Origin of the sequence: Streptomyces sp. NPDC052109, from assembly GCF_040680195.1 — a bacterium.
Taxonomy (GTDB): Bacteria; Actinomycetota; Actinomycetes; order Streptomycetales; family Streptomycetaceae; genus Streptomyces.
In genome coordinates this window covers 957,696-1,070,940 of the sequence record NZ_JBFAWF010000001.1, presented here as the reverse complement: position 1 = coordinate 1,070,940, position 113,245 = coordinate 957,696, and the positions used below count along the sequence as shown (strand labels likewise).

Genomic DNA, 113,245 nt, shown 5'->3' with positions numbered 1-113,245 from the left:
GCACGTACCCCGTGCAGACCAGCCCCGGCTTCTTCAACCGGATCCATCCGTTCCTGCCGATGAGCTACATCGTGGAGGCGCTGCGCCGGCTCATCACCGGTGGCGGGCTCGGCCCGGTCTGGCAGGCGTGCGGAGTGCTCGCCGCGTTCACGGCGGGCGCGCTGGCGCTGACCGCCCTCGCGGCCCGGCGCCGCCAGGTGTGGACGCTGGACCGGCTGCACCCGGAGCTGAGTCTGTGATCCCCGAGGGCCACCGCACACGCGCGTACCTGTGAGAATCGGGGCCATGGAAAGCAGCAGCGCCAGGTCCGGCGGCAGCACGCGCCGCGAGGCCACCCGGCAGAAGCTCTACGAAGCGGCCGTCACACTCATCGCCGAACAGGGCTTCTCCGCGACCACGGTGGACGAGATCGCCGAGCGGGCCGGAGTCGCGAAGGGCACGGTCTACTACAACTTCGCGAGCAAGTCGGTCCTCTTCGAGGAGCTGCTGCGGCACGGGGTGGGCCTGCTCACCGCCTCGCTGAAGGAGGCGGCGGAGCAGACCGCGCGGGCGGGCGGCAGCAAGGTGGACGCGCTGGACGCGATGATCCGTGCCGGCCTGGTCTTCATCGACCGCTACCCGGCCTTCACCCAGCTGTACGTGGCCGAGCTGTGGCGCACCAACCGGGCCTGGCAGTCCACGCTGATGGTGGTCCGGCAGGAGGCCGTGGCGGTGGTCGAGGGGGTACTGCGCGAGGGCGTGGCGGCCGGCGAGTTCAGCGACGAGATCGATGTCCAGCTGTCGGCGGCCGCGCTGGTCGGCATGGTCCTGGTGGCCGCGCTGGACTGGAAGTCCTTCCAGCCGGAGCGCTCCCTGGACGATGTCCACGCCGCCCTGTCCCGGCTGCTGCAGGGCCGGGTCAGCGGCTTGGGCTGAGCGGCCGGGGACATCCGGGAACCGAGAGGCCGGGGACGTGAGAAAGGCGCCGGTCCGCTGCCGGACCGGCGCCTTACCGTTCCCCCGTGTTCCCCCTTGCGGTTCTCCCCCTGCGGTGTCCCGTGGGTGGTCGTCCCCGGGTCCCCCGTCTCGCTTCCGCCGACGCGTCGGCGGAAGGAGCGGCCAGGTGGCGGGCGCCGTTCCGCCGCCCCGTGTCGGCGGTGCCGGGCCGCGCCCCCTTGCCGTGCCTCCACTCTTCCGTTCACCGAGGTCGCGGCCCATCCGCGCGGGTACTCATCTCGCCACCTAGGTACGGATACTCAGCCACCCGCGCGCGTGCCCACACCTGCGGACCGCGCTCTGGCTACGATCGCGTCCGTGTCCGTACTCCCCCTGGTCTTCACGAGCGGCTGGGCCAGCGGCATCAACGCCTACGCGGTGGTGCTGCTGCTCGGGCTGTTCGGCCTGACGGGAGTGAGCGACGACGTCCCGCAGACGCTGCAGCGCCCCGAGGTGCTGATCGTCGCCGGTGTGCTCTTCCTGTGTGAGGCGGTGGCCGACAAGGTCCCGTACGTCGACTCGATGTGGGACTCCGTGCACACGGTGGTCCGGCCGCTCGCGGGCGCCTGGGTGGGCGCGCTGCTCGCCGGGCACAGCGGATCGCTGTCGGACGTGGCGGCCGGTCTGGTCGGCGGCTCGACGGCGCTGGCCAGCCATACGGTGAAGGCCGGCACGCGGATGGCGGTGAACACCTCGCCGGAGCCGTTCAGCAACTTCGTGCTGAGCCTCGCCGAGGACCTCGGGGTGGGCGCGATCGTCTCGTTCGCGATGTTCCACCCGGAGGCGGCGGCGGTCATCGCGGCCGTCCTGCTGGTCACCGGGCTGGTCGTGCTGGTCTTCCTGATCTCCCGCATCCGGCGCTTCCTGCGCCGCCGGGCGCAGCGCCGCGAGGAGCGCCGCCTGGCCTCGCGGGCACCCTGAGCCGCCCGCGGACCGGATTGTCAGTGGCGGTCGATAAAGTCGCAGGCATGGCACGGATTGCGGTGATCGGCGCCGGGATGGGCGCGATGGCGGCCGCCGCCCGGCTGGCCGTCGCGGGCCACCGGGTGGTGGTGTACGAGCGTACGGACACGTACGGCGGTGCGATGCGCCGCTTCGAGCGGGACGGGTTCGCCTTCGACACCGGCCCGGGACTGCTGACGCTCCCCGCGGTGTACCGCGATCTGTTCGTCAAGACCGGCAAGGAGCCGCTGGAGGACCGCGTCGAGCTGGTCCAGGTCGACCCGGCCGCGCGGCACGTCTTCGCGGACGGCACGGCGGTGTCGCTGCCGAACGCCTCGCGCGCGGGTGTGGTCGCGGCGCTGGACGAGGCACTGGGTGCGGGCGCGGGCGAGCGCTGGGGCGATTTCCTGGTGCGGGCCCGCGAGGCCTGGGACCGCACCCGCCGGCCGCTGCTGGAGGAGCCGCTGTGGCCCAGCTGGCAGGTGCTCTCGGAGAAGGAGCCGTATCCGGCGGTCCCGCACAAGCGGCTGCTGCGCACGCGGCGGGCGAGCACGCTGTCCGAGATCGGCCGCTGGGAGCTGCGCGACGAGCGCCTCGCGGCCCTGCTGGACAGTTCCGCGCTCGCCCACGGTCTCGATCCGCGGACGGCACCGGCGAGCGCAGCCGTGCTGCCCTACATGGAGCACGCCTTCGGCACCTGGTATGTGCGCGGTGGCGTCCGGGAGTTGGCGCGCGCGGTGTACGAGCGGTGCTTGCAGCGGCGGGTCGAGTTCGTCTTCGGCGCGGAGGTCACCCGGGTCCTGGAGAAGGACGGCCGGGCGGCGGGCGTGGAGCTGAGAGACGGCGAGGTCGCCGAGGCGGACCATGTCGTGGCGGACGTGGACCCGGCGCGGCTGAAGGCGCTGACGGAGCATCCGCTGGACGAGGACGGCGACGTACGGGCCGATCCGGTCACGCCCCGGCCGGGGCGGTTCAGCGTGCTGCTGGCCCTGCGCGGCGGGCGCGAGGCCGGGGCCGCGCACCGCACGGTCGTGCATCCCGGGGCCCCGGAGTCCGAGCTGGACTTTCTCGCCTCTGCGGGCGGGGACCGGCCGCCGCGTCCCACGGTGACCGTGCTGCGCCCCGACGACCCGGCGCTCAGACCCGACGACGCGCACGAGTCCGTGGTGCTGTCCGCGGTGGTGCCGACCGACGCCGACTGGCACCAGGGGGGCACGATCCGGCGGTACACGGACCATCTCCTGCAGGCCGCCGAGGCCGCCACACCGGGGCTGCGGGAGCGCATCCTGTGGCACGAGGTGCGCACTCCCGAGCACACCGCCGACGAGACGGGCGCCTTCCTCGGCGCGGTGCCCGCCCCCGCCCTCGCCGCCGGTCAGGGCCGCTTCCTGCACCCGGCCAACACCACGCGGCTGCCGGGGCTGTACCGGGTCGGCGGCTGGGCGCATCCCGGCGGCGGACTGCCGCACGCGGGCATGTCGGGCGCGCTGGTGGCGGGGCTGATCGTGGAGGGACCGGACTTCCGCGGCTCCCGGTGAGCTGGTGCCCAGCCCTCAGAAGCGGTACTGCTCGTCGTATCCGGTGCCGGGCTGCGGCTGGTGGGCGTGGCCGAGGCCCTGGTCCTGGTACGGGTAGGGCTGCTCCTGCGGGAGTTCCCCGCCGTAGGTCTCGTCGGTGCGCTGCTGCGGCACCCACACCCCGCTCGCCGGGGTCTCGCCGTAGCCGCCGGCGTACGGGTCCTGGGCGTAGCCCTGCTGGCCGTACTGCTGCCCGGCGTAGCCGGTGTCGTAGCCGGCGCCGCCGTAGGACTGGCTGCCGATGTAGGGGTCGGAGTAGTTGGCGTAGCCCTGCTGGCCACCGGCGTCGTAGCCGTAGCCCTGCTGGCCGTAGCCCGAGTAGTCGTAGGCGTAGGCCTGCTCACCGGTGCCCTGGTGCTGGGCCGCCCCCGCGTGGGCGGCGGTGTCCCCGTAGACGCCGTAGGAGCCGGTGTCCTCGGGCATGGGCTGCGGCTCGTAGACGGCGGTGGTCTCGGCGCCGGTCGGATCGGCCGGGCGGGCCGGGGTGAAGACGTCGTCGTGGTCGTAGTCGTCGTAGTCGCCGTGGCCCTGCTCGTAGACGGCCTGGCCGGCGTCCACGTCGTCGGCGGTACCGTCGTGCTCCGGGTCCACGACGTCCGGCTCGGGGTCGTGCCGGTCCGCCCTGCCGCGGCGGCGCTTGCTGCCGCCCGCGGTCTCGGCCCCGGCCTCGGGCCGCTTGACCGCCCAGCCGGCGGCGAAGCCGCGACGGAACGACAGCGTGACATAGGTCTGGCCGACCGCGAAGGCGATGGCGCCGACGCCGATCACGATCACGGAGTGTGCCAGTACGCCGACCACGACTCCGAGGAATCCGGTGAACGCGAGCAGCCGCCAGCGCAGGCGCGCCTTGTACTGCAGCAGCACCTCGCCCAGCAACCACAGTGCGACGACGCCGAACGCGATGTAGAGGACCGTCCAGCCCATGTACGCCCCTCTCCCAGTGACCGCTACGCAGTGTGTCGTATCGCGGTGCGGCCGGTCTAGGCCTGCGGGGGGTGGTGCAGGCCCAGGTTCTCGTAGATTTCCAGGGTCGCCGTGGAGTTGTTGAGCGTGATGAAGTGCAGTCCGGGCACTCCCTCGGCGAGCAGCCGAGCGCAGAACTCCGTGGCGAAGTCGATACCGATGGAGCGTACCGCCGCCGGATCGTCCTTCGCTGTGAGGATCCGCTCTTTCAGGGCGTCCGGGAAGACCGCATTGGAGAGTTTGGGCAACCGTTCCAGCATCTTCACGCTGGTGACCGGCAGGACCTCGGGGATCACGGGAGTGTCACAGCCCGCGGCCGCCACGCGATCGCGCAGCCGGAGATACGACTCCGGCTGGAAGAACATCTGTGTGATGGCGTAGTCGGCGCCGGCACGACACTTGTCCACGAAGTGGGAGACGTCCGCGTCCCAGTCCGTGGAACGGGGGTGCATCTCGGGGAACGCGGCGACGCCCACGCAGAAGTCGCCCGACTCCTTGATGAGCCGGACGAGTTCGGCGGCGTAGGTCAGGCCCCGGGGGTGCGGGACCCATGCGCCCATCGGGTCGCCGGGCGGGTCGCCGCGGACGGCGAGCATGTTGCGGATCCCGGCGTCGGCGTACTGGCCGATGATGTTCCGCAGCTCGGCGACGGAGTGGTCGACCGCGGTGAGGTGGGCGACCGGGGTGAGCGTGGTGTCGGCGACGATCTGCTGGGTCTCCTTGACCGTGCCGGCGCGGGTGGAGCCGCCGGCGCCGTAGGTCACGGAGACGAAGTCGGGCGCGACCGCCTCGACCCGCCGGAGCGCGCTCCACAGGTTCCGCTCGCCCTTGGGGGTCTTCGGCGCCGAGAACTCGAACGAGTACGTGGTCTTGCCGGTGGCGAGGATGTCACGCACGGTGCGTGCGCGATCAGTCCTGGTGGAGGGGGTTCCGAGGGCCATACGGGCAGGTTAGCCAGGGTGAGGCGGTACCCCAACCGGACGCCGGAAATTTGCCCGAATTGTCGACCTCCTGTCCATCCCTTGGACAGAAATCCGGACAGGGCCGACCAGGATCTCGCCGACCGCTCGGACGAGGCCGCACGACGAACCGCCGTCAGACCTGCCGCAGCCGCTTCGCGAACTCCGCGGCGGCCGCTCCCGGGTCCTCGGCCTCGGTGATCGCACGGACGACGACCACCCGGCGGGCGCCCGCGTCCAGCACCCGGTCGAGGTTGGCGAGGTCGATGCCGCCGATGGCGAACCAGGGGCGGTCGGTGCCCAGACCGGCCGTGTACCGCACCAGATCCAGGCCGGGCGCGTACCGGCCCGGCTTGGTGGGGGTGGGCCAGCAGGGGCCGGTGCAGAAGTAGTCCACGCCCTCCTGCACGGCGGCCGCGGCGGCCTCGGCCTCGGCGTGCGTGGAGCGGCCGATCAGCACGTCCGCGCCGAGGACGGCGCGGGCGGCGGGAACCGGCAGGTCGCCCTGGCCCAGATGCAGCACGTCGGCGCGGGCGGCGTGGGCGACGTCCGCGCGGTCGTTCACCGCGAGGAGCCTGCCGTGCCGGGCGCAGGCGTCCGCGAAGACCTCCAGGTGGGCTAGCTCCTCGGCGGCCTCCATGCCCTTGTCGCGCAGCTGAACGACGTCGACACCGCCGGCCAGGACCGCGTCCAGGAACTCGGGAAGGTCGCCCTGGCGCGTGCGCGCGTCCGTGCACAGGTACAGCCGGGCGTCCGCGAGCGCGGCGCGTGCGGTGTCGGACATACGTGGGTCCCCCTGCTCGGTGTCCCTGGTGGCGTTCACGGGTGGCGTACGGGCCACGGCCCGTACGCCACCTCTGGTGGTGCGGTACGGCTCAGACGGCGAGCGCCTGGGCGCGGCGCTTCACCTCCGTGCCGCGATTCTCGCTCAGGGCCTGAGCGGGAGTGCCCGGCAGGGTCGGGTCGGGGGTGAAGAGCCACTCGATCATCTCTTCGACCGTGAAGCCGTCGTCCCGCAGGAGCGTCAGGGTGCCGGACAGGCCCTTGACGACCTTGTCCCCGTCGATGAAGGCGGCGGGGACGTGCAGCGCGCGGTTCTCACCTCGGCGTACGGCGATGAGCTGGCCCTCCTTGACCAGCTGCCGCACGCGCGTCACCTCGACGCCGAGCTGTTCGGCGATGTCGGGCAGGGTGAGCCAGCCGGGGACGAGAGCATCGATCTTTGCGTCAATCTCGGTCACGTGGCCAAGGGTAGGCGCTCCGCCGGTTCGGCCGCGATGGGTCGTCGTCCGGGTGCGGCGGCGTCGTGGCTGGTCGCGCAGTTCCCCGCGGCCCCCCACCGGGACGCGGGCGGCCACCCCCCGGCTAGTCGGCCGTGGCATCCTTCAGGGGCTTTGCGGGGTCGGCCAGGGCCTCCGGGTCCATACCGCGGCCTGCCTCGATCAAGCGGCGGCCCTGGGCCAGGTCACGCGGTCGGCCGACGGCCAGCAGGGCCACCAGGCGGTCCTCGCGGAGCCAGCACACCGTCCAGGCCGGGCCCGCCGGATCACCGCGCCACACCATGCGGTCAGCCGCGGCGTGGTGACCGGCGTACTGCACGAACCGGCCGAACTGCTCGGACCAGAAGTACGGCACCGGGTCGTAGACCGACGGGCTCTCGCCGAGGATGTTCGCGGCGACCGTGCGCGGGCCCTGCAGGGCGTTGTCCCAGTGGTGGACGAGCAGCCGCTCTCCGTAGCGGGCCGAGGGGAAGGAGGCGCAGTCGCCGACGGCGTACACGTCCTCGACGGAGGTGCGCAGACGGTCGTCGGCGAGGACGTCCCCGTGCGGACCCAGCCCGATGCCGGAGCCGGCCAGCCAGGCGGTGGCGGGGCGGGCACCGATGCCGACGACGACGGCCCCCGCGGGCAGCCGGGTGCCGTCGGCGAGGAGCACCGCGCCGGGCTCGACGCGCTCCACGCGCGCGTGCGTGCGCAGCTCGGCGCCCGCTTCGGCGTACCACTCCGCCATGGGGGCGGCGATCTCTGCGGGCAGGGCGCCGGCGAGGGGCCGGTCGGCGGCCTCCACGACGGTCACCGCGCAGCCCGCCTCCCGGGCGGCCGTGGCGAACTCGGCACCGATCCAGCCGGCCCCGACGACCACGATCCGGTGCTGCTCGGTCAGCACCGGCCGCAGCCGCTCGGCGTCGTCCAGGGTGCGCAGCAGGTGCACACCGGGCACGCCCTCGGTGCCGGGCAGGGTGATCGGTTCCGCACCGGTGGCCAGGACCAGGACGTCGTACGGCACCGGGCCCGCCTCGGTGTCCAGCTCGTGCTCGGCCGGGCGCAGGCCCAGGACCTCGCAGCCGAGCCGCAGCTCGACGCCGAGAGACTCGAAGTCCACGTCGAACGCGGAGTCCTCGGCCTTGCCGAGCAGCACGGCCTTCGACAGGGGCGGCCGGTCGTACGGCTGGTGGGGCTCCGCGCCGATCACGGTGACGGCGCCCCTGAAGCCCCTCTCCCGCAGCGCGACCGCGGTCTGCACCCCGGCCATGCCCGCGCCGACGACGACCACGCGCCGCCCCTGTGACGTGCCCTCTTGTGCTGTCTGCTCGCTCACCCGATCACCATAGACACGTGACGGAGCGTCAGTCAGCGGGCGTGCTCGGTGACCTGTTCCACAACGCTCGTACCGGTGCCCGCCTGGGACTCCCACTCCCAGGTCTCCTCCAGCCGCACCCGCCCGTCCGGCAGCCCCACGACCGTGGACACGCAGTGCCCCGAGGAGGTCGTCCCGTCGGTCTTCAGCTGCACGTACCGGAAGTCCAGCCGGTCACCCTCCCGGGTGCCGACCAGATGGCCGCGCACGACATCGCCGCCGGCGTACTCGGCCCAGATCTCGCCGTCCTCCTCGTGGTACGCGAACCGGGTGCGGGTGCCCACCTGACCTGGGGCTTGGTCCGCCACGGGGGCGAGGATCAGTCCGTCGAGCGACCGGGCCATGGGCAGGGGCTCCCTTACGGGTGAGGAGTGGGGCGGGCTAGGGTGGCCACCGTACAAGCACTCGCGGGAGCCCGGACGCACCGGGCTGAGAGGGAGGCTGGCGGCCTCCGACCGTACGAACCTGATCCGGGTCATGCCGGCGAAGGGAGGGGCTCACCGCCCATGTCGTCACGTACGTCCGACGTCCTCGTCATCGGGGGCGGAATCATCGGCCTGGTCACGGCCTGGCGCGCGGCGCAGCGCGGGCTCGCCACGGCCGTGGTGGATCCCGAGCCCGGCGGGGGTGCCGCGCGGGTCGCGGCCGGGATGCTGGCCGCGGTCACCGAACTGCACTACGGCGAGGAGAGACTGCTCGCCCTCAACCTGGAATCGGCCCGCCGCTACCCGGACTTCGCGGCCGAGTTGACCGAGCTGACCGGCCACGACCTCGGCTATCGCCGCTGCGGCACCCTCGCGGTCGCGCTCGACGCCGACGACCGCGCCCATCTGCGCGAACTGCACGCCCTGCAGCAGCGCTCGGGCCTTGCGTCCGAGTGGCTGTCCGGGCGTGAGTGCCGGCGCCTGGAGCCGATGCTGGCGCCCGGGGTGCGCGGCGGACTGCGGGTCGACGGCGACCACCAGATCGATCCCCGGCTGCTGGCGGCGGCCCTGGTGGCGGCGTGCGAGCGGGCCGGTGTGGTGTTCCACCGGGCGTGGGCCGAGCGGCTGGACGTCGCAGGGGACCGGGCCACCGGAGTCACCACCGCGGACGGCACCGGGCTGCGCGCCGGCCAGGTGGTGCTCGCGGCCGGGAGCATGAGCGGGCGGCTCGCGGGCGTGCCCGAGGCGCTGCTGCCGCCGGTGCGGCCGGTGAAGGGGCAGGTACTGCGGCTGACGGTGCCGCGCCGGTACGCGCCGTTCCTCAGCCGGACCGTACGGGCCGTAGTCCGCGGCAGCCATGTCTACCTGGTGCCCCGTGAGAACGGCGAACTGGTCGTGGGCGCCACCAGCGAGGAGCTGGGCTGGGACACGACCGTCACCGCAGGCGGCGTGTACGAGTTGCTGCGCGACGCCCACGAGCTGGTGCCGGGCATCACCGAGCTGCCGCTCACCGAGACCCGGGCCGGACTGCGCCCCGGCTCCCCCGACAACGCGCCGCTCCTCGGCCCGTCCGGGCTCGACGGGTTGCTGCTGGCCACCGGGCACTACCGCAACGGGGTGTTGCTCACCCCCGTCACCGGCGATGTGCTGGCACAGCTGCTGGCCGACGGCGAACTGCCGGAAGCGGCCCGCCCGTTCACGCCGCGGCGCTTCGGCACCGCCGTCCCCATGGAGCAGCCCGCATGAGCATCTCCGTCACTGTTTCCATCTCCGTCAACGGAGAGCGCCGGGAGATCGTTCCGGGTACCGCTCTCGACGTCGTCGTACGGTCGCTGGTCGCGGCACCCTCCGGGGTGGCCGCCGCCGTCAACGAGACCGTCGTCCCGCGCGCCCAGTGGGCGGCCACGGCGCTGGCCGACGGCGACCGGGTCGAAGTCCTCACCGCGGTCCAGGGAGGCTGAGCCATGGCCGACGATCCTCTGGTCCTCGGGGGTACGACCTTCTCCTCCCGGCTGATCATGGGTACGGGCGGTGCGCCCAGCCTGGAGGTGCTGGAGCGGGCGCTGGTCGCCTCCGGCACGGAGCTGACGACGGTCGCGATGCGGCGGGTGGATCCCTCCGTGCACGGTTCGGTGCTGTCCGTGCTGGAGCGGCTGGGCATCCGGGTGCTGCCGAACACGGCGGGCTGTTTCACCGCCGGCGAGGCGGTGCTGACCGCGCGGCTCGCGCGGGAGGCACTCGGCACGGATCTGGTCAAGCTGGAGGTCATCGCCGACGAGCGGACGCTGCTGCCGGATCCGGTGGAGCTGCTGGAGGCGGCGGAGACGCTGGTCGACGACGGGTTCACGGTGCTGCCGTACACCAATGACGATCCGGTGCTGGCGCGGAAGCTGGAGGACGTGGGGTGTGCGGCGGTGATGCCGCTGGGGTCGCCGATCGGGTCCGGGCTCGGGATCCGCAACCCGCACAACTTCCAGCTGATCGTCGAGCACGCGCGGGTGCCGGTGATTCTGGACGCGGGGGCCGGCACGGCGTCCGACGTCGCGCTGGCCATGGAGCTGGGGTGTGCGGGCGTGATGCTCGCCTCAGCCGTGACCCGGGCGCAGGAGCCGGAGGTCATGGCCGCCGCGATGAGGCATGCCGTGGAGGGGGGTCGGCTGGCTCGGCTGGCCGGGCGGATCCCGCGGCGGTATCTCGCACAGGCGTCGTCTCCTGCGGAGGGCCTGGCTCGGTTGGATCCCGAGCGACCGGCCTTCTAGGTCCTGTCGCCCTTCGGTCTCCCCCGCGCACCGCTCGCCACCGTGCTCGCCCAGGTCAGAACCCCTGTTCGTGCGAAGCGTCACAGGTCGGCTTCAGTGCCGGGGGGAAAGCGGTCTCGGCGGAGGAACTGTCGGTCCCTCCTCGTAGACTCGCCTGCGTGGATACGACCCTTCAGGACCCCCTTGTCGGGCAGGTGCTCGACGGCCGTTATCGCGTCGACGCACGGATCGCGGTCGGCGGGATGGCCACGGTCTACCGGGCCCTGGACACCCGCCTGGACCGTGTGCTCGCGCTGAAGGTGATGCACCCGACGCTCGCGGCCGACGGGTCCTTCGTCGAGCGGTTCATACGGGAGGCGAAGTCGGTCGCCCGGCTGGCTCACCCGAACGTGGTGCAGGTCTTCGACCAGGGCACCGACGGGGCGTACGTCTACCTGGCGATGGAGTACGTCGCCGGGTGCACCCTGCGGGACGTGCTGCGCGAGCGGGGGGCGCTGCGGCCGCGCGCGGCCCTCGACATCCTCGAGCCCGTCCTCGCCGCGCTCGGCGCCGCGCACCGGGCCGGGTTCGTGCACCGGGACATGAAGCCCGAGAACGTGCTGATAGGTGACGACGGGCGGGTCAAGGTCGCCGACTTCGGGCTCGTGCGGTCCGTGGACACGGTGACCAGCACGACCGGCGCCGTCCTGGGGACCGTGTCGTATCTCGCGCCCGAGCAGATCGAGCAGGGCACCGCCGATCCCCGCGTCGACGTCTACGCCTGCGGTGTCGTGCTCTACGAGATGCTGACCGGCGGAAAACCGCACTCCGGGGACTCCCCCGCCCAGGTGCTCTACAAGCACATCCACGACGACGTGCCGCCGCCCTCGGCGCTGGTGCCGGGGCTGCCGTACGAGCTGGACGAGGTGGTCGCGTCCGCGACCGCGCGCAACCCGGACATCCGGCCGCACGACGCCGTGGCGCTGCTCGGCCAGGTCCGCGCGGCACGCCAGGGGCTGAGCGGCGAACAGCTGGACGCGATACCCCCGCAGGCGCTGTCCGCGGAGCACGACAACGCCGGCGACCGGACGAGCGTGATCCCGCGCTCGCTGACCGTGCCCCGGCCGCTGCCGGTCAACGAGGACGAGCCGGCCGGGGGTGCCGTCCAGCACACCAGCCGGCTGCAGGCACCGCCCGTGCCACCCCGCCGGTCCGGGCGTCTGCTGCTGACGATCGTCGCCGCCGTGCTGGTGGTGTTCGGGGTGGGCGCCGGGGTCTGGTACATCAACTCGGGCCAGTTCACGAAGGTCCCGCCGCTGCTGTCGAAGACGGAGGCGCAGGCCCGGGACCGGCTGGAGTCGGCCGGGCTCAAGGTCGGGCAGGTCAAGCGCGCGTACAACGACACGGTCCAGCGGGGCACGATCATCGGCACCGACCCCGCGCCCGGCGCCCGGATCCGCGACCACGACGCGGTGACGCTGACCGTCTCGCTGGGCCCGCAGACGGTGAACGTGCCGGATGTCCACGGCCGGACGCTCGCCGAGGCGCGTGCGCGGCTGAAGGCGGACGGGCTGGAGCCGGGCATGGTCACCCGGCAGTTCAGCGAGGATGTCGCCAGGGGCTCGGTGATCGCCACGACACCGCGGGCCGGCACCGAGCGGCACGCCGGTTCCGCGATCGCGCTGACCGTCAGCAAGGGCAGCCCGATCGAGGTGCCGGACGTGACCGGTGACGATCCCCAGGACGCCAGGCAGGAGCTGACGGACGCCGGGCTGAAGGTGCAGATCGCGCCCGCGCGGGTCAACTCCGAGTACGACGCGGGCAAGGTGGCCCAGCAGAGCCCGGGCGACGGCAGCCAGGCCGCCGAGGGCGACACGGTGACGCTGACCCTGTCCAAGGGCCCGCAGATGGTGCAGGTGCCTGACGTGGTCGGCGACAGCGTCGACGACGCCCACAAGGCGCTGGAGGCCGCCGGCTTCCAGGTGAACGAGGACCGCGGGCTGTTCGGGTTGTTCGGCGACACCGTGAAGAAGCAGTCGGTGAAGGGCGGCGACACGGCGCCCAAGGGGTCGACGATCACGATCACCATCCGGTGACCCGGTCACGGGGACGGCGGTCCGGGGGCCGGTGCGGGCATGACACCCTGAACGGGTGAGTCCCGATCAGTCGCCGTCCCCCTCGGCATCCCGTGCGCCCTCGCTTTCTCCGGTCGTGCCGCGGTCCGGTCCGCGCAACCCCGTCGGCGGTCATGTCCCCGTGGCCGGAGGCCTGCACTCGGTGGGGGTGTCGTACGCCCGTGATCTGAAGGCGGAGGCCGTGCAGGTCTTCGTCGCCAACCCGCGTGGCTGGGCCACGCCCGCCGGGAACCCGCGGCAGGACGAGGCGTTCCGGGCGGCGTGCGCCGAGGAGTCGATTCCGGCGTATGTGCACGCTCCCTACCTGATCAACTTCGGCTCGCACACCGAGGCGACCGTGGAGCGGTCGGTGGAGTCGCTGCGGCACTCGCTGCGGCGGGGGCGGGAGATCGGCGCGCCGGGTGTCGTCGTGCACACCGGCAGCGCGACCGGCGGGCGGCCCCGGGAGACGGCGCTGCGGCAGGTGCGCGAGCGCATGCTGCCGCTGCTGGACGAGCTGACCCACGACGACGATCCGTTTCTGCTGCTGGAGTCGACCGCCGGGCAGGGCGCCTCGCTGTGCTCGCGCACCTGGGACTTCGGACCGTACTTCGAGGCGCTGGACGCGCATCCGAAGCTGGGCGTGTGCCTGGACACCTGCCACATCTTCGCCGCGGGGCACGATCTCACCGGGCCGAGCGGGATGCATCAGACGCTGGACCTGCTGGTGGACACGGTCGGCGCGGGACGGCTGAAGCTGATCCACGCCAACGACTCCAAGGATGTGGTCGGCGCACACAAGGACCGGCACGAGAACATTGGCGCCGGCCATATTGGCGAGGACCCGTTCCGGGCGCTCATGACGCATCCCGCGACCGAGGGCGTACCGCTGATCATCGAGACGCCCGGCGGCAAGGTGGGGCACGCGGCGGACGTGGAGCGGCTGAAGAAACTGCGGGATTCCTGACGCGGCAAAGGAATACCCCCTGGGGGTATACCGTTCCTGTCCGGTGCAGGAACGGTCATCCGACATGGGGGTCGTCATGCGGCACGGAGCGCACGCGGAGCACGCCGGACGCACGCGATGGACGCGACGCCGGCCGACGCGCTGTTCTGGATCTCCCTGACGGTCTCACTGGTGCTCGCCTTCGTGGTGACCACGCCGGTCAACAAGTGGACGATCGGGCGCGGCAACCACGCGGTGGTGCACCAGTACCACCACTGAGCGCTACAACTCCGGGCCGTCCCCCGGTTCCTCCTGGTAGGAGTAGCGCTGTTCCTTCCACGGGTCGCCGATGTTGTGGTAGCCGCGTTCCTCCCAGAAGCCGCGGCGGTCGGCGGTCATGTACTCCACACCGCGGACCCACTTGGGCCCCTTCCAGGCGTAGAGGTGCGGCACGATCAGCCGGACCGGGAAGCCGTGCTCGGCGGTGAGGAGTTCGCCGTCCTTGTGGGTGGCGAAGAGGGTGCGGTCGGAGGCGAAGTCGGCAAGGCGGAGGTTGGAGCTGAAGCCGTACTCGGCCCAGACCATCACATGCGTGACGTCCGCCGCCGGCGGGGCCAGGTCGAGGATGGTGCGGGCGGGGACGCCGCCCCACTCCGCGCCGATCATGCTGAACTTCGTCACGCAGTGCAGATCGGCCAGCACGGTGGTGTACGGCAGGGCCGTGAACTCCTCGTGGCCCCAGGTGTGCTTGTCACCGTCGGCGGTGGCGCCGAAGACGCGGAACTCCCAGCGCTCGGGCCGGAACTTCGGGACGGGCCCGTAGTGCGTGACCGGCCAGCCGCGCTGGAGTCGCTGACCCGGCGGAAGCTCGGACCCTGTCGTCGCTCCAGACGCTCGCTCCACCGGATGACCCATGTATCCATCCTGACAGACCTCGGGCAGTGCCCTTGACCACGAGTCCACGAACCGGACAACTAAGGCCAAGCAAGTACTTACCTACTAAGTACGCACTTACTGGACGATCTTCGTGGCCGGTGCGATCATGCCGCCGCACACCTCCCCCCGTTTCCCGTGTGGAAGGAGCCGCTGCGATGCAGGGCGACCCCGAGGTCATCGAGTTCCTCAACGAGCAGCTCACCGGTGAGCTGACCGCGATCAACCAGTACTTCCTGCACGCGAAGATGCAGGAGAACTTCGGCTGGTACAAGCTCGCCAAGTACACGCGGCACGAGTCGTTCGACGAGATGAAGCACGCGGAGGTGCTGACCGACCGGATCCTGTTCCTGGAGGGGCTGCCCAACTACCAGCGGCTCTTCCACGTCCGCGTGGGGCAGACCGTCAAGGAGATGTTCGAGGCCGACCGGCAGATCGAGGTGGAGGCGATCGACCGGCTCCGGCGAGGCGTCAAGGTGATGCGCGAGAAGGGCGACATCACGTCCGCGAACATCTTCGAGGACATCCTCGCCGACGAGGAGCACCACATCGACTACCTCGACACCCAGCTGGAGCTGGTGGAGAAGCTCGGCGAGGCACTGTACATCTCCCAGGTCATCGAGCAGCCGGAGAGCAGCTGACCCCTAGGCCGCTTCCGCGATCCCCGGCGTGGACGGGAGTTCCGCGAGGACCAGCTTCCCCTCGTCGGCCAGCTCACGGCGGGGGCAGGTGCCACGGCCGAGGAGGGCCTGGATCCGGCGCACGCACGAGCCGCAGTCCGTGCCGGCCTTGCAGGCGGAGGCGATCTGGCGGGGGGTGCAGGCACCGTCCTCCGCGTGCTGCTTGACCTGGGCCTCGGTGATGCCGAAGCAGCTGCAGACGTACACGCGGTTCACCTCCCGACGGGATCCCTGTCCTGCTGCCATCCCGTTTCCCGGTGAGGCAAACCTAACCTTACCCATCCGCCGGTGGCCGCAAAAGTGGGTGGGGCGCGGATCCCGTGTGATCCGCGCCCCAGAAACGCCCAGTGAGTGCCCCTCGCTCGCCTACTGGTCCCGGTACATCTCCGCGACCAGGAACGCCAGGTCCAGCGACTGGCTGCGGTTCAGCCGCGGGTCGCAGGCCGTCTCGTAGCGCTGGTGCAGGTCGTCGACGAAGATCTCGTCGCCGCCGCCCACGCACTCGGTGACGTCGTCGCCGGTCAGCTCCACATGGATGCCGCCGGGGTGGGTGCCGAGCGCCTTGTGGACCTCGAAGAAGCCCTTGACCTCGTCGAGCACGTCGTCGAAGCGGCGGGTCTTGTGCCCGGAGGCCGCCTCGAAGGTGTTGCCGTGCATCGGGTCGGTCACCCACGCCACCGTGGCGCCGGACGCCGTGACCTTCTCCACCAGCTCGGGGAGCCGGTCGCGGATCTTGTCGGCGCCCATCCGGACGACGAAGGTCAGCCGGCCCGGCTCCCGCTCGGGGTCGAGGCGGTCGATGTACTGCAGCGCCTCCTCCGCCGTGGTCGTCGGGCCGAGCTTGATGCCGAGCGGGTTGCGGATCCGCGAGGCGAACTCGATGTGCGCGCCGTCCAGCTGCCGGGTGCGCTCACCGACCCACACCATGTGCGCGGAGACGTCGTACAGCCTGCCGGTGCGCGAGTCGACCCGGGTCAGGGCGGACTCGTAGTCCAGCAGCAGCGCCTCGTGCGAGGAGAAGAACTCGACGGTCTTGAACTCCTCCGGCTCGGCGCCGCAGGCCCGCATGAAGTTCAGGGCGTTGTCGATCTCGCGCGCGAGCTGCTCGTAGCGCTGGCCCGACGGCGACGTCCTCACGAAGTCCTGGTTCCAGGCGTGCACCTGGCGCAGGTCCGCGTAACCGCCGGTGGTGAAGGCGCGCACCAGGTTCAGCGTGGACGCCGAGGCGTGGTACATGCGCTTCAGCCGCTCGGGGTCCGGAATGCGGGACGCCTCGGTGAAGTCGAAGCCGTTGACGGAGTCGCCCCGGTACACAGGGAGCGTCACACCGTCGCGGGTCTCGGTCGGCTTGGAGCGGGGCTTGGAGTACTGCCCGGCGATGCGGCCGACCTTCACGACGGGCACGGAGGCCGCGTAGGTGAGGACGGCGCCCATCTGGAGCAGCGTCTTCAGCTTGTTGCGGATGTGGTCGGCGGACACGGCGTCGAAGGCCTCGGCACAGTCGCCGCCCTGGAGAAGGAACGCCTCTCCCTTGGCGACCGCCGCCATCCGGGCGCGCAGCTGATCGCACTCGCCCGCGAAGACGAGCGGCGGATACGACTCGAGGTCCGCGATCACTGCGCGCAGAGCCTCGGGGTCGGGGTACTCGGGCTGCTGCGCCGCGGGCAGGTTTCGCCAGGTGTTGCCAGCGCTCGGGCTGGTCTTAGCGTTCACGGTCACCTCGTAAACATTACGGGGTCGTGTCGCATGCCCCATCTTCTGGCTCGAAGGGTGAGACGCGAGGGTTGTCCTGTGGACGGGGGACGGGTGCGGTAAGGTTCCTGCCATGTTCGCGCTTTCGATCCAGAACTGGTGGTGGACCGCTTCTCCGGCGGCCCACTGATCGCGCGTACCGAGACTTCGCGAAGGCCGCCCGAGGGGCGGCCTTCGGTGTGTCCGGGGTCGTTCCTCACCGACATCGACGGAAGAGGAACCCATGGACCTGGCACATCTGCTGCACGACGACCGCCCTTTCGCCCTGCTCCGCCGCCGCACCCCCGGCCGTGCCGAGCGGACGGTGGAGCTGCTGATCGGCCCGGTGACCTGCCGCGACCGGCTCGCCGACCTGCCCGACGAGGGGCTCGCGCTGGTCCCGTTCCGGCAGATCCGCGAACGCGGATTCGACGTCCGCGACGACGGCACCCCGCTGCTGGTGCTGACGCCCGAGGAGTCGTACGAGCTCCCGCTCGACGCGGCACTGGACCAGCTCCCGGCGCACGAGGTGCGGGTCGAGGGCGGTGGCTTCGACGTCGGCGACGAGGCGTACGGCGAGATCGTCGGGCGGGTGCTGGCCGAGGAGATCGGCCGGGGCGAGGGCGCCAACTTCGTGATCCGGCGCACGTACGAGGGCGAGATCCCGGGGTTCGGCCGCGCGGACGCGCTCGCGCTGTTCCGGCGGCTGCTGGAGGGCGAGCGGGGCGCGTACTGGACGTTCGTCGTGCACACCGGGGACCGCACCCTGGTCGGGGCCAGCCCCGAGGTGCACGTGCGGATGTCCGGCGGGACGGTCGTGATGAACCCGATCAGCGGGACGTACCGCTACCCCGCCGCAGGCCCGACCCCGGACCACCTGCTCTCCTTCCTCGCCGACGGCAAGGAGGTCGAGGAGCTGTCCATGGTCGTCGACGAGGAACTGAAGATGATGTGCACCGTCGGCGACAGGGGCGGAGTGGTCGTCGGACCGCGCCTGAAGGAGATGGCGCACCTCGCGCACACCGAGTACGAGCTGCGCGGCAGGTCCTCCCTGGATGCGCGGGAGGTGCTCAGGGAGACCATGTTCGCTGCGACGGTGACCGGCTCGCCGGTGCAGAACGCGTGCCGGGTGATCGAGCGCCACGAGGTGGGGGGCCGGGGGTACTACGCGGGTGCGCTGGCGCTGCTCGGCCGGGACTCCGGGGGCGCGCAGACCCTGGACTCCCCCATCCTGATCCGCACCGCCGACATCTCCGCCGACGGGCACCTGCGCGTCGGCGTCGGGGCGACGCTGGTGCGCGGCTCGGACCCGGCGGGCGAGGTCGCGGAGACGCACGCGAAGGCGGCGGGGGTGCTGGCGGCCCTCGGGGTACGACCGTCCCGGCCGCGCGCGGAACGGGAGCGGCCCCAGCTGGCCGACGACCCGCGGGTGCGGGCGGCGCTGGACGGCCGGCGGGCCGCGCTCGCCCCCTTCTGGCTGCGGATGCAGGAGCCGGCGCCGGAGCTGACCCGTCACGCCCTGGTCGTGGACGGCGAGGACACCTTCACCGCGATGCTGGCGCACGTGCTGCGCTCGGGCGGCCTGGAGGTGTCCGTACGGCGGTACGACGAGCCGGGGTCGCGGGCGGCTGTGCTCGCGCACGAGGGACCGGTGGTGCTCGGCCCCGGCCCGGGCGACCCGGCGGACCTCGCGGATCCGAAGATGCGGTTCCTGCGCGAGCTGACCGCCGCGGTGATCCGGGAGCACCGGCACGGGGTGCTGGGCGTCTGCCTGGGCCATGAGCTGATCGCGGCCGAGCTGGGGCTGGACATCGTCCGCAAGGAGGTGCCGTACCAGGGGGCGCAGACCACGATCGACCTGTTCGGGCGGGCCGAGACCGTCGGCTTCTACAACAGCTTCGTGGCCCGCTGCGCCGACGAGGCGGCCCGGGAGCTGGCGGCGCACGGGATCGAGGTGAGCCGGGCGGCGAACGGCGAGGTGCACGCCCTGCGCGGCCCCGGGTTCGCGGGCGTGCAGTTCCACCCGGAGTCGGTCCTCAGCCTGAACGGGGCCGCGGTGGTGCGGGAACTGGTCGGTCAACTGCGCGGGACGAGCACGTTCTCCGAGCGGCGGCCCGCGGTGTAGCCGAGGACGTCGCGCACGGGTGGCGCCGCGGCGATCTGCGCGGCGGTGTCCCCGGCGCAGTACGCCTGGCGCCGGGTGACCAGGACGGGGGCCGCAGGAGCCCGCCGAGAGAGCCGGGGGCGGGTCCGGCTACGGGGCTCGAGGCCCGCGGGGTCAGGACGGGTTGGCGAGGTGGGCGGCCCTCCTCCGGCACCCACGGGCCCCCGTCGCGCGTGCCGCGGCGGGGGCCGTGGGAAACGGGCCGGTCGATGGATGGCTCAGCCGAAGAAGACCCCGATCTCCGCGTACAGCTTCGGGTCCACCGTCTTCAGTCTGGCCGTGGCCTCGGCGAGGGGGACGCGGACGATGTCGGTGGCGCGCAGGGCGACCATGGTGCCGAAGTCGCCGTCGTGCACGCAGTCGATGGCGTGCAGCCCGAAGCGGGTGGCGAGCCAGCGGTCGAAGGCGCTGGGTGTGCCGCCGCGCTGGACGTGCCCGAGGACCGTGGTGCGGGCCTCCTTGCCGGTGCGGCTCTCGATCTCCTTGGCCAGCCATTCGCCGACCCCGGACAGGCGCACATGTCCGAAGGAGTCCAGCGAGCCGTCCTTGAGCACCATGTCGCCGTCCTTGGGCATGGCACCCTCCGCCACGACCACGATCGGCGCGTACGACGCCCGGAAGCGGGAGGTCACCCAGGCGCAGACCTGCTCGACGTCGAAGCGCTGCTCGGGGATGAGGATGACGTTGGCGCCGCCGGCCAGACCCGAGTGCAGGGCGATCCAGCCGGCGTGCCGGCCCATCACCTCCACGACCAGGACCCGCATATGGGACTCGGCGGTGGTGTGCAGCCGGTCGATGGCCTCGGTGGCGATGTTGACGGCGGTGTCGAAGCCGAAGGTGTAGTCGGTGGCGGACAGGTCGTTGTCGATCGTCTTGGGCACCCCGACGCAGGGCACCCCGTACTCACCGGACAGCCGCGCGGCGACACCGAGGGTGTCCTCGCCGCCGATCGCGACGAGGGCCTGGACCTCCAGTTTGGCCAGGTTCTCCTTGATCCGGCGGATGCCGTTCTCCGCCTTGAGGGGATTGGTGCGCGAGGAGCCCAGGATGGTGCCGCCACGGGGCAGGATGCCGCGCACCGTGGGGATGTCGAGACGGATGCTGTCGCCTTCGAGAGGACCCCGCCAGCCGTCCCGGAAGCCGACGAAGTCATAGCCGTACTCCTGCACGCCCTTGCGGACGATGGCCCGGATGACGGCGTTGAGCCCGGGGCAGTCGCCGCCTCCGGTCAGTACTCCGACGCGCATGGAAAAGTCCCTTCACCGCGGTTCCCTGACACTCGGTCACGCTAACGGTGACCCAGGTCACACTGGGAGGGGCGGGACGGGTGATTTCGGGGCATTGCCGGAAGCCGGCCGACCGCCCCGCTCGTCGGCCGGCGCGCCGCGCTACTCGTCGTCGAGACCGCGCTCTATGGCGTACCGCACCAACTCCACCCTGTTGTGCAGCTGGAGCTTGCCGAGGGTGTTCTGCACATGGTTCTGCACCGTGCGGTGGGAGATGACGAGGCGTTCGGCGATCTGCTTGTAGCTCAGGCCCTTGGCGACCAGCCGCAGCACCTCCGTCTCCCGGTCCGTCAGCCGGGGCGCGCCCGGCTCGTCGGCACCGGAGGCGGGGGCCGGTTCGGAGGCCAGGCGGCGGTACTCGCCGAGGACCAGCCCGGCCAGGCCCGGCGTGAACACCGGGTCACCGACGGCCGTACGGCGCACGGCGTCCAGAAGCTCCTCGGTGGAGGCCGACTTGAGCAGATAGCCGGTCGCCCCGGACTTCACCGCCTCCAGGACGTCGGCGTGCTCACCGCTCGCCGACAGGACGAGGACGCGCAACGCCGGGTTGTGGCCGACCAGTTCCTTGCACACCTGGACGCCGGGCTTGGCGGGCAGGTTGAGGTCCAGCACGAGGACGTCGGGGGTGGCGGCCCTGGCGCGGCGGACCGCCTGCTCGCCGTCGCCGGCGGTGGCGACCACCTCGAAGCCGGACTCGGTCAGGTCGCGGGCGACGGCGTCGCGCCACATGGGGTGGTCGTCCACCACCATGACCTTGATCGGGTCCTGCTGTTCGCTCATCGACGCCCCGCCTTCACGTTCTTCGGTACCTTCAGTTCCACTTCCGTGCCCTGCCCGGGGACGGAGATCAGCTCGGCGCTGCCGCCCAGGTCGCGCAGCCGGCCCCGGATCGACTGGGCCACACCGAGCCGGCCCTCGCCCTCGGCCTGCGCGAGCCGGCCCTCGGGGATGCCGGGGCCGTCGTCGCGGACGGTCACGACGACCTCGTCCGGCTCGTCCTCGACCAGGATCCAGGCCCGGGCCCGCTCACCCGCGTGCCTGCGCACGTTGTCCAGGGCGGCGCCGACCGCGGCGGCCAGCTCCCGGGCGGCCGGCCGGGGCAGCGGGACCGGCGCACCGGGCTCGGCCAGGCTCACCCGGGCGCCCGCACAGGGGGCGAGCAGCGAGCGCAGATCGACCGGCCCGTCGTCGTCGGGCTCCACGACGGCGCGTACGACGGCCCCGGCCGCGGCGTCCTCCGACACCCGGGAGACCGGCAGCAGACCGCCCGACACCAGCGTGCGCAGCGCCACTTCCTGCTCCCCGGCGAGCCGCCCCAGCTCCGCCGCCTCGCCGCCGATGACCGCGCCGCGCCGCTGCACCATCGCCAGCACCTGGAGCACCCCGTCGTGGATGTCCCGGGCCAGCCGCTCCCGCTCCCGGGTCGCGGCTTCGATCTCCAGGGCGCGGGCGAGGGTGCGCTCGGAGGCGCGAGCCACCTCCACGACGTAGCCGATGGCGATGGAGGCCACCCAGACCAGGATCAGGCTGTGCACGGTGTCCCGGGCGGGATGGCCGCGTTCGACCAGGTTGGCCAGCGCGACCGGCGTGGAGGCGGCGGCCGCCCAGCGCCAGCCGCCCTTGATCGCGAAGGCCAGCACCGCACCGGCGGTCCATATCGACGGCAGCGTGGGGCCGCCCGCGATCCGCTGGTGGCTGTCGGCGAGCGGGGTGATCAGGACGCCGGTGAGGGCGATGGCCAGGTCGGCGGCCAGGAAGCGCTTGGTGCAGCTCGCCGCGTTGCGCACCCTCGGCAGGGTGGCGAGCGTCCAGACGAACAGGACGGCGAAGTAGCAGACGGCGACCCAGGGGCGCACGAAGAGGCCGTACCTGGTGGCGCCCAGGCCGATGGCGTACAGCATGGTCAGGACGCGGTAGCCGGCCAGCGCGCGCCACAGCGGCAGCTCGACCGACATACGCATCACGCGCTCACGCTTCGGCATGTCCCCCCGTCCCCCGGCCCCCTCCGTGGGGCCTCCCTAGGACTCTGTCCTCTTCTCCGCTTCCCTGGCCTTCTCCGCCTCCTTGGCCGCCTTCGCGGCCTCCGCGATCTGCCGCTTGGCCGCCGTCGCGTACATGTCGACGTACTCCTGGCCGGAGAGCTTCATGATCTCGTACATGACCTCGTCGGTCAGGGCGCGCAGGACGAAGCGGTCGTGCTCCATGCCGTGGTAGCGGCTGAAGTCGAGCGGCTTGCCGATGCGGATGCCGGGCCGCATCAGCTTCGGCATCACCTTGCCGGGCGGCTGGATCTTCTCGGTGTCGATCATCGCCACCGGGATGACCGGCGCGCCGGTGGCGAGCGCCACGCGCGCGAGGCCGCCGGGCTTGCCCCGGTAGAGCCGGCCGTCCGGCGAGCGGGTGCCCTCGGGGTAGATACCGAACAGCTCGCCGCGCTCCAGCACCTCTATGCCGCTCTTGATCGCGGCCTCGCCGGCGCCCCGCGCCCCGGAGCGGTCCACCGGCAGCTGTCCGACGCCCTTGAAGAAGGCCGCGGTGAGCCGGCCCTTCACCCCGGGTGTGGTGAAGTACTCGGCCTTCGCGATGAAGGTGACCTTGCGGTCCAGGACCGCGGGCAGGAAGAACGAGTCCGAGAAGGACAGGTGATTGCTCGCCAGGATGGCGGCGCCCTCGGCCGGTATGTTCTCCAGGCCTTCCACCCAGGGCCTGAACGCGACCTTCAGCGGCCCCCCGATGGCGACCTTCATCGTGCCGTACAACACCCGCGTGCCTCCCGTTTCCGTCGAACAGACCTTAACCCGGAGGACCGTCAATGGCCCCGACGACCCTGGTCGGTGTCAGTGCGGTCGCGTACGGTGAAGCACATCCGCACGTTTCCCTCACGCCTCTGCCGGCCGACGGCGGGGGCCCTTCAGGAACAGGAGCGTCGAAGGTGCCGGTCCTCCCCGGAGCCGAGCCGTACCGCCACGAGGGCGGGGAGGTGGGGGTTCTCCTCTGCCACGGCTTCACCGGCTCGCCCCAGTCGCTGCGCCCCTGGGCGGAGCACCACGCGGCGCACGGCCTGACCGTGTCGCTGCCGCTGCTGCCCGGCCACGGCACCCGCTGGGAGGACATGCAGGTGACCGGCTGGCAGGACTGGTACGCCCAGGTGGACCGCGAGCTGCGGGTCCTCTCCGAGCGCTGCTCCCACGTCTTCGTCGCGGGCCTGTCCATGGGCGGCGCGCTGGCCCTCCGCCTCGCCGCGCGGCACGGTGAGCGGGTGTCGGGCGCGGTGGTCGTCAACCCGGCGAACAAGGTGCACGGCCTGTCGGCGTACGCCCTTCCGGTGGCGCGGCATCTCGTGCGGACGACGAAGGGCATCGCCAGCGACATCGCCAAGGAGGGCGCGGCCGAGCTGGGCTACGACCGGGTGCCGCTGCACGCGGCGCACTCGCTGCGGGTGTTCCTGCGCCGGCTGGACGGCGAGCTGCCCCAGGTCACCCAGCCACTGCTGCTGCTGCGCAGCGCCCAGGACCACGTCGTCCCGGCGGCCGACTCGGCGCGGGTGCTGAGCCGGGTGTCGTCCACGGACGTGACGGAGATCGTGCTGGAACAGAGCTACCACGTGGCGACGTTGGACGAGGATGCGGACCGGATCTTCGAGGAGAGCCTCGCCTTCATGGGCCGGCTCGCACCCAGTCTCGGCAAGGAAGGGACGGCCACAGGTGGCTGAGCACGAGTCCGACCGCGAGGACCGCGGGGACCGCGAGCCCGACGAGCAGAGCCCGCCCTTCGACGAGGACGCCGCCTGGCGGGCGATCGTCGCGGGGTACGGCGCGGAGCCGCCGGACCCGCCGGGCGCCAAGCCCTTCAAGCCGGTGGAGGACCTGGCGCTGCCGGAGCCGGAGACGGAGAGCGAGAACGGCACCGACAAGGCGCCGGTCCGGCCGCTGGGCAGCTCGGTCTCCTTCGCGCCCGGTGTCGGCCCGCGCGACTACAGCTCGCCCGAGCCCGCCGAGGACGACTTCGACGAGGACGACGAGGGCCACTTCGTCCCGCCGGAGCCGCCGCCGCTGCCGACCGCCGACACCACCGCGAAGTTCGCCTGGCTGGGCGTCGTGGGCGGGCCGATCCTGCTTCTGCTGGCCGTGGTGCTCGGCTGGGACATGACCTGGTGGCTGACGACCCTCGGCATCGGCGGCTTCCTCGGCGGTTTCGCCGCGCTCGTGATCCGGATGCGCACGGACGACGAGGAGGACGACGACCCGGGGCGCGGCGCGGTGGTCTGAGAACCCGCTGCCTCCCCGCCCGGGCCGCTCTTCCTGAACTTTGTACAAGTACCGGGTGGCTCCCCTATCGTGAGCCCATGCCGCGCGACACCCTCACCCCGGAACAGATCGTCCGGACCGCCGTGGAGCTGCTGGACGACGAGGGCCTCGAAGGCCTGAACATGCGCAGCCTGGGCAAGCGGCTGGGCGCCGCGGCGACCGCCGTCTACTGGCACGTCAGGAACAAGGACGACCTCGTGCTGCTCGCCGCCGACCGGGTCTGGCACGAGGTCGAGCTGCCGGAGCGCGAGGGGGACGACTGGCGGGCGGCCGTCACGGCGCTGGCCGACCGGCTGCACGAGACGCTGCTCCGGCATCCGTGGCTGGTGCAGGCGATCGGCTCCCATCTCCTGTACGGCACGGGGAAGGCCCGCTACGACGACCGTCTCCTCGGGGTCTTCGAGAGCGCCGGGTTCTCGCCGGCGGAGGCGGACCGGGCGGCCGGTGCGGTGGTCACGTACGTCCTGGGCAACGCGCTCGGCGCCTCCGCCGTCGCCTCCCTGACGCGCAGGTTGCGGCGGGACGGCGCGGACGCCGAGCGGCGGTTCCAGGAGACGCTGGCCGAGGCGGCGGGCGTGGCACAGCCGTTCCCGCGGCTGCGGGCGCGGTTGGGGACGACAGCGGCCACGGGGTACGCCGACGCGCCCGACGGTACCTATGCGGCGGGGTTGCGGGCGCTGCTCGACGGGCTGCGGCCGGGCGCTGCGGGCACGGTACCCGGTCCCGCCTGAACGACCGTGGGCGCCGCTCACCGAGAGCCGCCCGGGGTACCCCCAGCGCTCCCGAACGGGCGCGGGGAACGCGCGAGCTGCCGCGAGGAGCCCGCAGCCGTCCCCGGCGCATCAGACCCGGGTGAACAGGCGCCCCGCCAGATCGACACCGGTCACCTCGCCCGCATCCCCGCGGGAGAAGAAGCCCTTCTGCCCCTTCAAGCCCCCTTCGGTGACGATGTACTCGTCGGCCTCGCCCGGCAGGAAACCGATCTGCGCCGCCGGACAGTCCGGCGGCATCTCCGCATCCGACGCCGCGCGGATCTCCGGTTTGATGCCGACCGCGAGGGTGAGCCGGCCGCCGTCGTCCGCGATGTCGAGGTTCATCGCGTCGATCTCGTACCGCCCGGCGACCTCCCGCGCCCGCTCCCCGTCGTACCGCAGCGGCTGCGGTTCCCGCTCGACCGCACCGAGGAACAGGTGCAGCGCCCGCTTCAGCACGGCCTGGTTGAACTGGTAGCCGTCCGGGGCGGCGTTGGCCAGCGAGACGACGGCGAAGTCCCGCTCCGGCACCAGGAGCAGCTCGGCGAACTGCCCGTTGCCCGAGCCGCCGTGCCCGACCGTCCGCACGCCGGCCACGTCCCGCAGGAACCAGCAGATGCCGAAGGCGTCGCCGAGCGTGCTGCCCCTCAGCGCGACGGTCGGCTCCTTCATGCGGCGCAGCGTGCCGGCGGTCAGCAGTCCCTCTCCGTCCCCGAGCTGGAACCGCGCCCAGCGCAGCAGGTCGCTCGCCGAGGAGACGATGCCGCCGCCGGGGTTGTTGCCGCGCAGTCCGGCCCGCCGGGACTTCCAGGGGCGGGCGAGCCGAAGGGTGCCGTCCTCGGCCCGGTTGTGGCCGACGGCGAAGCTGCGGACCACGACGTCGTCCAGGTCGAAGACCGTGTCGGACAGACCCAGCGGCTCAAGGACCAGTTCGGCCAGCGCCTTCTCGAACGGCAGCCCGGTGACGTTCTCCACCACCCGGCCGAGCACGTTGTACCCGGCCTGGCTGTAGGAGGCGCGGGCACCGGGCGCAGCGATCAGCGGCAGCCGCTGAAGCTGCCCGACGAACGCGGCGAGCGAGCCGTCGCCCTCGTCGCCGTCGATCAGGTTCCAGTCCAGGCCCGCCGTGTGGTTGAGCAGGTTCAGCACGGTGATCCGGGCGGCGGCGTCCTCGTCGGCGAGGCGCAGCTCGGGGACGTACCGGCGGACCGGCGCGTCGAGGTCGAGCTTGCCGTGCTCGACGAGCCGCATCAGCGCGGTCGCCGTGAAGCTCTTGCTGACCGAGGCCAGGTGGAAGAGCGTGTGCTCGTCGACCGGCCGGGGGTGCTCCACGTTCGTCACGCCGTGGCCGACGTGGACCTCCTCACCGCCGCCCGTCAGTACGGCGACGGCGGCCCCCGGCACCCCGTACTCCTTCGCCGCCGTCTCCACGAACGCGGCCAGCGACTGCTGCTCACCGGACATCCGGCTCCCCCTCCTGGCACTTGAACTAAGTACAGGAAGGACTGTAGGCGGGGCCGGGAGGCCGCACAAGAGCTTTCCTGTACTTAGTTCAAGCGGAGCTCACACCACCGGTACGCGCACGGCCGCGAGGACCGGGAGGTGGTCCGTGGCCGCGGTCAGGTCGGCCCGGGTGACGCCCGGTTGGTCCAGCGGCACCCCGCAGCCGAGCACCTCGACGCCCTTCGTCGCGAAGACGGCGTCGATGCGCTGCGGTGGCTCGCTGTGCGGCCAGGTGTCCTCGCCGCCCCAGGGGGCCACGGCCCGGCAGTCCTGGAGGCTCGCGGACAGCAGGCGGAAGGCAGGTCCGCCGGGGCCTTCGTTCAGGTCGCCGCCGGCGATCGCGTGGTCCACGCCCAGGCGGGCGAGACGGTCGAGGAGCAGGCCGGCCTGCTCGCGGCGCTCCTCCTTCTCCAGGCTCAGATGGCAGCTGAGCACCCCCAGCCTGGCCCCGCCGACACGGACCACCGCGGTGGCGAAGCCGCGCCGGTGCAGTCCCGGGGTGAGCGGGAGGAGGACGTCCTGCGTGCGTTCGACGGTGACCCGGAGTGAGCAGAGGATCGCGGGGCCGGCCGCGGTGGCTCCGCCGGTGAGGACGACCTGGCCACAGGCCGCGGCGAGGCGGGCGAGCTTCTTGCGCCAGCGGAAGAAACGGGGGGCTTCCTGGACCAGGACCAGGTCGGGGTCGCAGGCGGTGATGATCCTGGCCAGGGCGCCGGTGTCGTCGCGCATCGAGCGGATGTTGTAGCTCAGGACGCGGAGGGTGGGCGAACCGTCGGGTTCCGTGCGGGAGTTGGGGAGCAGTGGGGTTGCCATGCCGTCAATCTACGGCGCGCCCCGGATGTGGGCGCCCTGTGCCTCGGGGCGCGGGGATTCGTGTGCGACTGCCGCGCCGTCGTGGCTGTCGCGCCACGCGGCGGCAGCCGCACATCGAACACAGTCCCGCGCCCCTGAGGTCGGCACAGTGGCCGTACGCCGAAAAGCGAGCGTCACATGATCGGGTCGGGTTCCCGGGCCAGGTCGGCCGCGCCCACCAGGCCGGCCTTGTTGCCGAGCTGGGCGGCGATCACGTCGGCCACCGGACGCCAGTTGCCGCCGACCAGCCAGCGCTTGTAGGACTTGCGGATCGGGTCCAGGACCAGCTCGCCCTCGTCGGAGAGGCCGCCGCCCACGATGAAGGCGGACGGGTCGAAGAGGGAGGCCAGGTCGGCCAGGCCGGCACCGGCCCAGCGGGCCAGCTCGCGGTAGGAGTCGACGGCCACCGGGTCGCCCTGGCGGGCGGCCATGGAGATGTGCTTGCCCTCGATGCCGTCGGGGGTGCCGTCACCGAGGCCGAGCAGGATCTCGGCGTTCTCGGGGGTGGCGTTGGCGCGCTGCTTGGCGTAGCGGACCAGCGCGCGGCCGGAGGCGTACTGCTCCCAGCAGCCCTGCGAGCCGCAGCCGCACAGCAGGCCGTCCGGGACCATCCGGATGTGGCCGAACTCGGCGGCCACGCCGAAGTGGCCGCGGCGCAGCTTGTTGCCGATGATGATGCCGCCGCCGAGACCGGTGCCGAGCGTGATGCAGATGACGTTGCGATGGCCCTTGCCGGCGCCGAACCTGTACTCGCCCCAGGCTGCGGCGTTGGCGTCGTTCTCGACCACGACCGGGAGGCCCACACGGGCCTCGACCTGCTCCTTCAGCGGCTCCTGGCGCCAGTCGATGTTCGGCGCGAAGTAGACGGTGGAGCGCTGCCGGTTGACGTAACCGGCCGCACCGATTCCCACGCCGACGATCTCGTGCCCGGCGCGCGCACCCTCCACGGCCGAGGCGATGGCGTCCACGATGGCCTCGGGCGTGGTGGGGGTCGGCACCTTGAAGGTCGAGAGGATGTTGCCTTCCTCGTCGACCACGCCGGCCGCGATCTTGGTGCCGCCGATGTCGACGCCGATGGTGAGTCCCATGAATCCCTCAGTTTCGGTCGAGCCCCGCTACGGCCAACCGTACCCGAGGCCCTGCCGCGGGAGGGCTTCAGTCCAGGTCGATGCGCTCCCCTGGACCGGTGCCCTCGCCCCGGTCACGCCGGCCGTCCGGATCCTCGCGGGTCAGGTCGTCGGCCGTGCGTGCGGTCCAGCGGCGCTCCTGGGCCTGGACGGCGGAGCGGTAGGCGGCGAGCAGCTCGCTGCCGGCCGCGGCCAGGTGGTCGAAGACGTCCGGGTTGCGGTCCATGACGGGCTCGACGGCGGCCTTCGCCTGCTGGACGACCTGGCGCACCACCTGCTGGGCGGCCGGTCCGGCGAGGCTGCCGAGGAGCGGTGACGGGAGGCCGGACAGCTTGTCGGCCACGGTGTCCACGAGTTTCTTCAGTTCCTCCGCGGCCGAGCCCGGCTGCGGGCCGTGCTCGGCGCGGCGGCGGGCCTTCTCGGCGGCCAGGTCCTCGGCGCAGGCCGTGGCCCAGGCGTCGGCGTCGGTCGCCCGGCCCTGCTCCTCGGACGAGTCGGATGCGGGACGCTCTTCGCTCATGGCGGACTCCTGACTACGGTTCGCCTTTACGACGTTACCCGAACGGACGTACCGGTTCACCGTCCGCCCGTGGGCCACAGGTCCGGGTCCGGGGTGAAGCGGATGCGCAGCTCGCCGTCGCGCAGGGCGGCGCCGGCGACGGTGCAGCGGCGCAGGGCGGAGGGGAGGGGGACGATCCGTCGGAAGGGACCCGCGGTGAGGACGAGTTCGTCGCCGCGCCGGACCAGGTCCAGCTCGTCGCGTATGGCACCGGGCAGCGGGATGTGCCAGACCAGCATGCCGTCCTCGGCGAGCCGGTCGGTAACCGGCCACTCGACCGGGACGGGCGCCCGGTTGACGGCGGCTACGTCGAGGGCGGTGAGGTCGTCGCCGCCGCGCGGGTCGCGGCCCAGGTGGGGGACGGTGTGGACGCCGTACGGCTGGTCCTGCCACTCGGCGAGCGTCTTGTGCTGCTGGGCGAGGAGGGAGGAGAGCCAGCTGTCGCCGGTGGTCCCGGGGAGGGCGCGGTTGGCGATCAGGGCCTCGATGCGCAGGCCGCGCAGGGCGAGGCCGAGGCGGGCGGTGTGGACGGCGTCGGCGCCGGCCGGGCCGGGTTCGGCGACCAGGCGCACGGCGGTGTTCCGGTCGGTGAGGACGGCCTCGACGGCGGCGAGTTCGACGTCCCAGCGGGCCGCGGTCTCGTACAGCCAGTCGGCGGGCATGGGTACGCCGGCCAGCCGGCCGAGGACCGGGCGCAGGGCGCGGGCCGCCTGCCGTTCGGCCGGGAGCAGGCGGCGCAGATAGCGGCGCAGCTCCTCGGGGAGGGCGAGCAGGGCGAGGGCCTGCGGCAGCGGCGGGAGGTCGGCGACGAGGAGGTCGTAGCGCTCGGACAGGGCGGCGTCCCGGAGCGCGCGCAGGAAGGACAGCTCCTCGGCGCCGGGCAGCGGGGTGACCTCCTCGGCGTCCAGGCGGGCGGCGCCGAGCAGGTCGAGGACGTTCGCGGCGCGGGTCTGGAAGGCGGTGAGGTCCGCACGGAAGCGTTCGACGGCGTCGGGACGCCAGGTGGTGAGGTTCGGGGCGGCCTCGGCGGGGGCCGGTCCTGTCGCGGAGCCCAGTGCGGCGCCGAGGGTGTCGGTGCGGTCGGCGCTCAGGAGGAGGGTACGGGTGCCTTCCCCCGCGGCGCGCCGTGCGGTGGCGGCAGCGATGGTCGTACGACCGCTGCCGCCCGGGCCCGTGATCAGGATGGTGCGCATGAGGCTGAACGGTACCGGTGCCTGGCCCGCGGCTCGGCGCGCGTTGCCGGGAGCTGCGCCGCAGACCCCCACTTCGGCCCGGCGGCCTCTCAAGCGCCGGACGGGCTCCCTTGCTCCACCCTCTTCTTCAGACCCGCCAGGGCCCGGTCGATGATGACCTTCTCCGCCTTGCGCTTGATCATGCCGAGCATGGGGATCTTGACGTCGACGGTCAGGAGGTAGGTGACCTCCGTGCCGCCGGGGCCGGTGGGCCTGAGGACGTACGAGCCGTCCAGCGAGCGCAGCATCTGGGACTTGACCAGGGTCCAGGAGACCTCGTTGTCGCCGGTCCAGGTGTAGGCCAGCGTCTGGTCGTCCTTGATCGCCCCCGCGTCCATGACGAGCCGGACCTGCTCGGCGCGGCCCTGGTCGTCGGTCTTGAGGACCTCCGCCTCCTTCACCTCGCCCGTCCAGTCCGGGTAGCGGGCGAAGTCGGCGATCACCCCCATGACGTCGGCCGGTGCCGCCTCGATCGTGATGCTCGAGCTGGTGTGTTCCGCCATCGCCGTGGCTCCTCCAGATGCGGGCCGGTACAGAGGTCGTCGTGCGCACGTGTGTGCAGCGTGAAGGCTACCGCGCCACCGACCTGCCGCCTTCACCCCATGTCCCCCTGGTCACCATTCGAGCGCCCAGGGCCGGCCCGTGCCCGCGAAGTGGCCCACGTTCACGCATTCCGTGGCCCCGATCCGCATCCGCCGCGCCAGCGGCTGGTGCACGTGTCCGAAGAGGGAATAGCGGGGTTTCGTACGGCGGATGGCGTCCAGCAGGGCGCGGCTGCCGCGTTCGAAGCGGCGGGCGACGGTGTCGTAGACCAGCTCGGGGACCTCCGGCGGGATGTGGGTGCACAGCACGTCGACCTCGCCGACCGCCTCGATCCTGGCCGCGTACTCCTCGTCGCTGATCTCGTACGGCGTCCGCATCGGCGTCCGCAGGCCGCCGCCGACGAAGCCGAAGGTCCAGCCGCCGATCTCCACCCGCTGGCCGTCGAGCACGGTGGTGCCGGGGCGGGCGTACTCCGGCCACAGGGACGGCATGTCGACGTTGCCGTACGTGGCGTACGTCGGCGTGGGGAGCGCGGCGAACAGCTCGGCGTACTGCTTGCGCACCGCCTTCTCGATGGCAGCGCCCCGGTCCGCGCCGATGCCGGCCCAGAGCCGGGCGCCGAACTCCCGGGCCTCCTCGAACCGGCGGGCGGTGCGCAGCTCGACGATGCGGTCGGCGTTCTCCCTGCCGAACAGGTCCGGGAAGATGCCGCGCGAGTGGTCGGCGTAGTCGAGGAAGAGCACGAGGTCGCCCAGGCAGATCAGGGCGTCGGCACCCTCGCCGGCCCGGGCCAGGTCCCTGGCGTTGCCGTGCACGTCACTGACCACATGGACGCGCGTCCTTCGGTTGCCGGGGGGTGTGGATGCCATGGCGATCAAGCGTAGGCCTGTGGGGTGTGCGTGAACAGTGTCGGTCCGGCCTGCGGTTACTCGCCGGTCGGTTCGGCCGTGGACTACTGTGCGCGAAGGAACGCCAACGTGTGTGACGCAGCGAACATCTCACCGGAACCCCCTGTCGGGAACGCCATACCGGCGGGTAACGTCCGGGCAGTCCAGTCGTGCTCTGGATTTCAACGACCGAAGACCCGAGCACCAGCCCGAGCCTTGGACCGCACCGTCGCATCACACAGTGTCGTGGCGCCGGCGCCCTATGAGGAGCAGCAGTCTTGCGCGAGTTCAGCCTTCCGGCTTTGTACGAGGTCCCTGCGGACGGCAATCTGACCGACATCGTCCGCAGAAACGCCGCGCAGCATCCCGACGTCGCCGTCATCGCCCGCAAGGTCGGCGGCGCCTGGCAGGACGTGACGGCGCGGGAGTTCCTGGCCGAGGTGCACACCGCCGCCAAGGGCCTCATCGCCGCCGGCATCCAGCCGGGCGACCGGGTGGGCCTGATGTCCCGCACCCGCTACGAGTGGACGCTCCTGGACTTCGCGATCTGGAGCGCGGGCGCGGTCACCGTGCCGGTGTACGAGACCAGCTCGCCGGAGCAGGTGCAGTGGATCCTGTCCGACTCGGGCGCGACCGCCTGCATCGTGGAACTGGCGGGCCACGCGGCGGCCGTGGAGTCGGTGCGCGAGTCGCTGCCCGCCCTCAAGCACGTCTGGCAGATCGAGGCCGGCGGCGTGGACGAGCTCGGGCGGCTCGGGCAGGACGTGTCGGACGAGACGGTCGAGGAGCGCAGCTCGCTCGCCAGGGCCGACGACCCGGCGACCATCGTGTACACGAGCGGTACGACCGGTCGCCCCAAGGGCTGTGTGCTCACCCACCGCAACTTCTTCGCCGAGTGCGGCAACATCGTGGAGCGGCTGCGCCCCCTGTTCCGGACCGGCGAGTGCTCGGTCCTGCTGTTCCTGCCGCTCGCGCACGTCTTCGGCCGGCTCGTGCAGATCGCCCCGATGATGGCGCCCATCAAGCTGGGCTGCGTCCCGGACATCAAGCACCTCACCGACGAACTCGCCGCCTTCCGGCCGACGCTGGTCCTCGGCGTCCCGCGCGTCTTCGAGAAGGTCTACAACTCCGCGCGCGCCAAGGCGCAGGCGGACGGCAAGGGTGCGATCTTCGACAAGGCGGCGGACACCGCGATCGCCTACAGCAAGGCGCTGGACGACGCCTCCGGCCCGTCGTTCGGCCTGAAGGTCAAGCACAAGGTCTTCGACAGGCTCGTCTACGGCAAGCTGCGTGCGGTGCTCGGCGGCCGGGGCGAGTACGCCATCTCCGGCGGCGCCCCGCTGGGCGAGCGGCTCGGTCACTTCTTCCGGGGCATCGGCTTCACGGTCCTGGAGGGCTACGGCCTCACCGAGTCCTGTGCGGCGACCGCGTTCAACCCGTGGGACCGGCAGAAGATCGGCACGGTGGGCCAGCCGCTGCCGGGCTCCGTGGTGCGGATAGCGGACGACGGCGAGGTCCTGCTGCACGGCGAGCACCTGTTCAAGGAGTACTGGAACAACCCGGGCGCGACCGCGGAGGCGCTGGCCGACGGCTGGTTCCACACCGGTGACATCGGCACGCTGGACGAGGACGGCTACCTCAGGATCACCGGCCGCAAGAAGGAGATCATCGTCACGGCGGGCGGCAAGAACGTGGCCCCGGCCGTGATCGAGGACCGGATCCGGGCGCACGCGCTGGTGGCGGAGTGCATGGTGGTGGGCGACGGGCGGCCGTTCGTGGGCGCGCTGGTCACCATCGACGAGGAGTTCCTGGGCCGTTGGGCCGAGGAGCACGGCAAGCCGGCGGGTGCCACCGCGGCGTCGCTGAAGGACGACCCGGATCTGCTCGCGGCGATCCAGGCGGCCGTCGACGACGGCAACGCCGCGGTGTCGAAGGCGGAATCGGTGCGGAAGTTCCGCATTCTGCCCTCCCAGTTCACGGAGGAGTCGGGCCACCTCACCCCGTCGCTGAAGCTCAAGCGGAACGTGGTGGCGAAGGACTACGCGGACGAGATCGAGGCGATCTACGCGAAGTAGCACACCTCCTGACGGAGCGTCATGGCGCGGTGTCCTCGGCGAGGACCCGCGCCATCGTGCGTTCGGCGAGCGCGGTGATGGTGACGAAGGGGTTCACGCCGATGTTGCCGGGCACGAGCGAGCCGTCGGTGACGTACAGCCGGTCGTAGCCCTTCACCCGGCCGAAGTCGTCGGTGGCCTTCCCGAGGACACAGCCGCCCAGCGGGTGGTAGGTGAAATCGTCGGCGAAGACCTTGCCCGCGGAGCCGAACAGGTCGTAGCGGTAGATGGTCGCGTTGGCCAGGTTGATCCGGTCGAACAGCTTCTTGGCCATGCTCACCGACACCGCGCTCTGGGCGGCCGTCCAGCCGAGCCTCACCGCGCCGGAGGCGGAGTCGTAGGTGAAGGAGGCTCGTTCGGGGTTCTTGGTGATCGCGAGGTACAGGCTGATCCAGTGCTCGAACCCCATGGGCAGCGGGGCGATCTCGGCGAAGACAGGGTTGTCGGTGTTGGCCCAGTCGTCGATGCCCATCACGGGCATGGTGGCCTCGTTGGCGCCGACGGTGTCCCAGATGTGGTTGGCGCGGCCCACCATGGTGTTGCCGTTGGTGCCCCAGCCCGCGCCCACGGCGGAGTTCAGGTCGGGCAGGGCGCCGGTGTCACGGGCCCGGACGAGGAGCTCGGTGGTGCCGAGGCTGCCGCCGCCGAGGAAGAGATACGTGCAGCTGTACTGCTTGGTCTCGACGACCGTGCCGGTGGTGTCGATCCGGTCGGCGGTCAGCACGTACGATCCGTCGGCCGCCCTGCTGATGGACTTCACCTTCTCCAGGGTGTGGATGGTGACGTTGCCGGTGCCGAGCGCGGCGGCCAGATAGCTCTTGTCGAGGCTGCGCTTGCCGTGGTTGTTGCCGTAGATGACCTCGCCGGCGAGCGCGGACTTCGTGGCCGTGCCGGCGGCCTCCTGCCGCATGTAGCCGAAGTCGTAGACGTTCGGCACGAAGGTGGTCTTCAGACCCGCGTTGCCGGCCGCCTTCCGGGAGGTGCGGGTGAACCGGTACCACTCGGTGGACTCGAACCACGCCGGGTCGACCGTGTTGACGCCGAGCATGGCGCGGGCGCGCGGGTAGTAGGTGCCGTACATCTCGTCGGCGTCGACGGTCGGGAACTGCTCGGTGAAGTACGACTTCAGGGGCGTGACCGCCATGCCGCCGTTGACGAGGGAGCCGCCGCCGACGCCGCGGCCGACGAAGACGGACATGTCGTCGTAGTGGACGCGGTCCAGGACGCCGGGGTAGGAGCTGATGTCCTTGTTGACCACGTCCAGCCAGAGGAAGGTGGCGAGCGGGGCCTCGGTGCGGGTACGGAACCACATGGAGCGCTGGTCGGGGGCGCTGGTGGAGCAGAACACCTTGCCGTCGCCGCCGGCGGTGTTCCACAGCTGCCCCATCTCCAGCACGAGGGTGCGGGTGCCGGCCTGACCGAGCCGGAGGGCGGCCACGGCGCCGCCGTACCCGGAGCCGACGACGACGGCGGGGGCGTTCTCGACGGCGGCGGGCTCGGCGGCTCGGGCCGACTGGAGTCCTATGCGGGTGAAACCGAGGGCAGCCGCTGTCTGCAGCGCTGCCATACCAAGTATGTGACGTCTTGTCAGCTGACGTCTCATCAGGTTTGCTGTCATGTGCGCAGCATGGGCGGATTATGGGGTTCCGCCAAGGGAAAAGGCGCCTTCCGGGGTGCCGGGCGCTTCGCCTGCGGGAGCCGTTTCGTGCCCGGCCGACCGCGCGGTTCCCCGCGCCCCTTGAGGGGTCTGCCCTACAGCAGGTTTTTCAGCTTCTCGGCGAGCAGGTCCCAGCGCCATCTCTCTTCCACCCACTGGCGGCCTCGCTCGCCCATCCTTCGGCGCAGTTCGGGGTCGCCGAGCAGGGGCACGATACGGTCGGCCGCCTCCTCGGGAGAGCCTCCCCTGACCACCCAGCCGGTCTCGCCGTCCAGGACCGCGTCCGGCGCGCCGCCCGAGTCGCCCCCGACCACCGGCAGGCCCGTCGCCGAGGCCTCCAGATAGACGATGCCGAGGCCCTCCACGTCCAGCCCGCCGCGGCGGGTGCGGCAGGGCATGGCGAAGACGTCCCCGGCGCCGTAGTGGGCGGGCAGCTCGGACCAGGGGACCGCGCCGGTGAAGCGGACGGAGCCGCCGACGCCGGTCTCGGCGGCCATCCGCCGCAGATCGCGTTCGTAGGGCCCGCCGCCGACGATGAGCAGCACGGTGTCGGGCTCGGCGGCGAGGATCCGGGGCATGGCCTGGATCAGGGTGTCCTGGCCCTTGCGCGGGACCAGCCGGGAGACGCAGACCACGACCGGGCGGTCGGTGAGGCCGAGGCGGGCGCGGACCTCCTCGCCGCCGGAGCCGGGGTGGAAGGTCTTCTCGTCGACGCCCGGCGGCAGCTGGACCATCCGCCCGGCCGCCGCCGGACTGAGCGCGGTGGCGATGCGCGACCGCGTGTACGCGCCCAGGTAGGTGGTCGTGTCCGTCGAGTCCCCGATGCGGCGCAGCAGTTGCCGGGCGGCGGGCAGCTGGGCCCAGCCGGCCTCGTGCCCGTGCGTGGTGGCCACCAGCCGCTCGGCGCCGGCCCTGCGCAACGCCGGGGCCATGAGGCCGAGCGGCGCCGCCGCCCCGAACCACACCGAGCCGCACCCGTGCTCGCGCAGCAGCCCGACCGCTCGCCGGGTCGCCTGCGGGGTGGGCAGCAGCATGGTCGTACGGTCGCGTACGACGGTGAAGGGCTGCTCGGCGTCGAAGGCGGCCGTGGCGTCGACGCCCTCCCGGCTCCGCTTCCAGGTGGAGGCGTAGACGACCAGCCGGTCGGGGTCCAGGCGCAGGGCCATGTTGTGCAGGAAGGCCTGGATGCCGCCCGGCCGGGGCGGGAAGTCGTTGGTGACGATCAGGGTCTTGTGCATCGCCGCCGACCCTACCGAATCGGCCCGTACCCGGCCGGGACCGAATGGGCCGTCCACGGCCGGACGCGGCGGGGTTTGTGGCATGCGCACAGCCAAGCACGTCATCATGGTCCCGCGACGCGCAGATCGAAGCGGACAACGAACGTCAGGGGAGCACGTGGAGACGAAGGGCGCCGGGCGGTCCCTGGCATGGCTGCTCGCGACCTGGACCGTCACCCGTGCGGCGCTGCTGCTGTTCGTCTTCCAGGTGTTCGTCTTCCCCGGCCCGGACGTCACCTCCGACGTCTCGGTGATCTACCGGGGCTGGTACGAGGTGCTGCGGCACGGAACGTTTCCGCTGGACGACGTGACCTGGCAGTATCCGCCGGCCGCCGCCCTGCCGGTGCTCTCCCCCGCCGCCCTGCCCTTCCTGTCCTACACACACGCCTTCTTCGTGCTGGCGTTCCTCGCCGACGTCCTGGTCCTGGCGCTGCTGCTGGGGCCGGTCCGGCACCGGGGCCGGTCGTTGCGCGGCGCCTGGGTGTGGGTGGCGGGCGTACCGCTGCTCGGCCCGACGGTGTACGCCCGCTACGACGTGATGGTGACGGCGGTGGCCGTGGCGGCGCTGCTGGCCGGGGCGCGGCATCCGCGGGTGATGGGCGCGCTGACCGCGTTCGGCGCCCTGCTGAAGGTGTGGCCGGCGCTGCTGCTGGTCGGTGCCGTGCGGCGGCGGGCGTGGGCATCGGCGGCGGTGACCGCGTCCGGGCTCGCGGCGCTGTTCGCGGTGTCCATGCCGGGCGCCTTCGCCTTCCTGACCTTCCAGCGGAACCGGGGCACCGAGGTGGAGTCGCTGGGCGCGCTGGTCTTCCATGTGGCCCGGCACTTCGGCTGGCACGGGCAGGTGCTGCTGAACTACGGGTCGATCGAGTTCCTGGGCCCGCACGTGGACCAGGTCAGTGCGGCGGCGCTGACGCTGACCGGCGCGGCCTTCGGCTGGCTGCTGCTGTGGCGGCTGCGGGCGGCCCGCAGGGCGCCGCACACGCTCGCGGAGGCGGCCTTCACCGCCGTCCTGCTGTTCACGGTCACCAGCCGGGTGATCAGCCCGCAGTACCTGGTGTGGCTGGTCGGTCTGGCCGCGGTCTGTCTGTCGTACCGGGCGAGCCGGATGGGGGCGCCCGCGCTGATGGTGGTGGCCGCGTCCTTCCTGACGGTCCTGGAGTTCCCGCTCGGCTTCGGGCACGTGGTGATGAGCGACCGGTACGGCGTCCTGCTGCTGGTGCTGCGCAACGGCCTGCTGGTCGCTGCCTCGGTCACGGCGGGCCGCCGGCTGTGGCGCTCGACCGTGCCCCCGGCACCCGCCGCACCCCTGCCGCCCCAGCCGGCCCGGCCGCGGAAGTCCCCGGTCTCCTCCTGACGCGGCAGGAGCGCGCCGGGGACAGGCGCCGGGGGGACGACGGCCGTCCCACGACAGCCGGCCGGCCACGGCAGCCCTCGCCCTCCCGGCGGCCCCGGCCGCCTCACGCGACCTGGACCACCCCGCCGACCAGGCCACGGCAGCCCCCGTGCGTGCCCGGTTCACCCGGCACGCACCAGGGACGCCCGCGCCCTCGCGCGCTGCCCGAGGCGCCGCAGCAGCACCGCCACGGCCGCGCACTGCACGGCCATGGAGAGCGCCAGCGCCAGGCACACGCCGGGCAGGCCGAGGCCGCACAGGGCGTGGGCCAGGGGCAGCTGGACGGCCGTGCCGAGCACGGTGACCCGGAGCAGCGCCGGTGCCCCGCCGCTGCCCTCGAAGACCCCGCCGAGCGCGATGAAGCAGGCCATCAGCAGCAGATAGGGGCCGACACAGCGCAGGAACAGCGCGCCCTGGTGGGCGACCGCGCCGCCGGCGCCGAAGGCGGCCATGATCCAGGGGGCCGTCACCGCGAACAGGGCGGAGGCGGCCAGGCCGAGGGTCCCGGAGACCAGCACCGCCTGCCGGCCGATGCCGCGCCGCTCGTCCTGCCCCGTGCCCCGGGTGTGCGCGGTGTGGATCGCGGCGGCCTGCCGTACCGCGTAGAAGGCCATCGTGGCGACGTACATGATCTTGTAGGCGATGGCGTAGGCGGCCACCGCCGTCACCCCGAGCCGGGCCACGATCGCCACCAGGACCAGGGCTCCGCTCTGGCGGACGGTGAAGTCGGCGGACATGGGCAGGCCGGTGGCGAGGGTGCGCTGCAGGGCTGCACGGGCCGGTCCGGCGGGCGGGGCGGCGGCCGCCGTCCGCAGCAGGGCGTTGCGGCGCAGGACGCGCAGCCCCGCCGTGAGGGCCACGGTGCGGCACAGCACGGTGGAGGCGGCGGCGCCCCGGACGCCGTGGAGGTGGATCAGGACGGGGTCGCAGACCAGGATCAGTCCGTTGGCCAGGAGGGCGAGGCGCATCGGTGTGCGGGTGTCGCCGGTGCCCTTGAGAATGCCGTCGACGAGCTGCTGGGCGAAGAAGACGGCCGTGCCCGGCAGGGAGATCGCGAAGTAGGCGGTGGCCAGGCCGAGGGCGCCGCCGTCGTGGCCGCCGAGGACCAGTCCGGCCAGCTGCCCGCGCAGCAGGAAGCCGCCGGCCGCGACGACCGGCGTCACCAGGCCGCACAGCGCCCAGCCGCCCCGTACGGCGGCGCGTACGGCGGCCGGGTCCCGGGCCCCTCTGCCGTGTGCCACCAGCACGGTCGTACCGGAGGCGAAGACCAGGGCCACGCCGAGCAGCACGTTCTCGGTGTTGGTGGCGACGGCCACGGCGGCGACGGCTCCGCCGCCGAGCCGGGAGACCCAGACGGTGTTGATGACCCCGGAGGCGACCGAGGCGAGCAGGGAGAGGTAGACGGGGTGGGCGAGGGCTATGAGCTGTTTGCGGTGGGCGTTCACCGTGGACACCGGCCTCTCTTATCGAGCTACCTCGAATCGAGGTAGCTCGATAAGAGCTAGCATGGCGGTCACCGCCCCCGCAAGGAGGAAACCGCGTGCTGGAGTTGTCGATCCTGGGCTTCCTCGCCGAGGAACCGCTGCACGGTTACGAGCTGAAGGAGCGCATCAGGGCGCTGAGCGGCCATGTCCGCCCGGTCAGCGACGGCGCGCTCTACCCGGCCATCAACCGGCTCGTCGCCGCCGGGCTGCTGGACCAGCGCACCGAGGACGGCGTGAGCGCCGCCCCGCGCCGGGTGCTGTCCCTGACGGCCGAGGGCCGCGCGGAGCTGCTCGCGCGGCTGCGCGACCCCAAGCAGGCGGAGATCACCGACCACGTCCGCTTCAACACGCTCCTGGCCTTCCTGCGGCACCTGGACGACCCCGCGGAGCAGGCCGCGGTGCTGCGCCGCCGGCTGGACTTCCTCGAGACCCCGTCGAGCTTCTTCTACCGCAAGGGCGCGCCGGTGCACGCGGAGGAGGCCGGGGACCTGTTCCGGGAGGGCATGCTGCGGGTCGCCCGGGCCACCGGGAAGGCGGAGCGGACCTGGCTGCGCGAGGCCATCGAGACGCTCGCCGGGTCCGGCTGACCGTCACGCAGGGCGCGTCGGGCCGAGGTCACTCGGTCCGGGTCAGCTGGGTGCGCACATACTCCCGCCACTGCGCGGTGAAGGCCTCGGGGGTGGTGCCGAGCACCTTCTTCAGGGCGCCCTCGACCGCGCCCGCCCGCCTGTCGTGGGCGCCGACGGCACGGTAGAAGGCGTCGAGCCGGGCCGTGCCCCAGTGGTCGGCGATCATCCGGCAGGCCAGCCAGCCGCCCTCGTAGGCCCGGGCGAGCTCGGCCGGATCGCTGGTGAAGCCGAAGTCCTTGTCGGTCGGCAACGCGGTGGGCGGGTGGCCGTCCTGCACCGCGCGGGTGAGCTCCGGCGCGGCCTCGGTCGGGGTGCGGCCGGTGCCGAGGTAGCCGATCCAGTCCGCGTAGCCCTCGGAGAGCCACAGCGGGGTCGCGGCGGTGGTCTGCGCCCGGGTGGCCACGTGGGTGGTCTCGTGGGTGAGCACCACCTGTTTGCCGAGGTCGCCGAGGACGGCGTACGCCTCCGGGTTGACCACCACCCGGTCCGCGGGCGCCCGTCCGGAGCCGCCCGCCTCGCCGGTGGTGACGGCTGCGATGCCCCGGTAGTTCGAGGCGGGAGAGCCGAGCAGCCCCGCCATGCCCTGGAGGGAGTGCGGGACGAGGACGACGACATGGCGGGTCCAGTCGGTGCCCCAGGCCCGCGAGACGGCCGGGACGGCGCGGTCGGCCAGCGTGGCGTACGGGCGCAGCGCGGCGGCCGTCCGGCCGGTGCCCAGGACCAGGCTGTGCGTGCCCTTGACGGCGGTCACCGGGCCCTGGTCCCACAGCTGCTGCCCGGCCTGCACGGCGGGCCTGTCGGCGGTGACGTACCACTTCCCGTCGGCGGTGCGGCCGAGGGTGAGGGTGCGGCGGGCGTCCACGGGGGCCTTGTCGTACCCGGCGACGCGGTAGCTGAGGTCGGCGTCCACGGTGGCGCCGGAGGAGGTGTGGCGCACGGCGGTGACCAGGTAGGACCAGGAGGCCAGCGGGAGGGCCCGCAGCCGGGTGTACTCCGTCCTGGTGCCCGTCGTCCCGTACGCCGTCTCGTCGTGGCCGAGGAGGGCGGCGGAGCGCAGGTCGAGCAGATGCTGCACCTCGGTGCGGGCGGGGTCGGCCGGCGTGCCGCCGCACCCGGCCAGCGGCAGCAGCAGACCGAGCCCCACGGCCCCGATGCTCCACGCCCGTCTGCGACCAGCCACTTTCCGATGTTAACGGCGAGCGGCGCGGTCAGGGCCGGGTGACCGAGGAGATCGGCATCATCCCGACGGGGTCGTAGCGCACCGCCGCGCCCGGATAGGGGGCGTGGATGACCTGGCCGTCGCCGACGTACATCCCCACGTGGCTGGCGTCGGAGCGGTAGACGACCAGGTCGCCGGGGCGGACCTGGGACAGCGGGATCCGTCGGCCGGCGAAGCGCTGTTCCTGCGAGGTGCGCGGCAGCTGGATCCCGGCGTGCGCGTACGCCCACCGCATCAGGCCGGAGCAGTCGAAGCCGGAGGGGCCGCTGGCGCCCCACACGTACGGGCGGCCGAGGGCGGAGCGGGCGGCGGCCACCGCGGCGGCGGCGCGGGCGTCGGGGGCGACAGCCCCGGTCAGGTCGGGCAGGTCGGGCAGGTCGACGCGGCCGGAGTCGTCGGAGCGCGAGGTCCGGTCGAAGGCGGCGCGCTCGGCGGCCGGGAGCGCGTTGAGCAGCTGCCGGGCCCTGGTGAGCTTCTTCTCGACGGTCCGCTTGTGCGCGGCCACCGCCTTGCGGCTGTCCTCCAGCGCGGAGAGCTTCCCGGCCGCCTCCGCGCGCTCCTGGGCGAGCTCCCGCATCGCCGACTGCAACTCCCGCAGCTGGACCGCCTGGTGGACGTCGATACGGTCGAGGGTGGACGCCCTGTCGAGGTAGTCGGCGGGGTCGTCGGAGAAGAGCAGCGCGACGGCCGGGTCGATGCCGCCCGCACGGTACTGTGCGCCGGCCAGCGAACCGAGCTCCTCGCGCAGCGAGTTGATCCGCAGCTGCTGCCGGGCGATGTGGTCCTGGGCGTCGCGCACCTCGCGGCGCAGCGTGCCCGCCCGCTCCTGGGCCTTGTCGAAGGCCTGGGTCGCCTGCTCCGCCTCCTGGTAGAGCAGGTCCACCTCGGCGTGGGTGTCGCCGTGCGGAGCCGCGTGCGCCGGTACGGCGCCGAGCGTGGCGGCCGCGGCCGACAGCACGCACAGGGCGACGGCGCCCCGGTCGAATCCGGAAGGGGCAAGGCGGCGGTGAGAGCCCACGGCAGTCCTTCTGCTGGCGGACAGAGACTGCTCCCCCGGCGCCTGGGGACGGGGAGGCCCCGGCACCGGGGAAACGCGGCAGACAGTAGCCGTGCGGAAGGACCCCGGCTGACGACCGGGGCGTCAACACACAGTGACGCCCCGCCGCTGACCCAGGTCAGCGGCGGGGCGTGGAGTCAGTTCCGGTCCAGGCGATTCGCCCGTTCGGGCGCCGCCGGGTCAGCGTTTCCGCCGCCTCGGCGGGGTATCAGACCGCGTTTCGGGGGCTGGGCGGTATCAGACGCGGACGCCGAACTGGAACGGCATGTCGGAGATCGCCTCGTAGCGGACCACGGCACCGGTGTGCGGGGCGTGCAGCACCTGGCCGTTGCCGGCGTAGAGGCCGACGTGGTGGATGTCGCCGTAGAAGAACACCAGGTCGCCGACCTGGAGGTCGTTGATCGAGCTGATCCGGGTGCCGATGGTGGCCTGCGCCTCGGAGGTGCGCGGGATGGAGACGCCGGCCTGGGCGTAGGCCCAGGAGGTCAGACCCGAGCAGTCGAAGGAGGACGGGCCGGAGGCGCCGTAGACGTACGGCGAGCCGATCACGCTCTGGGCGGCGGCGAAGGCCGCGCCCGCCCGGCCGGAGGCAGGGGTGCTGTTGCCGAGGTCGACCCGCGCGCTGGCGGAGCGATCGGCGCGCGCCTGCTGGGCGGCCAGGTCCGCCTTCTCCTTGGCCGTGAGCGTGTTGAGGATCTTCTGCGCGTCCGCGAGCTTGGCCTGGATCTTCTTCTTGTTCTGCTCCAGCTCGGTGCGCGTGGCCGAGAGGTCCTTGAGCTTCTCGGTGGCTTCCGCTCGCTCCTGGGCCAGTTCGCGCTGTTTGTCCTGAATCTTCTTCAGCGCGTCGACCTGCTGGGCGCTCAACTGGTCGAGCGTGGAGGCCTTGTCGAGGAAGTCGTCCGGGTTGGAGGACAGGAAGAGCTGGACCGAGGGGTCGATGCCGCCGGAGCGGTACTGCGAGGTGGCCAGCGAACCCAGCCCGTCGCGCAGTTTGTTGAGGTCTTCCTGACCTCGGGCGACATTGTCCTGGATGGTGGATATTTCCTTTTGCAGCTTCTGCTGCTTGTCCTTGGCCCCGTCGTACTTCTCGGAAGCCTGCTCCGCCTGCTGGTAGAGCTCGTCGACCTTGGCCTTGACCTGGTCCTTGCTGAGCTTCTGGCTCGGCGCGGCGTTGGCGGCGTTCGCGCTCAGCACGACGGCAGCGGCGGCGGCGGTGGTCAGCACGGTCACGCGAGCGCGACTCTGCTGCTTGGGTCGACGATGGGACGCCACGGAGGACGAACTCCTTCTCGTGAGTGAGTGAGCGATCACCCGTTCGGAGGTTCGAGCCCAGACCCTAGTGACCCACTTGTGATCAGTTCAAATCCTCACACCAAAAAACCCCGTCACACAATGCATTCTTTGCACACAACTCACATGCTGTGATGCGCGATTGACACTACGTTGCGTGACGATACGACCAATTCGGGCATTGCATATGCCCGTTGGGCGTTCAGGACAGTCGCTTGAGAAGCACCGCAGAGGCGACCGGCCGGGCGCCCGCCTTCGCGACCCCGTCGGCCACCTCCCGGTCGGTGGAGGCGACGATGACCGGACGGCCCGGCGGCTCCGCGCGCACGAGCTGACGGATCAGCTCGTCGGCCGTGACACCCGGCTTGGAGAACAGCACCCGCACCCCGCGCGGCGGTGCGAGCAGCACCGGCGCGGCCAGTTCGGCGCCGTCGAAGACACAGGTCACCTCGGCACCGGTCTGCGCGGCGAGCGCGGAGAGCTGACCGAGCAGCCGCAGCCGCTGCTTCTCCAGCGGCATCTGCGGATAGCCGGTCTTGGTGACGTTGTAGCCGTCGACCACCAGATGCGCCTGCGGCAGCGCGAGCAGCTGGTCGAGAATGGCCGGATCATGCTCCGACAGGGCACGGGCCGCGATGTCCTTCGGTGTCATGCGTCCCGGTTCGACCGCGTCCACGGTCTCGGCGGGCCGCACGGACACCGGGGGCAGGGCGAGTTCACGCCTGAGCCCCTGCGTCGCGTCCAGCAGGGTGTCGAGCAGCAGCCGCACCCGCATGTCCTCCACGCTGCGGCCCTCGCGGGCCGCCCGGCGGGTGGCCTCCAGTGCGGCCTCGGCCTCGCCGAGACGGGCCCTGAGCCGGCGGGACTCGCTCTCGGCGGCCGACACCCGCAGATGCGCCTCGGCGCGCACGGCGTCCATCTCGCCCTGGGCCTTGCGCAGCGCGGCCTCGCCGCGCTTGACGTCGCTCAGGGCGGCCCGGAGCTTGCGGTGAAGCGATTCCGCTTCCCTCTTCGCCGACTCGAACTCCGCGCGCAGCCGTTCGGTCTCGGCGCGGGTGTGCTCGCGGGCCTGGGCCAGCTCGGCGCGCAGCCGCTCCAGTTCGGCCCGGCTCTCCTCGTCGGCGCGCTCGGCGTCCGCGCGCTGGGCCTCCTCGCCGGCCGCCGTGACCAGCTTCACCCAGCCCGCCGGGCGCAGTACATAGGCCGCGGCCGCCACGTCGAGCGGGTCCGCGGCCGGGGGCGGCGAGCCGGAGTCGAGGGCGCCGGCGAGTTCCGGCTGGGCCTCTCTGAGCTTCTCCCCGATCCGCTGCCTGAACAGCGCGTCGGTCTCCAGCGCAGACGCCATCGCGTTCCCGGCGAACTTCGCCCGGCGAGTGGGGGTGAACCGGGCGTACTGCCTCAGCTGGGCGGGCAGTTCCGCCATGGTCAGCCCGCCGAAACCGTCCGAGACGATCTGTACGACTCTGCGGCGCACCCCGTCGGGCAGCGGACGGTCAAGCACCTCAGCGGTGCCGTCGCCCGGCCCCCCGCCTGCGGTCTCCACCATCCGTCACACCCCACTACGTCACTTCTTCGGGGCCGCTCCGCTCAGGAGCCGGCACCCGGCCTGTCCACCAGTTCCACCTGATCCACCGCGTTGCACCAGCGGCAGCGCACCGACTCGATGGTCTCACTGACCACCTCACGCTCCTCCACGGTCGGCTCCCCGGCCAGATCGAGGTGGATGTACTCGACGACCTTCGAGGAACGGGTCACGTCGAACCGGGTGAGGTTGCCGCACAGGGTGCAGCGCCACCGGGTGGTCGCGGTCGGCAGGGGAACCGTCATCGTGGCTGTCCGCTTCCTTCTCTCGCTCATGCTCGCTGCCGCGCCGCCGGCCGACGCGTGTGGCCGTAACCCTACGGCCTGGCGGGGAGTCGCCGCTGGCCCGTCCACGGCGGCGAGGCGGTCTGTCAGCTTGCGTCCCGTTACGTCATGCTCTGTGTTCATGATCAGGGCGTGGAGCACGGCGGCCGGCAGGGCCCTCAGGGCGGTCCGGAGCACATCAGCACCGATGACGTACGGCCTCATCGCCCTGTGCTGTCTGCTCTTCGCCCTGGGGCCGGCCTCGGGTCTCGTCCCGGGGTACGGATCCGGGGACGCGCTGCTCGCCGCGCAGCGGGCGTACTTCCGGCGCTGGGGCGTGGTCCCGGCCGAGCTGTTCGCCAGGCCCGTGCGCGCGGCCCTGACCCCCGCCACGGCCCTGTTCGTCCACGGCAGCTGGGTGCATCTGCTCGGCAACATGCTCTTCCTCTTCGTCTTCGGCGCGATGACCGAGGAACGGATGGGCCGGGTGGAGTTCACCGTCTTCTACGTCGGCTGCGGTTATCTGGCCCTGCTCGGCTACGCGGCCGCCAACGCCGCCTCGACGCAGTCGCTGGTCGGCGCCTCCGGGGCGATCTCGGCGGTCCTGGGTGCGTTCCTCTACCTGTTCCCACGCGCCCGTGTGACCAGTCTTCTCCCGTTCCTCTTCTTCCTGCCGCTGCGGTTCCCCGCATGGGTCGTGCTGCCGTGCTGGGCGGCACTGCAGTGGGCGGCGGCGGAGCAGAGCTCCGACGGTCCCGGGGTGGCGTACCTCGCGCACCTCGTGGGGTTCGGCCTGGGCTTCGGCTACGCGTGGGCCCGTTACGGCCGTACGACTAGAGTGAAGTCGGCCCCAGCTCCGGCACCCGAGGGAGAGAACCAGCCGTGATCACCGCGATCGTCCTCATCAAGACCAGCGTGGACCGGATCCCCGAGATCGCGGAGCAGATCGCCGCGCTGGAGAGCGTCAGCGAGGTCTTCTCGGTCACCGGCACCTACGACCTGATCGCCATGGTCCGGGTCCGCCGGCACGACGACCTGGCCGACATCATCCCCGGCCGGATCAGCAGGATCCCCGGCGTGGAGGCCACCGACACGCACGTCGCGTTCCGGACGTACTCCCAGCACGACCTGGAGGCCGCCTTCTCGATCGGGCTGGACAACTAGGCGGTCCTGTCGCCGGCCGCGCTGCCGGGGCCCGAGGGGACGCAGAGGCGGCGGCCCGCGGACCCGCACCGGTCCGGACGCGTGGACGGCGGCCGCCTCCGTCACCGTCGGCGCCCCGCGTCCACCGCCGGCCGGACATCGCCGTGGCTGCCCGTGCACCCTGCGCCCCCGACGACCGCAGTGCCGCTGGATTACCCGACCGGGTTCGTGGCGGGCCACCGCCAACCGTCCGTGACCACCCGGCACGGCGGGTAGCCGGTGGCGGCCGCAACGGAGGATTCCGCAGTGGCTGTGGCGGCCAGTGGGGCGCGGCCGCCGACTTCGCCGGCGCGGAGGCCGCGTCGCGCCGCACCCGAGCCGGTCACCCGGCCCCTCCGCGGCATGGCGGCGGGCCCGGGACACCCGGGGAGCCCTGGCCGGCGGGCTTCCGATCACCGGCGGCGAGCGCGGATCCGGCCTTGGCCGCTCGCGCCGTTTCCCGCGCCTCTCAGGGGTGGCGCCTGCGCCGGCTTCACACCGCGGGTACGCAGCGGCCGTCCTCCGTCCTGTACGTCCACTTCGCACCCTCGGTGACGAGTTCCCTCACGGCCGCGACGAAGCGGTCCACGTGCTCGTCGGGGGTGCCCGCGCCGAAGCTCACGCGGATGGCGTTCAGGGACTTCTCGCCCGGCGCTGCCTCGGGGGCACCGCATTCACCCTGACTCTGGGGGTCGCTGCCGAGGAGGGTGCGGACGAGGGGGTGGGCGCAGAAGAGACCGTCGCGGACCCCGATGCCGTACTCGGCGGAGAGCGCGGCGGCGAAGTGGGAGCTGTTCCAGCCCTCCACGACGAAGGAGATGACACCGACGCGCGGGGCGTCGTCGCCGAAGAGGGAGAGGACCTTCACCTCGGGGACCTCGGCGAGGCCCGCGCGGGCCCTGGCGATCAGGTGCTGTTCGCGGGCGATCAGGGTGTCCCAGCCGGCCTCGGTGAGCGCCTTGCAGGCCGAGGCGATGGAGTAGGCGCCGATGACGTTCGGGGAGCCGGCCTCGTGGCGGGCGGCGCTCTCGTGCCACTCCACGTCCACTCCGCCGTCCTGACGCCGGGTCACCTTGCGGCTGGCGCCGCCGCCCGCGAGGTACGGCTCGGCCGCGCGCAGCCAGTCGGCACGGCCGGCCAGGACACCGGAGCCGAAGGGGGCGTAGAGCTTGTGGCCGGAGAAGGCGACCCAGTCGACGTCCAGGTCACGGAGGTTCACCGGTTGGTGCGGGGCGAGCTGGGCGGCGTCGAGGACGATCCGGGCACCGTGCGCGTGCGCCGCGGCGGCCAGTTCGCGCACCGGCCACAGCTCGCCGGTGACGTTGGAGGCGCCGGTGACGCAGACCAGGGCCGGTCCGTGGGGCTCACGGCCGGCGAGGGCCCGCTCCAGGGTCGTGACGGCCTGCTGCGGCGTGCGCGGGGCGTTGAGGTAGGTGACGCGGGCGTGCTGCCAGGGCAGCAGGGAGGCGTGGTGTTCGGTCTCGAAGACGAAGACCTGGCAGTCGGCGGGGATGGCCCGGGCGAGCAGGTTCAGGGAGTCGGTGGTCGAGCGGGTGAAGACCACCTGGTCGTCGGCGCGGCAGCCGAGGAACTCCGCGACCGTCCTGCGGGCGTTCTCGAACAGGTCGGTGGAGAGCTGGGAAAGGTAGCCGGCGCCGCGGTGGACGCTGCCGTAGTACGGCGCGTAGGCGGACACGTCGTCCCAGACGCGCTGCAGGGCGGGGGCGCTGGCCGCGTAGTCGAGGGCCGCGTAGGTGACCTCGCCGCCGGTGACGAGCGGAACGGTGACATCCCGGCCCAGAACGGGCAGAGGTGAGCAAACGGACTGGTCGGAGGCAGCGGTGAACACAGACATGGGTGAACTCCCGTGAGGACGTACGCCGAAGGGACGTACGGAAGAGGAAGAGAAAAGAGGGATGCGGAGGCGGGGCTCTGCGGCCCTATCGCATTCGCTTGCTCACGGAAGGCTCCTCGACGACCAGGACCCCTGGTTTCGTGAGGGGTCCGCGCTTGCCGTAGACCTCGCTGCCTACGGCCTGGTCTTCACCCGGGGCACCCCGCCACGGACGGAGGGTTGCCGGACAGCCGGCCGGGGCCGAATGACTGTCACTCATGACCTGGTTCAGTATCCTGCCACACGATCTTGCGTACGCAAGGCGCAGTCCGCCATCCGGACTGCGCCCTGCGTCACACCGGGCGGGAATCAGCGATTGCTGGCCGCCACCCAGCGCTCCAGCGTCCGCTTCGCCGCGCCCGAGTCGATGGACTCGGTGGCCCTGGCCATGCCGGCCCGGAGCTGGTCGGCCAGCGAAGCGTCCGTCGGGTGGAGGGCCACCAGGGCCGCCGCCGCGTTCAGCAGCACCGCGTCCCGCACCGCACCCTGCTCGCCGTCCAGCAGACGCCGCGCCACCTCCGCGTTGTACGCGGCGTCGGCGCCGCGCAGGGCGTCCACCGGGACGAGGTCGATGCCCACGTGCCGCGGGTCGAAGGACTCCTCCGTGACCTTGCCGTCCCGGACCACCCACACCCGCGAGGTGGATGTCGTCGTCAGCTCGTCCAGGCCGTCGTCGCCGCGGAAGACCAGCGCGGAGTTGCCGCGCTCGGCGAGGACACCGGCCACGATCGGCGCCATCCGGGGGTCGGCCACACCGACGGCCTGGGCGCGCACATGGGCCGGATTGGTCAGCGGGCCCAGCACGTTGAAGGTGGTGCGGATGCCCAACTGGCCGCGGGCCGGGGCGACATGACGCAACGACGGGTGGAACTTCACCGCGAAGCAGATGGTGATGCCGGCTTCTTCGGCGACCTCGGCGACCCGCTGCGGGGTCAGGTTCAGATTGATCCCGAGCTTCTCCAGGACGTCGGAGGAGCCGGACGCGGAGGACGCGGCGCGGTTGCCGTGCTTGACGACCTTGGCACCGGTGCCCGCGACGACGATCGACGACATCGTGGAGATGTTCACCGTCTTGGCGCCGTCGCCGCCGGTGCCGACGATGTCGACGGCCGGGCCCGGCACCTCGATCACGTTGGCGTGCGCGTACATCGTGCGGACGAGCCCGATGATCTCCTCGACGGTCTCGCCCTTGGCCCGCAGCGCCACCATGAAGCCGGCGATCTGCGCGTCGGTGGCCTCACCGCGCATGATCAGGTCCATCGCCCACGCGGTGTCGTCCGCGGACAGGTTCCGGCCGTCCAGCAGGCCGTTCAGCAGGGCGGGCCAGGAGCGGCCCGCCGCGGTGTCGCCTCCAGCGGGGGTCACAGCGCTCATAAGCCGCTCCTGGGTGTCGTACACACGAAATCAGTGGTTGATCCCACCCTATCGACCCCCGGGCAGGGCGAAGGGCCCCGTCCGTAACCCGGACGGGGCCCTTCGGCGTGGCGTGGCGACGTGGGATCAGTGGTGGCCGTGGCCGCTCGTGATCTCCTTGTACTCGTCGACGGACGGCTTCGGGATCTGGTTGTCCTCGCCGTAGTAGGCGTTGGACAGCTTCACCCGCAGCCGCTCCGAGGCGCCGACCTTGCGCTCGACACCGTTCTCGTCGACCGTCGGGCCGATCTCGGCCGGCTCGTACTGGTGGTGAGCCGTGAGGGTGTGCAGCTGCTCCTGGCTGAGCGGCTCGTGCACCTCGATGAACTCACCGTGCGGCAGGCGCTTGATGATGCCGGTCTCACGGCCGTGCAGCACCTTCTCGCGGTCGCGGCGCTGCAGGCCGAGGCAGATCCGCTTGGTGACGAGGAACGTGAGGACCGGGCCGACGAAGAAGAAGATCCGGACGAACCAGGTGACCGCGTTGATCGACAGGTGGAAGTGCGTGGCCCACAGGTCGTTGCCACCACCGACCAGCAGGGTCAGGTAGATCGTCATCCAGGCGACACCGAACCCGGTACGGGTCGGGGCGTTGCGCGGGCGGTCCAGGATGTGGTGCTCGCTCTTGTCGCCGGTGACCCACGACTCGAGGAACGGGTAGACCGCGATCGCCACCAGGACCAGCGGGAAGATCATCAGCGGGATGAACACGCCCAGGACGAGCGTGTGACCCCAGAAGTTGATCTCCCAGCCCGGCATGAAGCGGATCAGGCCCTCGGAGAAGCCCATGTACCAGTCGGGCTGGGCGCCGGTGGACACCTGGTCCGGACGGTAGGGGCCCATGGCCCAGATCGGGTTGATCTGGGCGACCGCCGCGATGGCCGCGATGACACCGAAGACCAGGAAGAAGAAGCCTCCGGCCTTGGCCATGTAGACCGGCAGCAGCGGCATGCCGACGACGTTCTTCTCGGTCTTTCCGGGACCCGCGAACTGCGTGTGCTTGTGGTAAAAGACCAGGATCAGGTGGCCCACCATCAGGCCGAGCATGATGCCCGGCAGCAGCAGGATGTGGATCGAGTAGAACCGGGCGACGAAGTCGTGGCCGGGGAACTGACCGCCGAACAGGAAGAACGACAGGTACGTGCCGACGATCGGCACGGACAGGATCGCGCCCTCCATGAAGCGGACACCGGTGCCGGAGAGCAGGTCGTCCGGGAGCGAGTAACCGGTGAAGCCGGTGAACATGCCGAGGACGAACAGCAGGAAGCCGAACAGCCAGTTGATCTCACGCGGCTTGCGGAACGCGCCGGTGAAGAACACGCGCATCATGTGCGCGAACATGCCGGCCAGGAAGATCAGCGCGGCCCAGTGGTGGATCTGCCGCATGAGCAGACCACCGCGCACGTCGAAGGAGATGTGCAGGGTCGAGTTGAACGCCTCGGACATCAGCTGTCCCTGGAGCGGGACATACGAGCCGTGGTACACGACCTCGTTCATCGACGGGTGGAAGAACAGTGTCAGATAGACACCCGTCAGGATGATGATGATGAAGCTGTACATGCACACTTCGCCCAACATGAACGACCAGTGGTCGGGGAAGATCTTGCGCATGTTCGACTTGGCCAGGGAGTAGATCCCGAGCCGGCCGTCGGCCCAGTCGGCGATCCGCTCGCCGGCCGGAGCCTGCCCGCGAGAGCGGGTCTCGTTCGCTGCAGTACTCATCCGCGCTCCCAGAATGCAGGACCGACGGGCTCCTCGAAGTCGCCGAGCGCCTGGAGGTAACCGTCACTGTCCACGCCGATGCGCAGCTGCGGCAGGGCGTGGCCGGCGGGACCGAAGATCACTCGGGCACCGTCGGAGAGGTCGAAGGTGGACTGGTGGCACGGGCACAGCACGTGGTGCGTCTGCTGCTCGTACAGCGAGATCGGGCAGCCGACGTGGGTGCAGATCTTCGAGAAGGCGACGATGCCCTCGTGCGACCAGTCGAGCTCGCGCTTGTCCTTGATGTTGCCCGGCTGCAGCCGGACGATCATCAGGGCCGCCTTGGCGATCTCCGTCTGGAACTCCTCGGACGTCTCCTCCAGGCCCTCGGGCTTGGCGAACGTGAGCGAGCCGACGGCGACGTCCTCGGGACGCAGCGGCAGGTTCGTGTTCATGTTGACCAGGCGCTTGCCCTTGGCCCACAGGGTGTGGCGCAGCGAGGTGCTGGGCGCGGGGCCGAGGCCGCCGAGCAGCATGACGCCGGAGAGCGGCACCAGGGCCAGCGCACCGAACATCGTGTTGCGGATCAGCTTGCGGCGGCCGAGCGCCGACTCCTTCGCGCCCTGGCGGAAGTCCTCGTGGACCTTCGCCCGGACCTCGGGAGAGGCCTCGATCGGGTGCCGGTCGTCGGCGACCTCCACGTCCGACATCAGGGTGCGGGCCCAGTGGACCGCGCCCGCGCCGATGCAGAACAGCGCCACGCCGAGGGTCAGGCCCAGCGCGAAGTTCATCGCGCTGAGATGACCGATCGGGAAGACGAAGATCGACTTGTCGTTCGGGATCACCAGGTAGGCGACGATGAAGCCGATCGTGGCCAGCATCGACACCGTGAACAGGAGGGCCACCATGCGCTCGGACCGCCGGGCGGCCCGCTCGTCGATGTCCTGGATGCGGTGCTCGTGGGGCGGCAACCCCGGGTCGGCGAACGGGTTCTCCTCGTCCGCGACCGACACCGCACCGTGGGCGTGGTCCTGCTCAGCAGGCAGGTTCTCTTCTGGAATGTCTTGGCTACTCATGACTTCTTGGCCTTTGCGGTCCGAGCGGCGACCCAGACGGCGACCACGATCAGCGCGCCGAGACCGAAGATCCAGGCGAACAGACCCTCACTGACCGGCCCGAGGCCGCCCAGCTCCAGACCGCCGGGGTTCGTCGTCTCGCTGCTGTCGACCGCGTGCAGGTACGCGATGATGTCCTTCTTGTTCTTCGAGGACAGCGTGGTGTCGGGGAAGGACGGCATGTTCTGCGGGCCGGTCTGCATGGCCTCGTAGATGTGCTTGGGGTCGACACCCTCGAGGGTCGGTGCGAACTTGCCCTTGGTCAGGGCGCCACCCTTGCCGGTGAAGTTGTGGCACTGCGCGCAGTTGGTGCGGAACAGCTCGCCACCCTTGGCGATGTCCGCACCCTCCGGGCCGTACTGGTCCTTGGTGGGCACGCTCGGGCCGGCGCCCAGCGAGGCGATGTACGCGGCGAGCTGGTCGATCTGCGCCTGGTTGTAGACGACCTTCTTGCGCGGGATCTGGGCGCCCTGCGAGGTGGCGGCCGGCATACGGCCGGTGCCGACCTGGAAGTCGACGGCCGCGGCGCCCACGCCGACCAGGCTCGGGCCGTCGGAGGAGCCCTGGCCACCGGTGCCGTGGCAGCTGGCGCAGCCGACCTCGTAGAGCTTCTTGCCCTCCTTGATGGTCAGGGACTGGGCGGAATCATCGGCCTGCGCCTTGCCCGCGGGTGCGAACGCGGCGTACAGCCCCCCAGTGGCCGCCAGCGCGAGGAGTAGGACGACGACCGCCGCCAGCGGATGGCGTCGTCGTGCGGAGAGCTTTTTCACGGATTACCCCGGTGTCAGGATCTTCTGCGTCGGTGCTTCTGGATGTGCGGGAGCCGGTCCCGGCTACTTGATCAGGTAGATCGTGGCGAAAAGGCCGATCCAGACCACATCGACGAAGTGCCAGTAGTAGGACACGACGATGGCGGCCGTCGCCTGCTCGTGGGTGAACCTCTTGGCCATGTAGGTGCGGCCAAGGACCAGCAGGAAGGCGATGAGACCGCCGGTCACGTGCAGGCCGTGGAAGCCGGTGGTCAGGTAGAACACCGAGCCGTACGGGTCGGAGGAGAGCGAGATGCCCTCGTCCCTCACCAGGCTCGTGTACTCGTAGATCTGACCGCCGATGAAGATCGCACCCATGATGAAGGTGAGGATGAACCACCCTCTGAGCTTCTTCACGTCGCCCCGCTCGGCCGCGAACACGCCGAGCTGGCAGGTGAGCGAGGAGAGCACCAGGATCGTGGTGTTCGTCGCGGAGAAGGGCACATTGAGCGCGTCGGCCATGTGCTTCCAGTGCGCCGGACCCGTCACCGATCGCAGGGTGAAGTACATCGCGAAGAGGGCCGCGAAGAACATCAGCTCGGAACTCAGCCAGATGATGGTTCCGACGCTGGTGAGGTTCGGCCGGTTGACCGACGGGTGCGCGTGCCCGGTTTCTACTGTCGTTGCTGTCGCCACGACCGACATTATGTCGGTCGCTTATCCCGCCCTCACTCCGGGGGGTGCCGTTCGGAGTGTTGCTGCCCGCCGAACCGGTGTTGACGTGGTGTTCATGGGCACTTCGACGGGAGTAAGCTCCGCCCCGAACGGCCCTGTCCGTCCCGTCCGTACGACGCTGACGTCCCGGAGGAACAATGCAGCCGACCGCCACGGTGCTGGTCTACAGCGACGACTCCAACACCCGCGAGCAAGTACGGCTGGCCACCGGTCGCAGGCCGGCTCCCGACGTCCCCTTCGTCGAGTTCGTCGAGTGCGCGACTCCGGGCGCGGTGCTGCGCGAGCTGGACAAGGGCGGTGTCGACGTGTGCGTGCTGGACGGGGAGGCCGTGCCCATGGGGGGCATGGGCGTGTGCCGGCAGATCAAGGACGAGGTGTTCAACTGCCCGCCGGTGCTGCTGCTGATGGGACGGCCGCAGGACGCGTGGCTGGCCACGTGGAGCCGGGCCGACGCCGCGGTCACCCTGCCGGTGGATCCGGTCGAGTTCGCCTCGGCGTTGGCCTCTCTGCTCCGTCAGCGGCGGTTGCTGAGCGCCTAGCGGGGAGGGGCGCCCCGAGCGTGCGCGGGTGCGGTGGCGGGCCGGTCGCGCCCAGGCGGCGGCAGCCGCGCATCGCACTCGGCTCCGCGCCCCTCCGGGGTGCTCACAGGGCCGCCGGCTGCAGTCTCACCGTGTCCCCCGCCGACGGGCCGGCCTGCTTGTCGTTGGTCAGGGCGCTGCCCTTCTGCCAGTTCTTCCAGTCGACGTTCCAGTCGCCGAAGCCGTTGCCGAAGTGCTCCATCGCATGACCCCTGGAGTTGACGACCTTGACGATGTCGCCCGTGTGAATGTGGTTGAAGAACCACTGTGCGTTCGACGTACTCATGCCGGTGCAGCCGTGGCTGACGTTCGCGTAGCCCTGTGAGCCCACGGACCAGGGCGCGGCGTGGACGTACTCGCCGGACCACGTCACCCGCGTGGCGTAGTAGACCGACAGGTCGTAGGAGTCGGACGTCCCCGCGGCGATGCCGATCGTGGTGCCGCGCATGCGTACGACGTATGCCTTCTCCAGCACGACCTTGACACCGTTGCGGGTGTCGTAGCCGGGTTTGCCCGTGGTGACGGGGATCTGCTGGAGCGCCTTGCCGTCCTGGTAGAACGTCAGCTCGTGCGCCGCCGCGTCCGTGACGGCCTCGATCCGGTCACCCGTGGTGATCTTCACCGGCTTGGCCGGGCCGCCCCACAGCCGGTCGCTGATCCTGATGCCGTCCAGGTTGCTGTGCACCGTGATGGTGGCGTGGGTGGGCCAGTACTCCTGGGGCCGGTAGTGGAGTTCCTTGCTGTTCACCCAGTACCAGGAGCCCTGCACGGCCGGTGTGGAGTCCACCCGCAGCGCACGCTCCACGACGGCCCGCTGCGCCTTGTCCTTGACCTCCTGGTCGAGTTGGGCGGTGATGGGCTGTCCGACGCCGTACTGGCCCGAGTTCGGCCCGAAGGTGACGGTCAGCCGCTTCTTGTTGGTGGGCTTGGTGGTGTCGAACGTGAGGACCTTGCGGCCGGGCGCGCCGTTGCTGTCCTCGGTGCTCACCGTGACCGTGTAGTGGGCGTTGGCGGCCAGTGGAGCGGTGCTGTGCCACCGACCGCCGTCGGCGGCGAGTTCACCCGCCACATAGCGCCCTGCGGAGTCCTGGACGGTGACGTCGGTGATGAGGTCATCGCCGTCGGCGGTGATCTCGAGAGGCTTGTCCGGGTCGGCCGGTTTTCCCTCACCGATGGGGCCGCTGAAGGAGATCACGTCCGCCGCGTCGTACGGCTTGGCCGACAGGGGGTTGCCGTCCGAACCGCAGGCGGTGACGCCCGCGCCGAGGGCGGTCACCAGCATGGCGCAGCTGACGACGGTGCGGGTCCGCGGAGTGTGGTTCATACGATCACGCTATGAGGCGCTGACCCCATTGGCGCGCCAGGTAGCCCGTACGAGCGAACGACACTACGGCGTATGAACGAAACGCCCGGGGAAAGCAGGGAGCCCGGGCCCTCCTGATGGAGGAACCGGGCTCCCGGGATGTGCTCCCGTGTGCTACTGGGTGCGGTTCTCGCCGTGGTAGTACTCGAACACCCAGCCGAACAGGCCGACCACGATGAACGGGGCGGAGAAGTAGATCAGCCACCAGCCGACCGCGATGCTGAGGAAGGCGATCGCGCCGCCGAAGCCCAGCATGAGCGGCTGCCAGCTGTGCGGGCTGAAGAAGCCCAGCTCACCCGCGTCGTCCGCGACGTCCGCCTCCTTGTTGTCCTGGGCGCCCGCGTCGACCCGCCGGGCGGTGAAGCCCAGGTAGAAGCCGATCATGACGCTCAGGCCGAAGGCCAGGAACAGTGCGGTGGTACCGGCCGGCTCCTTCGACCACACGCCATACACGATGGCAATGATCAGGATGAAGACGCTCAGCCAGATGAACATCCGACCCTGGATCTTCACTTGCCGGCCTCCTTGCTGCCCGCGACGGCGGTGCCGTGACCGGCGTGCTCGAGCTGCTCGAGCGCGGCGATCTCAGGGTGGTGCAGATCGAACGCCGGGGATTCGCTGCGGATCCGCGGCAGGGTGACGAAGTTGTGCCGCGGCGGCGGGCAGGAGGTCGCCCACTCCAGCGAGCGGCCGTAGCCCCACGGGTCGTCCACGCCGACCGGCTTGCCGTACTTGGCCGTCTTCCACACGTTGTAGAGGAACGGCAGGATCGACAGGCCGAGCAGGAAGGAGCTGATGGTCGAGATCGTGTTCAGGGTGGTGAAGCCGTCGGCCGCCAGGTAGTCGGCGTAACGACGCGGCATGCCCTCGGCGCCCAGCCAGTGCTGGACCAGGAAGGTGCCGTGGAAGCCGATGAACAGCGTCCAGAAGGTGATCTTGCCGAGCCGCTCGTCCAGCATCTTGCCGGTCATCTTCGGCCACCAGAAGTGGAAGCCGGAGAACATCGCGAAGACGACCGTGCCGAAGACCACGTAGTGGAAGTGGGCCACCACGAAGTACGAGTCGGAGACGTGGAAGTCCATCGGCGGCGAGGCCAGGATGACACCGGTCAGACCACCGAACGTGAAGGTGATCAGGAAGCCGGTCGCCCAGAGCATCGGCGTCTCGAAGGACAGCGAGCCCTTCCACATCGTGCCGATCCAGTTGAAGAACTTCACACCGGTCGGCACGGCGATCAGGAAGGTCATGAAGGAGAAGAACGGCAGCAGCACACCGCCGGTGACGTACATGTGGTGGGCCCACACGGTCACGGACAGGCCGGCGATGGAGATGGTCGCGGCGATCAGGCCCATGTAGCCGAACATCGGCTTACGGGAGAACACCGGGATCACTTCGGAGATGATGCCGAAGAACGGCAGGGCGATGATGTACACCTCTGGGTGTCCGAAGAACCAGAAGAGGTGTTGCCACAGCAGGGCGCCGCCGTTCGCCGCGTCGAAGACGTGGGCGCCGAATTTACGGTCCGCCTCCAGGGCGAACAGCGCGGCCGCGAGGACCGGGAAGGCGAGCAGGACCAGGACGGCGGTCAGCAGCACGTTCCACACGAAGATCGGCATGCGGAACATGGTCATGCCCGGGGCGCGCATGCAGATGATCGTGGTGATGAAGTTGACCGCACCGAGGATCGTGCCGAAGCCGGAGAAGGCCAGACCCATGATCCACATGTCGGCGCCGACGCCCGGGCTGCGGACCGCGTCCGACAGCGGGGAGTAGGCGAACCAGCCGAAGTCGGCCGCACCCTGGGGGGTGAGGAAGCCGCCCACCGCGATGGTCGAGCCGAACAGGTACAGCCAGTAGGCGAACATGTTCAGCCGGGGGAACGCCACGTCCGGCGCGCCGATCTGCAGCGGCATGATCCAGTTCGTGAAGCCGGCGAACAGCGGCGTCGCGAACATCAGCAGCATGATCGTGCCGTGCATCGTGAACGCCTGGTTGAACTGCTCGTTCGACATGATCTGCAGGCCCGGCCGGGCCAGCTCGGCGCGCATGAGCAGCGCCATCACGCCACCGATCAGGAAGAACGCGAACGACGTAACGAGGTACATCGTCCCGATCGTCTTGTGGTCGGTGGTCGTCAGCCACTTCACCACGACATTGCCGGGCTGCTTGCGCCTGACCGGCTGCTCGTCCGCGTACAAGCCTTCGGCAGCCGCGGCACCCTGGGGTTCGTTGAGGATGCTCACAGGTTGTTCGTCTCCCGGTTCTTCTCGTGGCTCGTCTGCGCGATGCCGGCGGGAATGTAACCGGTCTGCCCCTTCTTGGCGAGGTCCTGGAGATGCTTCTGGTAAGCCGCCGGGGAGACGACCTTCACGTTGAACAGCATCCGGGAGTGGTCGACGCCGCAGAGCTCGGCGCACTTGCCGAGGAAGGTGCCCTCCTTGTTGGGGGTCACCTGGAACGCGTTGGTGTGGCCCGGGATCACGTCCATCTTCATCAGGAACGGCACCACCCAGAAGGAGTGGATGACGTCACGAGAGGTGAGGACGAAGCGGACCGTCTCGCCCTTGGGGAGCCAGAGCGTCGGACCGGGGTTGTTCGTCTGCGGGTTCCGCGTGGCGGGCGTACCGGCGTCGTATACACCGCCGGCGTTGGCCGGGAATTCCTTCTTGAACCGGTCCGGAATGGCGTCCAGGTTCTTGTCGGTCTTCGCGTCTCCGGAGACCCCGGGGACGTTCTCGATGTAGTTGAAGCCCCAGCTCCACTGGTAGCCGACGACGTTGACCGTGACGTCCGGCTTCTTGTCGGTGAGGCTGAGCAGCTTCGACTCGTCCCGGGCCGTGAAGTAGAAGAGCACCGAGATGATGATGATCGGGACCACCGTGTACAGGGCCTCGATCGGCATGTTGTACCGAGTCTGCGGAGGTACCTCGACCTTGGTGCGGCTGCGCCGGTGGAACATGGCGCTCCACAGGATCAGGCCCCACACCAGCACGCCGACGGCGAGCGCGGCAGCCCAGGAGCCCTGCCACAGGGAGAGGATCCGCGGAGCCTCTTCCGTGGTCGGGGTGGGCATGCCAAGGCGGGGGAAGTCCTTGTATGTGCAACCGGTTGCGGTCGCCAGGACCAGGCCCGCGGTCAGTGCCTGCAGCAGCTTCCGCCGCATCGGGCGCCGCGGCGAGCGGTCGGAGCCGTTGGGACTCACGTAGCGCCTTCCCGAGAGTCTCGCCCGCGCGGTCGGCTGCGGCCTTCTCGCTGGTCGGTCGCCGCCCTGCGTCGGGCAGGGGTTTGGATGTTTATGCGGACCAAACCCTAGCCGACGCCCTCCGGGCGTTCGCGGGGAGGGGGGCATACGCGTCGCCTGTCACTCGGTTGGGGTGGGAATGGGCGCCCAATAACTCGGGTTGTGGGGGTTTGAGTCGCGGGTGCGGGTGCGTTGTGGCTCGTCCCACTCACGCGGTGGCGCCGCAGATCGGACACGGCCCCGCGCGCCTTTGCTCCTGCAGGCGTTCTACCGTTGCCGTGTGTCCTACTTCGACGCTGCTTCCGCCGCTCCTCTCCACCCCGTCGCCCGGCAGGCGCTGTTGGCCTCCCTTGACGACGGGTGGGCCGATCCCGCGCGGCTCTACCAGGAAGGGCGCAGGGCCCGGATGCTTGTGGACGCCGCACGCGAGGCGGCCGCCGAGGCGATCGGCTGCCGGGCGGACGAGGTGGTGTTCACCTCGTCGGGGACACGGGCCGTACACACGGGTGTCGCGGGGGCGTTGGCCGGGAGGCGGCGGGTGGGACGCCACCTGATCGTGTCAGCGGTCGAGCACTCCTCCGTACTCCATTCGGCGGAAGTGTTCGAAGCGGACGGCGGGACGGTGACCCGGGTGCCGGTGAACCGGGCGGGTGCCGCGGACCCCTCGGGCTACGCGAGCGCCCTCCGCCCGGACACCGCCCTGGCCGTGCTCCAGTCGGCCAACCACGAGGTGGGCACCGTCCAACCGGTGGCCGAGGTGGCCGAGGTGTGCCGGGCCGCCGGAGTGCCGTTGCTGGTGGACGCGGCACAGTCGCTGGCGTGGGGGCCGGTCGAGGGCGGGTGGTCGCTGCTCACGGGCAGCGCGCACAAGTGGGGCGGGCCGTCCGGGGTCGGGCTGCTCGTCGTACGCAAGGGAGTGCGGTTCGCCGCCCAAGGGCCCGTGGACGAGCGGGAGTCGGGGCGGGCGCCCGGCTTCGAGAACATCCCGGCGATCGTGGCGGCGGTGGCCTCGCTGCGGGCGGTGCGGGCCGAGGCGGCCGAGGAGGCGGTACGGCTGCGCGAGCTCACGGAGCGGATCCGGGCGCGGGTGCCGGACCTGGTGCCGGACGTGGAGGTCGTCGGGGACGCCGAGCGGCGACTGCCCGGAATCGTCACCTTCTCCTGCCTCTACGTCGACGGCGAGGCGCTGCTGCACGAGCTGGACCGCGAGGGCTTCTCGGTCTCCTCCGGCTCCTCCTGCACCAGCAGCACGCTGACGCCCAGCCATGTGCTGAAGGCGATGGGCGTGCTGAGCGAGGGGAACGTACGGGTCTCCCTGCCCCTGGGGACGGAGGAGGCGGACGTGGAACGGTTCCTCGCGGCACTGCCCGGAGCCGTGGCCGGCGTCCGGGAGAAGCTGGGCGCCCCTGCGGCAGCGGCCGCCCGGCAGGGCCCCGAGGAGTTCCTCGTCGACTCCCTGGGCAAGCGCTGCCCGATCCCGGTCATCGAACTGGCCAAGGTCTTCGGGCAGGTGCCGGTCGGGGGGACCGTCCGGGTCCTCTCCGACGACGAGGCTGCCCGCCTGGACATTCCGGCGTGGTGCGAGATGCGGGGGCAGGAGTACGTCGGGGAGGAGCCGGCGCAGAGGGGTACGGCGTATGTCGTACGCCGGGTGAGCTGAGCGCACCGGAGGGGCGCGGGACTGCGTCCGGCGTGCGGCTACCGCCGCGTGCGGGTGGTCGAACCGGGCCTCAGCCGAGGTGAGCCCGGACCTCTTCCCCGGCCTCGTCCCCGTACGCCTTCACGAACCGCTCCATGAAGTGCGCCCGCCGCAGCCGGTACTCCTGCGTCCCCACGGTCTCGATGACCAGCGTCGCCAGCATGCAGCCCACCTGGGCGGCCCGCTCCAGCGAGACCCCCCACGCCAGTCCCGACAGGAACCCGGCGCGGAAGGCGTCGCCGACACCCGTGGGGTCGGCCTTGCGCTCCTCCTCGGGGCAGCCGACCTCGATCGGGTCCTCGCCGACCCGCTCGATGCGTACGCCGCGCGAGCCGAGCGTGGTGACGCGGTGGCCGACCTTGGCCAGGATCTGGGCGTCGCTCCAGCCGGTCTTGGACTCGATGAGGCCCTTCTCGTACTCGTTGGAGAACAGGTACGTCGCCCCGTCCATCAGCACCCGGATCTCGTCGCCGTCCATCCGGGCGATCTGCTGGGAGAAGTCCGCGGCGAACGGGATGGCGCGGGATCGGCACTCCTCCGTGTGGCGGAGCATCGCCTCGGGGTCGTCGGCGCCGATGACGACCAGGTCCAGGCCGTCCACGCGGTCGGAGACGGTCTTCAGCTCGATGAGGCGGGCCTCGCTCATCGCGCCGGTGTAGAACGAGCCGATCTGGTTGTGGTCGGCGTCGGTGGTGCACACGAAACGCGCGGTGTGCAGGGTCTCGGAGATCCGGACCGACTCGGTGTCCACACCGTGCCGGTCGAGCCAGGAGCGGTACTCGTCGAAGTCGAAGCCGGCCGCACCGACCAGGATCGGCTTGGTGCCGAGCTGGCCCATGCCGAAGGCGATGTTGGCGGCGACGCCGCCGCGGCGGACGTCCAGGTTGTCGACCAGGAAGGAGAGCGAAACCGTGTGCAGCTGGTCCGCGACGAACTGGTCGGCGAAACGGCCGGGGAAGGTCATGAGGTGGTCAGTGGCGATGGAGCCGGTGACTGCGATGCGCACGACGGGGAATCTCCTGCGGAAGGCTGGGTTGACAGTTCACGCTACCCGTTCGGCCGTCGGCGCTGTAGTTGGCGAAACTACCCGATAGTAGGTCTTTCTTCGCGGGCTGGAGCAGGCCTACGGTGCGGTGATGACGAACCTCAAGTTCCGCTCCACCGGCCCGGACGACCTCGAGGGCGATCTGGCCGCGCTGCGCGGCGACTGCGCCCGGATGGCTCCGCACTGGGCGGTGCCCGAGCACGCCCAGTCCCGGCCGGTGCCGTTGTCCCTGCTCCACGGGGTGACCGTGCCGGCGAGATCCGCGCGGATGCTGGACGCGATGTCCGACTACGGCGACTGACGCGCGGGCGCATTCGCAGGGAACCGCACGCTCCCCTCCCACGTCCCATCGCCGTCCCCCATGCGGGGGATGCGGGATACGACCAGCGAGGAGCGATGCGGTGAACACCGAGCGACCCGAGGACCGCGAGCACCCCGAGGGCTACGAGCACACCGAGCGCACCGAGCGTCCGGACCAGCCCGAGGGCTCCGAGCACCCCCGGGGCGACAGGAGCGACGGGAGCCAGGAGGGTCTCGGGGAGTCCGGGAGGCCTGAGCCTCCGCCGGCGAACGCCGCGGCCACGGCCGGCGCCGGCGGCAGGGACGGGACCGACGGCGCGGACGCGGCCGGTGACGCTGAGGGCGGGCCGGTGGGCCGGCGCCGGTCGGGTCTCGCCGTGGTCTCCGTCGCCGCCGCCGTGCTGCTGGCCGGCGGCGGTGGCGCCTACCTCGCGGCGCACGGCGGCACGGACGACCGTGTGGACGGGCCCGGCACGGCCGGCTCCGGCGCCACTCCCCAGCCGCTCGCCCTGGACGACTGGAGCGGCACGGGCCGCATCGCGCCGGGTGAGCCCGCCCCCTACGGCGCCACGTACGCCGCGCAGGGCGAGCTGCCGACCGGTCCGGGCTCGGCGCCCGTGTACGCGCCGAAGGGCGAGGTCGGCCGGGACGCGGTGGTCCGGCTGGCCCGGGCGCTCGGCCTCGACGGCACGCCGGTGGCTCAGGGACGGATCTGGCGGGTCGGCGGCAAGGACGGCTCCGGGCCGAGCCTGACGGTGAACCGGGACGCGCCGGGCAGCTGGACCTTCAGCCGTTATGCGCCGGGCACCGACGACTGCCGGAAGGGCGTCCTCTGCGCACACGACCCGATGGGCCCCACCGGCGCTCCGGTGAGCGCGGGGAAGGCGACCGAGGCCGCCGCGCCGGTGCTGAAGGCGGCCGGGCTGGACACCGCGAAGATCGACCCGAGCCAGGTCATGGGCACCGAGCGGGTGGTGAACGCCGACCCGGTGGTCGGCGGCTTGCCGACGTACGGCTGGACCACCGCCCTGACCGTGGACCGGCAGGGCGACCTGGTCGGCGGGCACGGGATGCTCGGGGCGACCGCGAAGGGCGACACGTACCCCGTGCTGAGCGCCGCGAGGACGCTGAAGCTGATGAACGCGGCACCGAGGAGCGACCACCGGATGGGCATCGGCGGCTGTGCCAGCCCGGTGCCGCTGAAGAACCGGCTGGAGCAGCCGTGCGGCGCGTCCACCGGGGAGCCGCAGCGGGGGGCGGACGCGGGCCGGGACACGGTCACCGTGGAGAAGGCCGTGTTCGGGCTGGCCGCGCGCTCCGTGGCCGGGCGGCAGACCCTGGTGCCGTCCTGGCTGTTCGAGGTGCGGGGTGCGGCCGGCCGGGGCACGTCGACGGTTGCGTACCCGGCGGTCGATCCCCGGTACGTGGCGTCGGCGGCCACGTCCTCGGCGCCCACCGCGTCCGCGGCGCCCCGGGACGTGAAAGTGACCGGCTACACGGCCGAGGACCGTGAGCTGACGGTGAGCTTCTACGGCGGGGTGTGCGCCGACTACACGGTGGCGGCGAAGGAGAGCGCCGAACGGGTGACGGTGAGCGTCACCGAGCACCCCTGGGTGGGCAAGGTGTGCGTGCTCATCGCCAAGGAGTACGTGAAGACCGTGCGGCTGGGCGCGCCGCTGGACGGGCGGACGGTCGTCGGTGACGACGGCAGCCGGATTCCGCAGGGCAAGCCGGGCGCGCTGCGGGGAGGGTCGTGACGGTCCTACGGCGTCCGCAGGCGGACGAAAGGCGGCGGCCCCTGCACCGGGGTCGCCGCCTTTCTCAAGCCGTCAGGCCGTCAGGCCGGATCCGTCGGCTCAGCTGAAGGAGTCGCCGCAGGCGCAGGAGCCGGTCGCGTTCGGGTTGTCGATCGTGAAGCCCTGCTTCTCGATCGTGTCCACGAAGTCGACGGTGGCGCCGCCGAGGTACGGAGCGCTCATGCGGTCCGTGACGACCTTGACCCCGCCGAAGTCCTTCTCCACGTCGCCGTCGAGCGAGCGCTCGTCGAAGAAGAGCTGGTAGCGCAGGCCGGAGCAGCCGCCGGGCTGGACGGCGACACGCAGCGCCAGGTCGTCGCGGCCTTCCTGGTCGAGCAGGGCCTTGACCTTGGCCGCGGCGGCGTCGGTCAGGATGATGCCGTCGGTGACGGTGGTGGTCTCGTCCGATACGGACATCTACATCTCTCCCGGGTTGTACGGAGACTGCTTGGCGACGAGTTCAACCGGCGCTTCCGCGGATTCATTCCGGGCCGGGCAGTCACGTTGTCGCGTTTTTGCTTCCGTCTTCATGCTCGCACATGGCCCACGAGGCCGACAGCGGCCTGTAGAGGGACGTGAGCGGGATTCACGTCACATGGACGTTATGGCCGTCGTCAAACTGACGTGAACCAGTTATGATAGATAGCGTCAGTTAGACGAAAAGTAGAAAGGGTGCGTGTCGTGACCACCGCCCAGACCCCGGAGCTCGACGTGCAGCCGACTCCGCTCGCCCTGCTGCTGCTCGGCCGTGAGGCCGACCCGAAGAGTGAGCGGGGCGTCGAGTGCCCCGGTGACCTGCCCTCGCCGTCCGACCCCGACCTGGTCATGCGCGCCCGCGCGGCCAAGGAGAAGCTCGGCGACAAGGTCTTCGTGCTCGGTCACCACTACCAGCGCGACGAGGTCATCCAGTTCGCCGACGTCACGGGTGACTCCTTCAAGCTGGCCAGGGACGCGGCCGCGCGCCCGGAGGCCGAGTACATCGTCTTCTGCGGTGTGCACTTCATGGCCGAGTCCGCGGACATCCTCACCTCCGACGACCAGAAGGTCGTCCTGCCCGACCTCGCCGCCGGCTGCTCGATGGCCGACATGGCGACGGCCGAGCAGGTGGCGGAGTGCTGGGACGTCCTGACCGAGGCCGGGATCGCCGAGCAGGTCGTCCCCGTCTCGTACATGAACTCCTCGGCCGACATCAAGGCCTTCACCGGCAAGCACGGCGGCACCATCTGCACCTCGTCCAACGCCAGGCGCGCGCTCGACTGGGCCTTCGAGCAGGGTGAGAAGGTGCTGTTCCTGCCGGACCAGCACCTCGGCCGCAACACCGCCGTCCGGGACATGGGCATGTCCCTGGACGACTGCGTGGTCTACAACCCGCACAAGCCGAACGGAGGCCTGACGGCGGACGAGCTGCGGGCCGCCAAGATGATCCTGTGGCGCGGCCACTGCTCGGTCCACGGCCGCTTCAGCCTCGACTCGGTCAACGACGTCCGTGAGCGCATCCCCGGCGTGAACGTCCTGGTCCACCCGGAGTGCAAGCACGAGGTCGTCGCCGCCGCGGACTACGTCGGCTCCACGGAGTACATCATCAAGGCCCTGGAGGCGGCCCCGGCCGGCTCCAAGTGGGCCATCGGCACCGAGCTGAACCTGGTCCGCCGGCTGGCGAACCGTTTCGCCCCCGAGGGCAAGGAGATCGTCTTCCTGGACAAGACGGTCTGCTTCTGCTCGACCATGAACCGCATCGACCTGCCCCATCTGGTCTGGGCCCTGGAGTCCCTCGCCGAGGGCAACCTGGTCAACCGCATCAAGGTCGACAAGGAGACGGAGGCGTTCGCGAAGCTGGCGCTGGAGCGGATGCTGGCGCTGCCGTAGGCGGCCCTTGCGCGTGTCAGGGGCGCTTCCCGGTGTCGGGAGGCGCCCCTTTCGTGCCATGAGGCCGGCGAGCCACCGAAGCAGAGGCGTGACATGACTGCTGTGGCGCACGGACCCACCACGCCGACTGTGGCCTCGCGGTCCTTCCCGGGCTGTACACCTGGTCCACGATCAGTCGGTGTAGTCCTCGTGGTCCCCGTCCGGTGGCGTACCCGCCCATGGACCGCGACGCCTCCTCGGTCGCGCTCCCGGAACCGTTCGCCTTCGAGCTGGAGACCTCGGACTTCCTCCGACGTCCGCTCGCAGGCCCGCCCGGTCGTGCGGGGGGCCTGCGAACCGGTGCACCGCCTACACGCCGGCCGGTTCCAGCACCTCCGTCCGCGGGGCCTCACGCTTCGCCGCCCGCTTCTTCGCCCGCCGCTCCTTGCGGAGTTCGAGCGTCGCGTAGAGCGTCGGGACGAGGAGCAGCGTCAGCAGGGTCGACGTGATCAGGCCGCCGATCACGACCACCGCGAGCGGCTGGGCGATGAAGCCGCCCTCGCCGGTGACACCCAGGGCCATCGGGAGCAGGGCGAAGATCGTCGCCAGGGCCGTCATCAGGATGGGGCGGAGTCGGTGGCGGCCGCCCTCCACGACGGCTTCCACGACGCCGTAGCCCTGCCTGCGGTACTGGTTGATCAGGTCGATCAGCACGATCGCGTTGGTCACCACGATGCCGATCAGCATCAGCATGCCGATCATCGCCGGGACGCCCATCGGGGTGCCGGTGGCGACCAGCAGGCCGATCGCGCCCGTCGCCGCGAACGGGATGGAGACCAGCAGGATCAGCGGCTGGGCCAGCGAGCGGAAGGTCGCCACCAGCAGCATGAAGACGATCGCGATCGCCGCCAGCATGGCCAGGCCCAGGTTCCTGAACGCGTCGCTCTGGTCCGACGTCACGCCGCCGATCTCGGCCTTCGCGCCCGCCGGCAGCTTCAGCGCCTTGATCTTCGACTGGAGTTCGGTGCTGATCGCACCCGTGTTGTCACCCGTCGGCTTGGCCGTGACGGTGGCGGCGCGCCGGCCGTCGATGCGGGTCAGCGACACCGGGCCGTCCACCAGCTTCACCGTGGCGATGTCACCCAGCTTCACCGGGCCGAGGCGCAGGTTCTTCAGCTGCTCCAGGGTGGTCGCGGGCTTCGCCGACCTCACCACGACATCGCGCTCGGTGTCGTCGAGGATCGCCTTCGCCGCCGTCGTACCACGGACCGCCTGGGCGACCGCCGCGCCGAGCTTGTGGTCGTCGAATCCGGCCGCCGCCGCCTTGGCGCCCGCCTTCACCGAGATCCGCGGCACGCTCGTCGAGAGGTCGCTGGTGACGTCCGTGACGCCGTCGAGGCCCGCGACCGTGGAGCGGACCTGCTCCGCCGCCGTGCGCAGCGCCTCGGGGTCGGCGGCCTTCACCACGACGCTCAGGTTCTGGTTGCCGAAGCCGTCACCGGCCGACACGGTGGTCGTCCCGATGCCCTTCAGCTTCTTCAGCCCGTCCTCCAGGTGCTGCTGCACCTTGTCGTACGACTTCGAGTCCTTCAGCATCACCTGGTACGACGCCTGGTTGGTGTCCGTACCGCCCCCGAAGGCCGCCATGAAGCCCGAGGAGCCGACGGTGACCTGGTAGTCCTTCACCCCCTCGGTGGAGACGAGCAGCTTCTCCACCCGCTTGGCCTGCGCGTCCGTGGCGGCCAGGCTCGTACCCGGCTTCAGCTCCTGCTTGACCGTGATGACCTCCTGCTCTCCCTGGTCGAAGAAGTTCGTCTTGAGCAGGCCGCCCATGCCGAACGTGACGACGAGGACCACGATGGCGATCAGCACGCTGGTGAGGCGGCGGCGCGTGGCGAAGCGCAGGACGGGTACGTAGGCGCGCTGGAGGCGGCTGTTCGCCTCCTTCTCCTCGGCCCTGCGGCGGGCCTCCTCGGCGTCCTCGGGGGTGCCCTTGGGTGCGCGCAGGAACCAGTACGACAGGACCGGGACGACCGTCAGCGACACGAGCAGGGAGGCCAGCAGGGCCGCCGTCACCGTGATGCTGAACGAGCCGAACAGGGCGCCCACCATGCCGCCGACCAGGCCGATCGGCAGGAACACGGCGACCGTGGTGAGGGTGGAGGAGGTGACCGCGCCGGCCACCTCGCGCACGGCGTTCAGGATCGCGTCCGTGCGCTCCTCGCCGTAGCCGAGGTGCCGCTTGATGTTCTCCAGGACCACGATCGAGTCGTCGACGACCCGGCCGATGGCGATGGTCAGCGCGCCGAGCGTGAGCATGTTCAGGGACAGGCCGCGCGTCCAGAGCACGATCAGGGCCAGCACCACCGACAGCGGGATGGAGACCGCCGTGACCAGCGTCGAGCGGATCGACGCGAGGAAGACCAGGATGACGAGGACGGCGAAGAGCAGACCGAGCGCGCCCTCGGTGGTCAGGCCCTTGATGGACTTCGACACGGCCGGGCCCTGGTCGCTGACGACGGTGAGCTTCGCGCCCGAGCCGAGCTGCTCGCGCAGGTCGGGCAGCTTGTCCTTGACCGCGTTCGAGATGGTGACCGCGCTGCCGTCGTGGTCCATGGTCACGTTGACGGCGAGGCTGGGCCTGCCGTCGGTGCGGGTGAGGGAGTCGGCCGGGGCCGGCTGCTCCTTGACGGTGGCCACGTCACCGAGGCGTACGGGCTTCCCGCCGCCCTCGCCGGTGACCATCAGGTCCTGGATCTGCCCCAGCGAGGTGAAGCCGCCGCCGACCTGGACGGTACGGCTCACGCCGTTCTCGTCGAAGGAGCCGGCCGGGACGGTCGCGCCGCCCGCCTGCAGGGCCTGGCCGAGCGCGGCGGAGGTGAGGCCGGCCCGCGCGAGCTTCGCGTCGTCCGGGGTGACCGTGACCTGGAGGTCGCGGACGCCGGTGACCTGGACGCGGCCGACGCCGTCGATGTCCTTCAGCGCCGGTACGACGGTCCTGTCCAGCTGGTCGGCGAGGGCCTGCTGGTCCGTGCCGGAGGTGACGGCGAGGACCACGGTCGGCATGTCGTCGGTGGAGCCGGAGACGACCTGCGGGTCCACGCCGTCCGGGAGCTGGTTGCGGGCCCGGTTCACGGCCTGCTGGACGTCGGAGACGATCTGCTTGGTGTCGTTGCCGTAGTCGAAGGACGCCATGATGACGGCGTTGCCCTCACTGGCGGTGGAGGTCACGCCCTTGACGCCCGAGACACCCTGGAGGTTGTTCTCGATCGGCTCGACGACCTGCTTCTCGACCACGTCGGGCGAGGCCCCCTGGTACGGCGCGATCACCGACACCATGGGCAGGTTGATGGTGGGCAGCAGCTGCTGCTTGATCTGGGGTATCGCGATCAGCCCGAAGACGAGCGCGACGAGCGACATCAGGCCGATCAGGGCCCGTTGCCGGAGGCTGAATCTCGACAGCCAGGACATGGATCAGGGTCTCTCTTCTGTGAGCGGCAGAAGTGCTTCCGAGCACGGCGGCAGCGGCGAAGGGACGCAGGTGAGCGCCCACCCCAACACCCTGGGCCCTCACGGGGGACCGAACCGTAGGCCCAGAGTCCATTTCCTTATCCGGGCCCTACTCCGCCCGCAGTACGCCCGGGTGGAGATCAGTCCATCCTCGGACGTACCAGCCCCGACTCGTACGCGATCACCACCAGCTGCGCCCGGTCCCGTGCGCCCAGCTTGGCCATGGCCCGGTTGACGTGCGTCTTCACCGTGAGCGGGCTGACCGCGAGTCGCTCGGCGATCTCGTCGTTGGAGTGGCCGCCGGCGACCTGGACCAGCACCTCGCGCTCCCGCCCGGTGAGCGCGCCGAGCCGCTCGGAGCGGGCCGGGTCGCGGCCGTCGTCGCCCTGGGACAGGAAACGGGCGATCAGCCCCTTGGTGGCGGCAGGCGACAGCAGGGCCTCACCGCCCGCCGCGACCCGGATGGCGTTCAGCAGCTCCTCGGGTTCGCTGCCCTTGCCGAGGAAGCCGGACGCGCCGCCGCGCAGGGCCTGGATGACGTAGTCGTCCACCTCGAAGGTGGTCAGTATGACCACGCGGACCTCCGCCAGCGCGGGATCGGCGCTGATCAGCCGGGTGGCGGCGAGCCCGTCCGTGCCCGGCATCCGGATGTCCATGAGGACCACGTCCGCGGCCCGCTCCTTGGCCAGCCGAACCGCCTCCGCTCCGTCGGAGGCCTCCCCCACCACCTCCATGTCGGGCTCGGAGTCGACCAGCACCCGGAACGCGCTGCGCAGCAGTGCCTGGTCGTCGGCGAGCAGGACACGGATCGTCATGCGGTCTCCCCCGGGGCCGGCGTACGGGTCTTGAGGGGCAGGATCGCATGGACGCGGAAGCCGCCGCCGTAGCGGGGCCCGGTGGTGAGGGTGCCGCGGAGCGCGGTGACCCGCTCGCGCATGCCGAGCAGTCCGTGTCCGCCGCCGGCCCCGGGCACACCGGCCGCGCCCGTGCCGTCGTCCAGCACGGTGACCTCGATGTGGGGCCCCACTCGTACGACGCTGACCTCGGCCTTCGCCTCCGGCCCGGCGTGCTTGCGCACATTGGTCAGGGCCTCCTGGACGATCCGGTAGGCGGCCAGGTCGACGGCGGCGGGCAGGTCGGTGCCCTGGTCGGCGCGGGCCACCTCCACCGGCAGGCCCGCATTGCGGAAGGTGCCGGCCAGCTCCTCCAGCCGGCTGAGGCCGGGGGCGGGCTCGGTGGGGGCCTCGGGGTCGCCGGACTGGCGCAGCAGGCCCACGGTGGCGCGCAGCTCGTCGAGCGCGGAGCGGCTGGCCTCGCGGACGTGCGCGAGGGCCTCCTTGGCCTGGTCGGGCCGCTTGTCCATGACGTGCGCGGCCACTCCGGCCTGCACGTTCACCAGGGCGATGTGGTGGGCGACGACGTCGTGCAGATCGCGCGCGATGCGCAGCCGCTCCTCGGCGACCCGGCGGCGGGCCTCCTCCTCGCGGGTGCGTTCGGCTCGTTCCGCCCGCTCCCGGATGGCCTGGACAACCGCGCGCCGGCTGCGCACGGCGTCCCCGGCGGTGGCTCCGATGCCGGTCCAGGCGAGCACACCGAGGTTCTCCTGGGCGTACCAGGGCAGGGGGCCGCCGAGCATGGCGGCGGCCGTCAGCACGGTCATGGTGAGCAGGCCGACGCGCCAGCTGGTGGTGCGGTCGGTGGTCGCGGCGACGGTGTACAGGGCGACACGGCGGACATCGCGACCGGGGCGCGGGGGTCGCCGGTGACGCACTCGACCGCGGAGAGCGCTCCGGTGACGGCGAGGACGGTCTTGGGGGCGCGGCGGCGGAAGACGAGCGTGGCCGCGGCGAGCAGCATGAGGAGGAGGCTGAGGGGGTCGGGGGTGCGGATGCCCCAGGTGACGCCGTGCGCTCCGCGAGGGACGACGAGGGAGCCCGCGACCATGCAGGCCAGGACGCCCGCGGCGATGGACGCGTCCAGCGCGAGGGGATGGGCCCGCACGCCGCAGCGGGCGCGATCGAGAGTGCGGACGGTACTCACGAGGTGAACAGTACGGGGGCTTTTCGGTGCCTTGTACGGGTGAGCGCCCCGGAGGGTCGCGGGACCTGTCGACACGCGGCTCCTCCGCGTGGGCGCGCGGGACACGAAGGGCCCGCGGCCGCCGGACCGCGGCGCGCCCCGAGCCATGAGGCGTTCGGTCGCCCGACGGGCCGTCAACTGTCAAGCCCTGTCGGTCGGATGTGCTCAGTCTCCTCGCCGGCGTCCCGCCGCCGAAAGCACCCCGTGCGCCCGCACTCGCTCCGGGTGATCCGGTCCGCCGCAGCCGTCGCCCTGGTCTCGGCCACCGGCCCGGCCGGCTCGGTGCGGGCCGTGACGTACGGCACACCGACGATCAAGCCGTCCACCGCCTGCCTCTCGGGCGCCGTCGGCAGCACGGGCGACCCCGTCGTCGCCGGCGCCCGCCACACCACCGCCCACGTCGGCTTCCGGGCCCCGTTCGTGCCGCCGCAGAACGGTGGGCCGCCACGACGACAGCGACCCGTACGCCCTGTACTGCCGGGACGGCGTCGCCGACCTCCACGGCGACGGGACCGGGGCGAGGGACCTCACCACCCGGAGTCGCAGAGGTCCCGCACCACCTGGTTCACCCCTGAACTGATCCTGAGCACTCCCCCGGACCGGGCCGGACGGGCTCGGCCCGCCTCAGCCCGGGATCAGTCCGTCGTCGCTCAGCATCTGCCGGATCTCGTCCAGCGAGGCGTCCGGCGCCGGAAGGATCAGCTCCGAGGGCTCCAGGGCGTCGTCCGGCAGAGGTGTGCCGAGTCGGCGCACGGAGTCGAGGAGGGCGCCGAAAGTGCGGCGGAAGCCCTCCTCGTCGCCGCGCTCCATCTCCGCCAGCAGCTCGTTGTCCAGCTTGTTCAGCTCGACGAAGTGGGAGTCGTCCAGCTCGACCTGGCCCTCCCCCATGATCCGTACGATCACGTCGGCCTCCTCGGCTCGGGTCCGGCGCCGGACTACTGCTTGTCGAAGCGCGGGGTGTCCTGCGGCTGCTGCTGGGTCTGCCCCTGCCCGGCGGCGCCCTCGATGGCCTGCTGCGGGGAACCCCCGGCCAGCTCGGCCTTCATGCGCTGCAGTTCCAGCTCTACATCCGTACCACCGGAGAGCCGGTCCAGCTCGGCCGCGATGTCGTCCTTCGCCGTGCCGGTCGGGTCGTCCAGGGCACCGGAGGCGAGCAGTTCGTCGATGGCTCCGGCGCGGGCCTGGAGCTGCTGCGTCTTGTCCTCGGCGCGCTGGATGGCCAGGCCGACGTCGCCCATCTCCTCGGAGATGCCGGTGAAGGCCTCGCCGATCCGGGTCTGGGCCTGGGCGGCGGTGTAGGTGGCCTTGATGGTCTCCTTCTTCGTGCGGAAGGCGTCCACCTTGGCCTGCAGGCGCTGGGCCGCCAGGGTGAGCTTCTCCTCCTCGCCCTGGAGAGTCGCGTGCTGCGTCTCCAGGTCGGTGACCTGCTGCTGGAGGGCGGCGCGCCGGGACAGCGCCTCGCGGGCGAGGTCCTCGCGGCCGAGCGCGAGCGCCTTGCGGCCCTGGTCCTCCAGCTTGGTGGACTGCTGCTGCAACTGGTTGAGCTGGAGTTCCAGGCGCTTGCGGCTGGTCGCCACGTCGGCTACGCCGCGGCGGACCTTCTGCAGCAGCTCCAGCTGCTTCTGGTACGAGTAATCGAGGGTCTCGCGCGGGTCCTCGGCCCGGTCAAGGGCCTTGTTCGCCTTCGCGCGGAAGATCATCCCCATACGCTTCATGACACCGCTCATGGGCTTCGCGCGCCCCCTTCTGACGGACTCCAGCTCACAGATCCTGCGACAGGACCCACAGTACGGGCCCTGACTCCATTACCGCACTGTTCGGGGACGGATGCGCTCATCCCCAAGGACGACTGCGGACCGTATCGCTCCGGCCCAAGGAGTAGGTGACCCCCTGGCGGAACGCCCCCTCTGTCCCCCTACAGACGTCCGGTGTTGCCGGATCGTTCCCCACGGGGCTGGGGTCCATGCCGGTGATGCCCTTACCCTTGGGTTTTGTGTTCCGTAGCCGTGCCAAGGACGAGAAGGCCCCCGCCGACAAGACGCCGGTGGTCCTCTCCAAGCAGCCCCGTGACCCGCAGGCCCCGAAGGGCAGGCCCACGCCCAAGCGCAGTGAGGCCCAGTCCCAGCGGCGCAGCGTGGCCCACACGCCGACCAACCGCAAGGAGGCCGCGAAGCGCAACCGCGAGGAGCGGCGCCTCGCCCTGGAGCGGCAGCGCCAGGCGCTGGCCAGCGGTGACGAGCGCTATCTGCCCGCCCGGGACAAGGGACCGGTCCGCAAGTTCGCCCGCCACTGGGTGGACTCGCGGTTCAACGTGGCGGAGTTCTTCCTGCCGCTCGCCGTGGTGATCCTGGTGCTGAGCGTGGTGCGGGTGCCTGCGATCCAGTCGATCGCGCTGCTGCTGTGGCTGGTGGTGATCGTGCTGATCGTGGTGGACGCGGCGTTCAGCGGTTTCCGGCTGAAGAAGCGGCTCAAGGAGCGCTTCCCGGACGAGAACACCCGTGGCGCGGTGGCCTACGCCCTCATGCGCTCCCTGCAGATGCGCCGGCTCAGGTTGCCGAAGCCGCAGGTCAAGCGCGGAGAGCGGCCCTGAGCGCAGACGCCTTCACCGGGGACGCGGCCCACGCCTGGCTGAACAGGCTGGGCAGGCTGCGTGATGTCGTACGGCAGGAGCTGGTGGCCCGGCAGCTGGACGAGCAGATAGCCGGGCGGTTCCCGGTGGGACAGCGGCTGCGGGTGCTCGACGTGGGCATGGGCCAGGGCACGCAGGCGCTGCGCCTGGCCCGGCTCGGCCATCAGGTGACCGGCGTCGAGCAGGACGCGACCATGATCGCCGCCGTCCGTGAGGCGCTGGCCGCCGAGCCGGAGGGCATCCGCGAGCGGGTGCGGCTGGTGCAGGGCGACGGGCGGGACACCGGTGTGCACTTCCTGCCGGGCAGCTTCGACGTGGTGCTGTGCCACGGCGTGCTGATGTACGTCGAGGAGCCGGACCCGCTGGTGGCGGGCCTCGCCCGGATGCTGGCGCCCGGCGGACTGCTGTCCCTGCTGGTGCGCAACGGCGACGCCCTGGCCGTGCGCCCGGGCCTGTGCGGTGACTGGGCGGGCGCCCTGGCCGCCTTCGACACCACCACCTACCGCAACCGCCTGGGCCTGGACGTACGGGCCGACAGGCTGGCGTCCCTGACCGCCACCCTCGACGGGATCGCGGCCCCGCTGCACGCCTGGTACGGCGTCCGGGTCTTCACGGACACGGCGGCGGACGACGCGGAGATCCCGGAGGACCTCCAGACGCTGCTCGCGGTGGAGGAGCGGGCCGGCCGCACGGACCCCTACCGCGGGGTGGCGGCGCTGCTGCACCTGTGCGGCGTACGGGGCTGAATCCGTTCGGGTCAACACCGCGGGCCGGTTGATCGCCGCGAGGTGAGACTCGGGGTATGGACGCTTCTCTCAGCCGTGCCCTGCGCAGGGTCGGCGCCGCCGCCGCGCTGGTGTGCTGCCTGGCCGCCGGCTGCGGCTCCGCCGCTTCGCAGGCGCAGCAGAACACCGGGACGACCGCGCAGGCGGACTCGCCGACGGCCGCGAATGGTCTGCAGAGCGACTACCAGAAGGTCGTGAAGGAGGTACTGCCGTCGGTCGTGCAGATCCAGGCGAGCCGCGAGTTGGGCTCCGGGGTGGTGTACGACGGCAAGGGGCACATCGTCACCAACGCGCACGTCGTCGGGTCGGAGAAGACCTTCAAGGTGATCGCGGCCAACAGCGAGCAGCCGCTCACCGCGCGACTGGTGTACTCCTACCCCGAGCAGGACCTGGCCGTGATCAAGCTGGACAAGGTGCCGGCCGGGCTGAGGGCGGCGGTGTTCGGTGACTCCGAGAAGGTGGACGTCGGCCAGATCGTGCTGGCCATGGGCTCGCCGCTCGGACTGTCGTCCAGCGTGACCGAGGGCATCGTCTCGGCGACCGGACGGACCGTCAGCGAGGCCGGCGGGGGCACGGGCGCGACGATCGCGAACATGGTGCAGACCTCGGCCGCCATCAACCCCGGCAACAGCGGGGGCGCCCTGGTCAATCTCGCCGGGCAGGTCATCGGCATCGCGACGCTGGGAGCCGCCGACCCCGACCTCGGGGGCAGCGCGGCGCCCGGCATCGGGTTCGCCATCCCGGCGTCGTTGGTGAAGACGATCGCCGGCCAGATCGTGAAGCACGGCAAGGTCGTCGACTCGGGGCGGGCCGCGCTCGACATCACCGCGCGGACCGTCGTGGACGAGCGCTACCAGCCGGCCGGGGTGGCGGTGGTCAGCGTGAAGCCCGGCGGCGCGGCCGACAAGGCGGGTCTCAGAGCGGGCGACATCATCACCAAAGTGGCCGGTCGGCCGGTCAACACCGCCACCTCCCTCGCGGTGGCGCTGGCCTCGGCGAAGCCCGGCCAGCGGATTTCGGTGACCTACCAGCGCGGCGGCAGCGAGAGGACCGCGAAGGTGACGCTGGGCCGGCAGTGACGAGGGGTGCGGCCCCCGGGGCCGCACCCCTCCGCGCGGGTCACGCCGCGTCGGCGTGCAGGCTCATCGGCCCGTAGATCTCGGTGTTCTCCTCGAACAGCCGCACCTGGTCGGCGCCGCCCTCCAGGAGCGCCTTCCAGTGCTCGCCGATCCATGACTCGGCATCCCCCTGCGTGGTGAACTCCTCGGGCTGCACCGCGGGCTGGACCTCCGTCCCGTCGGCCTTCTCGAACCGCCACGTCCATGCCGTCATGTGGGCCTCCTTTGATCCAACACCTGGTGGAAGACTAGCCGGAAGCGCAAGACCTGATCGGACGGGCGAAAATCGTTTCCGTGGAAGTGACTCTGCTCGGTACCGGCGCCCCGGCCGGACTGCCCCGCCCCGACTGCCCGTGCGCCGCCTGCGCGAGCGCACTGGGCCCGGATGCCCGCGCGGCCACGGCCGTGCTGGTGGACGGCACGCTGCTGCTCGACCTGACGCCGGGTGCGGCGTTCGCGGCGGCGCGGGCCGGGCATTCGCTGGGCGGGGTGCGCCAGGTGCTGCTGTCGCATCCGCACGACGGCCCGGTGGTGGAGGTGCCGGCCGGGCTGCCGCAGCCCGGGCGGGTGCCCGACGGGCGCGAGTTGGCGCTGCTGACGGGACATCGGGTGCGTGCCGTGGCGATGGACGCGGGCGGCACCGGCTACGCGGTGACCGGGCCGGACGGGCAGCGGATGCTGTACCTGCCGCCGGGCGGGGCGCCTGCCGGACTGGAGGAGAGTACGGCGGAGTCGTACGACCTGGTCCTCCTGGACGTCGTGGGCCGCCCGGACGCGCTGGCGCGCCTGCGGGCGGTCGGCTCGGCCGGCCCGACGACGGACGTGGTCGCGGTCCACCTCGACCACGACGTACCGCCCGGCCCTGAGTTGCGGCGCCGGCTGGCGGCGGCCGGGGCGCGGGCGGTGCCGGACGGTACGACACTGATGGTCGGCGTGTACGAGGACGTGCCGGACGTGCCGCGCCGGACGCTGGTGCTGGGCGGGGCGCGCTCGGGCAAGTCGGTGGAGGCCGAGCGGCGCCTCGGGTCCTTCCCGGACGTGCTGTACGTGGCGACCGGCGGGACGCGCGGCGGGGACGACGAGTGGGCCGAACGGGTGGCCGCGCACCGGGAGCGGAGGCCGGGGTCGTGGCGTACGGCGGAGACGACGGACCTGGTGCCGCTGCTGCGCGAGGACGGGCCGCCGTTGCTGATCGACTGTCTGTCGCTGTGGCTGACGGACGTCATGGACCGCGTGGGGGCCTGGGACGACGCGGAGTGGGCGGGCGGGGGCGAGAAGTCCCTGCGGGAGCGGGTGCGGGAGTTGACGGAGGCGGTGCGCTGTACGCGGCGGACGGTGGTGGCCGTGTCGAACGAGGTGGGGTCGGGAATCGTGCCCGCGACGGCGTCCGGCCGCCGGTACCGGGACGAACTCGGGCGGCTGAACGCGGCGTTCGCGGACGAGTGCGAGCAGGTCCTGCTGGTGGTCGCGGGGCAGGCGCTGGTGCTGCGCGGCTGAGCGGCCGGCCGGGACCGCACACCTAGGCCGTGTTCTTGCGGGCCACCACGCGATAGGCGTTGGAGAACGGGGTTCGGCGCAGCAGGGGCGCCAGGATGTTGTCCAGCGCCCAGGCCACGTCGAGCACGGGGGCCGCGGCCGCCTTCAGCAGCGGGGGCGCGGGGGCGAGGACCAGAGCCACGGCGGCCGAGAGGTCGTAGGGGATGTGGGGCGCGCGCCGGTCCGTGACCAGGATCGTGCAGCCCTGCCGCTCCAGTTCCGCGCGGAGGTTGGCCGGCGGGATCAGGTGCAGGTGGCGGGGCTGGCCGTACGGAAGCCACCACTTGCCGAGCAGGGTGGCGAACGCGCAGCGCGGGTCGGGGACCTCGACGACGAGGTGACCGCCGGGGCGCAGGACCGTGAGGGCCGCACGGAGTTCGGCGCGCGGGTCGGGGGCGTGCTCCAGGTGGTGGAACATGCTGACCACGTCGTAGCGGGCACGCAGGCGGGCCGTCATGCCCGGGGTGGTGAGGAAGCCCCGGTGGGCCTCCTCGACCCGCTCCTCCAGGAGGGCCTGCTCCACCCGGCCCGTCGGGTCCAGGCCGTCGAAGCTGGTGTAAGGGAAGAACTCCTTCGCCGCCTCGGGGAAGTGGGCGTGGCCCGTGCCCACGTCCAGCCAGCTCTCCGGTTCGGGGAGCGCCGACAGCTGGTGGGCGGTGGAGCGGTGCCGGCGGCGGACCGCGCGCGCGGAGAGGATGCGGGCCGTGAACTCCTCCAGCCGGCGCTCGTAGAACTCCCGGTGGAAGAAGGCGAGTCCCTCCGCCGTGAGCCGGGGGTTCTGGAAGGCGTGGCCGCACGCGCGGCACGCGTCGACGAAGAACGTGCCCGCCCGGTCCCGCACGGGGTCCTTGGCGCGCACCCGCGTCCGCAGCTTCTTCGCGCCGCACCAGGGGCAGTCCTCGCGGCGCGGCTCGTGGACATGGTCGGCGACGGGGGGTGTGGTCCGGGGCGAGGTCGGCATGGGCGGCTCCCTGAGCGACATTCCGCTGCAAACCGGAACGTATGGGATCCCGATCTTGGGTGCAATGACGTTGTGGGGGTGTGGTGGCCATGTGGCGCGGAAGCGTTCGTCCTCTGGCGGTACTGTTCGGCGAATGAGCAGGCTTAATCTGGACGACTTCACCGATCTGATCGAGCGCCCGGACGGGGGCGTGCGCCGTGACGCCGAGGCCCGGCGGGAGCGCCAGATCGTGCCGCCCGGGGCGCTGGGCCGCCTCGACGAGCTGGGCGAGTGGCTGGCCGCCGCGCAGGGCGCCGTACCGGTACGGACCGTGGAGCGGCCGCGGGTGATCCTCTTCGCCGGTGACCACGGCGTCGCGGAGCTGGGCGTCTCGGCGCGTCCCGCGGGCGGTGCGGAGCAGCTGGTGCGGGCCGTGCTGGAGGGCGCGAGGCCGGTGTCCGTGCTCGCACGCCGGCTTCAGGTGCCCGTACGGGTCGTGGACATGGCCCTGGACTGCGATCCGGGTGCCTTCCCGGAGGACGTCGTACGACACCGGGTGCGGCGCGGCAGCGGCCGCATCGACATCGAGGACGCGCTCACCCTGGACGAGGCCGAGGCGGCGCTGCGCGCGGGCGTCGCCGTCGCCGACGAGGAGGCCGACTCCGGTACGGACCTCGTCGTGCTCGGCGACATCAGCGTGGGCGGGACCACGGCCGCGGCGGTGCTGATCGCCGCGCTGTGCGGGACCGACGCTTCGGTGGTGACCGGGCGGGGCGGGCTCGCGATCGACGACCTGGCGTGGATGCGCAAGTGTGCCGCGATCCGGGACGCGCTCAGGCGGGCGCGGCCGGTGCTCGGGGACCAGTTGCAGCTGCTGGCGACCGTGGGCGGGGCGGACCTCGCGGCGATGACCGGGTTCCTGCTGCAGTGCGCGGTGCGCAAGCTGCCGGTGATTCTCGACGGGGTGGTGGCCGCGGCGTGTGCGCTGGTCGCGCAGCGGGTCGCCTTCCGGGCGCCGGACTGGTGGCTGGCCGGGCACGACAGCGGGGAGCCGGGGCAGGCGAAGGCGCTGGACCGGATGGCCCTGGAGCCGCTGCTGGAGCAGGGGGTGCGGGTCGGCGAGGGCGCGGGTGCGTTGCTCGCGCTGCCTCTGGTCCGGTCCGCGGCGGCGCTGGCCGCCGAGTTGCCGGAGAAGCCGGAGACCGGGAAAGAGCCGGAAGGGACCGTGGAGTAGTCGGGTTTCGGCCGGTTCGGCACCTCCTCCACCGCCTCGAGGGCACGGAGGCGCCGGACGGCCGTCTCGGCTCGGCGCCGTCGCGGCGGGACGCGCTCCCCGGCCGGACCGGCCGCAAAGGCGTACGCACGCCACAGAGACCGGAAAGGTACGGTTGGCCAGGGCGGCACCCATATGATCCTGACCCATGGGAGATGCCCGAATTGCCGCGCCGCCGCAAGCCGAGCCGGGGCGCCCGGGTGAGGAGGGGCGGCTGTCCACCGGGGGCTCCCGGCGGGCCGCCGCCTTCGCTGTCTGGTACCTGCGCACCGTCGCCTTCGTCAACTTCCTCAGCGCGGTCTGGGTCTCGCTCGGGCAGGACGTGCGCCGGCACAACCAGGACGACTTCTTCACGCCGTACCTGCTGACGGCCGGCTTCGCCTCGGGCGTGTTCACGGCGTTCCTGGCGATCACCATGCGGCGCCGAAAGCGGGCGGCCTGGATCCTCAACCTGGCGCTCAGCGGGGCCTTTCTCGCCCTGTTCGCGCTCGCCATGGCGTTCCCGGAGATCCGGCGGTACGCGCAGAACTGGATCTCACTGGGCGTCACGGCCGCGTTCGTCGGCGCGCTGCTGACGGGCCGTCGGGAGTTCTACGCCAAGGGCGACCGCTCCAATCCCCGGCTCGCGGCGACGGTCGCCGTCGGCGGCGGGCTGGTCGCGAGCCTGCTGGCCGGGCTGCTGGTGACGGTGACCAACCAGGCGCCGCAGGCGGCCCGTTCGACCTTCCTGGAGCGCTGGCACTACGGCACCCTGCGCCTGGTGTCGGTGGCCGCCGACGAGAACCGCTTCCCCGGGATCGCCCCGCCGAACTGGGCCAACGTGGCGATCAACGTACTCAGCACGGCCCTCGTCCTCGCCGTGTTCTACGCCGCGTTCCGCTCCCGGCGCGCCGTCGACCCGCTCACCGAGGACGACGAGAAGCAGCTGCGGGCCCTGCTGGAGCGGCACGGTGAGCGGGACTCGCTGGGCTACTTCGCGCTGCGCCGGGAGAAGAGCGTGGTGTGGTCGCCCACCCGGAAGGCGGCCGTCGCCTACCGGGTGGTCGGCGGCGTGAGCCTGGCCTCCGGGGATCCGCTCGGGGATCCGGAGGCGTGGCCGGGCGCGATCGCACCGTGGCTGGCGGAGGCACGGGCACACGGGTGGATCCCGGCGGTGATGGGGGCGAGCGAGGAGGCGGGGACCGTCTACGCCCGGCACGGCCTCGACGCCCTGGAGCTCGGCGACGAGGCGCTCGTGGAGGTCGCCGACTTCACGCTGGAGGGCCGGGCGATGCGGACGGTCCGGCAGGCGTACAACCGGGTGAAGCGGGCCGGGTACCGGGTGCGGATCCGGCGGCACGAGGACATCCCGGCGGACGAGATGGCGTATCTCGTCGAGCGCGCGGACGACTGGCGGGACGGCGCGACCGAGCGCGGCTTCAGCATGGCGCTCGGCCGGCTCGGGGACCCCGAGGACGGGCGGTGCGTGATGCTGGAGTGCACGGACGCCGAGGGCCGGCTGCGCGCGCTGCTGTCGTTCGTGCCGTGGGGACCGCACGGGCTTTCCCTGGACCTCATGCGCCGGGACCGGCACTCGGACAACGGCCTGATGGAGTTCATGGTCCTCGAACTGCTGCGCCGGGCCGGAGAGATCGACATCACCCAGGTGTCACTGAACTTCGCGATGTTCCGTTCGGTCTTCGAACGTGGCGCACGCCTCGGCGCCGGCCCGGTGCTGAGGCTGTGGCGGTCGCTGCTCAGCTTCTTCTCCCGTTGGTGGCAGATCGAGTCGCTGTACCGCGCCAACGCCAAGTACCGGCCCATCTGGGAGCCGCGGTTCCTGCTCTTCGAGAAGAGCGCGGACCTGCTGCGCATCGGCCTCGCCTCGGCCCGCGCGGAGGGCTTCCTGGAGGCGCCGGGACTGCCGAAGTGGCTGCACCGCAGGCACCTGGACACGCACCGGTGAGGAACGCCCGATGAGATCGCTCGCCCGCTCGGCCCGTGAGGAGTGGGGGCTGCTGTACGTCACCGTCCGGGAGGCCCTGCTGAAGGGGCGCCTGCGGGCGGCGCCGATGACGGTCGCGGCGGTGTGCCTGACGGCTCTTCTGCAGTACGTGCAGAACCGGTCGTGGGGCTATCAGTTCGTGCAGAACGTGGGCGCCGTACGGGCCGAGGACCCCCTGTGGCTGGCCCTGCTGCGCACTCCCCTGTCGCTGTTCGTCCCGGCGCTGGATCTGCCGGTGTGGGGCGCGCTGGCGCAGATCCTGCTGGTGTTCGGGATCGCGGAGATCTGCATCGGCTGGTGGCGGACGCTGGTCATCGCGTACGTCGCCACGGTCGCCGGGACCCTGTACGCGCGCATCGGCATCTCGCTCGGCGCGCATGCCCCGTTCGGACTGCCGTGGACGGACGCGCAGGTGGTGGACACCGGTCCGTCGGCGGCCGTGGTGGGGCTCGCGGTGTTCGTGAGCTGGCGGTACGGCGCCTACCTCACGGCCGGCGCGGTGACCCTGGCGATGGTCGTCGAGGTACTGGTCAAGGAAAACCTGGCGGGCAAGGAGCATATGGCCGCGCTGATGGCGGTGGGGCTGCTGTGCCTGCTGGTCGCGGTGCGGCACCGGTACGGGTTCCGGCCGTTGCGGGCGTACGGCCGCCGGGTGCGGCAGGGTCAGCGGCGGTCGGGCAGCCGGGCCGGGCGCGGATCGGGTCTGCCGCCGATCCAGTCCTGAAGGGCGCGGGCGCGCAGGGCCCAGCGGCGGTCGTGGCGGTAGGCGCGCAGGGCGGCCCTGGCGCGGGCGCGGGGGCGGCGGCCGTAGAAGCGGCGGGCCCACGGGGAGCCGGGGCGGGCCAGCCGGACGGCACCGACCAGGGCGACGAGCGGCACCACCGCGCCGAAGACCGCGACCCGCGTCTTGCCCTTGCTCAGGGCGACGAGCGCGCAGAGGAAGTTCACGAGGATCGTGGTGAGGGCACCGCCACGGTCCTGGAGTTCCTGCGCGGACAGGTCGTTGACGCCGAACGGGGAGAAGCCGGCGAGCAGCAGTCCGACGAGCGCGGCGGTGAGCACGACGACCTCGACGCTCTTGCGGCCCTCCTCGCTCCAGTAGACGTCGTCCAGGTGCAGGATCAGCGCGAACTCGTCCAGGACCAGCCCCGCGCCCATGCCGAACACCACGGCGGCGAGGGCACCGCCCGCGCCGTGCCGGTCGCTGGCGACCGCGCCGAAGCCGCCTACGACGGTGAGGACGACCCCGGGCACGACGTGGTGGATGTGCAGCCCGCCCGCCTTGACGTTGCCGAACGGGCCCCTGCCGGCCCGGATCAGCCGGGTGATCACCCTGGTGACCACGAACGTGAGCAGGAAGGCGGCGAGGGCGAGCAGCAGCGGGAGCTTGCCCGGTTCGAGGATGTTCCGTTCCCACCAGTGCCCCATATGCGCACCTTATCCCTGGGCCCGGCGGGCGGCTCCGCGACCGCGGGGTAACCTTCGCCGGTGCTCAAGTCCTCCCCCCTCGACGGGCTCCGCTTCGCCTTCGGCACCCTCACCGTGCTGCCCGTCCGGGTGCACCGCTGGGACCGCCCGGCGGCGCGCGACGGCATGCTGGCGGCGCCGGTCGCCGGTCTGGTCGTGGGCGTCTGCGCGGCCGGACTCGGGCTGCTCCTGCTCCTCCTGGGCGCCGGCCCGCTGCTCGCCGCCGTCGCCTCCGTCGCCGTGCCCGCCGCACTGACCCGGGGTCTGCACCTCGACGGACTCGCCGACACCGCCGACGGCCTGGGCAGCGGCAAGCCCGCGGAGGACGCGCTGCGGATCATGAAGCAGTCGGACATCGGCCCCTTCGGCGTCCTCACCCTGGTCCTGGTGGTCCTGGCCCAGGTCGCGGCGCTGGCGCAGCTGTACGGCGCGTCCTGGGGCCGGGGCGCCCTGGCGGCCGTCGTCTCGGGGGTCGCGGCCCGCCTGTCCCTCACCCTGGCCGCCCGCCCCGCGGTTCCGGCCGCCCGCCCGGAGGGGCTGGGCGCGGCGGTGGCCGGGGTGGTGCCGGTACCGGGCGCACTGGCGGTCACGGCGGCGGTCACGCTGGCCGCGGCGGCGGGCGGGTCGGCGCTGGGTCCGTACGACGCCCTGCGCGCGGCGGTCGCCGTACCGCTCTCCCTGGCCGTGGCCGAACTCCTGCTGCGCCACTGTGTACGCCGCTTCGGCGGGGTGACGGGAGACGTCTTCGGCGCGTTGGAGGAGACGGCCGCGACGGCGGCGCTGATCGCGCTGTCGCTGGGCCACCACTGAGCTCTTCGCCTGCCCCGGACGAGGGAGCGCCCGTTACGCGCCAGCCGGCCGCCGCTCCCTCGCCAACCGGCTCGCCGGCACCTGTGCCTTCCAGCGGGCGGAGTCCAGCCCGATGGGCAGGGTGCCCCACGGGCTGCGGTACGTCGCCCAGGGCCCCTCGAAGGTGACGAGGAGGCCGGCGAGCGCCCCGTACGCGGGATGCGGCGCGGTGCCGTGGTTCAGTACGAGCGGGCCGAGGGCGCGGGCGACGGCGGCCAGCCGTTCGTAGGGCCCGAACTCCTCGATTCCGGTGCTCACTTGGTCCAGGAAGACGCCCTGCGTGCCGTACCAGGTGCGGTGCCGGGTCGGTCGCTCACGACGTCCTCGTACGGCCTGCCGGCGTATCCGGCGTCGACGTAGCCGAGCGGGGTGACGCTCGCCCCGCGCAGCCGGGCGGCGGTCTCGGCGAAGTCGGCGTCGGGGGGGGGCGCCGGGACCGCTCGCGGGGCGGATCGCCGCCCATGCGGCGGGGCGGACGGACGGGTGCTCGTAGTAGGGGACCAACAGGGTGCTCATCGGTGGGCCGTTACCCTTCCGGGCAGGCCGCACCCCAGCGCGGACTGGCCCGAGGCGGCCGCCGCGTACACGACGAGCGCGACGTCGTGGGCGTACTCGCCGAGCAGGCTGCCGGTGCCGCCGGGGACGGGGATGTCGACGTACGGGGTGAAGCCGGTGCGGGGGTGCGCGACGAAGCCTTAACTCTCGTCCACGGGAGGGGAATCGGCCTCGAAGGAGAAGGCACCCCGCAGATGGCCGAAGGGGCGCGCCCGCCCGGCCGACGTGACGGTGGCCGTACGGCCGTCGAGGGGGCCGGCGTCGCCACGCCGTCCGTGCAGTCGAGGCCCACCTCCGGGTGCGCCCAGGTGAACGCGTCCACCGGGGAACGCCGTACTTCTTCTCGTACGACTCCAGGGCCGTCTCGTCGGCCGGGCTCGCGCCGACCGGTCCGGCGCCGTCGTCGACGACCAGGACCCTGAGGTCGACGCGTGGATCGGTGGCCGCTCTCCAGCGGTGCGCACGGTGCGTCCTGAACCGGTTCCTCCCCCACAGGCCGGCGGACGGACGGCCCGCCGGAACGCGGCGACTATGGCTCGTTCACCGGCGCCCGGGAGGCGGAAATGGCCACGACGCCACGCACAGGTGAACACCCGCAGGAATGAGCGAACGCGCACACGCGCGTAGTCTCGTCCCGGGTGTTCGCCGACAGGGTGAAGGCCCCGGTTGCCACCTGCGCCCAGGCATGGACCTAGGGTCGGCTCTCGGGCCCGGTCGACCCACCCCATTTCGGCCACAGCAACTTCACATCGGAAGCGAGATTTCACCACCGTGACTGCTCTGACTCTCAGCACCGCAGCGGCGCCCGGCCTGCGGGCCGACGCGATCGTGATCGGTGTCGCCAAGGGCACCAAGGGCCCCGTCGTAGCGCCGGGCGCCGAGGCCGTGGACAAGGCGTACGACGGCAAGCTGGCCGGCGTCCTGGAGACCCTCGGCGCCTCGGGTGCCGAGGGCGAGCTCACCAAGCTGCCCGCGCCCGCCGGCTTCAAGGCCCCGCTCGTCGTGGCGGTCGGCCTGGGCGCGGAGCCGGACGCCAAGAGCGAGGACGCCGGCTACGACGCCGAGGCGCTGCGCAGGGCCGCCGGCGTGGCCGCGCGTGCGCTCGCCGGCTCCAAGAAGGCCGCGTTCGCGCTGCCGGTCGACAGCCCCGGCGCGCTCGGCGCGATCGGCGAGGGCATCCTGCTCGGCGCGTACTCCTTCGACGTGTACAAGGAGAACGGCAAGGACCCGAAGGCCAAGAACGGGAAGGCGCCGCTGGCCGAGGCCGCGCTGCTCGGCGGCAAGCCGCGCGACGCCGCCCACAAGGGTGCCGTCGCCCGCGCCGTCGCGGTCACCGAGGAGCTGAACCGCGCCCGCGACCTGATCAACATGCCGCCGAACGACCTCACCCCGGCCATCTTCGCCGGCATCGCGCAGACGGCGGCCAAGGAGCACGGCATCAAGGCGCAGGTGCTCGACGACAAGGCCCTGACCAAGGGCGGCTACGGCGGCATCCTCGGCGTCGGCGGCGGCTCGGCGGCCACCCCGCGCCTGGTGAAGCTGTCGTACAGCCACCCGAAGGCCGAGAAGCACCTCGCCCTGGTCGGCAAGGGCATCACCTACGACTCGGGCGGCATCTCGCTGAAGCCGGCCGGGCACAACGAGACGATGAAGTGCGACATGAGCGGTGCCGCCGCCGTGTTCGCCGCCGTCGTCGCCGCCGCGCGGCTCGGCCTGGAGGTCAACGTCACCGGCTGGCTGGCGCTGGCCGAGAACATGCCGTCCGGCTCCGCCGTGCGCCCGGGTGACGTGCTGCGCATGTACAGCGGCAAGACGGTGGAGGTGCTCAACACCGACGCCGAGGGCCGGCTGGTGCTCGCCGACGCGCTGTGGGCGGCCTCGCAGGAGAAGCCGGACGCGATCGTGGACGTCGCGACCCTCACCGGCGCGATGATGCTGGCGCTGGGCAGCCGGACGTTCGGCGTCATGGCGAACGACGACGCGTTCCGCTCCGCGGTGTACGAGGCGGCGGAGGAGGTCGGCGAGCCGGCGTGGCCGATGCCGCTGCCGGAGCACCTGCGCAAGGGCATGGACTCCCAGGTCGCCGACATCGCGAACATGGGTGAGCGGATGGGCGGCGGTCTCGTCGCCGGGCTCTTCCTGCGCGAGTTCGTGGGCGAGGGGATCACCTGGGCGCACCTGGACATCGCGGGTCCGGCGTTCAACGAGGGTGGCCCGTTCGGGTACACGCCGAAGGGTGGTACGGGTTCCGCGGTACGCACCCTGGTGCGGCTCGCCGAGCTGACGGCCGCGGGGGACCTGGGCTGATCCGCCTGAGAGGCCGGGCCGCTCCGTAGTGCGGCGACCGCAGGGGCGTGGGGGCTGTTCGCACGGTTCCCCGCGCCCCTTCAGGTCGGCTGCGGCCGGCCTTCCCGGCAGGTGAACCCCGGAGGGCCGGTCGCACTCACGCGGCGGAGCCGCACGTCGACACGGCCCCGCGCCCGTTCGGGCGCTTGTACGTGGGGTGTCTCACACTCCAGCCCGGCGTCTCGTCCGCCTCGAACAAGTGCAAAGATGGAGCCCGGCAGGACAGGGCCCCCACCTTAGGGCCGAAGCATCAAGCGGCCGGACACCAGCCGCCTGCCGGTCATCGGAGACCGGCGTACGGCGCACATGCATGGAGGACGTGACGTGGCGAACGACGCCAGCACCGTTTTCGACCTAGTGATCCTCGGCGGTGGTAGCGGTGGTTACGCCGCGGCCCTGCGCGGAGCGCAGCTGGGCCTGGACGTCGCCCTGATCGAGAAGGACAAGGTCGGCGGCACCTGCCTGCACCGGGGTTGCATCCCCACCAAGGCCCTGCTTCACGCGGGCGAGATCGCCGACCAGGCCCGCGAGAGCGAGCAGTTCGGCGTCAAGGCGACCTTCGAGGGCATCGACGTCCCGGCCGTCCACAAGTACAAGGACGACGTGATCTCGGGCCTGTACAAGGGTCTGCAGGGTCTCATCGCGTCCCGGAAGGTGACGTACATCGAGGGTGAGGGCCGGCTGTCCTCCCCCACCTCGGTCGATGTCAACGGTCAGCGCATCCAGGGCCGCCACGTCCTGCTGGCGACCGGCTCGGTGCCGAAGTCGCTGCCGGGCCTGGAGATCGACGGCAACCGCATCATCTCCTCCGACCACGCCCTCGTCCTGGACCGCGTGCCGAAGTCCGCGATCATCCTCGGCGGCGGTGTCATCGGTGTCGAGTTCGCCTCGGCGTGGAAGTCCTTCGGCTCGGACGTCACGATCATCGAGGGCCTGAAGCACCTCGTCCCGGTCGAGGACGAGAACTCTTCGAAGCTTCTTGAGCGCGCGTTCCGCAAGCGCGGCATCAAGTTCAACCTCGGCACCTTCTTCCAGAAGGCCGAGTACACCCAGGACGGCGTGAAGGTCACCCTGGCGGACGGCAAGGAGTTCGAGGCAGAGGTCCTCCTCGTCGCCGTCGGCCGTGGCCCGGTCTCGCAGGGCCTGGGCTACGAGGAGGCCGGGGTCGCCATGGACCGCGGTTACGTCCTCGTCGACGAGTACATGCGGACCAACGTCCCGACCATCTCCGCCGTCGGTGACCTGGTCCCGACGCTCCAGCTCGCGCACGTCGGCTTCGCCGAGGGCATCCTGGTGGCGGAGCGTCTGGCCGGCCTGAAGGTCGTTCCGATCGACTACGACGGTGTCCCGCGGGTGACCTACTGCCACCCGGAGGTCGCCTCCGTCGGCATCTCCGAGGCCAAGGCCAAGGAGATCTACGGTGCGGACAAGGTCGTCGCTCTGAAGTACAACCTGGCGGGCAACGGAAAGAGCAAGATCCTGAAGACCGCGGGCGAGATCAAGCTCGTCCAGGTCAAGGACGGCGCCGTCGTCGGCGTCCACATGGTCGGCGACCGCATGGGCGAGCAGGTCGGCGAGGCCCAGCTGATCTACAACTGGGAGGCGCTGCCGGCCGAGGTGGCCCAGCTCATCCACGCCCACCCGACGCAGAACGAGGCGCTCGGCGAGGCCCACCTGGCCCTGGCGGGCAAGCCGCTGCACTCCCACGACTGAGCCTTCGGTCAACGGGCGCGACGACACAGACTTCCGCAATTCGTTAGGAGCAACCGAAACCATGGCGGTTTCCGTAACCCTTCCGGCGCTCGGTGAGAGCGTCACCGAGGGCACTGTCACCCGCTGGCTGAAGGCCGAGGGCGAGCGAGTCGAGGCCGACGAGCCGCTGCTCGAGGTGTCGACCGACAAGGTCGACACCGAGATCCCCTCGCCCGCCTCCGGCGTGCTGGCCTCCATCAAGGTCGCCGAGGACGAGACCGTAGAGGTCGGCGCCGAGCTGGCCGTCATCGACGACGGCAGCGGCGCCCCCGCGGCCGCGCCGGCCCCCGCCGCCGAGGCTCCGGCTCCGGCCGCCGAGCCCGCCCCGGCCCCGGTCGCCGAGGCCCCCGCGGCTCCGGCCCCCGCCGCCGCTCCGGCCGCCCCGGCCGGTGGCGCCCAGGGCACCGACGTGGTCCTGCCCGCGCTCGGTGAGTCCGTCACCGAGGGCACCGTCACCCGCTGGCTGAAGTCGGTCGGTGACTCCGTCGAGGCCGACGAGCCGCTGCTCGAGGTCTCCACGGACAAGGTCGACACCGAGATCCCGGCGCCCGCCTCCGGCGTGCTGCTCGAGATCGTGGTCGGCGAGGACGAGACCGCCGAGGTCGGCGCCAAGCTCGCCGTCATCGGCGCCCCGGGTGCCGCCCCGGCCGCCGCTCCGGCTCCGGCCGCCCCGGCTCCGGCCCCCGCCGCCGCTGCCCCGGCGGCCCCGGCTCCGGCGGCCCCGGCCGCGCCCGCTGCCCCGGCTCCGGCGCCCGCCGCTCCGGCCGCGCCCGTCGCTGCCGCCCCGGCCCCGGCCCAGCCCGCGGCTCCGGCGCCCGCCCCGGCTCCGGCTCCGGCCCCGGTCACCCCGGCGACCGCGCCCACCCACCCGACCGCCACCCAGGCGACCGACGAGGGTGCGTACGTCACCCCGCTGGTGCGCAAGCTCGCCGCCGAGAACGGCGTCGACCTGGCCACCGTCAAGGGCACCGGCGTCGGCGGCCGTATCCGCAAGCAGGACGTCATCGCCGCCGCCGAGGCCGCGAAGGCCGCCGCCGCTCCGGCCCCGGCCGCCGCCCCGGCCGCAGCCGCCGCGAAGAAGGCCCCGGCGCTGGAGGTCTCCCCGCTGCGTGGCCAGACCGTCAAGATGCCGCGGATCCGCAAGGTCATCGGCGACAACATGGTCAAGGCGCTGCACGAGCAGGCACAGCTGTCGTCGGTCGTCGAGGTGGACGTCACCCGCCTGATGCGCCTGCGCGCCCAGGCCAAGGACTCCTTCGCCGCGCGCGAGGGCGTCAAGCTCTCCCCGATGCCGTTCTTCGTGAAGGCGGCGGCCCAGGCGCTGAAGGCCCACCCGGTCATCAACGCCAAGATCAACGAGGCCGAGGGCACGATCACCTACTTCGACTCCGAGAACATCGGTATCGCGGTGGACTCCGAGAAGGGCCTGATGACCCCGGTCATCAAGCACGCCGGCGACCTCAACATCGCGGGCATCGCCAAGGCCACGGCGGAGCTGGCCGGCAAGGTCCGCGCCAACAAGATCACCCCGGACGAGCTGTCCGGCGCGACCTTCACCATCTCCAACACCGGCTCGCGCGGCGCGCTGTTCGACACGATCATCGTGCCGCCGGGTCAGGTCGCGATCCTCGGCATCGGTGCCACGGTCAAGCGTCCGGCCGTCATCGAGACCGAGGAGGGCACGGTCATCGGCGTCCGCGACATGACCTACCTGACCCTCTCCTACGACCACCGCCTGGTCGACGGCGCCGACGCGGCCCGTTACCTGACGGCGGTCAAGGCGATCCTGGAGGCGGGCGAGTTCGAGGTCGAGCTGGGCCTGTAATCGCCGTCACTCCGACACCTTCGGTGCCCTTGCCTGGAAGTCGCGGGCAAGGGCACCGACGTTTGGGGGCGGTGTCCCTGGGCGGCTCCGCCGCGTGGGCGCGAGATACCACCGACGAGCCGCGCACGCCCCACAAGGGACGGAACCGACCGTTGGGCGTGTTTGCCCCCACGGACGCCGTGTAAGCCTTCTCTCACCTGCAGGAAAGCACCCCACACGCCCTACCCGCGGAGCGAACCCCCCGTATTGTCTAAACGTCAGCCCTCCCTAAGGAGCCCTCAATGACCGCGCCCGTCGTCCACTCGCTGCGCGACCAGATCCGCGAGCACATCGTGGAGGGAATCGTCAGCGGGCGCTGGCAGCCGGGCGAGCGGATCGTGGAGCGACGGATCGCCACCGAGCTGGAGGTCAGCCAGACCCCGGTGCGCGAGGCGCTGCGCGAGCTGGAGTCGCTGCGGCTGATCGAGTCCGCGCCGAACAAGGGCGTCCGGGTACGGAATCTGACCGCTGCCGACCTGGAGGAGAGCTACCCGGTCCGGGCCGGGCTGGAAGCCATCGCGGCGGAGCTGGCCGCCGACCGCCTCGCCGAGGACTGCTCGGCCCTGGAGCCGCACGTCCTGGCCCTGTACGAGGCCGACCGCGAGGCCGACGGCACCGCCCAGGTCCGTCACACGGTCGGCTTCCACCGCGAACTCGTGCGTGCCGCGCGCAACTCGGTGCTGCTGCACACCTGGGAGGGTCTGGGCATCGAGGTCTTCACGGCGCTGTCCATCCGCTGGCTGGGCACGGTCCAGCAGTCGTACGCGGAGGAGCACGAGGAGTTGGTACAGGCCTTCAAGCGGCGGGATCCGCGGATCGCGGAGCTGGTGAAGGCGCACGTTCTGGGATGCGCTCCCCGGCCCTGATGCAGCCGAGCACGCCCTCGCTCAAACGCCGCCTCACCTGCGAAAACAAGGCGACCTCGCGTCACCGGGTGCCATCCACGAAGGCACCGGGTGCCTACTTTCTCGGAATCGAGACTTTTTCCCCCTGAACCCTTTGATCGATCATCGATCAACGAGTTACAGTCGCCGACGGACTTCCACCGAAGTCCTCGCCCTGTCCTGCCAAAGACCTAGGGCACCCCCGAACCCTTACCGATGAGGGAACCCCCTTCGACTGAGGAAGGCGGCGACATGACCGACCCCAACGCCATCCAGCCGAGCGCGCTCGACCAGCTCCCCGACCGCGACCCGGAGGAGACCGCCGAATGGCAGGCCTCCCTCGACGCCGTCGCCAGGGAGGCCGGGCCGCACCGCGCCGCGTACCTGATGCGCCGCACGCTGGAGCGCGCCGAGGCGGGCGGCATCGCGCTGCCGAAGCTCCTCGAGACGGACTACGTCAACACCATCCCCACCTCCGCCGAGCCGGGTCTGCCCGGTGACCCGGAGATGGAGGCCCGCATCACCGCGTGGAACCGCTGGAACGCGGCCGCGATGGTGACCCGTGGCTCGAAGCACGGCGTAGGCGGCCACATCGCCACCTTCGCCTCCGCGGCCTGGCTGTACGAGACCGGCTTCAACCACTTCTTCAAGGGCAAGGAGGGCGACGGGTCCGGCGACCAGCTGTACATCCAGGGCCACGCCTCCCCCGGCATCTACGCCCGCGCCTTCCTCGACGGCCGCCTGAACGAGGCGCACCTGGACAACTTCCGCCAGGAGGCCGGCGGCAACGGTCTGCCGTCGTACCCGCACCCGCGCCGCCTGCCCTGGCTGTGGGAGTTCCCGACGGTGTCGATGGGCCTCGGCCCGCTCTCCGCGATCTACCAGGCGCGCTTCAACCGCTACCTCACCAACCGCGGCATCAAGGACGTCTCGGCGTCCCACGTCTGGGCCTTCCTCGGCGACGGCGAGATGGACGAGCCGGAGTCGACCGCGGCCCTCGCCCTCGCCGCCCGTGAGGAGTTGGACAACCTCACCTTCGTCATCAACTGCAACCTGCAGCGCCTGGACGGCCCGGTCCGCGCCAACTTCAAGATCGTGCAGGAGCTGGAGGCCCAGTTCCGCGGCGCCGGCTGGAACGTCGTCAAGACGCTGTGGGGCACGGCCTGGGACGAGCTGTTCCAGCTCGACACCACCGGCGCGCTGGTACGCCGGCTGCGCGAGGTACCGGACGCGCAGATCCAGACGTACCAGACCCGTGGCGCCGCCTACATCCGCGAGGACTTCTTCGGCAAGGACCCGGCGCTCGCCGAGATGGCGAAGCTGCTGAGCGACGACAAGATCCTCGAGTGCTTCCACCTCTCGCGCGGTGGTCACGAGGCCCGCAAGGTCTACGCCGCGTACAAGGCCGCCGTCGAGCACAAGGGCGCGCCGACCGTGATCCTGGCCCAGACGGTCAAGGGCCACACCCTGGGCGAGGGCTTCGCGTCGAAGAACGCCAACCACCAGATGAAGAAGCTGACGGTGGACGAGTTCAAGACGATGCGCGACCTGCTCGGCCTGCCGATCAAGGACAGTGACTTCGTCGACGGCGTGGTCCCCTACGGCCACCCGGGCGCCGACTCCCCCGAGGTCCGCTACCTCCAAGAGCGCCGCGCGGCCCTCGGCGGCCCCGCCCCGGCCCGCCGCACGCACGCGCTGGCCCCGCTGCCGGCCCCGGCCGAGAAGGCGTTCGCCTCCTTCGACAAGGGCTCCGGCTCGCAGAACGTGGCCACCACCATGGCCTTCGTCCGCCTGGTCAAGGACCTGGTCCGCGACAAGGAGACGGGCCGGCGCTGGGTGCCGATCGTCCCCGACGAGGCGCGCACCTTCGGCATGGAGTCGCTGTTCCCGTCGCTCGGGATCTACTCCCCCAAGGGCCAGACGTACGAGCCGGTCGACCGCGACCAGCTGATGTACTACAAGGAGGCCAAGAACGGCCAGATCCTCAACGAGGGGATCACCGAGGCCGGTTCGATGGCCGACTTCATCGCCGCGTCCACCGCGTACGCCACGCACGGCGAGGCGATGATCCCGTTCTACATCTTCTACTCGATGTTCGGCTGGCAGCGCACCGCCGACCAGATGTGGCAGCTCGGCGACCAGCTCGGCCGCGGCTTCCTCGTCGGCGCGACGGCCGGCCGTACGACCCTGACGGGTGAGGGCCTGCAGCACGCCGACGGCCACTCCCCGGTCATCGCCGCGACCAACCCGGCGGCGCTGACGTACGACCCCGCTTTCGCCTACGAGATCGCGGTGATCGTGCGTGAGGGTCTGCGCCGGATGTACGGCGAGGCCAAGCCGGGCGAGGACCAGAACGTCTTCTACTACCTGACGGTCTACAACGAGCCGCTTCCGCAGCCCGCCAAGCCGCAGGGCCTCGGCATCGACGAGGGCATCGTCAAGGGCCTGTACCGCTTCAACACGGCGGAGTCGGCGGGGCTGTCCCCGGCCGCCAACGCCCCGCGCATCCAGCTGCTCGGCTCCGGTACGGCGATCCACTGGGCCGTCGAGGCGCAGAGGCTGCTGGCCGAGGAGTGGGGTGTCGCGGCCGACGTCTGGTCGGCGACCTCCTGGTCCGAGCTGCGCCGCGACGCGATGGAGGCGGACGCCGCGCTCCTGCGCGGCGAGGAGCGGGTGCCGTACGTCCGCCAGGCGCTGCAGGGCGCCGAGGGCCCGGTGCTGGCCGTCTCCGACTACATGCGCCAGGTCCCGGACCAGATCGCGCAGTGGGTCGAGCAGGACTGGTCCTCGCTGGGCGCCGACGGCTTCGGTCTGTCGGACACCCGTGAGGCCGCCCGTCGCCACTTCGGGGTCGACGCCCCGTCGATCGTCGTCGCGGCGCTGGCCCAGCTCGCCAGGCGCGGCGAGGTGAAGGCGACCGCGGTCAAGGAGGCCCGGGAGAAGTACGGGCTGTAAGCGCCCGACTCAGGCCGTCGCGGCGGGCGGAGGAGGGTGACCTTCTCGGTCCGCCGCGGCGGCGTTTCCGTCACCCCTCACCGAGGGACCGAGGCTCCTGCGAGGGCCGATCCACTCGGGCCAGCGCGGTCTGCAGTTCGGTCAGCTCCCGCAGGATCGTGGCGCGCTGTTCGACCAGCCCGCCGACCGGGGTGAACTTGCTCTCCGCCAGGATCGCGGCCACCGTGCGCCGCAGTCCGCCCAGCGCGTCGTTCGAGAGGGCCCGGTGGGCCTCTTCCCGCGCCTCGGCCAGCAGCCCGGCGGCGTCGGCCTTCGCCTTCCCGACGATCCGCGCGCCCTCGCGCTCGGCCCGCGTCCGGCACTCCGCGCCGTAGGCCTCCGCGTCGGCGCGCACCTGCTGGGCCGCCGCCTCCGCCCGTTCGCGGTACTGCTCGGCCGCGCGCCGGGCCTCCTCGCGCAGTTCCCGGGCGTCTTCGAGGGCGGCTTCGCGCAGCGCTGCGGCCTCCGCCTCGGCGTCGGCCCGCCCCGGCGCGGCTGCCGTCCCGGCGTCGACGGCGCTCAGCGCGTCGAGGACGTCGCGGGCCGTGGCGGGACGCTCCTCGGGGGTGCGGGCCAGCAGACCGAGGACGAGTGTGTCCAGCTCGGGCGGGATGGCGGGGTTCAACCCGCGCGCCGGCTCGATCCGGCCCTCGAAGAGCAGACGCATCTGCGCGTACGCGTTGTCGGCCACGAGCGGGGGCCGGCCGGTGAGCATGAAGTGGAGCAGGCAGCCGAAGGAGTACAGGTCGGTGCGGTGGTCCACGGCGCGTTCGCCGCGCGCCTGCTCCGGCGACATGTAGAGCAGGCTGCCGATGGCGACGCCCGTGCCGGTGAGCCCGTTGACGAGGACGGTGTCGCCGAGGAACTTGGCGATGCCGAAGTCCAGCACCTTCAGGTTGCCGTCCGCGTCGAACATGACGTTCTCCGGCTTGATGTCCCGGTGCACGATGCCCTGCCGGTGCGCGGCGTCGAGGGCGGCGGCGACCTGCCGGGCCCAGGCCACGGCCCGCTGCCAGGACGGACGTTCCTGCAGGACCGCGTCGTACAGGGTCCGCCCGGTCAGGCGCTCCATCACCATGTAGAGCACGCGTTCGCCGTCGAGGACGGCCTCGCCGCAGTCATGGGCGATGACCGTGTACCGGCCGGGCAGCCGCGCCGCCGACCTGATCTCGCGGCGGAACCGCAGGAAGGTCTCGTGCTCCCCCATCCGCGGCAGCGCGGTGACGAGCTTGACCGCGACGTCACGGTGCATCCGCGCGTCCCTCGCGGCCCACACCTGCCCCATGCCGCCCCGGCCCAGCCGTTCGACCAGTTCGTACCGGCCGTCGAGGATCTCCCCCCGCATGCCCCGCCCCTTCCCCCGCTCCCCATGGGCCTCAAGCGTAGGAGACCCGCGCCGGGGCGGCGGGCTTCGTGGCAGGCTGACGCCATGCGTGCGGCCCGTCTCATCAAGATGGTGCTCCTGCTGCAGTCCCGGCCGTCGATGACCGCCGCCGAACTCGCGCGGGAGCTGGAGGTGTCGGAGCGGACGGTCACCCGGGACGCGCAGGCGCTGTCGGAGGCGGGGGTGCCGGTGTACGCGGACCGGGGGCGGGCCGGCGGGTACCGGCTGATCGGCGGGTACCGGACGCGGCTGACGGGGCTGGCCAGGAGCGAGGCGGAGGCGCTGTTCCTGAGCGGGGTGCCGGGGGCGCTGCGGGAGATGGGCCTGGAGGATGCCCACTGTGCCGCCCGGCTGAAGGTTTCCGCGGCGCTGTCGCCGTCCCTCCGCGATGCCCCGGACAGCGCCGCCCAGCGGTTCCACCTGGACGCGCCGGCCTGGTTCCGGGAGCCGGAGACGCCCGCGCTGCTGCCGGTGGTCGCGGAGGCCGTGTGGGACGACCGCCGGCTGACCGCCCGGTACCGGCGGAGTGCGGACGAGGTCGAGCGGTTGCTGGAGCCGTACGGGCTGGTGCTGAAGGCGGGCGCCTGGTATCTCTGCGCGCGGGTGGCGGACGGCGGCTCCTCGTCGACGTACCGGACCTACCGGATCGACCGGTTCAGCGCCGTGGAGCCGCTGGAGGAACGGTTCGCCCGTGATCCGGACTTCGATCTCCCCGGCTACTGGGCCGAGCAGGCCGAGCGGTTCGCGCGCTCGATCCTGCGCGCCGAGGTCGTCGTACGGCTGTCCCCGGAGGGCGTGCGCGGGCTTCGGTACGCCGTCGATCCGCTGTCGGCTCGCGAGGCGGTCGGCGCGGTGGGCGAGCCGGACGCGGCGGGCTGGGTGACGGTGACGCTGCCGGTGGAGTCCGAGGAGGTCGCGCACGCGCAGCTGACGGCGCTCGGGGCGGAGGCGGAGGTGCTGGCCCCGCAGAGCCTGCGGGAGCGGTTCGCGCGGGACGCGGCCCGGCTGGCCGCGCTGTACGGCGGTCCGCGCCCGCAAGGCCGTACCGACGCCGGATAACGATCCGCCCGTACTCCGGCGTACTCCGCGTGCGTCCCACCGGTGGAGGCCCGATGCTGGTGCCGTGATGGACGAGACGGAGTTCTGGGAGCTGATCGACGCCACCCGCGAGACCGCCGGGGGTGACCCCGAGGAACAGGCCGACGTGCTCGTGGACCGGCTGCTCCAGTTGGACCCCGACCTGGTCCTGGACTTCGCCCGTCACTTCGAGGCCCGCTACAACCGCGCGTACCGCTGGGACCTGTGGGGCGCCGCCTGGGTGCTGCTGGACGGTGCCAGCGACGACGCGTTCGACTTCTTCCGGTGCTGGCTGATCGGCCAGGGCCGGGAGGTCTACGAGGGCGCCGTGCACGATCCGGACTCGCTGGCGGAGCTGCTGGGCGAGTTCGACGAGGAGATCGACGGCGACGGCGAGGAGCTGGGCTATGCCGCGGACGAGGCCTATGAACAGCTGACCGGCACCGTCGCGCCCGATCTGGGCATCGCCCCGGCGCCCGCCGAGCCGGAGGGCACCCCCGTGGACTTCGAGAACGAGCGGGCGCTCGCCGAACGGTTTCCCCGGCTGTGGGACCGCTTCCGGGAGTAGCCCCACACGGCTCAGCCGGCTGCCGTGCGCCCGCGGGTGCTGTCGCCCGGCAGGTCGGCCCGGGGCTGGTCGACCTGGGGCCGGTCGGCCCGTGCCGCGTGGCGGAGCGGGGCGGCGTTGGCCTGGTCGAGGGCGGACGCGGTGGCCGCGGCCGGGCCGAGGACGACGGTCACGGCCGCGCAGAGCACCGCCCAGGGCCCCCGCGCGGTCCGCGTCCCGTGCTCCCGCTCGGTCGCCCGGTCCGTGGACCCGGCACGCGTGCGGCTGCTGTCCATGATTCCCACCTCCAGCCGGCTTGTTTCGTTCATGACCGTAGGGCGCGGTTCTCGGAGCGGGCTGCGTGGCATCTAAGGGGTCCCTGTGTGCGGTGTGAGGGTGGTCGGGGTGATCCGGCCCTGGAGGCGGGCGGCCTGCTCCCTTATCTCGGGGAGGCGGGCGGTGAGCGCGGCGCCGGGACAGCTCGTCATGAACCCGGCGTTGTGGCCGGCCAGGACGGGCAGGGTGACGGGGGTGCCGGCCTTGTACCGGCTGAGGCTGTTGCTGGAGACCAGGCGGACGCTCGCGCGCGGGTCGATGTCGGCGAGGCCCAGTTTCCAGGCGGCCAGGGCGGCGATCGCGTCGGTCATGGCGCGGGGCACGGGGACGCCGGCGGTGAAGGTGCCGAGGGCGGCGATGCCGGCGGTGCGGTGGTTGAAGCCCTGGGTGTGGGCGCCGGTGACGGGCCGGTCGGCACCTCCGGCGCGGCCTTCGTAGATGGTGCCGCAGCGGTCGACGATGAAGTTGTAGCCGATGTCGTCCCAGTTCCGGGCGCCGGTCTGGCCGGCGTACAGACGCCGGATGATCTCCGGCGCGTCGGCGCAGTTGTACGCGCTCGGCGAGTCGGTGTGGTGGAGGAAGACGGCGACGACCTTGTCGTCGTAGCGCGGGGGCGGCTGGGTGCGCCCGGCGGTGCCCAGCCAGACCGAGCGGGGCACGATGTGCGGTCGGGCGGCGCGGTGGGCCACCGGGGTGCGGGCGGGGCGGTCGGAGCGGGCCTCAGCGGGGCGCTCGACGCCGCCGGCGCAAAGGGCGAGGGTGAGGACGGCCGCCAGACCGGGCAGACAGCCGAGCAGCACCGACAAGGGGGTGGGTATTCGCCGGACGCCCCGGCGCCGCTTGCCCGGCGGCCCCGGTCTCTCGGGCGGCCGCGGGGCACCCGGCAGGTCCGGCGGGTCCGGCGGGTCCGGCAGATCCGGCGGGTCCGGTGTCTCCGCCGGCTTCGCTGCCTTCGCCGGCTCGGACATCCCCGTGGCGCCGGGGGGCTCCGCGCTGCCTGGCGTCTGCGGTGTCCCGGATATCTCCGGGCTCCCCGCCGGCCGGGAAGTCCCGGGGGTAGCCGGACCCCCCGGTGTCTGCGTTGTCTCCGGGGTCCCCCGCGTCTCGGTGGTCCCGGGCGTCTCCTGGCTCCCCGGCGTCTGCGCGGCCGGGGGCGTCTCCAGTGTTCTTCGGAGGTCGTGCATGGTGCCACTCTCGGACCGCCGGCCCGTGCCCGCGATGTGCGCTGTGCCACCTGGCGGAACCATCGTCCCGGTCCGGGACGTTTCTGGGGGTACACACATACGTGGCCGGTTCGCGTTCGGGTGATCGGCCCCCGAGAGGGTGACTGATCACCGGGCCCGTCCCGTCCGTACTGAGGGGTCCTAGAGAAAGGCGGCTCCGTGGACCTGCTCGACCTGGTGCTTGCACTGGTGGTCATCGTCTACGCGGCGTCCGGGTACCGGCGCGGGCTGGTGGCGGGCTGTGTCTCGCTGGCCGGTTTCGTGGGCGGCGCCGTCGTCGGCGTGTGGGTGCTGCCCTGGATCACCGGCCTGGTGGAGCGGGGTACGGTGCAGGCGACGGTGCTCGCGGTGGTGACGGTGCTGGTGCCGGCGCTGGTGGGGCATGAGCTGGCGGGCCGGCTGGCGCTCCGGCTGCGTGGGGAGCTGGACCGGGGCCCGCTGCGGGTGCTGGACGGGGCGGGGGGCGCGGCGGCGAACGCGGTCGCGGTGCTGATCGTGGCCTGGGTGGCGGCGAGCGTGCTCGGCGCGGCCCCGTCACAGACGCTGGCCTCGCAGATACGGAACTCGACGCTGCTGGGCGCCGTGCAGCGGGCGATGCCGGACACGACGCCCGCGTGGTTCTCGCGGGCCACGTCGGCGCTGACCGAGGCGGGCTTCCCCCAGGTCTTCAACCCGTTCGAGAACGAGTCCACGGCCCGGGTGGCCCGCCCCTCCGGCGACAGCGTGACACCGGCCGCGACCAGCGCCGCGAAGCTGAGCACGGTCAAGATCGAGGGCGTCTCGGGCAACGAGGGCCGCGAGGGCAGCGGTTTCGTCTACGCCGCCCAGCGCGTGATGACCAACGCCCACGTGGTGGCGGGCATCGACCACCCGAGCGTGCGGGTGGGCGGCGTCGGGCGGTCGTACGAGGCCCGGGTGGTGCTCTTCGACGCGGACCGGGACGTGGCGGTGCTGTATGTGCCCGGACTGCACGCCCCGGTGCTGCACTTCGACACGAGCGCGGCGCGCGGGGACGCGGCGGTGGTCGCGGGCTATCCGCAGGACGGCGGCCTGAACCTGCAGGCGGCGACGGTGGCGAGCCGCGTGGAGGCGACCGGGCAGAACATCTACAACAACGGCGCGGTCACCCGGGACATCTACGCGATCCGCTCCACGGTCCGTCCGGGCAACTCCGGCGGCCCGCTGCTGACCACGACCGGCAAGGTGTTCGGGATGGTCTTCGCGCGCTCCACCTCGGACGGCGAGACGGGATATGTGCTGACGGCGGACGAGTTGGCGGGCGACGCCCACCGCTCGGCCACGGCGACGGCGCCCGTGGACACGGGCCAGCTGGTCAGCTCCTGACGGTCACAGGCGCCGGCCCATGAGCACGTCGTCGACGTAGGCGCCGTCGAGGAGGAACTCCTCCGGCTGCACCCCCTCGACGGCGAACCCCTCGGCCTCGTACAGCGCGCGGGCCGGGGCGTTGTGCCCGAGCACGCGCAGGGTGAGGCGCCGTGCGCCGCGGCCGCGCGCCGCCTCGGCCGCGGCCCGGATCAGCGCGCGCCCCAGTCCCCGCCCGCGCACCTCCTCGGCGACGGCGAGGCCCTGGATCTGCAGGACGTGCGCGTTGGAGGCCAGCGGGGTCGGGCGGGCGAGGCGCACATAGCCGACGACCCGCCCCTCGGCTTCGGCGACCAGGTAGTCCTCCGGGAGGTGGCGCTCGTCGAAGAAGGGCCCCTCCGGCGGGGGCGACACGGCGTGCAGGGTGGACCAGGTGGCCCGGTCGAGGACGGCCAGTTCCTCTTCGTCGGTGGGCACGGCGACGCGTATGTACTGCTCCGGCATGACGATCACCCTACGACGGCCGCCGGTTGCGCCCCACGGGGTTTTCGCCCGGGCATGCTGGGGCCATGGAACGTATGCGAATCGCCGTGGCCGGCGCGTCGGGGCTCATCGGCAGCGCCCTGGTGCGGTCCCTGACCGCGGACGGGCACGAGGTCGTACGCCTGGTGCGGCGGGGGGCCTCTGCCCCGGGCGAGGTCTGCTGGGACCCCGAGGGGCAGTACGTCGACGCGGCCGGGCTGACCGGCTGTGCCGCGGTGGTCAATCTGGCCGGGGCGGGGATCGGCGACCAGCGCTGGACGCCGTCGTACAAGCGGCTGCTGCGGGACAGCCGGGTGCTGGGCACGGCCGCGCTGGCGGAGGCGGTGGCCGCGCTGCCCGAGCCGCCGCGGGTCTTCGTCAGCGGCAGCGCGATCGGCATCTACGGCGACACCGGGGACCGGGTGGCGGACGAGGACACTCCGCCTGGCGACGGCTTCCTGCCCTCGCTGTGCGTGGAGTGGGAGGAGGCGGCGGCGCCCGCGCAGGAGGCGGGGGTGCGGACGGTGTTCCCGCGCACCGGGCTGGTGGTGGCCCGGGGCGGCGGGGCCTGGGGGCGGCTGTTCCCGCTGTTCCGGGCCGGTCTCGGGGGGCGGCTGGGCGACGGGCGGCAATACTGGTCGTACATCGCGCTGCACGACGAGGTCGCCGCGATCCGGCATCTCATCGACGACGACACCCTGTCCGGGCCGTTCAACCTGACGGCTCCCCGTCCACTGACGAACCGTGAGATCACGGCGGCGATGTCCCGCGTGCTGCGCCGCCCGGCCCCGTTCGCGGTACCGGCACCGGTGCTGCGGGCGGCGCTGGGTGAGCTGGCCGGTGATGTGCTGGGCGGCCAACGGGTGGTGCCGAAGCGGCTGTTGGAGTCGGGGTTCCGGTTCGCGTTTCCGGAGATCGACGAAGCGATTCGCGCCGCGGGTTGAGCCGACGTCGACGGACCGCGGTCGGTGTGGCACCGCCGGTACCGCCGTCGTGGCTGGGCACCGTTGCGGCGGAGAAGCGCGACTGCAACACAGGCGAACGAACGTGACCGTATGCGACCTCCATGCGACCGTGCCCTGTTGATGCGCGACTGTTCGTGACCGATCACGGCCCTACCCTCGACCCGAACTCGGGTATCGCTGGAGCCAGTTGGGGGCATGACGTCTCCACCGGCCGCGCAACCACAGGAGGGGCCTCGTGCTTGAGCCCGCGTACCAGGTGGACGTCGTCATCGTGGGAGCCGGAATCGCCGGACTCTCGGCGGCTCATCGGCTGACCAGCGCAGGAATTTCGACCGCAGTCCTCGAGGCCGCCCCCTGTGCCGGCGGCCGCATGTCGACGGAGAAGGTCGACGGCTTCCGGCTCGACCGCATCGGACAGCTGCTGTCCACGTCCTACCCCGAACTCCGCACGACCCCGGGCCTGGACTCCCTGGTGCTGCGCACCTTCGCGCCGGGCGTCCTGCTGCACCGCGACGGACGCATCCACCGCGCGGGCGCACCGGCGGCCGGAGGGAGCACAAGGGGCGCACTCCATGCGGTGCGCGCCCTCGCAAGCGCCCCCAGGGGGCCGGCGGCCACCCCCGGCCGTACCGGTGCCCCGGTGGGCGGTGCGGTCGACCAGGCCCGGCTCGGCGCCGCCCTGGGCCGCATCGCCGCCACCCCGGTCGAGCGCATCCTGGCCCGCCCCGAGATGCCGGCCGGCCAGGCCCTCGCCCAGCGCGGGCTGCCGCCACGCACGATCGACGGCTTCCTTCGCCCGCTGCTCGCCACGCTGTTGTGCGATCCCGGGCTCACCACCTCCAGCCGGTGCGCCGACCTCGCGCTGCGCGCCTTCGCGAGTGGGCGGCTGTGTGTGCCGGAGGGCGGCGCGGACGTGCTGCCGGAGCTGCTGGCACGGGCACTGCCGTCCGGCACCGTGCACACCGGGGTACGGGTGACCTCGGTGTCCACGACCTCGGTGGCCACCGCCGAGCACGGTGAGATCCGCTGCCGGGCGGTGCTGCTGGCGACCGACGCGCGCGCCGCGGCGGAGCTGCTGCCGGGACTGCGGATCCCGGACTTCCACCCGGTGACCGTGGTCCACCACACCACCGACGACCCGGCGGCGGCCTTCTCGACGGGCACCTCGCTGCTGCTGGACGCCGACCGGGGCGGGCCCGTGGCCCACACGGCGGTGCTCAGCACCGTGGATCCGAGCCGGGCACCGGTCGGCCGGGTGCTGATCTCCTCGACAGTGCTGGGCCCACCGCCCGAGGGCGTCGACACCGCGGTCCGCATCCACCTCTCCCGGCTCTACCGCACCTCGACGCGCCGCTGGGAGACGCTGGCCGTCCACCACACGCCGGAGGCGGTCCCGGCGATGCGCCCACCGCACGACCTGCGCCGCCCGGTACGCCTCCTGGCCGGCCTGTACGTCTGCGGCGACCACCGCGACACCAGCACGGTCCAGGGCGCCCTGCACTCCGCCCACCGGGCCGCGACGGCGATCCTGGCGGACCTGGGCGCGGCCGGTTCCCTGAATCGCGCGGATCCGGCGCCCACTGTGCCCAGGGCGGCGTGAACGCGCCTTCAGGGGCGCCGGGCACTGCGCGCCGGCCACGACGGCGCGCACCAAGGCGGGCGACCGCCACCCCCAGCGGCGAGTGGCGACGGGCTACCCCAACGCCGCCACCTTCTCCCGATATCCCCGCACCGGTGCCGCGTCCTTGTACGGCTCCAGCCGCCGCTCGAAGTCCCTCACGTACTCGATCGCGCGAGCGCTCCGCATCTCCGCCGCCTGGCCGGCGGCCTCCGCGGCGAGCGCGCACGCCTGGTCGAGTTCGCCGAGGCCGAGGTGGGCCGTGGCGAGGACGACGCGGCAGAAGAGGCGGCTGCGGGCGAAGGAGGGCGCGCGGAGCTGGAGGGAGCGTTCGGCGTGCTGGGCGGCCGCCCGGAACTGCTGCAGATCCCGGTGGCAGTGCCCGAACTCGTCGGCGAGCTGTGCCTCGTCGAAGAACTTCGCCCAGTACGGCACCTCGTCCCCGGGCCGGGCCGCCTCCAGGGCGCGCTCGGCCCGCACGAGCGCGGCCGTGCACGCCCGCACCTCGCCGAGCACGCCGTGCGCCCTCGCCTCGGAGGCGTGCAGCAGCGCCTGCACGACCGGCGGGCCACCGGTCCCCATCCCCTGCTGGGCGACCCGGGCCAGCTGCACCGCCTCCCGGCCGTGGCCGAGATAGACGGCCTGGCGGCTCATGGTGACCAGGACGTACGAGCCGTACGCGCGGTCACCGGCCGCCTGGGCGAGCCGCAGGGACTGCACGAAGTAGCGCTGGGCGAGTCCGTGCGCGGCGATGTCGTACGAGGTCCAGCCCGCGAGCCGGGTCAGGTCGGCGGCGGCGCCGAACAGGCGGCGGCCGGTCTGCTCGTCGTAGGAGCCGCGGAGCATCGGCTCGCACTCGTGCTCCAGGTAGCGCACGAGGGCCTGCCGGGCATGGCCGCCGCCGTAGCGGTCGTCGAGGGTGCGGAACAGCTCCCCGACCGAGCGCAGCGCGTTGATGTCACCTCCGGTGACCCGGTGGCCCGGCGCGCGATCGGCGTGCCCGCGGACCCGGGGCGGGACCGCGAGGGCCGGCCGGCCCGGGGGCCTGGCCGGGCGGCTCTGCGGGGGCACCCGGGGTGCGGGTTCGCGGGCCACCTTGTCGTCGGGCTTGCCGATCAGCCAGTCGCGGCTGGGCACCACGAGCCCCGCCGGGGTGAACGCGATCTTGCGCAGCTCGGCATGGCTGCCGGAGTCCTTGCGCCACAGCCCGCTGACGATGTCGACGGCCTCCTCCGGCGTGGCCGCGAACTCCAGCCCGGCGTACACCGGCGCGCACGCGTCCAGGCCGAGGTCCTGGGCCGTGAGCCGGCGCCCGAGCCGACGCGTGAAGACCTCGGCGATCAGGGCGGGCGTCGTCCCGCGCGGCTGCTGTCCGCGCAGCCAGCGGGTGACCGAGGTCTTGTCGTATCTGAGGTCCAGCCCGTGCTCCAGGCCGAGCTGGTCGACGCGACGGGCCAGACCCGCGTTGGAGAACCCCGCTTCTGCGATGAGCGCGGCGAGCTGGCGGTTGGGGGTGCGCTGCGCGGGTCGGTCCGTCATCTGCGGTGCGGTCTCCTGCCTTCCGGGCCTGACGAAGTGCCCGGTTTGCCTTTGAGCAGCCCTTATGGCCTCACGAACGGCGTGAATGTAGCGGAGAGTGAGCAGGCGATCGCACATTCCGCCAGGCATTCATCCGATCGTGTGAGGAACGCCCGCAGGGCTGACGTACGCCGGTCGGACGTACAGTGGCGTGGGCGCGTTACGTGCCTGACACACCGGTCGCTGAGGGAGGCGCTTGCCGTGAGTGAGTTGCGGTTCGTCCGCATGGGGTTCGGTGCGGATGCCGTCGCGTACCAGGAGGCCTGGGACGAGCAGCGCCGGGTGCACGCGGCCCGGTTCGCCGACGAGGTCCCGGACACCGTGATCCTCCTGGAGCACCCCCCGGTGTACACGGCCGGCCGGCGCACCGAGGACAGCGAGCGCCCGCTGGACGGCACCCCGGTCATCGACGTGGACCGCGGCGGAAAGATCACCTGGCACGGCCCGGGGCAGCTGGTGGGCTACCCGATCCAGAAGCTCCCGCGCCCGGTGGACGTGGTCGCGCACGTACGGCGCCTGGAGGAGGCCCTCATCCGCACCTGCGCCGAGTTCGGCCTGGAGACCACCCGGGTCGAGGGCCGCAGCGGCGTGTGGGTGCTCGGCGACCCGGTCGAGAAGCGGCCGTCGCTCGGCGGGCTCTCCCTGGACTTCGACCCGCGGCTGCACGACGAGGAGTTCGACCCCCGCCTCAACGGCCCGGAATACGCTCCCTCCAACGCCGGCCAGCGCCGCGAGGACCGCAAGATCGCCCAGATCGGCATCCGGGTGGCCAAGGGCGTCACCATGCACGGCTTCTCGTTCAACGTGAACCCCGACATGAAGTGGTTCGACCGGATCATCCCGTGCGGGATCCGGGACGCGGGAGTCGCCTCCCTCGCGGCCGAGCTGGGGCGGGACGTCACGATCGAGGAGGTCCTGCCGGTGGTCGAGACGCACCTGCAGGACATCCTGGAGAACGCGGAGCTCAAGCCGCGGTCGATCGAGAAGGCGTCCGCCTGAGACGCCGGCCGTCCGGGAATGCGCCCTGCGACCACGAGGTTGATCTCCTCGGCAGGGCGCAATGAACACGGGCGTACCCTGGTGTGCGCCGAGGAATCAAAGCTTAGGGAGCCGGTCGTGTCCGCAGTCGCACCCGACGGACGCAAGATGCTGCGCCTGGAGGTCCGCAACAGCCAGACCCCCATCGAGCGCAAGCCCGAGTGGATCAAGACCCGGGCGAAAATGGGCCCCGAGTACACGAAGATGCAGAACCTCGTGAAGAGCGAGGGCCTGCACACGGTCTGCCAGGAAGCCGGCTGCCCGAACATCTACGAGTGCTGGGAGGACCGCGAGGCGACCTTCCTCATCGGCGGCGACCAGTGCACCCGGCGCTGCGACTTCTGCCAGATCGACACGGGCAAGCCCGAGGCGCTCGACCGCGACGAGCCGCGCCGCGTGGGTGAGTCCGTGGTCACGATGGACCTGAACTACGCCACCATCACCGGTGTCGCCCGCGACGACCTGGAGGACGGCGGCGCCTGGCTGTACGCCGAGACCGTGCGCCAGATCCACCGGCAGACCGCGGACCGCGAGGGCGGCCGTACGAAGGTCGAGCTGCTGGCTCCCGACTTCAACGCGGTCCCGGAGCAGCTGGCGGAGGTCTTCTCGGCGCGGCCCGAGGTCTTCGCGCACAACGTCGAGACCGTGCCCCGGATCTTCAAGCGGATCCGCCCCGGCTTCCGCTACGAGCGCTCCCTGAAGGTCATCACGGAGGCCCGCGACCACGGCCTGGTGACCAAGTCCAACCTGATCCTCGGCATGGGCGAGACCCGCGAGGAGGTCAGCGAGGCGCTCAGGCAGTTGCACGACGCCGGCTGCGAGCTGGTCACCATCACCCAGTACCTGCGCCCCTCCGTCCGGCACCACCCCGTCGAGCGCTGGGTGAAGCCGCAGGAGTTCGTGGAGCTGAAGGAGGAGGCCGAGCAGATCGGCTTCTCCGGTGTGATGTCGGGTCCGCTGGTGCGCTCCTCGTACCGGGCCGGGCGCCTGTACCAGATGGCCGTCGAGAAGCGGGGCACGTACATCGCCGCCCAGGCGGTGTGAGCCCAGCGTGTGAATTCACGCACAAGTACCTACCGGCCAGTAATGGCCGAGTCGACGCGGTCCTGACCGTCCTCGCTGATGAGGGCGGGCGTCAGGGCCGCGTCAGCGTTTCAGCGCCCTGTATCAAGGCTTCATTGGTGTTTGACCGCTCGGACATGCCCTGGTAACACCAATCAGTGACTCTGGTATCACGCCTCGTACACCACCCGCTCCGAGGGGGGACCTCGATCATGCAGGCCGCGCCCGTACGCGCCACCGCCATCCCGTCCTTCACCGACGCCCTGCGCGCCGTCGAGTCCCTGCTCATGAGCGGCGGCCAGCGCACCGCCCGGCGCAACGCGTGGACCTCCGTGCTGGAGGACCGCCGTCGCGCCAAGGACCGGGTCGAGGCGCAGCGCTTCCTGGAGCAGGCCGCCGGCCGCTCCTGACTCCTCCCCGCGCCTTCCCGGCGCCCTCCTCCCGGGCACTGCCGTCGTCCGCGCTCCCGGGGCCACGTAGACTTCGTGACATGGCGAGGAAGGAAACCGCGGCGGACGCCGCGAACGCAGGGCGACTGAAGCAGATCGCTCTCACGTACAAGATGACCCGTAAGGCCGACAAGAAGATCGGTCTTGTACTCGGGGGCGTGGGCATCGGCGTTCTCGCTGTCTTCCTCGCGATCGGCTTTCTGATCGGCCACCCGGTCTACCTGGGCATCTTCGGCCTGCTGATCGGCCTGCTGGCGACGGCGATCGTGTTCGGCCGCCGGGCCGAGCGCGCCGCCTTCGGCCAGATGGAGGGCCAGCCGGGCGCCGCGGCCGCCGTACTGGACAACATCGGCCGGGGCTGGACGACGACTCCCGCGGTGGCGATGAACCGCAGCCAGGACGTGGTGCACCGGGCGGTCGGCAAGGCCGGCATCGTGCTGGTCGCCGAGGGCAACCCGAACCGGGTGAAGAGCCTGCTGGCCGCCGAGAAGAAGAAGATGAACCGCATCGTCGCGGACGTCCCCGTGCACGACGTGATCGTCGGCAACGGCGAGGGCCAGGTCGAGCTGAAGAAGCTGCGCACGACCATGCTGAAGTTCCCGCGCGTGCTGACCGGCCCCCAGGTGACGGCCACCAACGACCGGCTGCGCGCCATGGGCGACCTCATGAGCAACATGCCGCTGCCGAAGGGCCCCATGCCCAAGGGCATGCGGATGCCGAAGGGCCGTTGAGCCTCGTGGGCCCGGGCCGGTCTCCCGGCCCGCGTCAGGAAAGGGCCCGGAACTTCCGGTCGCAGTAGACCATCGGGGTCCCCTCGCCCAGCCGCACTCCCGTTACCCGGCCGATCAGGATCGTGTGATCCCCGGCCGGGTAACGCGCGTATGCGGCACAGTCCAGCTGCACGGGCGCCTGCAGCACCGCCGGCAGTCCGGTGGGGCTCGGCTGCAGCAGGGCGTCGGAGAACTTGTCCGCGCCCTTGGTGGCGAACAGCAGGGCCAGGGGCTGGTGCTGCGGGGCCAGGACGCTCACCGCGAAGTGGTCGCAGCGCGCGAAGACCGCCGCCGAGTCGGCCCCGTCCGCGAGACACACCAGAACGAGCGGTGGTTCGAGGGACACGGAACAGAAGGAGCTGGCGGTGAAGCCGCGTGGGGTACCGTCCTCGCAGCGGGCGGTCACCACCACCACGCCCGACGGAAAGCGTGCCATGGCGTCCCGGAACTCCTCGGGCGTCACCTCGGCCGCCATCACATCCTGAGCATCGGTCATACCGCGACGATGCCGTCGGCGGTGCGACCGGGCAACCGGATGGGTGCATCTGGACCACTGCCGGGTGCAGGTCCGTCGTGGCTGGTCGCGCCCGCGCGGCGGAGCCGCGTACCGACACGGCCCCGCGCCCCGGGCAAGCCGCGGCTCGCCAGGGGTCAGACCCGCACCTCGACGGTCTTCGCCAGCCGGTCGTGCAGGCCGCGCCCGTCCCGGTCCCAGATCAGCGCGGGGATCGCCAGGCACAGCAGGATCGTGCGGACCAGCGAGCGCAGCGGGTTGACCGTGCCGCTCTCCAGGGCCACGACCCGGATGCCGAAGAGGCGCTTGCCGGGCGTGAAGCCGATCGTGCCGACGGTCAGGGCGCTCATGACGAAGAAGACACCGAGCGCCCAGTTGCTCGTGGCCGGGCTGTAGCCACGGGTGATCAGGCCGTATGCGATCAAGACGCACAGCCCCCAGTCCACGGCCAGCGCGCCGAGCCGCCGGCCGGGCCGTGCGAGGGAGTTCGGCCCGTACTGCGGGAGGCCGAGCTGCTCACCCCGGTAGCCGAAGTCCGCACCGGCCTCTTCCATGGCCGCGCGGGGCCCGGAGAGCCACGATCCGATTGCCTGCCTGTTGTCCACGCGTCCACGGTACTGCGCCCGGTTTCGGGCACTGTGCCGAGGGGTGTGTCAGGGCTACGGTGGACACGTGGCCGGTTAACTTCTGCGAAACAAATGGGTCACGCCCGAGAAATCACCCGTCCCTAGGGTTCAGACCAGCGTGTGCCACCGCACTGGCCGCACGAACGATCTACCACCCCGGCGAGGACGGTCGGGAGTAGGAGGAGCTGGATGTTCCAGAACGCCGACGAGGCCAAGAAGTTCATCGCGGACGAGGACGTCAAGTTCATCGACGTCCGCTTCTGCGACCTGCCGGGCGTCATGCAGCACTTCACGGTGCCCGTTGAGGCGTTCGACCCGGACGAGGAGCTGGCCTTCGACGGATCGTCGATCCGTGGTTTCCAGGCCATCCACGAGTCCGACATGGCGCTGCGCGCCGACCTGTCCACCGCCCGGGTGGACGCGTTCCGCCGGGACAAGACCCTCAACATCAACTTCTTCATCCACGACCCGATCACGGGCGAGCAGTACTCCCGTGACCCGCGCAACGTGGCGAAGAAGGCCGAGGCCTACCTCGCCTCGACCGGTATCGCGGACACCGCGTACTTCGGCCCCGAGGCCGAGTTCTACGTCTTCGACTCCGTGCGCTTCGCGACCAGCGCGAACGAGTCCTTCTACCACATCGACTCCGAGGCCGGCGCCTGGAACACCGGTGCGGTGGAGAACAACCGCGGCTACAAGGTCCGCTACAAGGGCGGCTACTTCCCGGTCGCGCCGGTCGACCACTTCGCCGACCTGCGCGCCGAGATCTCCCTGGAGCTGGAGAAGTCCGGCCTGAAGGTCGAGCGCCAGCACCACGAGGTGGGCACCGCGGGCCAGGCGGAGATCAACTACAAGTTCAACACCCTGCTCGCCGCCGCCGACGACCTGCAGCTCTTCAAGTACATCGTGAAGAACGTGGCCTGGCGCAACGGCAAGACCGCGACCTTCATGCCGAAGCCCATCTTCGGTGACAACGGCTCCGGCATGCACGTGCACCAGTCGCTGTGGAGCAACGGCGACCCGCTGTTCTACGACGAGGCCGGCTACGCGGGCCTGTCGGACACCGCCCGCTACTACATCGGCGGCATCCTCAAGCACGCCCCGTCGCTGCTGGCCTTCACCAACCCGACGGTGAACTCGTACCACCGTCTGGTGCCGGGCTTCGAGGCGCCGATCAACCTGGTGTACTCCCAGCGCAACCGCTCCGCGGCCATGCGTATCCCGATCACCGGCTCCAACCCGAAGGCCAAGCGCGTCGAGTTCCGCGCGCCCGACTCCTCCGGCAACCCGTACCTGGCCTTCTCCGCCCTGCTCCTCGCGGGTCTGGACGGCATCAAGAACAAGATCGAGCCGGCCGAGCCGATCGACAAGGACCTGTACGAGCTGGCTCCCGAGGAGCACGCGAACGTCGCCCAGGTCCCGACCTCCCTGAACGCCGTCCTCGACGCGCTCGAGGCCGACCACGAGTTCCTCCTCCAGGGCGACGTGTTCACGTCCGACCTGATCGAGACGTGGATCGACCTCAAGCGCACCAACGAGATCGCGCCGCTGCAGCTGCGTCCGCACCCGCACGAGTTCGAGCTGTACTTCGACGTGTGATATCGCCCCAGGTCAGAGCGGGTTTCCGCTCCCCTGGGCCGTCTGTGGGCCGTCGGCCGGCTCTCCCAGCGCGGGAGAGCCGGCCGTCGGCTTTTCGGCCCCGGCTTCCGGGGCCGGCTCCGGCTGCGTCGTCTTCCCCGGTAAGCGATATCTGGACTGACAGCTCGACGACCCGGCCGGCCGGGCACGAGGGGACCTCCGTGGTAGCCCCGGGCGACATCAGCCTACGGACGTCACACCGCGGATGCACCTAAAAGGTGTGAATGGGTCGTAGCAGTTGTGGTTACTCCGACAGGACCCCCACAGAACGGAGACCGCCCCATGGTGATCAAGAAGCTTCACGACATGGGCATCCGCAGCGAACACGCCTACATCGCCGGCCTTGCCTCCATCGGATTCAGCGTTGCGGCCTGGATGGGCAGCCTGAAGGTCGAACCCGGCGTCGGCCTCGACCGCGCCGACCGGTGGGGCATTTTCGTCGGCGAATGGGCGCCCACGTTCTTCGGGCTCGGCCTCGCCCTCTCCCACTACGAGCAGCAGGACGGCACACTCACCGGCAGCGTCCACCCGCTGCGGGCAGCCGGCTGACCCGGCACCGACTGCGCCCGCCCCCGACAAGGGGTGGGCGCCATGCCGCCTCAGGGGGTGTGGCGTGGACGTGGCCGAGCCAGAGGACGTTGCGGCGGCGGCCTGCGGGGAGCGCCAGGGTGGTGGCCCGGAGGCGTAGGAGCACCGAATCGACCGAACCCATTACAGGCGCGTTTGTCGATCTTCGACGTATGACGGACAGCGGGCCACCGGGAGATCCGTGGTCCGGCCCGAAGGCCCCTCCGCTCTTCACGCAGAGCAGCGGGGCCTTCGGGTTCTACCCGTGCGCCCGGCCCGCGGCCGGGCGCACGAAGGCCGGGCGGCCGGCGAGCAGACCGAGGGCCGTTTCCGGGATCAGCAGCGCGATCAGCAGGAGCAGCGGGACCGTCCAGCTCCCGGTGAGGCTGTGGGTCAGGCCGATCGTCAGCGGTCCGAGCGCTGCCACCAGGTAGCCGCCGCTCTGCGCCATGCCGGACAGCCGGGCGGCGACCGGCGCGCTCGGCGAGCGC

105 protein-coding genes, 2 pseudogenes and 2 riboswitches (2 of these 109 only partly in view) are annotated in these 113,245 nt (G+C 71.8%); of the genes and pseudogenes, 50 read left to right on the top strand and 57 right to left on the bottom strand.

Annotation, left to right across the window (positions count from 1 at the left end):
• From AB0L59_RS04895 to AB0L59_RS04880, 4 genes are all read left to right on the top strand, one after another.
• A protein-coding gene (locus AB0L59_RS04895; RefSeq protein ID WP_365579213.1) for a YhgE/Pip domain-containing protein crosses the window boundary here: on the top strand, positions 1–239 show its 3' portion. Its footprint begins 1,846 nt before the window's first position; the window shows 239 of its 2,085 coding nt (coding positions 1,847–2,085); its start codon lies off the left edge, out of view; it ends in the stop codon at positions 237–239.
• Between the two features lie 46 nt (positions 240–285).
• Positions 286–915, top strand: a complete 630-nt coding sequence (locus AB0L59_RS04890; protein WP_365579211.1) for a TetR/AcrR family transcriptional regulator — start codon at positions 286–288, stop codon at positions 913–915.
• A 378-nt stretch (positions 916–1,293) separates the two neighbouring features.
• Positions 1,294–1,896 carry a DUF4126 domain-containing protein gene (locus tag AB0L59_RS04885; protein WP_365579209.1) on the top strand — a complete coding sequence of 201 codons (603 nt, stop codon included), beginning with the start codon at positions 1,294–1,296 and terminating at the stop codon, positions 1,894–1,896.
• Between the two features lie 47 nt (positions 1,897–1,943).
• Positions 1,944–3,455, top strand: a complete 1,512-nt coding sequence (locus AB0L59_RS04880; protein ID WP_365579207.1) for an NAD(P)/FAD-dependent oxidoreductase — start codon at positions 1,944–1,946, stop codon at positions 3,453–3,455.
• 15 nt (positions 3,456–3,470) lie between these two features.
• Here AB0L59_RS04880 and AB0L59_RS04875 read toward each other — a convergent pair whose 3' ends face one another.
• The 6 genes from AB0L59_RS04875 to AB0L59_RS04850 form a co-directional block, all read right to left on the bottom strand.
• Complete coding sequence (locus AB0L59_RS04875; RefSeq protein WP_365579205.1) at positions 3,471–4,418, bottom strand: hypothetical protein; 948 nt, start codon at positions 4,416–4,418, stop codon at positions 3,471–3,473.
• 56 nt (positions 4,419–4,474) lie between these two features.
• On the bottom strand, positions 4,475–5,398 hold the full coding sequence (metF, locus tag AB0L59_RS04870) for a methylenetetrahydrofolate reductase [NAD(P)H] (protein ID WP_365579203.1): 924 nt from the start codon (positions 5,396–5,398) through the stop codon (positions 4,475–4,477).
• A 154-nt stretch (positions 5,399–5,552) separates the two neighbouring features.
• On the bottom strand, positions 5,553–6,200 hold the full coding sequence (gene thiE, locus AB0L59_RS04865) for a thiamine phosphate synthase (RefSeq protein WP_365579201.1): 648 nt from the start codon (positions 6,198–6,200) through the stop codon (positions 5,553–5,555).
• A gap of 91 nt (positions 6,201–6,291) precedes the next feature.
• Positions 6,292–6,657 carry an Rv2175c family DNA-binding protein gene (locus AB0L59_RS04860; RefSeq protein ID WP_365579199.1) on the bottom strand — a complete coding sequence of 122 codons (366 nt, stop codon included), beginning with the start codon at positions 6,655–6,657 and terminating at the stop codon, positions 6,292–6,294.
• Between the two features lie 124 nt (positions 6,658–6,781).
• Positions 6,782–8,014, bottom strand: a complete 1,233-nt coding sequence (locus tag AB0L59_RS04855; RefSeq protein ID WP_365579197.1) for an FAD-dependent oxidoreductase — start codon at positions 8,012–8,014, stop codon at positions 6,782–6,784.
• A gap of 32 nt (positions 8,015–8,046) precedes the next feature.
• The gene (locus AB0L59_RS04850) at positions 8,047–8,397 is read right to left on the bottom strand and encodes a hypothetical protein (RefSeq protein ID WP_365579195.1); all 351 of its coding nucleotides are present in this window, start codon (positions 8,395–8,397) and stop codon (positions 8,047–8,049) included.
• A 53-nt stretch (positions 8,398–8,450) separates the two neighbouring features.
• A riboswitch (TPP riboswitch) is annotated at positions 8,451–8,562 on the top strand.
• Here AB0L59_RS04850 and thiO point away from each other — a divergent pair.
• The 6 genes and pseudogenes from thiO to AB0L59_RS04820 form a co-directional block, all read left to right on the top strand.
• On the top strand, positions 8,560–9,723 hold the full coding sequence (gene thiO / locus AB0L59_RS04845; RefSeq protein ID WP_365579193.1) for a glycine oxidase ThiO: 1,164 nt from the start codon (positions 8,560–8,562) through the stop codon (positions 9,721–9,723). It overlaps the preceding riboswitch by 3 nt.
• The gene (gene thiS / locus AB0L59_RS04840) at positions 9,720–9,938 is read left to right on the top strand and encodes a sulfur carrier protein ThiS (protein ID WP_365579191.1); all 219 of its coding nucleotides are present in this window, start codon (positions 9,720–9,722) and stop codon (positions 9,936–9,938) included. Before thiO ends, thiS begins: the two co-directional genes overlap by 4 nt.
• Positions 9,939–9,941: 3 nt before the next feature.
• Positions 9,942–10,736, top strand: coding sequence for a thiazole synthase (locus AB0L59_RS04835; RefSeq protein WP_365579189.1), 795 nt, complete (start codon positions 9,942–9,944; stop codon positions 10,734–10,736).
• Between the two features lie 158 nt (positions 10,737–10,894).
• The gene (gene pknB, locus AB0L59_RS04830) at positions 10,895–12,811 is read left to right on the top strand and encodes a Stk1 family PASTA domain-containing Ser/Thr kinase (protein ID WP_365579187.1); all 1,917 of its coding nucleotides are present in this window, start codon (positions 10,895–10,897) and stop codon (positions 12,809–12,811) included.
• A gap of 115 nt (positions 12,812–12,926) precedes the next feature.
• Positions 12,927–13,796 carry a deoxyribonuclease IV gene (locus tag AB0L59_RS04825; RefSeq protein WP_365579185.1) on the top strand — a complete coding sequence of 290 codons (870 nt, stop codon included), beginning with the start codon at positions 12,927–12,929 and terminating at the stop codon, positions 13,794–13,796.
• Between the two features lie 114 nt (positions 13,797–13,910).
• Positions 13,911–14,054, top strand: a pseudogene (locus AB0L59_RS04820) (DUF4396 domain-containing protein); the annotation flags it as partial.
• A 3-nt stretch (positions 14,055–14,057) separates the two neighbouring features.
• On the opposite strand, the gene AB0L59_RS04815 reads toward AB0L59_RS04820, so the two are convergent.
• Positions 14,058–14,690, bottom strand: a complete 633-nt coding sequence (locus AB0L59_RS04815) for a sulfite oxidase-like oxidoreductase (RefSeq protein ID WP_365579183.1) — start codon at positions 14,688–14,690, stop codon at positions 14,058–14,060.
• A gap of 176 nt (positions 14,691–14,866) precedes the next feature.
• Here AB0L59_RS04815 and bfr point away from each other — a divergent pair, with 176 nt between their 5' ends.
• The gene (gene bfr / locus AB0L59_RS04810) at positions 14,867–15,349 is read left to right on the top strand and encodes a bacterioferritin (protein WP_365579181.1); all 483 of its coding nucleotides are present in this window, start codon (positions 14,867–14,869) and stop codon (positions 15,347–15,349) included.
• Positions 15,350–15,352: 3 nt separating this feature from the next.
• Here the strand turns inward: bfr and AB0L59_RS04805 are convergent, their stop codons facing one another.
• Positions 15,353–15,595 (bottom strand): (2Fe-2S)-binding protein, encoded by a 243-nt coding sequence (locus AB0L59_RS04805; protein ID WP_365579179.1) that lies wholly within the window; start codon positions 15,593–15,595, stop codon positions 15,353–15,355.
• A gap of 159 nt (positions 15,596–15,754) precedes the next feature.
• Positions 15,755–17,107, bottom strand: coding sequence for a class II 3-deoxy-7-phosphoheptulonate synthase (locus AB0L59_RS04800; protein ID WP_365579177.1), 1,353 nt, complete (start codon positions 17,105–17,107; stop codon positions 15,755–15,757).
• Positions 17,108–17,213: 106 nt separating this feature from the next.
• Between AB0L59_RS04800 and AB0L59_RS04795 the strand changes: the two genes are divergently transcribed.
• Together AB0L59_RS04795 and AB0L59_RS04790 are read left to right on the top strand one after the other, a co-directional pair.
• Entirely contained in the window at positions 17,214–17,270 is a 57-nt protein-coding gene (locus AB0L59_RS04795; protein WP_073894098.1) for a trp operon leader peptide, read from the top strand.
• Between the two features lie 93 nt (positions 17,271–17,363).
• Positions 17,364–19,244, top strand: coding sequence for an anthranilate synthase family protein (locus AB0L59_RS04790; protein WP_365579175.1), 1,881 nt, complete (start codon positions 17,364–17,366; stop codon positions 19,242–19,244).
• 257 nt (positions 19,245–19,501) lie between these two features.
• Here AB0L59_RS04790 and AB0L59_RS04785 read toward each other — a convergent pair whose 3' ends face one another.
• The 4 genes from AB0L59_RS04785 to AB0L59_RS04770 all read right to left on the bottom strand — a co-directional run bounded on the left by AB0L59_RS04785 (position 19,502) and on the right by AB0L59_RS04770 (position 23,316).
• On the bottom strand, positions 19,502–20,530 hold the full coding sequence (locus tag AB0L59_RS04785) for a 6-phosphofructokinase (RefSeq protein WP_365579173.1): 1,029 nt from the start codon (positions 20,528–20,530) through the stop codon (positions 19,502–19,504).
• A gap of 141 nt (positions 20,531–20,671) precedes the next feature.
• Positions 20,672–21,349 carry a response regulator transcription factor gene (locus AB0L59_RS04780; RefSeq protein ID WP_365579171.1) on the bottom strand — a complete coding sequence of 226 codons (678 nt, stop codon included), beginning with the start codon at positions 21,347–21,349 and terminating at the stop codon, positions 20,672–20,674.
• On the bottom strand, positions 21,346–22,551 hold the full coding sequence (locus AB0L59_RS04775; RefSeq protein WP_365579169.1) for a DUF5931 domain-containing protein: 1,206 nt from the start codon (positions 22,549–22,551) through the stop codon (positions 21,346–21,348). Before AB0L59_RS04775 ends, AB0L59_RS04780 begins: the two co-directional genes overlap by 4 nt.
• A gap of 36 nt (positions 22,552–22,587) precedes the next feature.
• Positions 22,588–23,316, bottom strand: coding sequence for a lysophospholipid acyltransferase family protein (locus AB0L59_RS04770; protein WP_365579525.1), 729 nt, complete (start codon positions 23,314–23,316; stop codon positions 22,588–22,590).
• Positions 23,317–23,501: 185 nt separating this feature from the next.
• Between AB0L59_RS04770 and AB0L59_RS04765 the strand changes: the two genes are divergently transcribed.
• The 3 genes from AB0L59_RS04765 (at position 23,502) to AB0L59_RS04755 (ending at position 25,607) form a co-directional block, all read left to right on the top strand.
• Entirely contained in the window at positions 23,502–24,281 is a 780-nt protein-coding gene (locus AB0L59_RS04765; protein ID WP_365579167.1) for an alpha/beta fold hydrolase, read from the top strand.
• A complete protein-coding gene (locus AB0L59_RS04760) occupies positions 24,274–24,837 on the top strand; it encodes a hypothetical protein (RefSeq protein WP_365579165.1) in 564 nt (187 codons plus the stop codon). Before AB0L59_RS04765 ends, AB0L59_RS04760 begins: the two co-directional genes overlap by 8 nt.
• A gap of 77 nt (positions 24,838–24,914) precedes the next feature.
• Positions 24,915–25,607, top strand: coding sequence for a TetR/AcrR family transcriptional regulator (locus tag AB0L59_RS04755; RefSeq protein WP_365579163.1), 693 nt, complete (start codon positions 24,915–24,917; stop codon positions 25,605–25,607).
• Between the two features lie 111 nt (positions 25,608–25,718).
• Here AB0L59_RS04755 and AB0L59_RS04750 read toward each other — a convergent pair whose 3' ends face one another.
• The 7 genes from AB0L59_RS04750 to AB0L59_RS04720 form a co-directional block, all read right to left on the bottom strand.
• Positions 25,719–27,092, bottom strand: coding sequence for a serine hydrolase domain-containing protein (locus AB0L59_RS04750; protein WP_365579161.1), 1,374 nt, complete (start codon positions 27,090–27,092; stop codon positions 25,719–25,721).
• A 99-nt stretch (positions 27,093–27,191) separates the two neighbouring features.
• Positions 27,192–27,944 (bottom strand): endonuclease/exonuclease/phosphatase family protein, encoded by a 753-nt coding sequence (locus tag AB0L59_RS04745; protein ID WP_365579159.1) that lies wholly within the window; start codon positions 27,942–27,944, stop codon positions 27,192–27,194.
• 173 nt (positions 27,945–28,117) lie between these two features.
• Complete coding sequence (locus AB0L59_RS04740; protein ID WP_365579157.1) at positions 28,118–29,071, bottom strand: ROK family glucokinase; 954 nt, start codon at positions 29,069–29,071, stop codon at positions 28,118–28,120.
• A 67-nt stretch (positions 29,072–29,138) separates the two neighbouring features.
• Positions 29,139–29,630: a DUF5304 domain-containing protein gene (locus tag AB0L59_RS04735; protein ID WP_365579155.1), complete on the bottom strand. Its 492-nt coding sequence runs from the start codon at positions 29,628–29,630 to the stop codon at positions 29,139–29,141.
• Positions 29,631–29,686: 56 nt separating this feature from the next.
• The gene (locus tag AB0L59_RS04730; RefSeq protein WP_365579153.1) at positions 29,687–30,862 is read right to left on the bottom strand and encodes an ArsA-related P-loop ATPase; all 1,176 of its coding nucleotides are present in this window, start codon (positions 30,860–30,862) and stop codon (positions 29,687–29,689) included.
• Positions 30,863–30,951: 89 nt separating this feature from the next.
• Positions 30,952–31,404, bottom strand: coding sequence for an SRPBCC family protein (locus AB0L59_RS04725; protein WP_365579151.1), 453 nt, complete (start codon positions 31,402–31,404; stop codon positions 30,952–30,954).
• Positions 31,405–31,515: 111 nt separating this feature from the next.
• Positions 31,516–32,313, bottom strand: coding sequence for a metallophosphoesterase (locus tag AB0L59_RS04720; RefSeq protein WP_365579149.1), 798 nt, complete (start codon positions 32,311–32,313; stop codon positions 31,516–31,518).
• 296 nt (positions 32,314–32,609) lie between these two features.
• On the opposite strand from AB0L59_RS04720, the gene AB0L59_RS04715 reads away from it, so the two are divergent.
• The gene (locus AB0L59_RS04715) at positions 32,610–34,406 is read left to right on the top strand and encodes an AMP-dependent synthetase/ligase (protein WP_365579147.1); all 1,797 of its coding nucleotides are present in this window, start codon (positions 32,610–32,612) and stop codon (positions 34,404–34,406) included.
• Positions 34,407–34,425: 19 nt separating this feature from the next.
• Here the strand turns inward: AB0L59_RS04715 and AB0L59_RS04710 are convergent, their stop codons facing one another.
• Both AB0L59_RS04710 and AB0L59_RS04705 read right to left on the bottom strand, forming a co-directional pair.
• Positions 34,426–36,012, bottom strand: a complete 1,587-nt coding sequence (locus tag AB0L59_RS04710; RefSeq protein WP_365579145.1) for a GMC oxidoreductase — start codon at positions 36,010–36,012, stop codon at positions 34,426–34,428.
• Positions 36,013–36,197: 185 nt separating this feature from the next.
• A complete protein-coding gene (locus AB0L59_RS04705) occupies positions 36,198–37,340 on the bottom strand; it encodes a glycosyltransferase family 4 protein (protein ID WP_365579143.1) in 1,143 nt (380 codons plus the stop codon).
• Between the two features lie 157 nt (positions 37,341–37,497).
• Between AB0L59_RS04705 and AB0L59_RS04700 the strand changes: the two genes are divergently transcribed.
• The gene (locus AB0L59_RS04700; RefSeq protein WP_365579140.1) at positions 37,498–38,733 is read left to right on the top strand and encodes a glycosyltransferase family 87 protein; all 1,236 of its coding nucleotides are present in this window, start codon (positions 37,498–37,500) and stop codon (positions 38,731–38,733) included.
• A gap of 161 nt (positions 38,734–38,894) precedes the next feature.
• Here AB0L59_RS04700 and AB0L59_RS04695 read toward each other — a convergent pair whose 3' ends face one another.
• Positions 38,895–40,217: an MATE family efflux transporter gene (locus tag AB0L59_RS04695; protein WP_365579523.1), complete on the bottom strand. Its 1,323-nt coding sequence runs from the start codon at positions 40,215–40,217 to the stop codon at positions 38,895–38,897.
• A gap of 95 nt (positions 40,218–40,312) precedes the next feature.
• On the opposite strand from AB0L59_RS04695, the gene AB0L59_RS04690 reads away from it, so the two are divergent.
• On the top strand, positions 40,313–40,843 hold the full coding sequence (locus AB0L59_RS04690; RefSeq protein WP_365579138.1) for a PadR family transcriptional regulator: 531 nt from the start codon (positions 40,313–40,315) through the stop codon (positions 40,841–40,843).
• 28 nt (positions 40,844–40,871) lie between these two features.
• Here AB0L59_RS04690 and AB0L59_RS04685 read toward each other — a convergent pair whose 3' ends face one another.
• From AB0L59_RS04685 to AB0L59_RS04665, 5 genes are all read right to left on the bottom strand, one after another.
• Complete coding sequence (locus AB0L59_RS04685) at positions 40,872–42,065, bottom strand: hypothetical protein (RefSeq protein ID WP_365579135.1); 1,194 nt, start codon at positions 42,063–42,065, stop codon at positions 40,872–40,874.
• 28 nt (positions 42,066–42,093) lie between these two features.
• Positions 42,094–43,122 (bottom strand): NlpC/P60 family protein, encoded by a 1,029-nt coding sequence (locus AB0L59_RS04680; protein ID WP_365579133.1) that lies wholly within the window; start codon positions 43,120–43,122, stop codon positions 42,094–42,096.
• A gap of 276 nt (positions 43,123–43,398) precedes the next feature.
• Entirely contained in the window at positions 43,399–44,433 is a 1,035-nt protein-coding gene (locus AB0L59_RS04675; RefSeq protein WP_365579131.1) for an NlpC/P60 family protein, read from the bottom strand.
• 220 nt (positions 44,434–44,653) lie between these two features.
• The gene (locus tag AB0L59_RS04670; RefSeq protein WP_365579129.1) at positions 44,654–45,997 is read right to left on the bottom strand and encodes an NYN domain-containing protein; all 1,344 of its coding nucleotides are present in this window, start codon (positions 45,995–45,997) and stop codon (positions 44,654–44,656) included.
• 41 nt (positions 45,998–46,038) lie between these two features.
• Positions 46,039–46,278 (bottom strand): hypothetical protein, encoded by a 240-nt coding sequence (locus AB0L59_RS04665; protein WP_094220145.1) that lies wholly within the window; start codon positions 46,276–46,278, stop codon positions 46,039–46,041.
• Positions 46,279–46,438: 160 nt separating this feature from the next.
• Here AB0L59_RS04665 and AB0L59_RS04660 point away from each other — a divergent pair, with 160 nt between their 5' ends.
• Both AB0L59_RS04660 and AB0L59_RS04655 read left to right on the top strand, forming a co-directional pair.
• Positions 46,439–47,182, top strand: a complete 744-nt coding sequence (locus AB0L59_RS04660; protein ID WP_365579126.1) for a rhomboid family intramembrane serine protease — start codon at positions 46,439–46,441, stop codon at positions 47,180–47,182.
• Positions 47,179–47,460, top strand: a complete 282-nt coding sequence (locus tag AB0L59_RS04655) for an Lrp/AsnC ligand binding domain-containing protein (RefSeq protein WP_365579124.1) — start codon at positions 47,179–47,181, stop codon at positions 47,458–47,460. Before AB0L59_RS04660 ends, AB0L59_RS04655 begins: the two co-directional genes overlap by 4 nt.
• Before the next feature lie 511 nt (positions 47,461–47,971).
• On the opposite strand, the gene AB0L59_RS04650 is transcribed toward AB0L59_RS04655, so the two are convergent.
• From AB0L59_RS04650 to AB0L59_RS04625, 6 genes are all read right to left on the bottom strand, one after another.
• On the bottom strand, positions 47,972–49,333 hold the full coding sequence (locus tag AB0L59_RS04650; RefSeq protein WP_365579122.1) for an aminotransferase class V-fold PLP-dependent enzyme: 1,362 nt from the start codon (positions 49,331–49,333) through the stop codon (positions 47,972–47,974).
• Positions 49,334–49,479: 146 nt separating this feature from the next.
• Positions 49,480–49,596, bottom strand: a riboswitch (SAM riboswitch).
• A gap of 85 nt (positions 49,597–49,681) precedes the next feature.
• Positions 49,682–50,746 carry an anthranilate phosphoribosyltransferase gene (gene trpD, locus AB0L59_RS04645; RefSeq protein ID WP_365579120.1) on the bottom strand — a complete coding sequence of 355 codons (1,065 nt, stop codon included), beginning with the start codon at positions 50,744–50,746 and terminating at the stop codon, positions 49,682–49,684.
• 126 nt (positions 50,747–50,872) lie between these two features.
• Positions 50,873–52,507: a cytochrome bc complex cytochrome b subunit gene (locus AB0L59_RS04640; RefSeq protein ID WP_365579118.1), complete on the bottom strand. Its 1,635-nt coding sequence runs from the start codon at positions 52,505–52,507 to the stop codon at positions 50,873–50,875.
• The gene (locus AB0L59_RS04635; RefSeq protein ID WP_365579116.1) at positions 52,504–53,562 is read right to left on the bottom strand and encodes a Rieske 2Fe-2S domain-containing protein; all 1,059 of its coding nucleotides are present in this window, start codon (positions 53,560–53,562) and stop codon (positions 52,504–52,506) included. Before AB0L59_RS04635 ends, AB0L59_RS04640 begins: the two co-directional genes overlap by 4 nt.
• Positions 53,559–54,371, bottom strand: coding sequence for a c-type cytochrome (locus AB0L59_RS04630; protein WP_365579114.1), 813 nt, complete (start codon positions 54,369–54,371; stop codon positions 53,559–53,561). The genes AB0L59_RS04635 and AB0L59_RS04630 overlap by 4 nt, the downstream gene beginning before the upstream one ends.
• A 63-nt stretch (positions 54,372–54,434) precedes the next feature.
• Positions 54,435–55,055: a heme-copper oxidase subunit III gene (locus AB0L59_RS04625; protein ID WP_351203789.1), complete on the bottom strand. Its 621-nt coding sequence runs from the start codon at positions 55,053–55,055 to the stop codon at positions 54,435–54,437.
• 167 nt (positions 55,056–55,222) lie between these two features.
• Between AB0L59_RS04625 and AB0L59_RS04620 the strand changes: the two genes are divergently transcribed.
• Entirely contained in the window at positions 55,223–55,624 is a 402-nt protein-coding gene (locus tag AB0L59_RS04620) for a hypothetical protein (protein WP_365579112.1), read from the top strand.
• 103 nt (positions 55,625–55,727) lie between these two features.
• On the opposite strand, the gene AB0L59_RS04615 is transcribed toward AB0L59_RS04620, so the two are convergent.
• From AB0L59_RS04615 to coxB, 4 genes are all read right to left on the bottom strand, one after another.
• Positions 55,728–56,987 carry an Ig-like domain-containing protein gene (locus tag AB0L59_RS04615; RefSeq protein WP_365579110.1) on the bottom strand — a complete coding sequence of 420 codons (1,260 nt, stop codon included), beginning with the start codon at positions 56,985–56,987 and terminating at the stop codon, positions 55,728–55,730.
• Positions 56,988–57,140: 153 nt separating this feature from the next.
• Positions 57,141–57,539: a cytochrome c oxidase subunit 4 gene (locus AB0L59_RS04610; RefSeq protein ID WP_365579108.1), complete on the bottom strand. Its 399-nt coding sequence runs from the start codon at positions 57,537–57,539 to the stop codon at positions 57,141–57,143.
• The gene (gene ctaD, locus AB0L59_RS04605; protein ID WP_365579106.1) at positions 57,536–59,269 is read right to left on the bottom strand and encodes a cytochrome c oxidase subunit I; all 1,734 of its coding nucleotides are present in this window, start codon (positions 59,267–59,269) and stop codon (positions 57,536–57,538) included. The genes AB0L59_RS04610 and ctaD overlap by 4 nt, the downstream gene beginning before the upstream one ends.
• Positions 59,266–60,228 carry a cytochrome c oxidase subunit II gene (coxB, locus tag AB0L59_RS04600; protein ID WP_365579104.1) on the bottom strand — a complete coding sequence of 321 codons (963 nt, stop codon included), beginning with the start codon at positions 60,226–60,228 and terminating at the stop codon, positions 59,266–59,268. The genes ctaD and coxB overlap by 4 nt, the downstream gene beginning before the upstream one ends.
• 319 nt (positions 60,229–60,547) lie before the next feature.
• Here coxB and AB0L59_RS04595 point away from each other — a divergent pair, with 319 nt between their 5' ends.
• Positions 60,548–61,927, top strand: a complete 1,380-nt coding sequence (locus AB0L59_RS04595) for an aminotransferase class V-fold PLP-dependent enzyme (protein ID WP_365579102.1) — start codon at positions 60,548–60,550, stop codon at positions 61,925–61,927.
• A 70-nt stretch (positions 61,928–61,997) separates the two neighbouring features.
• Here the strand turns inward: AB0L59_RS04595 and AB0L59_RS04590 are convergent, their stop codons facing one another.
• Positions 61,998–62,972 (bottom strand): carbohydrate kinase family protein, encoded by a 975-nt coding sequence (locus AB0L59_RS04590; protein ID WP_365579100.1) that lies wholly within the window; start codon positions 62,970–62,972, stop codon positions 61,998–62,000.
• A 130-nt stretch (positions 62,973–63,102) separates the two neighbouring features.
• Between AB0L59_RS04590 and AB0L59_RS04585 the strand changes: the two genes are divergently transcribed.
• Together AB0L59_RS04585 and AB0L59_RS04580 are read left to right on the top strand one after the other, a co-directional pair.
• Entirely contained in the window at positions 63,103–63,312 is a 210-nt protein-coding gene (locus AB0L59_RS04585) for a hypothetical protein (protein WP_365579098.1), read from the top strand.
• Positions 63,313–63,412: 100 nt separating this feature from the next.
• Entirely contained in the window at positions 63,413–65,068 is a 1,656-nt protein-coding gene (locus tag AB0L59_RS04580; protein WP_365579096.1) for a hypothetical protein, read from the top strand.
• A gap of 99 nt (positions 65,069–65,167) precedes the next feature.
• Here the strand turns inward: AB0L59_RS04580 and AB0L59_RS04575 are convergent, their stop codons facing one another.
• Entirely contained in the window at positions 65,168–65,524 is a 357-nt protein-coding gene (locus AB0L59_RS04575; RefSeq protein WP_023551351.1) for an iron-sulfur cluster assembly accessory protein, read from the bottom strand.
• Positions 65,525–65,788: 264 nt separating this feature from the next.
• Between AB0L59_RS04575 and nadA the strand changes: the two genes are divergently transcribed.
• Positions 65,789–66,973, top strand: coding sequence for a quinolinate synthase NadA (nadA, locus tag AB0L59_RS04570; protein WP_365579094.1), 1,185 nt, complete (start codon positions 65,789–65,791; stop codon positions 66,971–66,973).
• Positions 66,974–67,321: 348 nt separating this feature from the next.
• Here nadA and AB0L59_RS04565 read toward each other — a convergent pair whose 3' ends face one another.
• The 5 genes and pseudogenes from AB0L59_RS04565 to AB0L59_RS04545 form a co-directional block, all read right to left on the bottom strand.
• Positions 67,322–70,423, bottom strand: a complete 3,102-nt coding sequence (locus AB0L59_RS04565) for an efflux RND transporter permease subunit (protein ID WP_365579092.1) — start codon at positions 70,421–70,423, stop codon at positions 67,322–67,324.
• A gap of 179 nt (positions 70,424–70,602) precedes the next feature.
• Entirely contained in the window at positions 70,603–71,277 is a 675-nt protein-coding gene (locus tag AB0L59_RS04560) for a response regulator transcription factor (protein ID WP_365579090.1), read from the bottom strand.
• Positions 71,274–72,502, bottom strand: a pseudogene (locus AB0L59_RS04555) (histidine kinase). The gene AB0L59_RS04560 and the pseudogene AB0L59_RS04555 overlap by 4 nt, the downstream one beginning before the upstream one ends.
• A gap of 663 nt (positions 72,503–73,165) precedes the next feature.
• Positions 73,166–73,444 carry a hypothetical protein gene (locus tag AB0L59_RS04550; protein WP_365579088.1) on the bottom strand — a complete coding sequence of 93 codons (279 nt, stop codon included), beginning with the start codon at positions 73,442–73,444 and terminating at the stop codon, positions 73,166–73,168.
• Between the two features lie 32 nt (positions 73,445–73,476).
• Positions 73,477–74,268, bottom strand: coding sequence for a PspA/IM30 family protein (locus tag AB0L59_RS04545; protein WP_365579086.1), 792 nt, complete (start codon positions 74,266–74,268; stop codon positions 73,477–73,479).
• A gap of 236 nt (positions 74,269–74,504) precedes the next feature.
• Here AB0L59_RS04545 and AB0L59_RS04540 point away from each other — a divergent pair, with 236 nt between their 5' ends.
• The 3 genes from AB0L59_RS04540 to AB0L59_RS04530 all read left to right on the top strand — a co-directional run bounded on the left by AB0L59_RS04540 (position 74,505) and on the right by AB0L59_RS04530 (position 77,034).
• On the top strand, positions 74,505–75,131 hold the full coding sequence (locus tag AB0L59_RS04540; protein WP_365579084.1) for a DUF3043 domain-containing protein: 627 nt from the start codon (positions 74,505–74,507) through the stop codon (positions 75,129–75,131).
• 83 nt (positions 75,132–75,214) lie between these two features.
• Positions 75,215–75,916, top strand: coding sequence for a methyltransferase domain-containing protein (locus tag AB0L59_RS04535; RefSeq protein ID WP_365579082.1), 702 nt, complete (start codon positions 75,215–75,217; stop codon positions 75,914–75,916).
• 56 nt (positions 75,917–75,972) lie between these two features.
• Positions 75,973–77,034 (top strand): trypsin-like peptidase domain-containing protein, encoded by a 1,062-nt coding sequence (locus tag AB0L59_RS04530; protein ID WP_365579080.1) that lies wholly within the window; start codon positions 75,973–75,975, stop codon positions 77,032–77,034.
• Between the two features lie 40 nt (positions 77,035–77,074).
• On the opposite strand, the gene AB0L59_RS04525 is transcribed toward AB0L59_RS04530, so the two are convergent.
• Positions 77,075–77,287, bottom strand: a complete 213-nt coding sequence (locus AB0L59_RS04525; RefSeq protein WP_055709718.1) for a hypothetical protein — start codon at positions 77,285–77,287, stop codon at positions 77,075–77,077.
• 80 nt (positions 77,288–77,367) lie between these two features.
• On the opposite strand from AB0L59_RS04525, the gene AB0L59_RS04520 reads away from it, so the two are divergent.
• A complete protein-coding gene (locus AB0L59_RS04520) occupies positions 77,368–78,570 on the top strand; it encodes a bifunctional adenosylcobinamide kinase/adenosylcobinamide-phosphate guanylyltransferase (RefSeq protein WP_365579078.1) in 1,203 nt (400 codons plus the stop codon).
• Positions 78,571–78,592: 22 nt separating this feature from the next.
• Here AB0L59_RS04520 and AB0L59_RS04515 read toward each other — a convergent pair whose 3' ends face one another.
• On the bottom strand, positions 78,593–79,570 hold the full coding sequence (locus AB0L59_RS04515) for a class I SAM-dependent methyltransferase (protein ID WP_365579076.1): 978 nt from the start codon (positions 79,568–79,570) through the stop codon (positions 78,593–78,595).
• Positions 79,571–79,703: 133 nt separating this feature from the next.
• Between AB0L59_RS04515 and cobT the strand changes: the two genes are divergently transcribed.
• From cobT to AB0L59_RS04500, 3 genes are all read left to right on the top strand, one after another.
• Positions 79,704–80,783 (top strand): nicotinate-nucleotide--dimethylbenzimidazole phosphoribosyltransferase, encoded by a 1,080-nt coding sequence (gene cobT, locus AB0L59_RS04510; protein ID WP_365579074.1) that lies wholly within the window; start codon positions 79,704–79,706, stop codon positions 80,781–80,783.
• 187 nt (positions 80,784–80,970) lie between these two features.
• Positions 80,971–82,767: a phosphatidylglycerol lysyltransferase domain-containing protein gene (locus tag AB0L59_RS04505; protein WP_365579072.1), complete on the top strand. Its 1,797-nt coding sequence runs from the start codon at positions 80,971–80,973 to the stop codon at positions 82,765–82,767.
• 10 nt (positions 82,768–82,777) lie between these two features.
• The gene (locus tag AB0L59_RS04500) at positions 82,778–83,530 is read left to right on the top strand and encodes a hypothetical protein (protein ID WP_365579070.1); all 753 of its coding nucleotides are present in this window, start codon (positions 82,778–82,780) and stop codon (positions 83,528–83,530) included.
• Here AB0L59_RS04500 and AB0L59_RS04495 read toward each other — a convergent pair.
• Complete coding sequence (locus tag AB0L59_RS04495; protein ID WP_365579068.1) at positions 83,470–84,234, bottom strand: hypothetical protein; 765 nt, start codon at positions 84,232–84,234, stop codon at positions 83,470–83,472. The genes AB0L59_RS04500 and AB0L59_RS04495 overlap by 61 nt on opposite strands.
• A 60-nt stretch (positions 84,235–84,294) precedes the next feature.
• Between AB0L59_RS04495 and AB0L59_RS04490 the strand changes: the two genes are divergently transcribed.
• Complete coding sequence (locus AB0L59_RS04490; protein WP_365579066.1) at positions 84,295–85,083, top strand: adenosylcobinamide-GDP ribazoletransferase; 789 nt, start codon at positions 84,295–84,297, stop codon at positions 85,081–85,083.
• Positions 85,084–85,116: 33 nt separating this feature from the next.
• Here the strand turns inward: AB0L59_RS04490 and AB0L59_RS04485 are convergent, their stop codons facing one another.
• Positions 85,117–85,380, bottom strand: coding sequence for a hypothetical protein (locus AB0L59_RS04485; protein WP_365579064.1), 264 nt, complete (start codon positions 85,378–85,380; stop codon positions 85,117–85,119).
• A 1,068-nt stretch (positions 85,381–86,448) separates the two neighbouring features.
• On the opposite strand from AB0L59_RS04485, the gene AB0L59_RS04480 reads away from it, so the two are divergent.
• The 5 genes from AB0L59_RS04480 (at position 86,449) to aceE (ending at position 95,478) form a co-directional block, all read left to right on the top strand.
• Positions 86,449–87,984, top strand: coding sequence for a leucyl aminopeptidase (locus AB0L59_RS04480; RefSeq protein ID WP_365579062.1), 1,536 nt, complete (start codon positions 86,449–86,451; stop codon positions 87,982–87,984).
• A 363-nt stretch (positions 87,985–88,347) separates the two neighbouring features.
• Positions 88,348–89,736, top strand: a complete 1,389-nt coding sequence (lpdA, locus tag AB0L59_RS04475) for a dihydrolipoyl dehydrogenase (RefSeq protein WP_363218075.1) — start codon at positions 88,348–88,350, stop codon at positions 89,734–89,736.
• Between the two features lie 61 nt (positions 89,737–89,797).
• Entirely contained in the window at positions 89,798–91,600 is a 1,803-nt protein-coding gene (gene sucB / locus AB0L59_RS04470; RefSeq protein WP_365579060.1) for a 2-oxoglutarate dehydrogenase, E2 component, dihydrolipoamide succinyltransferase, read from the top strand.
• 281 nt (positions 91,601–91,881) lie between these two features.
• Positions 91,882–92,505, top strand: a complete 624-nt coding sequence (locus AB0L59_RS04465; protein ID WP_365579058.1) for a GntR family transcriptional regulator — start codon at positions 91,882–91,884, stop codon at positions 92,503–92,505.
• A 270-nt stretch (positions 92,506–92,775) separates the two neighbouring features.
• Positions 92,776–95,478 carry a pyruvate dehydrogenase (acetyl-transferring), homodimeric type gene (gene aceE / locus AB0L59_RS04460; RefSeq protein ID WP_365579056.1) on the top strand — a complete coding sequence of 901 codons (2,703 nt, stop codon included), beginning with the start codon at positions 92,776–92,778 and terminating at the stop codon, positions 95,476–95,478.
• A 70-nt stretch (positions 95,479–95,548) separates the two neighbouring features.
• Here the strand turns inward: aceE and AB0L59_RS04455 are convergent, their stop codons facing one another.
• A complete protein-coding gene (locus AB0L59_RS04455; protein WP_365579054.1) occupies positions 95,549–96,862 on the bottom strand; it encodes a protein kinase in 1,314 nt (437 codons plus the stop codon).
• Between the two features lie 84 nt (positions 96,863–96,946).
• Here AB0L59_RS04455 and AB0L59_RS04450 point away from each other — a divergent pair, with 84 nt between their 5' ends.
• Entirely contained in the window at positions 96,947–97,960 is a 1,014-nt protein-coding gene (locus AB0L59_RS04450; protein WP_365579052.1) for a YafY family protein, read from the top strand.
• Between the two features lie 67 nt (positions 97,961–98,027).
• Positions 98,028–98,546 carry a DUF4240 domain-containing protein gene (locus AB0L59_RS04445; RefSeq protein ID WP_365579521.1) on the top strand — a complete coding sequence of 173 codons (519 nt, stop codon included), beginning with the start codon at positions 98,028–98,030 and terminating at the stop codon, positions 98,544–98,546.
• Between the two features lie 11 nt (positions 98,547–98,557).
• Here AB0L59_RS04445 and AB0L59_RS04440 read toward each other — a convergent pair whose 3' ends face one another.
• Complete coding sequence (locus AB0L59_RS04440) at positions 98,558–98,821, bottom strand: hypothetical protein (RefSeq protein ID WP_365579519.1); 264 nt, start codon at positions 98,819–98,821, stop codon at positions 98,558–98,560.
• 72 nt (positions 98,822–98,893) lie between these two features.
• Positions 98,894–99,679: a peptidoglycan recognition protein gene (locus AB0L59_RS04435; RefSeq protein WP_365579517.1), complete on the bottom strand. Its 786-nt coding sequence runs from the start codon at positions 99,677–99,679 to the stop codon at positions 98,894–98,896.
• Between the two features lie 564 nt (positions 99,680–100,243).
• Between AB0L59_RS04435 and AB0L59_RS04430 the strand changes: the two genes are divergently transcribed.
• Entirely contained in the window at positions 100,244–101,428 is a 1,185-nt protein-coding gene (locus AB0L59_RS04430; RefSeq protein WP_365579050.1) for a MarP family serine protease, read from the top strand.
• Positions 101,429–101,431: 3 nt separating this feature from the next.
• On the opposite strand, the gene AB0L59_RS04425 is transcribed toward AB0L59_RS04430, so the two are convergent.
• On the bottom strand, positions 101,432–101,911 hold the full coding sequence (locus AB0L59_RS04425) for a GNAT family N-acetyltransferase (protein WP_365579048.1): 480 nt from the start codon (positions 101,909–101,911) through the stop codon (positions 101,432–101,434).
• A gap of 65 nt (positions 101,912–101,976) precedes the next feature.
• On the opposite strand from AB0L59_RS04425, the gene AB0L59_RS04420 reads away from it, so the two are divergent.
• Together AB0L59_RS04420 and AB0L59_RS04415 are read left to right on the top strand one after the other, a co-directional pair.
• Positions 101,977–102,873 carry a TIGR01777 family oxidoreductase gene (locus AB0L59_RS04420; protein WP_365579046.1) on the top strand — a complete coding sequence of 299 codons (897 nt, stop codon included), beginning with the start codon at positions 101,977–101,979 and terminating at the stop codon, positions 102,871–102,873.
• Positions 102,874–103,129: 256 nt separating this feature from the next.
• Positions 103,130–104,494: an NAD(P)/FAD-dependent oxidoreductase gene (locus AB0L59_RS04415; RefSeq protein ID WP_365579044.1), complete on the top strand. Its 1,365-nt coding sequence runs from the start codon at positions 103,130–103,132 to the stop codon at positions 104,492–104,494.
• A 93-nt stretch (positions 104,495–104,587) separates the two neighbouring features.
• Here the strand turns inward: AB0L59_RS04415 and AB0L59_RS04410 are convergent, their stop codons facing one another.
• A complete protein-coding gene (locus tag AB0L59_RS04410) occupies positions 104,588–106,051 on the bottom strand; it encodes a regulator (protein ID WP_365579042.1) in 1,464 nt (487 codons plus the stop codon).
• A 240-nt stretch (positions 106,052–106,291) separates the two neighbouring features.
• Here AB0L59_RS04410 and lipB point away from each other — a divergent pair, with 240 nt between their 5' ends.
• The 4 genes from lipB to AB0L59_RS04390 all read left to right on the top strand — a co-directional run bounded on the left by lipB (position 106,292) and on the right by AB0L59_RS04390 (position 109,370).
• The gene (gene lipB / locus AB0L59_RS04405) at positions 106,292–107,089 is read left to right on the top strand and encodes a lipoyl(octanoyl) transferase LipB (protein ID WP_365579040.1); all 798 of its coding nucleotides are present in this window, start codon (positions 106,292–106,294) and stop codon (positions 107,087–107,089) included.
• A 117-nt stretch (positions 107,090–107,206) separates the two neighbouring features.
• A complete protein-coding gene (lipA, locus tag AB0L59_RS04400; RefSeq protein WP_365579038.1) occupies positions 107,207–108,172 on the top strand; it encodes a lipoyl synthase in 966 nt (321 codons plus the stop codon).
• Positions 108,173–108,402: 230 nt separating this feature from the next.
• On the top strand, positions 108,403–108,600 hold the full coding sequence (locus AB0L59_RS04395) for a hypothetical protein (RefSeq protein WP_208901281.1): 198 nt from the start codon (positions 108,403–108,405) through the stop codon (positions 108,598–108,600).
• 80 nt (positions 108,601–108,680) lie between these two features.
• A complete protein-coding gene (locus AB0L59_RS04390) occupies positions 108,681–109,370 on the top strand; it encodes a DUF4191 domain-containing protein (RefSeq protein WP_365579036.1) in 690 nt (229 codons plus the stop codon).
• A gap of 34 nt (positions 109,371–109,404) precedes the next feature.
• Here the strand turns inward: AB0L59_RS04390 and AB0L59_RS04385 are convergent, their stop codons facing one another.
• Positions 109,405–109,905 (bottom strand): flavin reductase family protein, encoded by a 501-nt coding sequence (locus AB0L59_RS04385; protein WP_365579034.1) that lies wholly within the window; start codon positions 109,903–109,905, stop codon positions 109,405–109,407.
• A gap of 155 nt (positions 109,906–110,060) precedes the next feature.
• The gene (locus AB0L59_RS04380; protein ID WP_365579032.1) at positions 110,061–110,528 is read right to left on the bottom strand and encodes an RDD family protein; all 468 of its coding nucleotides are present in this window, start codon (positions 110,526–110,528) and stop codon (positions 110,061–110,063) included.
• A gap of 210 nt (positions 110,529–110,738) precedes the next feature.
• Between AB0L59_RS04380 and glnA the strand changes: the two genes are divergently transcribed.
• The gene (gene glnA / locus AB0L59_RS04375; protein WP_365579030.1) at positions 110,739–112,148 is read left to right on the top strand and encodes a type I glutamate--ammonia ligase; all 1,410 of its coding nucleotides are present in this window, start codon (positions 110,739–110,741) and stop codon (positions 112,146–112,148) included.
• Between the two features lie 321 nt (positions 112,149–112,469).
• A complete protein-coding gene (locus tag AB0L59_RS04370; protein WP_365579028.1) occupies positions 112,470–112,736 on the top strand; it encodes a hypothetical protein in 267 nt (88 codons plus the stop codon).
• A 277-nt stretch (positions 112,737–113,013) separates the two neighbouring features.
• On the opposite strand, the gene AB0L59_RS04365 is transcribed toward AB0L59_RS04370, so the two are convergent.
• Positions 113,014–113,245 carry the final stretch of an MFS transporter gene (locus AB0L59_RS04365; RefSeq protein ID WP_365579026.1) on the bottom strand. 977 nt of this gene lie beyond the right edge of the window, so 232 of the gene's 1,209 nt are visible here — the last part of the coding sequence; the start codon falls outside the window, past its right edge; the stop codon is at positions 113,014–113,016.

Bases quoted from the DNA above. Each gene is read 5' to 3' on its own strand.
- AB0L59_RS04890 (WP_365579211.1), top strand. From the start codon at position 286: ATGGAAAGCAGCAGCGCCAGGTCCGGCGGCAGCACGCGCCGCGAGGCC.
- AB0L59_RS04880 (WP_365579207.1), top strand. From the start codon at position 1,944: ATGGCACGGATTGCGGTGATCGGCGCCGGGATGGGCGCGATGGCGGCC.
- AB0L59_RS04875 (WP_365579205.1), bottom strand. From the start codon at position 4,418: ATGGGCTGGACGGTCCTCTACATCGCGTTCGGCGTCGTCGCACTGTGG.
- metF (WP_365579203.1), bottom strand. From the start codon at position 5,398: ATGGCCCTCGGAACCCCCTCCACCAGGACTGATCGCGCACGCACCGTG.
- thiE (WP_365579201.1), bottom strand. From the start codon at position 6,200: ATGTCCGACACCGCACGCGCCGCGCTCGCGGACGCCCGGCTGTACCTG.
- AB0L59_RS04850 (WP_365579195.1), bottom strand. From the start codon at position 8,397: ATGGCCCGGTCGCTCGACGGACTGATCCTCGCCCCCGTGGCGGACCAA.
- thiO (WP_365579193.1), top strand. From the start codon at position 8,560: ATGTCGTCACGTACGTCCGACGTCCTCGTCATCGGGGGCGGAATCATC.
- thiS (WP_365579191.1), top strand. From the start codon at position 9,720: ATGAGCATCTCCGTCACTGTTTCCATCTCCGTCAACGGAGAGCGCCGG.
- AB0L59_RS04835 (WP_365579189.1), top strand. From the start codon at position 9,942: ATGGCCGACGATCCTCTGGTCCTCGGGGGTACGACCTTCTCCTCCCGG.
- AB0L59_RS04815 (WP_365579183.1), bottom strand. From the start codon at position 14,690: ATGGGTCATCCGGTGGAGCGAGCGTCTGGAGCGACGACAGGGTCCGAG.
- bfr (WP_365579181.1), top strand. From the start codon at position 14,867: ATGCAGGGCGACCCCGAGGTCATCGAGTTCCTCAACGAGCAGCTCACC.
- AB0L59_RS04790 (WP_365579175.1), top strand. From the start codon at position 17,364: ATGGACCTGGCACATCTGCTGCACGACGACCGCCCTTTCGCCCTGCTC.
- AB0L59_RS04785 (WP_365579173.1), bottom strand. From the start codon at position 20,530: ATGCGCGTCGGAGTACTGACCGGAGGCGGCGACTGCCCCGGGCTCAAC.
- AB0L59_RS04780 (WP_365579171.1), bottom strand. From the start codon at position 21,349: ATGAGCGAACAGCAGGACCCGATCAAGGTCATGGTGGTGGACGACCAC.
- AB0L59_RS04775 (WP_365579169.1), bottom strand. From the start codon at position 22,551: ATGCCGAAGCGTGAGCGCGTGATGCGTATGTCGGTCGAGCTGCCGCTG.
- AB0L59_RS04770 (WP_365579525.1), bottom strand. From the start codon at position 23,316: ATGAAGGTCGCCATCGGGGGGCCGCTGAAGGTCGCGTTCAGGCCCTGG.
- AB0L59_RS04755 (WP_365579163.1), top strand. From the start codon at position 24,915: ATGCCGCGCGACACCCTCACCCCGGAACAGATCGTCCGGACCGCCGTG.
- AB0L59_RS04750 (WP_365579161.1), bottom strand. From the start codon at position 27,092: ATGTCCGGTGAGCAGCAGTCGCTGGCCGCGTTCGTGGAGACGGCGGCG.
- AB0L59_RS04745 (WP_365579159.1), bottom strand. From the start codon at position 27,944: ATGGCAACCCCACTGCTCCCCAACTCCCGCACGGAACCCGACGGTTCG.
- AB0L59_RS04740 (WP_365579157.1), bottom strand. From the start codon at position 29,071: ATGGGACTCACCATCGGCGTCGACATCGGCGGCACCAAGATCGCGGCC.
- AB0L59_RS04735 (WP_365579155.1), bottom strand. From the start codon at position 29,630: ATGAGCGAAGAGCGTCCCGCATCCGACTCGTCCGAGGAGCAGGGCCGG.
- AB0L59_RS04730 (WP_365579153.1), bottom strand. From the start codon at position 30,862: ATGCGCACCATCCTGATCACGGGCCCGGGCGGCAGCGGTCGTACGACC.
- AB0L59_RS04725 (WP_365579151.1), bottom strand. From the start codon at position 31,404: ATGGCGGAACACACCAGCTCGAGCATCACGATCGAGGCGGCACCGGCC.
- AB0L59_RS04720 (WP_365579149.1), bottom strand. From the start codon at position 32,313: ATGGCATCCACACCCCCCGGCAACCGAAGGACGCGCGTCCATGTGGTC.
- AB0L59_RS04710 (WP_365579145.1), bottom strand. From the start codon at position 36,012: ATGGCAGCGCTGCAGACAGCGGCTGCCCTCGGTTTCACCCGCATAGGA.
- AB0L59_RS04705 (WP_365579143.1), bottom strand. From the start codon at position 37,340: ATGCACAAGACCCTGATCGTCACCAACGACTTCCCGCCCCGGCCGGGC.
- AB0L59_RS04670 (WP_365579129.1), bottom strand. From the start codon at position 45,997: ATGGTGGAGACCGCAGGCGGGGGGCCGGGCGACGGCACCGCTGAGGTG.
- AB0L59_RS04665 (WP_094220145.1), bottom strand. From the start codon at position 46,278: ATGACGGTTCCCCTGCCGACCGCGACCACCCGGTGGCGCTGCACCCTG.
- AB0L59_RS04660 (WP_365579126.1), top strand. From the start codon at position 46,439: ATGATCAGGGCGTGGAGCACGGCGGCCGGCAGGGCCCTCAGGGCGGTC.
- AB0L59_RS04650 (WP_365579122.1), bottom strand. From the start codon at position 49,333: ATGTCTGTGTTCACCGCTGCCTCCGACCAGTCCGTTTGCTCACCTCTG.
- trpD (WP_365579120.1), bottom strand. From the start codon at position 50,746: ATGAGCGCTGTGACCCCCGCTGGAGGCGACACCGCGGCGGGCCGCTCC.
- AB0L59_RS04640 (WP_365579118.1), bottom strand. From the start codon at position 52,507: ATGAGTACTGCAGCGAACGAGACCCGCTCTCGCGGGCAGGCTCCGGCC.
- AB0L59_RS04635 (WP_365579116.1), bottom strand. From the start codon at position 53,562: ATGAGTAGCCAAGACATTCCAGAAGAGAACCTGCCTGCTGAGCAGGAC.
- AB0L59_RS04625 (WP_351203789.1), bottom strand. From the start codon at position 55,055: ATGTCGGTCGTGGCGACAGCAACGACAGTAGAAACCGGGCACGCGCAC.
- AB0L59_RS04620 (WP_365579112.1), top strand. From the start codon at position 55,223: ATGCAGCCGACCGCCACGGTGCTGGTCTACAGCGACGACTCCAACACC.
- AB0L59_RS04615 (WP_365579110.1), bottom strand. From the start codon at position 56,987: ATGAACCACACTCCGCGGACCCGCACCGTCGTCAGCTGCGCCATGCTG.
- AB0L59_RS04585 (WP_365579098.1), top strand. From the start codon at position 63,103: ATGACGAACCTCAAGTTCCGCTCCACCGGCCCGGACGACCTCGAGGGC.
- AB0L59_RS04575 (WP_023551351.1), bottom strand. From the start codon at position 65,524: ATGTCCGTATCGGACGAGACCACCACCGTCACCGACGGCATCATCCTG.
- AB0L59_RS04565 (WP_365579092.1), bottom strand. From the start codon at position 70,423: ATGTCCTGGCTGTCGAGATTCAGCCTCCGGCAACGGGCCCTGATCGGC.
- AB0L59_RS04560 (WP_365579090.1), bottom strand. From the start codon at position 71,277: ATGACGATCCGTGTCCTGCTCGCCGACGACCAGGCACTGCTGCGCAGC.
- AB0L59_RS04545 (WP_365579086.1), bottom strand. From the start codon at position 74,268: ATGAGCGGTGTCATGAAGCGTATGGGGATGATCTTCCGCGCGAAGGCG.
- AB0L59_RS04540 (WP_365579084.1), top strand. From the start codon at position 74,505: ATGCCGGTGATGCCCTTACCCTTGGGTTTTGTGTTCCGTAGCCGTGCC.
- AB0L59_RS04530 (WP_365579080.1), top strand. From the start codon at position 75,973: ATGGACGCTTCTCTCAGCCGTGCCCTGCGCAGGGTCGGCGCCGCCGCC.
- AB0L59_RS04525 (WP_055709718.1), bottom strand. From the start codon at position 77,287: ATGACGGCATGGACGTGGCGGTTCGAGAAGGCCGACGGGACGGAGGTC.
- AB0L59_RS04515 (WP_365579076.1), bottom strand. From the start codon at position 79,570: ATGCCGACCTCGCCCCGGACCACACCCCCCGTCGCCGACCATGTCCAC.
- cobT (WP_365579074.1), top strand. From the start codon at position 79,704: ATGAGCAGGCTTAATCTGGACGACTTCACCGATCTGATCGAGCGCCCG.
- AB0L59_RS04505 (WP_365579072.1), top strand. From the start codon at position 80,971: ATGGGAGATGCCCGAATTGCCGCGCCGCCGCAAGCCGAGCCGGGGCGC.
- AB0L59_RS04500 (WP_365579070.1), top strand. From the start codon at position 82,778: ATGAGATCGCTCGCCCGCTCGGCCCGTGAGGAGTGGGGGCTGCTGTAC.
- AB0L59_RS04495 (WP_365579068.1), bottom strand. From the start codon at position 84,234: ATGGGGCACTGGTGGGAACGGAACATCCTCGAACCGGGCAAGCTCCCG.
- sucB (WP_365579060.1), top strand. From the start codon at position 89,798: ATGGCGGTTTCCGTAACCCTTCCGGCGCTCGGTGAGAGCGTCACCGAG.
- AB0L59_RS04465 (WP_365579058.1), top strand. From the start codon at position 91,882: ATGACCGCGCCCGTCGTCCACTCGCTGCGCGACCAGATCCGCGAGCAC.
- aceE (WP_365579056.1), top strand. From the start codon at position 92,776: ATGACCGACCCCAACGCCATCCAGCCGAGCGCGCTCGACCAGCTCCCC.
- AB0L59_RS04455 (WP_365579054.1), bottom strand. From the start codon at position 96,862: ATGCGGGGGGAGATCCTCGACGGCCGGTACGAACTGGTCGAACGGCTG.
- AB0L59_RS04450 (WP_365579052.1), top strand. From the start codon at position 96,947: ATGCGTGCGGCCCGTCTCATCAAGATGGTGCTCCTGCTGCAGTCCCGG.
- AB0L59_RS04445 (WP_365579521.1), top strand. From the start codon at position 98,028: ATGGACGAGACGGAGTTCTGGGAGCTGATCGACGCCACCCGCGAGACC.
- AB0L59_RS04440 (WP_365579519.1), bottom strand. From the start codon at position 98,821: ATGGACAGCAGCCGCACGCGTGCCGGGTCCACGGACCGGGCGACCGAG.
- AB0L59_RS04425 (WP_365579048.1), bottom strand. From the start codon at position 101,911: ATGCCGGAGCAGTACATACGCGTCGCCGTGCCCACCGACGAAGAGGAA.
- AB0L59_RS04420 (WP_365579046.1), top strand. From the start codon at position 101,977: ATGGAACGTATGCGAATCGCCGTGGCCGGCGCGTCGGGGCTCATCGGC.
- AB0L59_RS04410 (WP_365579042.1), bottom strand. From the start codon at position 106,051: ATGACGGACCGACCCGCGCAGCGCACCCCCAACCGCCAGCTCGCCGCG.
- AB0L59_RS04395 (WP_208901281.1), top strand. From the start codon at position 108,403: ATGCAGGCCGCGCCCGTACGCGCCACCGCCATCCCGTCCTTCACCGAC.
- AB0L59_RS04390 (WP_365579036.1), top strand. From the start codon at position 108,681: ATGGCGAGGAAGGAAACCGCGGCGGACGCCGCGAACGCAGGGCGACTG.
- AB0L59_RS04385 (WP_365579034.1), bottom strand. From the start codon at position 109,905: ATGACCGATGCTCAGGATGTGATGGCGGCCGAGGTGACGCCCGAGGAG.
- glnA (WP_365579030.1), top strand. From the start codon at position 110,739: ATGTTCCAGAACGCCGACGAGGCCAAGAAGTTCATCGCGGACGAGGAC.
- AB0L59_RS04370 (WP_365579028.1), top strand. From the start codon at position 112,470: ATGGTGATCAAGAAGCTTCACGACATGGGCATCCGCAGCGAACACGCC.